The sequence below is a fragment of the Kineosporia rhizophila genome, assembly GCF_021277265.1.
Taxonomy (GTDB): domain Bacteria; phylum Actinomycetota; class Actinomycetes; order Actinomycetales; family Kineosporiaceae; genus Kineosporia; species Kineosporia rhizophila.
The window spans coordinates 114,712-230,054 of the sequence record NZ_JAJSOH010000004.1 but is presented as its reverse complement, the minus strand read 5'-3'; the positions used below and the strand labels follow the sequence as shown (position 1 = coordinate 230,054).

74 protein-coding genes (1 of these 74 running past the window's edge) are annotated in these 115,343 nt (G+C 70.6%); 31 read left to right on the top strand and 43 right to left on the bottom strand.

Translation table 11 applies throughout. The features are described 5' to 3' along the window. Nucleotides 1-17 precede the first annotated feature (17 nt). From LWF15_RS09430 to LWF15_RS09420, 3 genes are read right to left on the bottom strand one after another with little or no spacing between them, the layout of a single operon-like run. Nucleotides 18-1,448 carry an amidase gene (locus tag LWF15_RS09430; protein WP_232810041.1) on the bottom strand — a complete coding sequence of 477 codons (1,431 nt, stop codon included), beginning with the start codon at nucleotides 1,446-1,448 and terminating at the stop codon, nucleotides 18-20. Beyond that, complete coding sequence (locus LWF15_RS09425; protein ID WP_352396623.1) at nucleotides 1,426-2,877, bottom strand: glutamine synthetase family protein; 1,452 nt, start codon at nucleotides 2,875-2,877, stop codon at nucleotides 1,426-1,428. Before LWF15_RS09425 ends, LWF15_RS09430 begins: the two co-directional genes overlap by 23 nt. A 52-nt stretch (nucleotides 2,878-2,929) precedes the next feature. Further along, nucleotides 2,930-4,267 (bottom strand): aromatic ring-hydroxylating dioxygenase subunit alpha, encoded by a 1,338-nt coding sequence (locus tag LWF15_RS09420; RefSeq protein ID WP_232810039.1) that lies wholly within the window; start codon nucleotides 4,265-4,267, stop codon nucleotides 2,930-2,932. Between the two features lie 174 nt (nucleotides 4,268-4,441). Between LWF15_RS09420 and LWF15_RS09415 the strand changes: the two genes are divergently transcribed. Further along, entirely contained in the window at nucleotides 4,442-5,158 is a 717-nt protein-coding gene (locus tag LWF15_RS09415; protein ID WP_232810038.1) for a GntR family transcriptional regulator, read from the top strand. 62 nt (nucleotides 5,159-5,220) lie between these two features. Here the strand turns inward: LWF15_RS09415 and LWF15_RS09410 are convergent, their stop codons facing one another. From LWF15_RS09410 to LWF15_RS09395, 4 genes are all read right to left on the bottom strand, one after another. Next, nucleotides 5,221-7,140, bottom strand: a complete 1,920-nt coding sequence (locus LWF15_RS09410) for a primary-amine oxidase (protein ID WP_232810037.1) — start codon at nucleotides 7,138-7,140, stop codon at nucleotides 5,221-5,223. After that, complete coding sequence (locus LWF15_RS09405; RefSeq protein ID WP_232810036.1) at nucleotides 7,137-8,246, bottom strand: FAD-dependent oxidoreductase; 1,110 nt, start codon at nucleotides 8,244-8,246, stop codon at nucleotides 7,137-7,139. Before LWF15_RS09405 ends, LWF15_RS09410 begins: the two co-directional genes overlap by 4 nt. Nucleotide 8,247: 1 nt before the next feature. Next, entirely contained in the window at nucleotides 8,248-9,528 is a 1,281-nt protein-coding gene (locus tag LWF15_RS09400) for an aminotransferase class V-fold PLP-dependent enzyme (RefSeq protein WP_232810035.1), read from the bottom strand. Nucleotides 9,529-9,634: 106 nt separating this feature from the next. Further along, nucleotides 9,635-11,101: an aldehyde dehydrogenase family protein gene (locus LWF15_RS09395; RefSeq protein WP_232810034.1), complete on the bottom strand. Its 1,467-nt coding sequence runs from the start codon at nucleotides 11,099-11,101 to the stop codon at nucleotides 9,635-9,637. 263 nt (nucleotides 11,102-11,364) lie between these two features. Between LWF15_RS09395 and LWF15_RS09390 the strand changes: the two genes are divergently transcribed. Beyond that, on the top strand, nucleotides 11,365-11,790 hold the full coding sequence (locus LWF15_RS09390; RefSeq protein WP_232810033.1) for a hypothetical protein: 426 nt from the start codon (nucleotides 11,365-11,367) through the stop codon (nucleotides 11,788-11,790). Nucleotides 11,791-11,880: 90 nt separating this feature from the next. On the opposite strand, the gene LWF15_RS09385 is transcribed toward LWF15_RS09390, so the two are convergent. Continuing rightward, nucleotides 11,881-12,777, bottom strand: coding sequence for a calcium-binding protein (locus tag LWF15_RS09385; protein WP_232810032.1), 897 nt, complete (start codon nucleotides 12,775-12,777; stop codon nucleotides 11,881-11,883). Nucleotides 12,778-12,951: 174 nt separating this feature from the next. Continuing rightward, complete coding sequence (locus LWF15_RS09380) at nucleotides 12,952-13,836, bottom strand: sulfotransferase family protein (RefSeq protein WP_232810031.1); 885 nt, start codon at nucleotides 13,834-13,836, stop codon at nucleotides 12,952-12,954. Between the two features lie 217 nt (nucleotides 13,837-14,053). On the opposite strand from LWF15_RS09380, the gene LWF15_RS09375 reads away from it, so the two are divergent. The 9 genes from LWF15_RS09375 to LWF15_RS09335 are packed head-to-tail and all read left to right on the top strand — an operon-like array spanning nucleotide 14,054 to nucleotide 25,690. Then, complete coding sequence (locus tag LWF15_RS09375) at nucleotides 14,054-15,523, top strand: flavin-containing monooxygenase (protein WP_232810030.1); 1,470 nt, start codon at nucleotides 14,054-14,056, stop codon at nucleotides 15,521-15,523. 59 nt (nucleotides 15,524-15,582) lie between these two features. After that, a complete protein-coding gene (locus tag LWF15_RS09370) occupies nucleotides 15,583-16,059 on the top strand; it encodes a chemotaxis protein CheW (RefSeq protein WP_232810029.1) in 477 nt (158 codons plus the stop codon). Nucleotides 16,060-16,073: 14 nt separating this feature from the next. Beyond that, entirely contained in the window at nucleotides 16,074-17,486 is a 1,413-nt protein-coding gene (locus LWF15_RS09365; protein ID WP_232810028.1) for a CheR family methyltransferase, read from the top strand. Further along, nucleotides 17,483-17,962, top strand: coding sequence for a chemotaxis protein CheW (locus LWF15_RS09360; RefSeq protein WP_232810027.1), 480 nt, complete (start codon nucleotides 17,483-17,485; stop codon nucleotides 17,960-17,962). The genes LWF15_RS09365 and LWF15_RS09360 overlap by 4 nt, the downstream gene beginning before the upstream one ends. Nucleotides 17,963-17,964: 2 nt before the next feature. Further along, the gene (locus LWF15_RS09355; RefSeq protein WP_232810026.1) at nucleotides 17,965-19,506 is read left to right on the top strand and encodes a HAMP domain-containing methyl-accepting chemotaxis protein; all 1,542 of its coding nucleotides are present in this window, start codon (nucleotides 17,965-17,967) and stop codon (nucleotides 19,504-19,506) included. Next, complete coding sequence (locus LWF15_RS09350) at nucleotides 19,503-21,629, top strand: hybrid sensor histidine kinase/response regulator (protein ID WP_232810025.1); 2,127 nt, start codon at nucleotides 19,503-19,505, stop codon at nucleotides 21,627-21,629. Before LWF15_RS09355 ends, LWF15_RS09350 begins: the two co-directional genes overlap by 4 nt. Then, nucleotides 21,626-22,729 (top strand): chemotaxis-specific protein-glutamate methyltransferase CheB, encoded by a 1,104-nt coding sequence (gene cheB / locus LWF15_RS09345; protein WP_232810024.1) that lies wholly within the window; start codon nucleotides 21,626-21,628, stop codon nucleotides 22,727-22,729. Before LWF15_RS09350 ends, cheB begins: the two co-directional genes overlap by 4 nt. Continuing rightward, the gene (locus tag LWF15_RS09340) at nucleotides 22,726-24,681 is read left to right on the top strand and encodes a response regulator (RefSeq protein WP_232810023.1); all 1,956 of its coding nucleotides are present in this window, start codon (nucleotides 22,726-22,728) and stop codon (nucleotides 24,679-24,681) included. Before cheB ends, LWF15_RS09340 begins: the two co-directional genes overlap by 4 nt. A gap of 16 nt (nucleotides 24,682-24,697) precedes the next feature. Beyond that, nucleotides 24,698-25,690 (top strand): phosphotransferase, encoded by a 993-nt coding sequence (locus LWF15_RS09335; protein ID WP_232810022.1) that lies wholly within the window; start codon nucleotides 24,698-24,700, stop codon nucleotides 25,688-25,690. Here LWF15_RS09335 and LWF15_RS09330 read toward each other — a convergent pair. The 10 genes from LWF15_RS09330 to LWF15_RS09285 form a co-directional block, all read right to left on the bottom strand. After that, on the bottom strand, nucleotides 25,666-26,169 hold the full coding sequence (locus LWF15_RS09330; protein ID WP_232810021.1) for a mycothiol transferase: 504 nt from the start codon (nucleotides 26,167-26,169) through the stop codon (nucleotides 25,666-25,668). The two genes, LWF15_RS09335 and LWF15_RS09330, sit on opposite strands and share 25 nt — an antisense overlap. 19 nt (nucleotides 26,170-26,188) lie before the next feature. Next, nucleotides 26,189-27,448: an Nramp family divalent metal transporter gene (locus tag LWF15_RS09325; protein ID WP_232810020.1), complete on the bottom strand. Its 1,260-nt coding sequence runs from the start codon at nucleotides 27,446-27,448 to the stop codon at nucleotides 26,189-26,191. A gap of 133 nt (nucleotides 27,449-27,581) precedes the next feature. Beyond that, the gene (gene groL, locus LWF15_RS09320; protein ID WP_232810019.1) at nucleotides 27,582-29,231 is read right to left on the bottom strand and encodes a chaperonin GroEL; all 1,650 of its coding nucleotides are present in this window, start codon (nucleotides 29,229-29,231) and stop codon (nucleotides 27,582-27,584) included. Nucleotides 29,232-29,246: 15 nt separating this feature from the next. Next, entirely contained in the window at nucleotides 29,247-30,272 is a 1,026-nt protein-coding gene (locus LWF15_RS09315; protein ID WP_232810018.1) for an NAD(P)-dependent alcohol dehydrogenase, read from the bottom strand. Then, the gene (locus LWF15_RS09310; RefSeq protein ID WP_232810017.1) at nucleotides 30,269-31,000 is read right to left on the bottom strand and encodes an iron-sulfur cluster assembly protein; all 732 of its coding nucleotides are present in this window, start codon (nucleotides 30,998-31,000) and stop codon (nucleotides 30,269-30,271) included. Before LWF15_RS09310 ends, LWF15_RS09315 begins: the two co-directional genes overlap by 4 nt. Beyond that, on the bottom strand, nucleotides 30,997-32,052 hold the full coding sequence (locus LWF15_RS09305; protein WP_232810016.1) for an amidohydrolase family protein: 1,056 nt from the start codon (nucleotides 32,050-32,052) through the stop codon (nucleotides 30,997-30,999). Before LWF15_RS09305 ends, LWF15_RS09310 begins: the two co-directional genes overlap by 4 nt. Nucleotides 32,053-32,138: 86 nt before the next feature. Continuing rightward, the gene (gene mimD, locus LWF15_RS09300; RefSeq protein ID WP_232810178.1) at nucleotides 32,139-32,477 is read right to left on the bottom strand and encodes a propane 2-monooxygenase effector subunit MimD; all 339 of its coding nucleotides are present in this window, start codon (nucleotides 32,475-32,477) and stop codon (nucleotides 32,139-32,141) included. A gap of 5 nt (nucleotides 32,478-32,482) precedes the next feature. Beyond that, entirely contained in the window at nucleotides 32,483-33,595 is a 1,113-nt protein-coding gene (locus LWF15_RS09295; protein ID WP_232810015.1) for an aromatic/alkene monooxygenase hydroxylase subunit beta, read from the bottom strand. A 9-nt stretch (nucleotides 33,596-33,604) separates the two neighbouring features. After that, nucleotides 33,605-34,663 carry a 2Fe-2S iron-sulfur cluster-binding protein gene (locus tag LWF15_RS09290; protein ID WP_232810014.1) on the bottom strand — a complete coding sequence of 353 codons (1,059 nt, stop codon included), beginning with the start codon at nucleotides 34,661-34,663 and terminating at the stop codon, nucleotides 33,605-33,607. Nucleotides 34,664-34,732: 69 nt separating this feature from the next. Further along, a complete protein-coding gene (locus tag LWF15_RS09285; RefSeq protein WP_232810013.1) occupies nucleotides 34,733-36,379 on the bottom strand; it encodes a ferritin family protein in 1,647 nt (548 codons plus the stop codon). Nucleotides 36,380-36,664: 285 nt separating this feature from the next. Between LWF15_RS09285 and LWF15_RS09280 the strand changes: the two genes are divergently transcribed. Beyond that, entirely contained in the window at nucleotides 36,665-38,389 is a 1,725-nt protein-coding gene (locus LWF15_RS09280; protein WP_232810012.1) for a sigma-54-dependent Fis family transcriptional regulator, read from the top strand. An 8-nt stretch (nucleotides 38,390-38,397) separates the two neighbouring features. Here the strand turns inward: LWF15_RS09280 and LWF15_RS09275 are convergent, their stop codons facing one another. From LWF15_RS09275 to LWF15_RS09260, 4 genes are all read right to left on the bottom strand, one after another. Then, nucleotides 38,398-39,030, bottom strand: coding sequence for a hypothetical protein (locus tag LWF15_RS09275; protein WP_232810011.1), 633 nt, complete (start codon nucleotides 39,028-39,030; stop codon nucleotides 38,398-38,400). A gap of 121 nt (nucleotides 39,031-39,151) precedes the next feature. Continuing rightward, the gene (locus tag LWF15_RS09270) at nucleotides 39,152-39,328 is read right to left on the bottom strand and encodes a hypothetical protein (RefSeq protein ID WP_232810010.1); all 177 of its coding nucleotides are present in this window, start codon (nucleotides 39,326-39,328) and stop codon (nucleotides 39,152-39,154) included. A gap of 98 nt (nucleotides 39,329-39,426) precedes the next feature. Continuing rightward, nucleotides 39,427-40,356 carry a hypothetical protein gene (locus tag LWF15_RS09265; RefSeq protein ID WP_232810009.1) on the bottom strand — a complete coding sequence of 310 codons (930 nt, stop codon included), beginning with the start codon at nucleotides 40,354-40,356 and terminating at the stop codon, nucleotides 39,427-39,429. 105 nt (nucleotides 40,357-40,461) lie between these two features. Further along, a complete protein-coding gene (locus LWF15_RS09260; protein WP_232810008.1) occupies nucleotides 40,462-41,166 on the bottom strand; it encodes a CDP-alcohol phosphatidyltransferase family protein in 705 nt (234 codons plus the stop codon). 355 nt (nucleotides 41,167-41,521) lie between these two features. Here LWF15_RS09260 and LWF15_RS09255 point away from each other — a divergent pair, with 355 nt between their 5' ends. The 3 genes from LWF15_RS09255 to LWF15_RS09245 are packed head-to-tail and all read left to right on the top strand — an operon-like array spanning nucleotide 41,522 to nucleotide 45,583. Continuing rightward, nucleotides 41,522-43,678, top strand: a complete 2,157-nt coding sequence (locus tag LWF15_RS09255; protein ID WP_232810007.1) for an MMPL family transporter — start codon at nucleotides 41,522-41,524, stop codon at nucleotides 43,676-43,678. Nucleotides 43,679-43,727: 49 nt separating this feature from the next. Beyond that, nucleotides 43,728-44,903, top strand: a complete 1,176-nt coding sequence (locus tag LWF15_RS09250) for a sensor histidine kinase (protein ID WP_232810006.1) — start codon at nucleotides 43,728-43,730, stop codon at nucleotides 44,901-44,903. Continuing rightward, nucleotides 44,900-45,583 (top strand): response regulator, encoded by a 684-nt coding sequence (locus tag LWF15_RS09245; protein WP_232810005.1) that lies wholly within the window; start codon nucleotides 44,900-44,902, stop codon nucleotides 45,581-45,583. Before LWF15_RS09250 ends, LWF15_RS09245 begins: the two co-directional genes overlap by 4 nt. 12 nt (nucleotides 45,584-45,595) lie before the next feature. Here the strand turns inward: LWF15_RS09245 and LWF15_RS37415 are convergent, their stop codons facing one another. Further along, the gene (locus tag LWF15_RS37415) at nucleotides 45,596-46,771 is read right to left on the bottom strand and encodes an alcohol dehydrogenase catalytic domain-containing protein (RefSeq protein ID WP_232810004.1); all 1,176 of its coding nucleotides are present in this window, start codon (nucleotides 46,769-46,771) and stop codon (nucleotides 45,596-45,598) included. A gap of 77 nt (nucleotides 46,772-46,848) precedes the next feature. Then, on the bottom strand, nucleotides 46,849-47,805 hold the full coding sequence (locus tag LWF15_RS09235; RefSeq protein WP_232810003.1) for an RICIN domain-containing protein: 957 nt from the start codon (nucleotides 47,803-47,805) through the stop codon (nucleotides 46,849-46,851). Nucleotides 47,806-48,046: 241 nt separating this feature from the next. Here LWF15_RS09235 and LWF15_RS09230 point away from each other — a divergent pair, with 241 nt between their 5' ends. Further along, nucleotides 48,047-49,576 (top strand): alpha/beta hydrolase, encoded by a 1,530-nt coding sequence (locus LWF15_RS09230; RefSeq protein ID WP_232810002.1) that lies wholly within the window; start codon nucleotides 48,047-48,049, stop codon nucleotides 49,574-49,576. Nucleotides 49,577-49,586: 10 nt separating this feature from the next. On the opposite strand, the gene LWF15_RS09225 is transcribed toward LWF15_RS09230, so the two are convergent. Then, nucleotides 49,587-52,241, bottom strand: coding sequence for a right-handed parallel beta-helix repeat-containing protein (locus LWF15_RS09225; RefSeq protein ID WP_232810001.1), 2,655 nt, complete (start codon nucleotides 52,239-52,241; stop codon nucleotides 49,587-49,589). Nucleotides 52,242-52,454: 213 nt separating this feature from the next. Next, complete coding sequence (locus LWF15_RS09220) at nucleotides 52,455-77,027, bottom strand: toxin glutamine deamidase domain-containing protein (RefSeq protein WP_232810000.1); 24,573 nt, start codon at nucleotides 77,025-77,027, stop codon at nucleotides 52,455-52,457. Nucleotides 77,028-77,283: 256 nt separating this feature from the next. Between LWF15_RS09220 and LWF15_RS09215 the strand changes: the two genes are divergently transcribed. From LWF15_RS09215 to LWF15_RS09195, 5 genes are all read left to right on the top strand, one after another. Continuing rightward, nucleotides 77,284-78,408: a hypothetical protein gene (locus LWF15_RS09215; protein ID WP_232809999.1), complete on the top strand. Its 1,125-nt coding sequence runs from the start codon at nucleotides 77,284-77,286 to the stop codon at nucleotides 78,406-78,408. 90 nt (nucleotides 78,409-78,498) lie between these two features. Continuing rightward, entirely contained in the window at nucleotides 78,499-78,798 is a 300-nt protein-coding gene (locus tag LWF15_RS09210) for a hypothetical protein (protein ID WP_352396624.1), read from the top strand. Between the two features lie 47 nt (nucleotides 78,799-78,845). Beyond that, nucleotides 78,846-79,157, top strand: coding sequence for a hypothetical protein (locus LWF15_RS09205; RefSeq protein WP_232809997.1), 312 nt, complete (start codon nucleotides 78,846-78,848; stop codon nucleotides 79,155-79,157). A gap of 37 nt (nucleotides 79,158-79,194) precedes the next feature. Beyond that, nucleotides 79,195-80,505 carry a hypothetical protein gene (locus tag LWF15_RS09200; protein ID WP_232809996.1) on the top strand — a complete coding sequence of 437 codons (1,311 nt, stop codon included), beginning with the start codon at nucleotides 79,195-79,197 and terminating at the stop codon, nucleotides 80,503-80,505. Between the two features lie 83 nt (nucleotides 80,506-80,588). Beyond that, the gene (locus LWF15_RS09195; RefSeq protein WP_232809995.1) at nucleotides 80,589-85,361 is read left to right on the top strand and encodes an FtsK/SpoIIIE domain-containing protein; all 4,773 of its coding nucleotides are present in this window, start codon (nucleotides 80,589-80,591) and stop codon (nucleotides 85,359-85,361) included. Between the two features lie 41 nt (nucleotides 85,362-85,402). Here the strand turns inward: LWF15_RS09195 and LWF15_RS09190 are convergent, their stop codons facing one another. Further along, a complete protein-coding gene (locus LWF15_RS09190) occupies nucleotides 85,403-85,612 on the bottom strand; it encodes a hypothetical protein (RefSeq protein ID WP_232809994.1) in 210 nt (69 codons plus the stop codon). Nucleotides 85,613-85,768: 156 nt separating this feature from the next. On the opposite strand from LWF15_RS09190, the gene LWF15_RS09185 reads away from it, so the two are divergent. After that, a complete protein-coding gene (locus LWF15_RS09185; RefSeq protein ID WP_232809993.1) occupies nucleotides 85,769-86,467 on the top strand; it encodes a helix-turn-helix transcriptional regulator in 699 nt (232 codons plus the stop codon). A 67-nt stretch (nucleotides 86,468-86,534) separates the two neighbouring features. Here LWF15_RS09185 and LWF15_RS37410 read toward each other — a convergent pair whose 3' ends face one another. Further along, the gene (locus LWF15_RS37410; protein ID WP_232809992.1) at nucleotides 86,535-88,004 is read right to left on the bottom strand and encodes a glycoside hydrolase family 26 protein; all 1,470 of its coding nucleotides are present in this window, start codon (nucleotides 88,002-88,004) and stop codon (nucleotides 86,535-86,537) included. Between the two features lie 1,076 nt (nucleotides 88,005-89,080). On the opposite strand from LWF15_RS37410, the gene LWF15_RS09175 reads away from it, so the two are divergent. Then, a complete protein-coding gene (locus LWF15_RS09175; RefSeq protein ID WP_232809991.1) occupies nucleotides 89,081-89,476 on the top strand; it encodes a helix-turn-helix domain-containing protein in 396 nt (131 codons plus the stop codon). 373 nt (nucleotides 89,477-89,849) lie between these two features. Here LWF15_RS09175 and LWF15_RS09170 read toward each other — a convergent pair whose 3' ends face one another. The 4 genes from LWF15_RS09170 to LWF15_RS09155 form a co-directional block, all read right to left on the bottom strand. Further along, nucleotides 89,850-91,022, bottom strand: coding sequence for a D-alanyl-D-alanine carboxypeptidase family protein (locus LWF15_RS09170; RefSeq protein ID WP_232809990.1), 1,173 nt, complete (start codon nucleotides 91,020-91,022; stop codon nucleotides 89,850-89,852). Between the two features lie 99 nt (nucleotides 91,023-91,121). After that, a complete protein-coding gene (locus LWF15_RS09165) occupies nucleotides 91,122-91,847 on the bottom strand; it encodes a calcium-binding protein (protein ID WP_232809989.1) in 726 nt (241 codons plus the stop codon). Between the two features lie 168 nt (nucleotides 91,848-92,015). Then, the gene (locus tag LWF15_RS37405; RefSeq protein WP_232809988.1) at nucleotides 92,016-92,951 is read right to left on the bottom strand and encodes an RICIN domain-containing protein; all 936 of its coding nucleotides are present in this window, start codon (nucleotides 92,949-92,951) and stop codon (nucleotides 92,016-92,018) included. Nucleotides 92,952-93,039: 88 nt separating this feature from the next. Beyond that, nucleotides 93,040-93,867 (bottom strand): alpha/beta fold hydrolase, encoded by an 828-nt coding sequence (locus LWF15_RS09155; protein WP_232809987.1) that lies wholly within the window; start codon nucleotides 93,865-93,867, stop codon nucleotides 93,040-93,042. Nucleotides 93,868-94,238: 371 nt separating this feature from the next. Between LWF15_RS09155 and LWF15_RS09150 the strand changes: the two genes are divergently transcribed. Beyond that, nucleotides 94,239-94,679: a hypothetical protein gene (locus LWF15_RS09150; RefSeq protein ID WP_352396625.1), complete on the top strand. Its 441-nt coding sequence runs from the start codon at nucleotides 94,239-94,241 to the stop codon at nucleotides 94,677-94,679. Here LWF15_RS09150 and LWF15_RS09145 read toward each other — a convergent pair. The 3 genes from LWF15_RS09145 to LWF15_RS09135 all read right to left on the bottom strand — a co-directional run bounded on the left by LWF15_RS09145 (nucleotide 94,625) and on the right by LWF15_RS09135 (nucleotide 96,864). Continuing rightward, nucleotides 94,625-95,821, bottom strand: coding sequence for an MAB_1171c family putative transporter (locus LWF15_RS09145; protein ID WP_232809985.1), 1,197 nt, complete (start codon nucleotides 95,819-95,821; stop codon nucleotides 94,625-94,627). The genes LWF15_RS09150 and LWF15_RS09145 overlap by 55 nt on opposite strands. Beyond that, nucleotides 95,818-96,330, bottom strand: a complete 513-nt coding sequence (locus LWF15_RS09140) for an ImmA/IrrE family metallo-endopeptidase (protein ID WP_232809984.1) — start codon at nucleotides 96,328-96,330, stop codon at nucleotides 95,818-95,820. Before LWF15_RS09140 ends, LWF15_RS09145 begins: the two co-directional genes overlap by 4 nt. Nucleotides 96,331-96,411: 81 nt before the next feature. Then, the gene (locus tag LWF15_RS09135; protein ID WP_232809983.1) at nucleotides 96,412-96,864 is read right to left on the bottom strand and encodes an Lrp/AsnC family transcriptional regulator; all 453 of its coding nucleotides are present in this window, start codon (nucleotides 96,862-96,864) and stop codon (nucleotides 96,412-96,414) included. Between the two features lie 126 nt (nucleotides 96,865-96,990). Here LWF15_RS09135 and LWF15_RS09130 point away from each other — a divergent pair, with 126 nt between their 5' ends. Continuing rightward, on the top strand, nucleotides 96,991-97,608 hold the full coding sequence (locus LWF15_RS09130; RefSeq protein WP_408622880.1) for a LysE family translocator: 618 nt from the start codon (nucleotides 96,991-96,993) through the stop codon (nucleotides 97,606-97,608). Here LWF15_RS09130 and LWF15_RS09125 read toward each other — a convergent pair. Then, nucleotides 97,605-99,362: an ABC transporter ATP-binding protein gene (locus tag LWF15_RS09125; protein WP_232809981.1), complete on the bottom strand. Its 1,758-nt coding sequence runs from the start codon at nucleotides 99,360-99,362 to the stop codon at nucleotides 97,605-97,607. The two genes, LWF15_RS09130 and LWF15_RS09125, sit on opposite strands and share 4 nt — an antisense overlap. A gap of 14 nt (nucleotides 99,363-99,376) precedes the next feature. Next, nucleotides 99,377-101,110: an ABC transporter ATP-binding protein gene (locus LWF15_RS09120; RefSeq protein WP_232809980.1), complete on the bottom strand. Its 1,734-nt coding sequence runs from the start codon at nucleotides 101,108-101,110 to the stop codon at nucleotides 99,377-99,379. A gap of 103 nt (nucleotides 101,111-101,213) precedes the next feature. Between LWF15_RS09120 and LWF15_RS09115 the strand changes: the two genes are divergently transcribed. The 4 genes from LWF15_RS09115 (at nucleotide 101,214) to LWF15_RS09100 (ending at nucleotide 105,378) form a co-directional block, all read left to right on the top strand. Further along, the gene (locus LWF15_RS09115; protein ID WP_232809979.1) at nucleotides 101,214-102,266 is read left to right on the top strand and encodes a FecCD family ABC transporter permease; all 1,053 of its coding nucleotides are present in this window, start codon (nucleotides 101,214-101,216) and stop codon (nucleotides 102,264-102,266) included. Next, nucleotides 102,263-103,324 (top strand): FecCD family ABC transporter permease, encoded by a 1,062-nt coding sequence (locus tag LWF15_RS09110; protein ID WP_232809978.1) that lies wholly within the window; start codon nucleotides 102,263-102,265, stop codon nucleotides 103,322-103,324. Before LWF15_RS09115 ends, LWF15_RS09110 begins: the two co-directional genes overlap by 4 nt. 81 nt (nucleotides 103,325-103,405) lie before the next feature. Next, entirely contained in the window at nucleotides 103,406-104,224 is an 819-nt protein-coding gene (locus LWF15_RS09105) for an ABC transporter ATP-binding protein (protein WP_232809977.1), read from the top strand. A gap of 53 nt (nucleotides 104,225-104,277) precedes the next feature. After that, entirely contained in the window at nucleotides 104,278-105,378 is a 1,101-nt protein-coding gene (locus tag LWF15_RS09100) for an iron-siderophore ABC transporter substrate-binding protein (RefSeq protein WP_232809976.1), read from the top strand. A gap of 45 nt (nucleotides 105,379-105,423) precedes the next feature. Here the strand turns inward: LWF15_RS09100 and LWF15_RS09095 are convergent, their stop codons facing one another. The 5 genes from LWF15_RS09095 to LWF15_RS09075 form a co-directional block, all read right to left on the bottom strand. Continuing rightward, nucleotides 105,424-105,639: an MbtH family protein gene (locus LWF15_RS09095; protein WP_232809975.1), complete on the bottom strand. Its 216-nt coding sequence runs from the start codon at nucleotides 105,637-105,639 to the stop codon at nucleotides 105,424-105,426. Between the two features lie 214 nt (nucleotides 105,640-105,853). Further along, complete coding sequence (locus LWF15_RS09090; RefSeq protein WP_232809974.1) at nucleotides 105,854-111,319, bottom strand: condensation domain-containing protein; 5,466 nt, start codon at nucleotides 111,317-111,319, stop codon at nucleotides 105,854-105,856. Between the two features lie 6 nt (nucleotides 111,320-111,325). Continuing rightward, a complete protein-coding gene (locus tag LWF15_RS09085; RefSeq protein WP_232809973.1) occupies nucleotides 111,326-112,735 on the bottom strand; it encodes a lysine N(6)-hydroxylase/L-ornithine N(5)-oxygenase family protein in 1,410 nt (469 codons plus the stop codon). Between the two features lie 192 nt (nucleotides 112,736-112,927). Further along, nucleotides 112,928-113,695, bottom strand: coding sequence for a YqjF family protein (locus LWF15_RS09080; RefSeq protein ID WP_232809972.1), 768 nt, complete (start codon nucleotides 113,693-113,695; stop codon nucleotides 112,928-112,930). Nucleotides 113,696-113,744: 49 nt separating this feature from the next. Then, nucleotides 113,745-114,575: a PhzF family phenazine biosynthesis protein gene (locus LWF15_RS09075; RefSeq protein WP_232809971.1), complete on the bottom strand. Its 831-nt coding sequence runs from the start codon at nucleotides 114,573-114,575 to the stop codon at nucleotides 113,745-113,747. Nucleotides 114,576-114,704: 129 nt separating this feature from the next. Here LWF15_RS09075 and LWF15_RS09070 point away from each other — a divergent pair, with 129 nt between their 5' ends. Beyond that, complete coding sequence (locus LWF15_RS09070; protein ID WP_232809970.1) at nucleotides 114,705-115,049, top strand: ArsR/SmtB family transcription factor; 345 nt, start codon at nucleotides 114,705-114,707, stop codon at nucleotides 115,047-115,049. Then, nucleotides 115,049-115,343, top strand: partial view of an SRPBCC family protein gene (locus LWF15_RS09065; protein ID WP_232809969.1) — the 5' portion only. Its footprint extends 137 nt past the window's final position; only the first 295 of its 432 coding nucleotides appear in the window; it begins with the start codon at nucleotides 115,049-115,051; its stop codon lies beyond the right edge, outside the window. The genes LWF15_RS09070 and LWF15_RS09065 overlap by 1 nt, the downstream gene beginning before the upstream one ends.

Below are 115,343 nucleotides of genomic sequence, written 5' to 3'. Positions count from 1 at the left end.
GGTGCTCACCGACGTCTTCAATCGAGAACTACTGGGCGGCGGGCGAAGACGTCGGCGAACTCGCGCTCCCAGCCCAGGCCGAAGGCCAGCAGTTCCTGCTCGCCCCGATGACGGCCGACGATCTGCATGCCCACCGGCAGCCCCTGGGGAGTGAAACCGGCGGGGACGGCGAGCACGGGCATCGCGGTGGCGGTGATGCGACTGCAGGAGCGCATCCAGGTGTGGTAGCGCTCCATCGACACTCCGGCAACCGAACTGGGGTATTCGGTGCTCGCCGGGAACGGCGGGAGCTGGACGGTCGGCGCGATCAGCACGTCGAAGCGGGCCAGCAGGTCCTGCAGCCGGCGGAACAGTTCGGTGCGCAGGCTCAGGGCCCGGTTGATCTGCTGCGGGGTGAGCTCGCGACCCCAGGAAACATCCTGCTTGACGGTCGCTTTGACCAGATCCGCGTGGGCCTCGACGTCTGCGGTGCGACCGTCGAGGAAGCTCAGGGCCCGCAGCGTCTCGAAAACCTCGTCGGCGCCGGACAGATCCGGTTCCAGGTCGGTGACTTCGGCGCCCGCAGCGACCAGGCGCTCGCGCGTGGCTTCGGCAACGGCCAGCACCTCGGGCTCGAACGGCAGCCCACCGACGGTGTGGCTGAACGCGATGCGGGTGCCGGCCAGCGAGCGCGGCCCGATCGCGGTGAACACCGAGCCGGGCTCGTCGATGGACAAGGGGGTGTGGGGGTCGGGGCCGGCGATCGCCGAGAGCAGCAGGGCGGCGTCACCCACCGAGCGCCCCATCGGCCCGAGCACTCCGGCCGGGTCCCAGGCGTTTCCGGGGCCGGGCGACGGCACCCGGCCCGCGCTGGGCCGCAGACCGACCACGTTGTTGAACGAGGCCGGGTTACGCAGACTGCCCCCAAGGTCGGAACCGTCGGCAAGGGCGACCATGCCGCAGGCCAGCGCGGCCGCTGCTCCCCCGCTGCTGCCTCCGGCCGAGCGGTCGGTGGCGTAGGGGTTCAGCGTGGCGCCGAAGACCTCGTTGAAAGTGTGCGACCCCGCGCCGAACTCCGGGACGTTGCTCTTGCCCACCACGATCGCGCCGGCCGCCCGCATCCGCTGCACGATCAGTGCGTCCTGCTCGGGCACGTGGCCGGCGTAGATCCGCGAGCCGTAGGTGGTGCGGATCCCCGCCGTGTCGACCACGTCCTTGACCGCCACCGGCAACCCGTGGAGCAGGCCCAGCGGCTCACCCGACTGCCGCCGGGCGTCCGCCGCGGCCGCCTCGGCCAGTGCCTGCTCGGGGACCAGGGTGACCAGGGCGTTGACGGTGGGGTTGACCGCGGCGATGCGTTCCAGGTGGGCGGTGAGCACTTCGACCGCGCTCACCTGACCGGTGTGCAGCAGGGCGGCGAGCTCGGTGGCCGGCCGGTCGAGGAAGTCAGAACATCCCGAGGTACTCACGCTGCTCCCAGTCCGAGACGTGCATCAGGTAGCGGTCGAACTCCGCGCGCTTGATCGCGCAGTACCACCTGATCACATCCGGGCCGAAAGCGTCAGTGAAGGCCTTGTCCTCTTCCAGTGCATCGACGGCCTCGGCGAGCGAGCGGGGCAGCCGCTGGGCGTCGGTCTCGTAGGGGTTCTCGGTGGGGGCGCGCAGTTCCAGCCGGCGGTCGAGCCCGTCCAGGCCGCTGACCAACTGGGAAGCGATGTAGAGGTACGGATTGGCGGTGGGCTCGCCGGACCGGTTCTCGAGGCGGGTGGCGGGGTCTGCGGGGCCACCGACGGCGCGCACCATCGCGCCCTTGTTGTCCTGCCCCCAGGCCACTCGGTCCGGAGCCAGGGAGTAGGGCTGGTAGCGCTTGTACCCGTTGACCGTGGGCGTGCTGAACGCGGCGGCGGCGCGGGCGTGGGTGAGCAGGCCCTCCAGGTAGTGCTGCGCGGTCGTGGAGAGCGGGGCGTCCGGCGCAACGAACACTGGTTCGCCCGAGACGGCGGAGGTCAGGGACTGGTGCAGATGCCAGCCGGTGGAAGCGGTCTCGGCCCCCTGTGGGCGGGACATGAAGGTGGCCTCGTAGCCCAGCCGGCGGGCGATCTGCCGTACTGCGCTGCGGCACAGCACCACTGCGTCGGCCGTGACCGCCGCGTCGGCCGCGTCCATGGTGATCTCCAGCTGGCTCGGGCCGAACTCCAGCTCGATCGAGCGCAGCGGCAGGTCCAGGGCGGTCAGGCCGCGGTAGAGGGCCTGGACCAGGTCGTCGAAACCGTCCAGAGCCTCTTCGTGCAGCAGCTGCGAGCCGGGGCTGGTCGGGAGAACCTCCCGGGCCTGGCCCGGTGCTCCTGGACGCCCGACCTGCGAAGCGTCGAAACCACCGGCGCGGAAGACGTGGAACTCCAGTTCGGCGCCCACCGTCATCCGGTACCCGCGCATCTCCAGGGCATCGAGCTGTTTGCGCAGCAGGTCGCGGGTGCTGAAGGCGACCTCCGACCCGTCCGGGAACCTCAGGTCGCACAGGATCCAGCCGGAGCGCCCGGCCCAGGGCAGCACCCGGAACGTGGTCGGGTCGGGCACCAGCACGATGTCCCCGGCCCCGGCCAGCTGCGCGACGCCGAGCCCGGCGTCGGCGCTGAACACGGGGAACACCGACTTGCCGGAGGTGTCCTTGAGCAGCAGCGAGCTCGGCGCGGTGAGGCCCGAGCGCATGGCGGCCGCCACGCCGGAGCGGGTGACGGTCTTGCCGCGCAGCAGGCCGTGCTGGTCGACGAAGGCGAACCGGACCATGTCCAGGCCGATCTCGTCGATCACCCGGCGCATCTGGGCCGAGGCGGCGTACTGCGCGTCGGTCCACAGATCGTGCCGGTCGACGAAACCGCCGCGGTCCTTGGCCAGCATCGGGCGGGCGCCCTGACCCTCCCCGGCCTCGGCCACGTCCCGCTCGTCGTGGTTACGCATCGGTGTTCACCTCGGAGGGCACGGCGGTGCGGGCCCAGGGCGAGGCCTGGCGGCGTTCGTCCTCGCGTGCCACCCAGTGCTCCTGCCAGTTCTCGTTCGCGGCAATGGTGTCCACGGCGAGCGGCCCGGTGTAGGTGGCGGCCTCGGTCTCGTCGAGCGGGTGGGCCGGGATCCGCCCGCCCGCGGCGAACGCGTCGATCGCCTTCAGCAGCATCCGCCGGTTGGCGGTGACCGCCCGGTCGGAGACGCCGAGCCGCTCGACCGTGCGGTCCTGGATCGGACCCATGCTCTCCACCGCCCACTGGTCGTGGACGTTGATGTCCAGGCCCATCCCGGTGTAGGTCACGTTCTTCTGCTCGACCGGGTCGAAACCCCAGTTGTTGGAGCGGTTCCGCAGCGGCCGGTAGTCGGGCAGGCTGACCTCGGCCAGGCGCTGCTGCAGCAGCGTCTCCTTGTCGGTGGTCTCGGCGAAGTCGTACCAGATCATGTACCAGTAGTGGTTGTGGTCGTCGATCGGCACGTGCCACTGGGTGAAGACCTTGGTGGTGCCGAACGGGACCACGAACGCGTTCGGGAACAGCAGGTTGGTGACCCGGACGTGCTTGACCGCCTCGGTGAGCTGGCGCACGGCGAAGACCCGCAGGCCGTGATCGGCGCTCTCCACCTCGATGTCCGGGCGGAAGTTGTCGCCGACCAGCTTGGACAGCTTCTGGCCGGTGCCCTCGACCTCCTCGCTGAACTGCTGGCCGTAGGTCTCGCGCGGGTCCTCGTCGATGAACCGGTGCAGGAAGGAGACGTGGCTGGGGTCGATGCCGCCCTCCACCCCCTGCAGCCAGTTGCACTCCCACAGGCCCTTGAAGGCGAAGGTGTACTCGTCCGGCGCGGCGAAGCAGTCGTAGTCGGGGAAGGGCGGCGGGTCACCGGCGCCGAGGTAGGCGAAGATGATGCCGTTCTTCTCCACGCAGGGGTAGCTGGCGATCCGGATCTTCTCGGTGAACCGGCTGTGCTCGGGTTCGGCCGGCTGCTCCAGGCAGCGGCCGTCGGCCCCGTAGAGCCAGCCGTGGTAGAGGCAGCGCAGGCCTCCGTCCTCGAGCCGCCCGTAGGACAGGTCCACGCCGCGGTGGGCGCAGAACCGGCTGATCAGCCCCCAGCCCTTGGGCTTGCGGAAGAGCACCAGGTCCTCGCCGAACAACCGGACCGCCTTGACCGGCTTCTCCTCGGACATCTCCGAGACCAGCGCCGCCGGCTGCCAGTAGGCCCGCATCAGACCACCCAGCGGGGTGCCGGGGCCGGTCCGGGTCAGCTTCTCGTTGTCCTCGCGCCTGAGCACCGACACACCTCCGGTCGTTCGCCAAGAATGGATCCCAACGTAGCATCAGTGGATCCCAAAATGGTTGGTTGATAGCCACGCAGTTGCAGATCGGGTCCATCGCCGGATTTCTGCTAGCGTTTTCGGTCTTGACCTGCGCCTGCCCGGGCGCGCCTTGAGGGGAGAACGACAGGCATGGCGGCAGCCGATCCGGCCGGGGCGGAAAAGACGGGAAACGCGCTTGTCGACGACGTCGCGGCCCGCATCCGCGAGCGCATCATGTCGGGCCAGATCCCGATCGGCGCCCAGTTGCGCCAGGCCGAACTGGCCTCCGACTTCGGCGTCAGCCGCACCCCGGTGCGCGAGGCCCTGCGCCAGCTGCAGAGCGGCGGGCTGATCGAGGTGCTGCCCAATCGCGGTGCAGTGGTGCGGGTTCCGGCCCCCTGGGAGGTGCGCGAGGCCTACGAGGTGCGGGCCGAGCTGGAGGCCCTGGCGGCCACCCGTGCGGTCAGCCGGATCACCGAGGCCGAACTGGCCGAGCTGCGGCAGGCCAACCAGGAGATGTACGACCACTCCTCTGCGCTGAGCCGGGGCGAGGAGCCCGCCTCGTCGGGCCGCCCGGCCAACGACGTGTTCCACACCCTGATCCTGTCCATCGCCGCGAACGCCCGCCTGGCCAAGGCGGTCAACGACATCAACGAGACGTTCCCGCGCAACGTCTCGGCCCAGCTGATCGTGAACGACGCCCGGCACCGGGACGAGAACTTCCGCGAGCACGAGCGGATCGTGGCCGCGCTGGCCGAGGGCGACCTGGCCACGGCCGGCCGGGAGATGCGCGAGCACGTGATCAAGGCGGGCGAGCACCTGGCGCACTGGTACGAGCGCCGCTCCTCCACGGTCTTCCGGGGCTGAAGACCTGCACTGCCGGATCCGTCAGAAGGGTTCTCCCGGAACCCTTCTGACGGCCGGAGGCCTCAGTGGCCGGAGCAGCAGGAGCCGGAGGACTCGCTGTGGGCGCTCATCGGCGCCGGTAGGTCGAGCGAGGGGTTGCGGTCGAAGAAACCGTCCGGCTCCAGCCGCATCCCGATCCGGTGCACCGGCATGATCGGCCACTCCTCCGGGCGCGGGGTGTGGTGCACCCCGACCACGGGCCAGAGCACCAGTTCGGCGCCGTCCAGCGAACGGTCGGCCTGCTGCCAGACCTGCACGCCGTCGGCCCCCAGATCGGCCTGGTTCGGGTACTCCCCGACGATGAACCGCTCGCTGCCCTCGTAGGCGGTGGCCCACAGGTGCTGGGCCACGAACGGCGCCTTGCGCTCGACGATGCTGCCCGGCTTGGCGTACAGCCGCGCGGTGTTCTGGATCGAGACCCGGTAGGCGGTCTTGTCACCGAACCGGTTTCGTGTGTCGTCGCTTTCGATCAACCAGTGGACGGCAGTGGCCGGGTTGGCCCGGCGGGCGGCGGCTTTCTCGGTGAGCAGTGGGGTACGAACCGTCTTGCAGGCGTTGCCGTAGGGGTTGAGCTCCTCGTCCTCCTCGATCTCGGAGTGCACCTCGTACAGCCGGTTCACCGGGCCGTCCACCCCCATGTCCAGCCGCAGGCCGAAATAGTGCTGGTGGTTGGGGGCCTGGACGTTCGGGGCGACCATCCGGCCGTAGGGCGGGGTGGCCCCGTCGGCGATGCCGGAGACCGACATCACGCCGGTCAGCTTGATCTCCAGCTCGATCATGCCGTCCTGGTGGAACGACCAGTAGAAGCCGTAGTCGTAGTTGGCCACGGTGGCGAAGAACGAGACCACCAGACGCCGGGCCCGGCGCACGTCGGCCTCCCCGGTGCGGGTGTTCACGTGCTTCCAGAGGATCGAGTGGTCCTCCTCGTGCAGGCAGACCGCGTTCTTGATGGTCCGGGCCTCGCCGTGCCCGTTCAGCACCGCCGCGTCGAAGTACCGGATCTCGCCCAGGCAGTCGCAACCCAGCTCGAGCGAGGCGGTCAGCGGGCCGGCGCCGTACTCGCCCCAGTCGAAGAAGTTCTTGCGGTAGGCCGTCGGGTCGGGATCCAGGTAGGGCACGTACATCTCGTTGATCGCGGCGCGCTTCATCACCGGGCGGACGGTGCCGTGGTCGTTGTAGGTGATGTCGTGCAGGACCATGCCCTCCCGGTGGGTGAAGCCGATCCGGAACGACCAGTTCTGCCAAGTCACCTCCTGCCCGTCGATACCGAAACCGGGCCCCTGGGGCTGGATGATCTCCAGCGGCGCCACCTCGCGGTCGGAACCCCAGGTGCCGGAGCGGTAGTTGCCGGTCTCCGAAGCCATCGGCACCACGCCGTGGTCCTCGATCGCGATGACCTTCAGCGTCTCCAGGTCGATGATCGGCACCAGCCCGGAGACCGGCCGGGCGTAACCGTTGTCGTCGGCCGTCTCGCGGTGCCAGACGGTGCCCCAGGAGAGCCTGCGGTCCTCGTAGCCCGCGGGCTCGAAACCGGTGATCGACTCGGGGTCGACCCAGACCAGTGAGACGTCGGTGATGCCCCGCTTGGCCAGCGCGTCCTTCAGCCCCTGGTCCTCACGGCAGGCGGCGGCCACCAGCCGGGCCTCCTCGCTGGAGACCCCCGGGCGCTTGGCGTCGACCGGACGCCAGCTGACTAGCGCGGCCTCTCGATCGGAACCCGCGGTCCAGGCGGCGATCTCCCAGGCGGCGTGCGCGTCCGGGTTCATCACCACGGTGCGCACCGGCCGCCCCTGCCCCGGAGCCAGCGCCCGGGCCAGGGCCTCGTCCACCGCGATCCCCCAGAACCGGGGCCGCTCGCCGATCCGCTCGTCGGCGCGGACCAGGGCGATCACGCCGGCGATCTCTTCCTCGGTCAGCGGGTCGTTCCAGTGGGTGTCACTCACGTCTGATCCTCCTGCTGGGTGGTGAGGCGGCGCTGAACGCCGATGAAGTCCAGTTCGGGGCGGGGTCTTTCCTGGACCAGGTCGGCCACCGCCTCGCCGAGGGCCGGGCCGAACTTGAAGCCGTGCCCGGAACAGGCGGCCGCGACGGTGACGGCCGGGGCCCAGGGCAGCGGGCCGAGCACGAACCGCCGGTCGGCGGTCATCGTGTACAGGCAGGCGACGGCCTCCACCACCTCGGCCCGGATGCCCGGCACGTACTGCTGCATCAGGCCGGTCAGCCCGGCGATCTCGTCGGCCGTGGGCGGGGTGGCGGGCACCGTCGGGTCCCAGACCGGGCCCAGGTCCACACCGGCCTTGAACCCGTTGCCGTCGGCGTCGGGGATGCCGAAGACCAGACCCTCCGGGCGGTCGACCGAGAAACAGCCGAGCTGCGGCACCTGGCCGGGCTCCTGCCCGGGGGCCAGCGTGACGGTGACGATGCGCCAGACCTCGAACAGGTGGGCGAGCTCGGGCACCAGGTGCCCGGCCCAGGCTCCGGCGCTGAGCACCAGCTTGCGACAGGTGATCTCGCGCTGATCGGTGGTGACGATGCACCGCTCGCTCTCCTGGCGCCAGCTCAGCACCGTCTCACCGAACACCAGTTCGGCCCCGGCGGCCCGGGCCCCGGCGCGAGCGACCTCCAGCCCACGGGCGGCCTCGAGCACTCCGGCGGACGGGTCGTGGACGGCGCGATATCCGCTGGGTGGCTGGAACCCGGGCATCAGGCGGGCCATTTCGGCGTGGTCCTCGACCAGCCGGCAGCCCGGACCCTGCATGGTGGTGGACTCGCGGAACGTGTAAAGACCACCCGTCCGGTGGAGCAGCTCCTCACCGGACGCCGCCGACCAGCGGGCCCAGCCGTCGAATGCGCGCTCGACGAACGGGTTCCAGACCGGGTTGGGGTAGGCGCGGCGGATCATCCGGGTGCGACCGTGCGAGGAACCCCGGGAGTGGCCCTCGCCGAACTGCTCCAGGCCGAGCACGTCCACGCCGCGCAGGGCGAGCTCGTAGGCGGCGGCGGAGCCGTGCACGCCGAGGCCGGCGACCAGGACTTCGACGTCGGTCACCTCAGACCGCCCTCGCCTCGGCCGAATCCGCGATCCCGGCCACGGCCTCGACCAGCGCAGCGGTGTCCGTCTCGTCGTTGTACACGTGCAGTGAGGCCCGCACCACCGCGTCCACGCCGCGGGCCCCCAGGTCCCACTGGGCGTGCGAGGCGGGTACCGACACCGTGCGCAGGCCGTGCTGGGCCAGGAGCTCGTTGACCCGGCGGGCGGGCAGGCCCTCGACGGTGAAGGTGATGATGGCCGAGGGCGAGGACGGCGGGTCCTGCACGGTGACCCCGGGGACCACCACGAGCGCCTCCCGCACCGCGGCGGCGGTCTGCACCAGATGGGTCTCGATCTGCCCGGTCCCCAGGGCCAGGGCCTCGCCCAGCGCGACCCCGAGGCCGATCCGGCCGGCGATCGAGGCTTCCCAGGTCTCGAACCGGCGGGCGCTGTCCTTCAGCTCCCAGTCCCGGGCCGACGTCCAGACCGCCCCCCGCACGTCGGGCGCCGTGGGGGCGAGGGAACCGGCGATCTCCCGGCCGATGAAGGCGAATCCGGTGCCGCGCGGGGCGCGCAGGAACTTCCGGCCGGTGGTGACCATCGCGTCGCAGCCGATCGCCGCCACGTCGAGGTGCACCTGCCCGACCGACTGGGTGGCGTCCAGTACGTACCGGGCTCCGTGCCGCCGGGCCAGCGCGCCGATCTCGGTGACCGGCTCGACCAGGCCGGACGAGGTCGGGATGTGCGCCACGCAGACGATGGCCGGGCCGCCGCCGGCCAGCTCGGAGTCCAAGGCCTGCAGGTCGATCGCACCGGAGGCCGAGTTCGGCACCACCACCACCTCGACGTCGTGCTCCCGGCCCAGGCTCATCAGGTGCAGGGCGTGGCTGACGTAGGTGGAGCGGCTGACCAGGAGCCGCTGCCCGGCCCCGAGCCGCAGGGCCTCGACGATCGTCCGCAGGCCGGTGCTGGCGCTGTCGAACAGGGCGATCTCGGCCGGGTCGGCCCCCACCAGCCGCGCTGCGTCCTGGTAGACCGCCTCGATCCGGTCGGCGACCTGGTGGGCCGCCTCGTACCCGCCGTGCCGCTCCTCCAGCCGCAGGTGGTCGACCACCGCCTGCACCACGCTCTGGCTGGGCAGGGCCGAACCGGCGGCGTTGAAGTGGTGGGCGACGGTGGCCCCGGGCGTACGGGCCCGTTCATGAGCCACGTCGATGGCCGCACCTGCGTGCCGACCGCCGCCCGCACCGCTGGTCAGCAGTGGCACCGCGGCCGGGGCCGCATCGAGAGAGCTCTCCACACCATCCGCCTTTGATCGCAATTTCGGATCCGAAAGTAACATGATTGGATCCATCAACTCCAGAGATTCCGGTCCCGGTCTGCCCGCGCCAGCTGATCGGCCCGGTTCAGTAGGCGACCACGACGGCCTTGGTCTCGGTGTAGCCGAGCAGCGCCTCGTCACCCAGGTCGCGCCCGATGCCGGAGTCCTTCAGCCCGCCGAAGCCGAGGGCCGGGTCGAAGACGTTGTAGGTGTTCACCCAGATCGTCCCGGCCTCGACGGCCGCGGCGACCCGGTGCGCGCGCCCCAGGTCGCGGGTCCAGACCCCGCCCGCCAGGCCGTAGTTCGAGTCGTTGGCCACGGCCACCGCCTCGTCCTCGTCATCGAACCCGAGCACCCCCACCACCGGCCCGAAGATCTCTTCCCGGGCGATCACCATGTCGTTGCGCACCCCGGTGAACAGCGTGGGCTCGACGTAGTAGCCGGCCCCCTCCGGCGCACCACCCCCGTGCACCAGCTCCGCCCCGTCGGCCCGGCCCTTCTCGATGTAGCCGAGCACCTGGCTGCGCTGTTCGGCCGAGACCAGCGGGCCGACCGAGACCCCACCGGCCAGACCGTCGCCCATCGGCACCTTCGCCACCGCGGCAGCCAGCCGGGCCGTCATCTCTGGCAGGATCGAGTTCTGCACCAGCAGACGGCTTCCCGCGGTACACATCTGCCCGGAGTGGCCGAACGAGGCCCGCATCGCGGTGGTCACGGCGGCGTCCAGATCAGCGTCGGCGAACACGATGTTGGCGCTCTTGCCGCCCAGCTCCAGGGTGACCCGCTTGAACGTCCCGGCCGCGGAGCGCCCCACCAGCCGGCCCACCGCGGTGCTTCCGGTGAAGCTGACCTTGGCCACCAGCGGGTGCTCGACCATCGCGGCGCCGACCCGGCCGTCACCGGTGAGCACGCTGACCACACCGTCCGGCACCCCGGCCTCGCGCATGATCGCGGCCAGCCGGAGCATGGTCAGCGGAGTCTGCTCGGCCGGCTTGACCACGATCGAGCAGCCCGCGGCCAGCGCCGGGGCGATCTTGAAGGCGCCGGTCATGATCGGGAAGTTCCAGGGCAGGATCAGCGCGGCCACCCCGACCGGGTTCAGCGTGGTGTAGACGTGGTGCCCGTCGCCGATCGGCACGGTGGCCCCGGCCAGGCGCGAGGGCGCCCCCGCGTAGTGCCGGAAAGTTCTGGCCGCGCTGGCCGTGTCGGCCCGCGAGCGCTCGATCGGCTTGCCGTTGTCCCGGGTCTCGAGGATCGCCAGCGCCTCCAGGTCGGCCTCGATCAGATCGGCGATCCGGTGCAGGACCCGGCTGCGCTCGAGCGGGGCCAGACCGGTCCAGGCGCGGTCGGCCAGGGCCTGGCGCCCGGCCCGCACGGCGGCGTCCACGTCGGCGGTGGTGGCCTGCGGCACCTGGGTGAGGCGCTCCTCGGTGGCCGGGTCGAGAACGTCGAACAGCTCACGTCCCTCCCCCTCGGCCTGCCACTGCCCGGCCAGGAAGAACGGGCTTACCTCAGGCAGGGCGGGCAGACCTTCGCGCAGCTCGGAAGACAAGGCTTCTCCTCGATCGGGTTCGCACGGCCGACGGAACAGCTCCTCCATCGCCATCTCGACTGGATCCTAACAGTTTCACTTTGGATCCATAGGGGTGCGACGGAGATCACCGGCCGGCCGATCCGGGCCGGTCGACGCAATGCGGTCAGAGGGCACACAAACGCATAGTGATCTTGTCGGCGCGGATCGTAGAGTTGCTGAGGCGGTGCGGACATCCCGCAGTAAGGGACGCCCCGACATCACTGAGCAGATGGACCAGACCAATGATCATCGTGCTGATCCTGACCGCCCTGGCCCTGGCCGCGGCTCTGGCCGCGTTCCGGCGGCGGGAGCCCGGGCGGCGCGAAGTCCTGCGTGGGCTCGCCGCCCCGTTCGCCACCGTGCCCCCGCCCCCGGAGCCGGATCCGTTCGAGGCCCTGCGGCTGCAGTTGCGCCTGCACGCCCTGGCCGACGAGATCAACCGGCTGCACTGGGACGAGTCGATCTTCGCGCGGGCCGCCCGCCTGGAGGCCAGCGCGGCGGCCTACGACGCCCTGCTGGGCCGCGCCTGCCGGCTGGCCGGGGTGCCCGAGACCGGCGAAAGCACCTGCCCCACCGGCTTTGCCACCCCTCCGCCGCAGCGCCTGGCCGGGCGCGACCTGCGCGCCCGCCGCGAACTGCTGCTGGCCGAACGCGGCTGGTCCTGGTGAGCCGGCCCGCCGCAGAACCGGTGAAGCCCCCGGTGCGGCGGCCAGTTCCGGCCACGGCACCGAGGGCTCCCTCGGACTCAGCTGTTCAGCTCACTGCTTGACCACGTTCTTGCCCGGGCCGCCCCGCAGGACGTCGGCGCCCGGACCGCCGTACAGCTTGTCGTTGCCGCCCTGGCCGTAGATCCAGTCGGCGCCGCCCTGGCCGTACAGCTTGTCGTTGCCGGCCCCGCCCTCGATGGTGTCCCGGCCGGCCCCGCCCCAGATCGAGTCGTTGCCCGCACCGCCGTCGAGCCAGTCGGCGGCGGCCTGGCCGTAGATCTTGTCGTTGCCCGCGCCGCCGTCGGCGCCGAGGTACTCACGGCCCAGGCGGATCGTGTCGTTGCCGTTGCCACCCTGGACCGAGGACTGGTCGCCGGCCGCACGACCGGTGGTGATCGTGTCGTTGCCGTTGCCGCCCTCGATCCGGCTGCCGTCCTTGGTGCCCTTGGACGAGTACACGTCGTTGCCGGCGCCGAGGTGGAAGACGTCGGCCTCGTAGCCGCCGCTGTTGTCGTTGACGTACTTGACCGAGTCGTTCTTGTCGCCCAGCTTGATCGTGGAGACGTAGCCCGGGCTCTGGGTGTGCTCCACCACCAGCGAGCACCGGATCAGGGTGCGGTCGGACGCCTGGGGGTAGGTGCACAGGTCGGCCGCCCCCTCGATCTCGACGCTGTCGTCGAACACCCAGGTGTACTTGCTGGTGCCGAACGGGCTGGTGTCGTTCTCCACGCCCTCGCTGCTCCGGGTGACGACCAGCTTGTTCACCTGGCCGGGGGCGGCCTGGTACCTGAGCTCGTTACCGTCGACGGTGACCGTGGCGGGCTTGGCGGCGGCCGGCTCGGCGGCCGTGGCGGAGCCGGAGAAGGCGACCGCGGCCGCCCCCGCGGCGAGGACCGACGCGGCTGCCGCCGCTCCCACGAGCACTCGGCGGTTCCTGGTCAGGGTCATGGAAGGGGATCTCCTTTGGTCACTGTCCGCGCCTGGTTTCTCTCACGACCCTCAGGTCGCACCAGAAATCCGAGCGTGGCAGATCCCGGTCCCCGGTGTGGGCGGAAACCGTGAAGGGCGGCTGACTTTGCCCTGACGAACCACCGGGGATGAACAGCGGATGAACCCGTGGGGTCAGTAACCCCAGCGCTCGACCATCGGGCGCAGTTCGACCGGCACGTCGGAGATGTCGGGGAGCGGGCGGCCGGGCTGGATCGTCCCGGTCTTGATCTTCTCCTTCCAGTCCCCGATGCCCTTCTTGAAGTCGCCGTGGTCCTTCTTGCCGTACTCCAGCATCCCCGGCTCCCACTCCAGCCCGAGGAACTCGCAGATCAGCTGGGTCTGCTTGACCGGCTCGGTGGTCAGGTCCTCGTAGCGGATGGTCAGGCCGGCCCGCTTGTTCCGGGCCTTCTCCAGGTACTCCATGTAGTTCAGGGTGTGCCGGATCGCCACCGGCACCGGCCGGTTCTCCGGGTCGCCCTCGTGCCAGGACTGGGCGATCGACCAGGGGTGGCGGATCAGGTAGATGAACTTCGCCTTGGGCCAGGCGGTGGCCAGCCGGTCGGCCACGAACACGTTGCTCGGGGTCTTCTCGACCAGCACCGACTTGCCGCTCAGGGTGAGCTCGCGGTGCAGCATGCGGTCCCACAGCAGGTGCTCGAGGTCGCGCTCGTTCAGGTCGAAGTGCTCCAGCGCCTGCTGGACCGGGGTGGTGTAGGCGATCACCTGGGTGCGGCGGAAGTGCATCTCGTGCGGCGAGTGGATCTGAGAGTGGCTGTTCAGGATGACCCGGGAGAGGGTGGAACCGGAGCGGACCGAGGACAGCAGGAACACCGGACGCTGGACCAGCCGGTCTCTGGGGTCGGAGGGGCGCCGGACCGGGATCCGCGGCTTCTCCTCCTCGACGACCTCGACCGGGGGCGGTGCCTCCTCGTCGTCCTTCACTCTGACCACGCGGAACCCGAACCGTTCTTCGAGCTCCCGGTTGACCGCTGCTACCACCTTGCGTCGCTGTGCCACGCGAGCAGAGGTTACGCAGTTTCCCTGTGGCTTGTACATGAGCACCCTGTGTCGAGACGTACTTGGTACAAATTCATCACGTACCTCGATCGAACGCCCGATTTCACCGGATGTCCAGCCGCCCGGGCCGGTCCGGGTTACGTTGCGGTGAAGCGATCTTGGGCGGGACCGGCCGCTTCGGCAGGACCGGGCGCGCCCCCTCACCGATGATGGCCGGGTGCCGGAAACCTCACGCTCAGCCACCGACCCGGAACACCTGGACGTCCTGGTCGTCGGCGCCGGGCTCTCCGGGATCGGCACGGCCTGCCACCTGGAGCGCTCGCTGCCCGGTCTGTCGTACGCCGTGCTGGAGTCGCGCGAGGTCAGCGGGGGTACCTGGGACCTCTTCCGGTATCCGGGGGTGCGCTCCGACTCGGACATGTTCAGCCTGAGCTACTCGTTCCGGCCGTGGACCAGCCCCGAGGCCATCGCCGACGGCGCCTCGGTACTGCAGTACCTGCGCGACACCGCCCAGGAGTACGGCGTCGAGGCCAGGATCAGGTACGGGCACGAGGTGGTCTCGGCGTCGTGGGCCGGTGAGCGGGCCCGCTGGTCGGTGCGGATCCGGCTGGGCGCGGGCGCCGAGCGCGTGATCAGTTGCTCCTACCTGATCCTGTGCACCGGTTACTACGACTACCAGGACCCGTACCGGCCGCCTCTGCCGGGCCAGGAACGGTTCACCGGCCGGTTGGTGCACCCTCAGCTCTGGCCCGAAGACCTGGATTGGGCCGGTGAGGACGTCGTGGTGATCGGCAGCGGGGCCACGGCCGTCTCCCTGGTGCCGGCGCTCGCCCCGGCCGCCCGCAGCACGGTGATGCTGCAGCGCTCCCCCAGCTACCTGATCTCGCTTCCCCAGCGGCACTCGTTCTCGCTGCCCCGCCTGGCCCGGTTCTCCCCCCGGCTGGCCGGACGGCTGGAGCGTCTGCGCGCGGTGAGCGTTACGACGACGTTCTGGCACCTCTGCCGCCTGGCTCCCTCCCTGGCGGCTCGATGGCTTCTGGGCCGCGTCCGTCCACTGTTGCCCGACGACTACCCCATGGAGCATTTCCGCCCCCGCTACAACCCCTGGGACCAACGACTGTGCGTGGTGCCCGACGCCGATCTGTTCACGGCGCTGCGGGCCGGAGACGCCGAGGTGGTCACCGGGGAGATCGAGACGTTCACCGAGAACGGCATCAGACTGACCAATGGACGTTTGTTGCCGGCAACGCTCGTGGTCACCGCCACTGGTTTGCGGGTCCGGTTACTGGGAGGCGTGGCGCTGGACGTGGACGGCACCCCCGTCGACCCCGCCGAAAAGGTGACCTACAAAGGAACGTTGCTCACGGACGTCCCCAATCTGGCTTTCCTGATCGGGTACGACAACGCCTCCTGGACGCTCAAGACCGAACTGTCGGCGCGTTTCGTGGTGCGGATGCTCAAACACATGCGCCGCCACGGTTACCGCACTGCCGTGGCCCAGCCGCCCCCGTCCGCCGAGCGGGTGCCCCTGCTGACCCTCACCTCGGGGTATCTCACCCGGGCCGCACAACTGGTGCCCTCCCAAGGACGACGCTGGCCCTGGCGGTTGTACTCGTCGTACGGAGTGGATGCCCTGCTACAGCGCTTTTCCCGGGTGGACGCAGAGGGGATCGAGTTCACCCGCTGACCAGTTCCAGCCACTTCCAGACGGTCAAGAACCGTGCTCCCCCCGCCGAGACAAGGCAGGTGAAGACGGGGGTTGGCCGCAGCGGGACCGGCATTTCCTTGCTGTTGTGCAGCACGGGGGGAAAATCGTTCGCCGTCCCGCTCACAGCCGTACGGGAGACGATGCGCCCGCTCAGCGCCGCCCCCTTTTCCGGGATGCCAGATTTTGTCTCAGGGGTCGCGCGGATCCGGGGTACGGCCGTCCCGGTCGTGGACTCGGGTGTGCTGACCGGAGGGGCGCCGGTGCGGGCCGGACGGTGGATCACCCTGATCACGGCGAACGAGCGTCAGGTGGCGTTGGCCGTGCAGGACGTCACCGGGATCCGGACCCTGCCGTCCGAGGACCTGCAGGCGCTGCCCTCGCTGCTCGGAGGCCCGGAATCAGAGCTGTACAGCGCCGTCTCCACCCGCGACCAGCAGTTGCTGGTGGTGCTGGAGGCCTCGCGGCTGGTACCGGACGAGCTCTGGGAGCAGCTGACGGAGGTGTCGTCATCCTGACCGAGCGCCAAGCTGTGGGACGAGCCGGGCCGGCCGGGCCCACCGACGACGAGAGCGCCCGGTTCGCCGCGATCGTGGAGCACCGGCTCGGCCTCACCTTCGGCCCCACCGACCGGGCCCGGCTGACCCAGGTCCTGCTGCAGCGCACCACCGCGCGCCAGGCCCCCACGGTGTCGGGGTACCTGGACAGCCTGGAGCGCTCCGGCGAGGAGCTGAGCGCCCTGGCCGGCGCGCTGACCGTGGGCGAGACCTACTTCCTGCGCCAGGCCGAGCAGTTCTCGGTGCTGACCCGCACCGTGCTGACCGACCGACTGGCCCGGCCCGACCGGCCCGAGGGCGCCGGTCCGCGGCTGCTGTCCGCCGGATGCGCCAGCGGCGAGGAGCCCTACTCCCTGGCCATCACCATGCGCGACAACGGCTACCCGAACGCGCAGATCATCGGGCTGGACGTGAACCCGCAGGCCCTGGCCAAGGCCCGGGCCGGGCGCTACACGTCGTGGTCGATGCGGGCCGTGCCCCCGGCCGTGCAGCGCCGCTGGTTCGACCAGGAGGACGGGCACTTCCTGGTCAAACCGTCGTTGCGGGAGTCGGTGGAATTCCGGCCGCAGAACCTGGCGGCTGCCGACCCGGCCTTCTGGCAGCCCCGTTTCGACGCGATCTTCTGCCGCAACGTGCTGATGTACTTCGCTCCGGCGGCGATGGCGCAGGTCGTGCAGCGCCTGGCCGACGCCCTGCTGCCAGGCGGCTACCTGTTCCTCGGGTCGGCCGAGACCCTGCGCGGCGTCACCGACGACTTCGAGCTGTGCGAGACCGACGGCTGCTTCTACTACCGGCTCAGCGACTCCCCCCGGTCGGCCACCGTACGGGTGGTGCCCCGGGGCCTGCCCGCGCGCCGTCCCTCCGGCCCCGACCGTGAGTCGTTCGGTCAGGTCCTGGAGCTGCTGCGGGCCGAGCGCTTCGCCGCTGCCCTGGGGGTGATCGAGCTGATCGACGTGCCCGCAGTCCCTCCGCGCAGCCTCTGGGACACCGAGGTGATGCTGGTCCGCGCCATGCTGCTGGCCCACGCCGGCGACCTGAGCGGCGCCGGGCGCGACGCCCACCGGCTACTGGGCCGCGGCGGTGCGGTGGCCGCCGACGCCCACGGCGTCCTGGCCACGTGTCGCGAGGCCGACTCCGACGAGCGCGGAGCGCTGCTGCACTGGAACGCCGCGGTCGACGCGGATCCCGGGTTCGCTCTGGGGCACCTGCACCTGGGTCGGCTCACCCGGTTCGGCGGCGACCAGAACACCTCCGACCGCTGCTACGAGCGCGCCGCGCAGTTGCTGACCAGCGAGAGCGAGCGCCGGGTGCTGCTCTTCGGGGGCGGTTTCGACCGCGAGGCCCTGCTTTCGGTGTGCCGGACCATCTCCCGGGCGGGGCGGTCATGACCCCCCTGCGCGCACTGACCGGGCCGAGCGAGCTGGCCCAGCGGGCCGCCGCGATGCGGGCCGAGTTCGACGCCGCCTTCGCCGAGGCCCCCGGCAGCGACGAGACCCCGATGCAGGACGTGCTGCGGCTGCGGATCGGTGTCGAGGAGCGCGGGATCCGGCTGGGCGAGGTGGCCGGGATCTCCGCCCATCCGCCGATCACCCCGCTGCCCTCCCGGCACCCGGCGATGGTCGGGATCGTCAGCAACCGGGGTTCGGTGGCCGCTGCCTGGGACCTCGGGCTGCTGCTGGGCGGTGTGGCGCAGAGCCCGCGCTGGGTGGTGGTCCCGGCCGCCGAGCCGGCCGTGGCCCTGGTGTTCGGCGACTTCACCGGTTTCGGCCGGGTCCCGGCCGCGGAACTGGCCGGCGAGTACCTGCTCTCCCTGGCCGAGGTGGTGCACACCGTCCGCGGGCTGTGCACGGGAACGGAGATCTGACCATGCGACCCAACTGGACGTTCGGCCGGACCCTGGCGGTCGGCTTCGCCGTGGTGCTGCTGCTGAACGTGATCGGCGGCGCGGTGGCGCTCTACGGGCTGAGCGAGGTGGTGCGGGCCAAGGACCGGGTGATCGAGGTGGACTCCCAGCTGGAACTCATCGCCCAGAAGCTGCTCACCGCCCGGGCCGACCGGTCCGCCGAGGTGCGGGCCTACCTGCTGACCAACGACGAGACGTTCCACCGCTCGGCCGAGGCCCGCACCGTCGAGTTCGACAACCTGATCAAGACCGCCCAGGGCATGGTGCACACCGACCGGGGCCGCGAACTGGTCAGCCGGATCGACGAGGCCGAGCAGCAGTCCCGCCAGTCGATGAACAACCTGATCGAGGTCCGGGAGCAGGGCACCACCCAGGACTCGGCCGAGGCCTTCCTGGAGGCCGCCTCGACCCGGACCAACCTGCAGGACGCGCTGAACGAGTTCGCCGCGTACGAGCACGACCTGGCCCAGGACGGCATCCGGGCGGCCGACGCCGCCCAGCGCCGCGACGTGATCACCATCTGCACCGTCTACGGCCTGGCGGTGCTGGCCACCGCGCTGATCGGGCTGTACATCACCCGGCGGCTGCGCTCGCGGATCGGCGGGGCCGTGGGCCAGGTGCAGACCTCGTCGGCGGAGCTGCAGACCACCGCCAACCAGCAGGCCGTGGGGGCGATGGAACAGGCCACCGCGATGAGCGAGATCTCCACCACGATCAACGAACTGCTGGCCACCTCGCGGCAGATCACCGAAAGCGCCCAGCGGGTGGCCGCGGTGGCCGAGCAGACCGCCGAGGCCGGCGGTTCCGGCGGTGGCACGATGGCCACCGCCCAGCAGTCGATGAACGAGATCCGGCACCAGGTGCAGGTGATCGTCGACCACATGATCGAGCTCGGCGAGAAGTCGCAGCAGATCGGGGCCGTCCTCGACATCGTGTCCGAACTGGCCGAGCAGACCAACATCCTGGCGATCAACTCCACCATCGAGGCGGCCGGGGCGGGTGAGTCCGGCCGCCGGTTCGCTGTGGTCGCCGACGAGATCCGCAAGCTGGCCGACCGGGTCACCGAGTCGACCAAGGAGATCCGCACGCTGATCGACGTGGTGCGCAACGCGGTGCACACCACGGTGATGGCCACCGAGATCGGGGCCAAGTCGGTGGACTCCGGCAGCGCCCAGTTCGAGTCCGTGACGGCCCAGTTCGACCAGATCGTGGAGCTGATGCGCACCACGATGGAGGCGGCCCGGGAGATCGAGCTGAGCACCAAGCAGCAGACCACCGCGGTGGAGCAGGTGAACTTCGCGGTCGGCAACGTCACCCAGACCACCAAGGAGAGCGAGGCCGGGTCCGGTCAGATCCTGGCCACCGCCTCGCAACTGGCCGAGCTGTCGGCCCGGCTGCGGGGGCTGATCGAACCGGACTCGATCACCCCGGCGGCCCGCCCGCGGGCGGCCCGGGCGGGCGTCGGCGGCGGCGGCGGAACGGGGAGCGGGTCGACGCCGCGGTGAGCGACCTGCTGCAGTACTTCCGGATCGAGGCCCGGGAGCTCGTCGACGAGCTCACCGTGGCCCTGTCCGAGCTGGCCCGGGGCGGACCGGCGGCCGACGCCGCCCGCACGGCGCTGCGGCACGCCCACACGCTCAAGGGTGCGGCCCGGGTGGTGGGGCAGACCGACATGGCCGACCGGGTGCACGAGCTCGAGGAGATGCTCGGGCCCCACCGCAACAGCGAACAGCCGCTGCCCACCGCCGAACTGGACCAGATGCAGCAGTTGGTGGACGGGCTCAGCGCCGGTCTGGAGCAGCTCGGCGGCAGTGAGGAACCCGCGCCGGAGGCTGCCCCGATCCCGGCTCCCCGGGCCAACCCCGAGGCCCCCGCCTCGAGCACGCTGGACCCGGCCCCGGCCGAGCGGATCCCCGACCCGCTGCCGACCGCCCGCGCCTCGCTGCTGGAGATCGACAACCTGATCAACGGTGTGGTGCAGACCCGCACCCAGCTGAGCACGGTACGCGACGGCGCGCTGCGGGCCCGCCGGCTACGCGCCGTGGCCGAGGCCACCGGCCGGCTGACCGACTCGCAGATCGAGGAACTGACCACACTGGCGCGGATTCTCGAGACCAGCGCCGACCGGATCGATCGGGAACTGCGCGAGGTGTACACCACCGCCGAGCAGCTGCGCCTGATCCCGGTCGAGACGATCGTGCCCGACCTGGAACGTGGGGTGCGGGACGTGACCGCCGCCCAGGGCAAGCGGGCCCGGCTGGAGGTGCGAGGCGCCGAGATCGCTCTGGACGCAACCATTCTGGCCGGAGTCCAGACCGCTCTGCGGCAGATCGTGCGCAATGCGGTGGCCCACGGCGTCGAGACCCCGGCGCAACGAAGGGCCCTGGGCAAGGACGAGAGCGGGCGGGTTCAGGTGGAGATCAGTCACGGCGCGCAGGGCGTGCGGTTCCGTTGCACGGACGACGGGCGCGGCATCGACCTGGACGCGGTAAGGCGCAAGCTGGTGCAGACCGGGCGGGCTCCCGACGCCGGGATCGACGACGCCCAGGTGCTGCAGCTGCTGCTCGGCAGCGGGATCAGCACGGCCGGCACGGTCAGTGAGATCTCCGGGCACGGGATCGGCCTGGACGTGGTGCAGGACGTGGTGCGACGCACCGGGGGGCGGATCGAGATCACCACCACGCCCGGCCAGGGCACCACCATCGACCTGACCACCCCGGCCACGATGACGGCGCAGGAGGTGGTGCTGGTGCGACCCACCGAGAGCGCCGACCTGGCCGCCCTGCCGCTGCGCGCGGTCCGGCAGGCCCGCCGGATCGGCCCGGACGACTTCTCCGGGGCCCTGGCCGTGCGGCACAACGGCCGTCGCATCCCCTACGTCCCGCTGGCCGACGTCCTCACCCTCCCCGCCGACTCCGTCGGCCCGGAAGAGAACGGCCGCACCGTCCTGCTCCTCGAGGGCGGCAAGGGCCTGGTCGCAGTCGGCGTCACCCGCCTGGTCGGGACCGCCGAGGTGGCGGTCCGGGCCCTGCCCGAGCTCGCCCCCGTACCCCCGCTGGTGTGCGGCATCTGGATCGACATCGACGGCCGGGCCCGCCCCGTCCTCGACCCGGCCGAGGTGGCCGCCGTCGCCGCCACCCGCCGCCTGCCCCGGGTCAGCACCCCCGTCCCGCTCCCACCCGCCACAGCCTCCCCCACCACGGCCTCCCCCACCCCCGGCGCCCCCGTCCCGATCCTGATCGTCGACGACTCCCTGACCACCCGGATGCTGGAACGCAGCATCCTGCAGGCGGCCGGCTACCGGGTGGACGAGGCCGGGTCGGCGGAGGAGGGCCTGGCCATGGCCGCCCGCCAGCGCTACGCGGTGGCCGTGGTGGACGTGGAGATGCCGGGGATGAACGGCTTCGCCTTCATCGAGCAGACCCGCACCCGCCCCGAACTGCGGCACCTGCCCTGCATCCTGGTCACCACCAAGGCCGGCCCCGAGGACCGCGAGCGCGGCCGGGCCGCCGGCGCCCGGGCGCACATCGACAAGGGCGAGTTCCACCAGAGCACCCTGCTCGACGCGGTCGCCCGGCTCGTCACCGAACACACAGCCGAACGCCCGAGCGCCGAGGATGCCGGATGAGCCCCGACGGCCGGCCGATCCGGGTGCTCGTGGTCGAGGACTCGCGCACCGTACGGGCCCGGATCGTGGCCGCCCTGCGCTCGGACCCGGCCTTCGAGGTGGTCGGCGAGGCGGGCGACGGGGAGACCGCGATCCAGGAGTGCCAGCGGCTGCGCCCGGACCTGGTCACCATGGACATGATGCTGCCCGGGCTGTCCGGGCTGGCCGCCACCGAGCAGCTGATGCAGCACTGCCCCACCCCGATCCTGGTGATCTCCAGCGCCGACAACCGGGCCGGGTTCATCGACACCATCGCCGCGCTCGACGCCGGTGCGGTCGACGTGCTGGACAAGCCGCTGGGCCGGGACACCACCGGCGGGAACGACGCCTGGGACCGCGAGTTCCTGCGTACCTGCCGGCTGGTGTCCCGGATCCGGGTGATCCGCCGGATCGGTCACCATGCCTCGGTACCCGCCGCCCGCACTCCGGAACCACTTCCCCCACAGGCAGATCCGTCTCATCCTTACTCGCTGGTGGCGATCGGGGCCTCCACCGGCGGGCCGACCGCGGTGGCCACCGTGCTGCGCACCCTGCCGGCCACCTTCGCCCTGCCGATCCTGCTGGTGCTGCACGTCCACGAGTCGTTCGGCAACGCGTTCGCCTCCTGGCTGGCCGAGGCCACCGACCGCCGGGTGCGCCTGGCGGTCAGCGGCGAACCACTCACCAACGTGCGCCCGGGCGAGGTGGTGATGGCCCCTCCGGGCCGGCACCTACGGGTACGCAGCAACACGCTGCTGCTCACCGACGAACCCGAAAGGCACTCCTGCCGGCCCAGTGTCGACGTGCTGTTCGAGTCCCTGGCGCAGTCGCACGGCCCGCGGGTGGCGGCCTGCCTGCTCACCGGCATGGGCAAGGACGGCGCCGCCGGGATGCTCGAGATCGACCGCACCGGAGGACTCACCATCGCTCAGGACGAGGCCACCTCGGTGGTGTTCGGCATGCCCGGAGAGGCGGTGCGGCTGGGCGGGGCCCAGCACGTCCTGCCGATCGACCGGATCGGGCCCGCGCTCGGCCGGCTGACCGTACCTTCCGACCTGGCGGTACGAATGAGGCCACGATGACGAACAACGGAAGCATCGGCACCGTGCTGATTCTCGACGACAGCCTGACCGTGCGGATGGACCTGGTGAACGCGTTCGGCGAGGCCGGGTGGCGCACCGTGCCCTGCGCCACGGTCGCGGCTTTCTGGGAACAGCTGGCCGCCGAGTCGGCCGACTGCGTCGTGCTGGACGTGGTCCTGCCCGACGGCGACGGCGTGGACGTCCTGCGGCAGCTGCGCACCGACCCGGCCACTGCGGCCCTGCCGGTGCTCATGCTCAGCAGTGAGGCCGAGGTGAAGGACCGGATCCGCGGGCTGAGCACCGGCGCGGACGAGTACCTGGGCAAGCCCTACGACTCCGGCTACCTGGTCTCGCGGGCCCAGGAACTGATCACCGTGCCCAGCTCGGACGCCGAGCACCCGTTACGGGTGCTGGTGATCGACGACAGCACCGAGGTGCAGGGCCGGTTCACGCAGATGCTGCAGGACAACGGTTACGAGGTGGTCCAGGCCGACTCCGGGCTGGCCGGGCTGCGCCAGGCGGCGGCCCGCCGGCCGGACGCGGTTCTGGTGGACGCGGCCCTGCCGGACATCGACGGGGCCACCGTGATCCGCCGGATCCGGCTGGACTCGGCCCTACGGGCGATCCCCTGCCTACTGCTGGCCGCCTCGGACGACGCCGGCGCCGAGCTGACCGCCCTGGACGCCGGGGCCGACGCCTTCGTGCGGGCGGGCACCGACGCGGACGTGGTGCTGGCCAAGCTCTCGGCCGCGTTGCGGACCGGGGCGGCACCCGGTCCGGTGGTGGACACGGCCAGCCTGCAGCGGCTGAAGAAGGTGGTGGCGATCGGGGCCTCCGGCCTCACCGGTTACGCCGAGCACCTGCGCGGCGAGGGGTTCGACGTGGTCCAGGCCCGATCCGGCGAGGAGGCCCTGGAACTGCTGGCCTTCCAGCGTTGTGACTGCATCCTGATCGAGGGGGCGGACGGCCTGGAGGTCTGCTCGAAGATCAAGGCGGCGCCCGGCGTGCGTGACGTGCCGCTGATCGTGATCGGCGACGACGACCGTCGGCAGACCATGATCGACGCGCTCGGGGCGGGCGCCGACGACTACGTCCAGGCCGCCACCGACACCCGGGTGCTGCTCGCCCGGATCCGCGCCCAGATGCAGCGCAAGCAGGTGGCCGACGAGCACCGGCAGATCCGCGAGAGCCTGCTGCGCAAGGAGATCGAGGCCGCCCAGGCCCACGCCGACGCCGAGATCGCTCTGACCAAGGCCGCCATGGTGGAGGAGTTGGAGCGCAAGAACCTGGAGCTGGAGGCGTTCAGCTACTCGGTCTCGCACGACCTGCGCAGCCCGTTGCGGGCGATCGACGGGTTCACCGCGATGCTGCTGGAGGTGGTCGAGGAGCACCTGGACGAGACCGGGCAGCACTACGCCGCCCGGATCCGGGCCTCGGTGAAGCGGATGAACGAGATGATCGACGACTTGATCGAGCTGTCCCGGGTGGGCCGGGCCGAGCTGTCGCGCCGCCCGGTCGACCTCGGCGTGATCGCCGGCGAAATCCTCAGCGACCTGGCCGCCGGGTCGCCCGGGCGGGTGGTGGAAACGGTGATCGGGCCGGACCTGACCGTCTCGGCCGACCCCCGCCTGCTGCGCAACGTGCTGGAGAACCTGCTGAGCAACGCCTGGAAGTTCAGTGGGGCCACCGAGGGCCCGCGGATCGAGATGGGGCGCTCGGCCGAGGGCGACTTCTTCGTGCGGGACAACGGCGCCGGGTTCGACATGGCCCAGGCCCAGCGGCTGTTCTCACCGTTCCAGCGGCTGCACAAGCAGAGCGACTTCCCCGGAACCGGGATCGGGCTGGCCACGGTGCACCGGATCGTGGAGCGGCACGGCGGGCGGATCTGGGCCGAGTCGGCCCCCGGCCAGGGCGCCACGTTCCGCTTCACCCTGCCTGACCAGCCCGGGTGACTGGCACGATGGGCCGGTGAGAGACGAACGGGTCACTGCGGCCGTCGACTGGGCCCGGGACGTGCTCGGGCCGGTGGAACTGCACCGGCTCCGCTCCCGGCCCTGGGCGGTCACCTGGCGGCTCACCCGGCCGGGCCACGCCGATGCCTTCCTCAAGTGCGCGACCGCCCGCACCGGCCACGAGGCCGTGGTGCTGCCGGTGCTGACCCGGGCCTGCCCCGCCCTGGTGCCGGAGCTCCTGGCCACCGACCCGGCCGGGCACCGGCTGATCGTGGCCTCGGCCGGGACGGTGCTGCGCGAGCGGGAAGGCGACACCTTCCGGCTGGAGGTCTGGATCCCCCTCGTGCAGCGGTTCGCCGAACTGCAGCGCAGCCTCACCCCTCACGTGGAAACGCTTCTGGAACAGGGTGTCCCGGACGAGCGCCCGCACCGCTACCTCGACCTGCTGCGCCCGTTCACCACCGCTGAGCAGGTACCGGCCGACGAACGCAATCGGCTCGCAACCCTCGCCGCCGGCTGGGAGAGGCCCACGGTCCCCCACCGCCTCCGGCTTCGGGAGGTACCCCCAGTCCTCAAAGCGCCGTTGGTTCCCCCTTCGTTGCAGCACGGCGACCTGCACGACAACAACGTGGCGGTGGACGAAGCGGGCGCCTACCGCTTCTTCGACTTCGGCGACTCGTGCGTGGCCCACCCGTTCAGCACGATGGACCTGCCGCTGATGTTCGCCGCCGAAGGCGTGGACGCCGCCGGAGTGGCCCGGCTCGAGGACGCCTACCTGGAGGTCTTCACCGACCTGGCGCCGCTGGCGCAGTTGCGCACCGAACTGCGCGCGGTGCTCGACCTGGCCCCGCTGCACCGGGCCCTGAGCTGGCTGCGGGCCTTGAGCCCGGACGAGGCCGCAACCGGGTCCGAGGTGGTCTGGGACCCGGTTGCGGCCGCGGAGTGGGAGGAGCCGATCCTCTACTGGCTGGCCCAGTTACGAACTCAGGGCAGGATGCCGCGCACGTAGGCGGCCTGGCCGATGTGCTGGGTGTCGTCGTTCAGCACGCTGACCAGCCGCACGCCCAGCGTGACGGGCGGGTCCCAGCGCTCGTCGACCACTTGGTCCAGGTCGGCCTCCTTCAGCCCGCCCAGGTACTCCAGCGTGCGGGCGTGCACCGCGTCGTAGTAGCCGACCAGCAGATCGCCCGACTCCACCCGGACCTGCGAGACCTCCGCGCTGGACTGCGCGTACCCGGTCTCCCCGGGCTCGAAGGGCAGAGCGAACCGCTCCACCCAGCCCTGCGCGGTCCAGATCTGCTCGGTGCCCGCCACCTCGGCCACGTGGTCGTCCTGCACCCGGGTGAGGTGCCACAGCAGCCAGCCGATCGAGTTGCCGGTGCCACCCGGGCGGTGGGCGAGCTGCTCGGCGGTGAGCCCGTCGGCCACCTCGGCCACCGACTCCTTCACCCGCTCGAAACCGTCGGTCAAGAGTTCAGCTGTGTTCATACCGGGAAACTATGCCCGCTCAACCCAGAAACAGCGTGCCCAGCAGGAAAACGTTCAGTGCGACCACGGCGCCCAGCACGATCGTGGCCACCACGACCGTGCTCATCCGGTTCCGGCTCTCGCCCATCACCGCCCGGCGGCTGGTGAACCAGATCAGCGGGGCCAGCGCGAACGGGATCCCGAACGAGAGCACCACCTGGCTCAGCACCAGCGCCGCGGTGGGATCCACCCCGATCGCCAGGATCACCAGCGAAGGCAGCACCGAGATGGCGCGCCGCACCCGGAGCGAGACGCTTCGGTGCAGGAACCCGGCCATGATGGTCTGCCCGGAGTAGACCCCCACGCAGGTCGAGGCCAGGCTGGAGGCGAGCAGGGCCGAGGCGAACACCCAGCTGCTGAGTTCGCCGGTGAGGTCGGCGAATCCGGCGTGGGCGCCCTCGAGGGTGTCGGTCGGTGCGAGCACGGTGGCGGCCAGCATGATCGAGATGTTCACGGTGGCGGCCAGGAGCATCGCCCCGACGATCTCGCGCCGGGTGATCCGGATCAGCCTCGGCATGCTGCGCCGGGAGATCAGCGCCTCGCCCTTGGTCAGGTGGGAGTGCAGGTAGACCACGTGCGGCATCACCGTGGCCCCGACGATCCCGGCCGCCAGGTAGGCGCTGTCGGTGCCCTCCAGCCGGGGCTGGAACCCCGAGGCCAGTTCCGCTCCCCCGAGGTCGGCCAGGAACGCCTGGTAGAGGAAACCCGCGGCCACCACGGCGAAACAGACGTACACGACCGGGCGGAACGCGTCGCGGCCGCGGATGTGCAGGGCCAGGATGACGAAGGCGGCCACCACCATGATCAGGGCGCCGGGCAGCAGGGGGACGCCGAAGAGCAGGTTGAGCGCGATGGCGCCGCCCACGATCTCGGCCAGGTCGGTCATGACGACCACCAGCTCGGCCTGCAGCCACAGGCCGATCCGGGCCGGCCGGGACAGGTGCTGCTTGCACTGCTCGGGCAGCGAACGCCCGGTGACCAGGCCCAGTTTCGCCGACAGGTACTGCACCAGCATGCCCACCGCGCTGGCCCCGACCACCACCCAGACCAGCATGGTGCCGTACTGCGCGCCGGCCGAGACGTTGGTGGCGAAGTTGCCCGGGTCGATGTACGCCACCGCGGCCACCAGGGCCGAGCCCAGCGTGGTGCCGACCGCGCGGCGGCCGGTGCTGTTCTCGCGCACCCCGGTGGCCTGGACACCGGCGTGGACGGTCGTGGGGGTGGCCAACGGTGGATTCATCTGACTCGCTCTCTGCCTGCGGTGAGGTGGGGTGCATCGGTGCTGCACCCCACCTCACGTTTGGCCCACGCGGGATCGTCTCCCCGGGTGGGAGGGGGTTCGGGACGGCGCTATTACGGTGAACTCAGACCGGTCAGTAAATGTTGGACGGCCGCACCATCCCCTCGGCGAGGTCACCGAAGCCCGGCGCCACGATCGCCCCCGGGTTGCCCAGCACCTCCTCCACGATCAGAGTCTCGGTGGTGAGCAGCAGGGCGGCAATGGACGCGGCACTCTGCAACGCCGACCGGGTCACCTTGAGCGGGTCGATGATCCCGAAGTCGAACATGTCGCCGTACTGCCCGGTGAGCGCGTTGAACCCCTGCCCCACCGGCAACGACGCCACCTCGGCGACCACCGCGTCACCGTCGTGCCCGGCGTTGATCACGATCCAGCGCAACGGCTCCTCCAGCGCCCGCCGCACGATGTCGCGCCCGACCGCCGCGTCGCCCTCCAGCGCCAGCCCGTCCAGCACCGGCTGGGCCTGCACCAGGGCCGTACCGCCCCCGGACACCACGCCCTCCTCGATCGCCGCCTGGGTGGCCTGCAGCGAGTCCTCCAGCCGGTGCTGCTTCTCGCGCAGCTCCACGTCGGTCACCGCGCCCACGTTGATCACCGCGACCTGCCCCGACAGCCGGGCCATCCGCAGCCGCAGCGTGTCCTGGTCGTGCTCGTTCTCGGCCCGGGCCAGCTCCTTGCCGATCTGCTGGACCCGGGCGCGCACGGCCTCGGCGTCGCCGTCACCACCCACGATGGTGGTGCCGGCCTCGGTCACCGTGACCCGGTGGGCCCGGCCCAGGTTCTCCAGGCGCACCGAGGACAGCGACACCCCCGACTCGGAACTGACCACGGTGCCGCCCAGCACCACGGCCAGGTCCTCCAGCTCGGCCACGCGGCGGTGGCCGAAGCCCGGCGCCCGCACCGCCACCGAGTGGAAGGTGTCGTGCAGGTGGTTGGTGATCAGCATCGACAACGCCGGGCCGTCGACGTTCTCGGCCAGCAGCACCAGCGGCCGGCCGGTGCGCCGCACCTGCTCCAGCACCGGCATCAGGGTCTGCACCGAGGTGATCTTCTCGTTGGTGAGCAGGACGTAGGCGTCTTCGAGGACCGCCTCCATCCGGTCCTTGTCGGTGACGAAGTAGGGCGAGATGTAGCCGTGGTCGAACTCCACGCCGTCGGTGTAGCTCACCGCCATACCGAAGTGCGGCCACTCCTCCACCGTGACCACGCCGGTGTTGCCCACCTTCTCCATCGCCTGGGCGATCACCTCGCCGATCTCGGCGTCGTTGTTGGCCGACAGCATGGCCACGTGCTGCAGGTCGGAACGGCCGCCCACCGGCACGCTACGATCGGCCAGCACCTCGATCACCGCCGCCACGGCCTTCTCGATGCCTCGCTTCACCTGCATCGGGTTCGCGCCCGCATCAACTGCTTTCAGGCCCTCCCGAACCAGGGCCTGGGCCAGCACGGTGGCGGTGGTGGTGCCGTCACCGGCCACGCCGTTGGTCTTCATCGCCACCTCCTTCACCAGCTGCGCGCCCATGTTGGCGAACGGGTTACGCAGCTGGATCTCACGGGCGATGGTGACGCCGTCGTTGGTGATGGTCGGCGCCCCGGTGAGCTTCTCGATCACCGCGTTGCGCCCCTTGGGGCCCAGGGTGACCTTCACGGCGTCGGCCAGGGCGTTGACCCCGGCTTCCAGCAAGCTTCGTGCGTCCCGGTCGAAACGCAGGTCCTTAGCCATAGTCAAAAACCCTCCTTACGGAATCAGAATGGCCCGGCCACGGACGTTCCCGCGGTCCAGATCGGTCAGCGCCTGGGCGAAGTCGCTCAAGGAGTAGGTAGCGGTGTGCAGCGTGACCTTGCCCCGCGCGGCCAGCACCATCAGCTCGGCCAGGTCGCTGTACGAGCCGACCAGGTTGCCCACGAAGTTGACCTCGGTGGAGATGATGTCGATGGTCGGCACCGAAAGCGTTCCGCCGTAGCCAATCACGTAGTAGTTCCCGGCCCGGCGCAGCATCGCCACCCCGTCTTCCAGAGCGCCGCCCTCACCGACGAAGTCGATCACCGCCTCGGCCCCGTTGCCCTCGGTGAGGTCGAGCACCTGCTGCACCTGGGTGCCGTCGGCCACGATGGTGTGCTCGGCCCCGAGGTCCGCCGCCAGCTTCAGCGCATCCGCAGAGCGGTCCACCACGATCAGCCGGGCCGCCGACAGGGCCCGGAACACCTGAACTCCGATGTGCCCCAGCCCACCGGCCCCGATCACCACGGCAGTGTCACCCGGCCGAAGCACCCGGGCCGCCTTGGCCACCGCGTGATAGGCGGTCAACCCGGCATCGGCCAGAGCCGCCACGTCGGCCGGCTGCAGCGCCTGGTCCAGCTTGACCACGGAACGGGCGTTGCTGAGCAGGTATTCGGCATACCCACCGTCGGTGTCGATGCCCGGGAACTTCGAGTTGACGCAGTGCACGTCGTCGCCGTCTCGGCAGGCCCGGCACAGCCCACAGGTGACCAGCGGGTGCAGGATCACCGGGTCGCCCACTGCCACGTTGGTCACTGCGGAGCCGACTTCGGCCACCCAGCCCGCATTCTCATGACCGATCGTGTAGGGCAGCGCAACCCCCGACTTCTGCTCCCACTGCCCCTCGATGATGTGCAGGTCGGTGCGACACACTCCGGCGCCGCCCACCTTCACGATCACGTCCAGGGGCGAACTGAGGACGGGGTCGGGCACCTCGGTGAGGACGGGTTGCGTTTCGTACTGGCCCAGTTGGACAGCTTTCATGACGCCCTCCTCCAGAGGTCGGTGACCGGGATGACGCCGGACAGCGTGCCCGGGCCGGATTCGTCGCCGTAGCGGGTGGCCAGCAGGCCCCGGCAGAAGATGCCGTTGCCGTCGATGCTCACACGCACCGTCTTGGCGAACCGCAAGTGCTTGTGGACGTCGGTCACGGGCCGGCCGGTGGCGTCCACCACGAGTGGGTCGCCGGGTTCCGAGTCGAGTCCGATCTCCGACCGTCTGCGTAGGAGCGCATCTTTGGCGGCCCCGGCCGGCAGGTCCGAGAGCCGGGCCCGGGAGAGACCCTCGACCTCCCACCCGGCGTCGAGCAGCGAACGGCACGAGCGTTCCAGGCAGGCGGTGTGGGCCTTGCGCTGGAAAGTTGCCCGCAGCTCGTCCAGTTCGCCCTCGCTCTGCCCGGGGAACGAACCGCTGAATCCGGCGTCGTCGGCCACGCCCCCGTTGATCTCGTCGGAGGCGAAGTGGTCTTCCAGGCGCACGGTCACGTCCGTGGCCCAGGAGAGCCGGCTGACCACGTCGTGCGCGTCGGCCACCATCAGGTAGGCGAAGTTGGGGGCGCAGAAGTAGGTGGGCAGTCGCAGCCGGACGAGCACATGGTGTTCACTCACCTGGACCTCGGTCACGAAGTTCAGGTCGGTGATCGGCTCGTCCAGTTCCGGATCCCGCACCAGTCCGAGCACGATCCAGACCTCCTGCTCGCGCGGCGCTCTCACGCCGTCACCGGGTCGGACACGTCGATCGGGGCCGAGCCCTTGGCCGCCCCGGTCTCCAGACCGGGGGTCTTCACCTGAGCCTCCTCCGGCACCTCGAACCCGTACAGGCGCGCCGCGTTCAGCCCGAGGATCTTCTTCTTGATGTCGGTGGTGAGCACCCCGTACTCGCTCTGCATGTCTTCCGGGATCTGGAAGTCGACGAACTGCTCGATCAGCCACCGGGGCTGCCAGATCGCGTAGTCGCTGGCGAAGGTCAGCCGGTTCTCGTCCAGCCAGTAGAGCAGCTCGCCGATGATCTGGGCGAAGTAGCGCGGCCGGCTGTGGATGAACGGCATGGCCACGGCCAGGCCGCCGTAGACGTTCGGCTCCTGGGTGGCGATCCAGCAGAAGTCCTCCAGCCGGGGCAGGCCGACGTGCTCGATGATGAAGTTCAGGTTCGGGAAGGCGGTGGCCACGTCGTCCACGTCGGCCACGTCGAAGGCGTCCCGGTTCAGCGGGTAGATGGTCGGGCCCTTGTGCACGTGGATGTTCCGGATGCCCAGGGCCTCGCACTTCTCCAGGTACCGGTACGACCAGGGGTCGGTGAGCTTCCAGCCCTTCGAGTCGCCCTTCCACTCGGCCGTGTACAGCTTCACGCCCTTGAGGTTCCAGCGCTCGTGCAGGGCCTCCAGCGCGTCCAGGCCGGCCTCGCCGTCGCGCGGGTCCCAGGCGCCGTTGGTGATCAGCTTCTCCGGGTGCTTCTCGGCCAGGGCGCCGTTGCGCTCGGTGGTGTTGAAGCCGTTGATGTAGAAGTCGGTCAGGTAGGTGGGCTGGAAGATGCCCTTGTCCACGTAGCCGACCTCGAACAGGTCGTGCATCAGGTCTTCCTCGGTGTACGACCCGAACTTCTCCAGCGTCCAGACCTCCTCGGCCGGGCTCAGGTTCTTCGAGTAGTCGTAGAAGCACCCGGTGAAACCCGCTCCGTAGCGGTTCTTCTGGTTCGACTCGCCGCCGTCCCAGAAGTGGATGTGACTGTCGACGACGTAGTACTTCTCACCATCTTTTTCGTACATGATCTCTCCTCAGCCTGAACCCCGGCGGCCCGCCCGTGCGTCCGCGACAACGCACGGACAGGCCGACAGGGCCGTGAATCAGTGGATTACTCGACGACCTTCAGGTCGAAGTCGATGTACTCGGCCGCGTCCTCCGGATTGGCGAAGAGCATGGTCCGGTCGTCGAAGTGGACCATCCGCCCGTAGTGGGTGGACATGATCTCCTCGAAGTCCGACTGGTCGAAGTCGGAGCCCAGGGCCTGGGTGATCTCGTCGAAGTCGAAGGTCAGCAGACGCTCACCGTCGACCCGGATCATCGAGGGGAACTCGGCGATCTGCACCCCCTCCTTCTGCCGCATGACCTCGGCGACCACGTACCCGTTCTGGTTGTTCATCAGGGTCACGCCGCACTTGTTGGACGACCCGGTCCCGGCGCCGAACACCATGTCGCTCACCGGCTCAGCTCCTTCGGCTCGGGCAGATCGAGGTCGGACAGGACGGCCCGCAGGTCGTCCTTGGCCGCCGAGAACGACTCGGCGAAGGGCAGCACCCGCTCGGCCGGGTGCGACCAGATCGGCTGCAGCTCCTGCGCGGCGTGCAGACTCACCGGCAGCCAGGTGCTCAGCCACTCCTGCAACTGCGCCCGGTTCGCGGCGCCGTGCTCGGGGTCGCGCACCAGCAGGGTGAACAGCGCTCGGGTGTAGGCCAGGTCGCGGGCGTAGTCGTTCTCCCCGGTGCCGACCAGCGAGGGCGTGACGTAGTCGCCGTTGCGGGCGCTGATCTGCATCACCAGGTGCGAGCGGAACAGCCCACCGACCAGCGACTCGTACACCACGTTGGTGGCGAACAGGGCCTCGGCCCAGTCGCCGATCGCGGTCAGCCGCTCGGCGTTCTCCCGGACCCCCTGCCACACCGGGTCGGTGTGCCAGACCGAACGGTGCGCCGAACCGTCGAAGCCGATGCCGGCCTCGCTCAGGTCCAGGTTGTACAGGGCCAGGTCCTGGGCGAAACGCAGCTTGTGGGCACTGTTCACCGCGATCGCGTTGTTGATCATGTTGGTCGGGGCGGAGCGCTGGCAGGCGACGAAGACGTGCAGCCCGAGGCCGTTCTCGGCGTGCATCCAGGCCCCGAGGTTCCGCTCCACGAAGTGCACCCAGCCCGGGGCCCACCCCTGGTAGGCCTTGGCCAGCTTGGCGTTGGCCAGGTTCTGCTGGATCTGCCGCACCACGTTGGCGTTGTTGCGGAAGATCGTCTGTTCCCATTCCTGGTTCGGGTCGCGGAACTGGTGCCAGTCGCCGGACTTCAGCGCGGTCCAGTCCTGCGGGTAGCCGCCCTCGCCGTCGGCGAAGCCGTAGATCCAGCCCTGGGTCAGGTGCCGTTCCGGATCGGGCTGGACGTCGAACGTAACGTCCTCGTAGGTGGTGGCGCGCAGTTTCGCCGGCTTGAAGTAGTTGTACGAGCGGCTGTTCGAGCTCGGGAACTCCAGGGCGCCGGCCTCGGCGTCGGTGAACTCCGGCTTGGGGAAACTGCGTACCCCTTCGGGCTTCTTCACAGGTGCTGCCATATCGGGTCCTCAGCTTTCGGAGACACTGGTGGTGAACTTGTCGAAGTGGATCCGCTCGCCCGGCACGTCCCGGCTCTCCAGCAGCGCGATCGCGGCGTCGACCATGGGCGGCGGACCGCACAGGTAGCAGTCGGTCTCGGTGAGGTCCGGCTCCTGCCGGTCCACCACGTCGGTGATCAGCCCGAGGTCCCCGGTGACCCCGAGCGTCGCCCAGTCGGCCTCCGGCCCGTGCGAGAGCGCCGGGACGAAGCGGAAGTCCTTGATCTTCAGGCCGAGCGAGACGATCTCCGGCAGGTAGAACAGGTCCTCGGCTGTTCTGGCGCCGTAGTAGAAGACCACCGGTCGCTCGGTGCCGCTCTCGGCCAGCCGGCGCAGCAGCGACAGGATCGGGGCCATGCCCGCTCCCCCGGCGATGCAGACGATCCTGCGGTCCGAGGACGCCCGGAGCGTGCAGGAGCCGTACGGTCCGGTCAGCACGACCTCGTCGCCCGGTGCGAGCGTCGAGTCCAGCAGCCCGGAGAAGTGCCCGCCGGGGTACTTCTTGATGATGAACTCGATCTCGCCGCTCTCCTCGGTGGACGACGGGGTGGTCGCCATCGAGAACGAGCGTTTGACGTCGCTGTCGGGCAGCCGGATCTCGGAGTACTGCCCGGCCTTGTGCACGAACCGTTCCCCCTCAGCCAGTTTCAGCCGCAGCGAGACGATGTCGCCGGTCAGCGGGACCAGCGCGGCGATGGTGGTGCGCACGGTCTGGATCGGGACGGCGTCGTGCAGTTCCTCCTCGTCGAAGTTGATCAGCTCGACCGTCAGATCGCTGTAGGCATGCGTCTTGCACAGCAGCACGTAGCCCTCTTCGCTCTCGTAGTCGGCCAGCGCGAAGGTGGAGTAGCGGGCCATCTGCACGTCGCCGTCGAGCAGGAACGACTTGCAGGCCGAGCACTGCCCCTCCCGGCAGCCGTGCATCAGCGAGATGCCCTGCCGGAAGGCCGCGTCCAGCACGGTCTCGTCCTCGTCGACCTCCATCTCCAGGTCGACCGGCTCGAAGTGGACGCGATGCTTGTCACCCATGGGTACTCCTTAAAAGGTCCGGTGGCGGCCGAAGCTGAGGACCGCCGCCACCGGACCGTCCTGGGATGGTCAGGCGGCGGCGGGTCGTCCGCCCGGACCGCCGGCCTTGTAGGCGGCCACCGCGGCTTCCCGCTCGGCGTCGGACATCTCGTTCAGCAGCACGTTCGGGCTCTGGAAGGTGATGCCGCGCACGTCGTCGAGCGTCCACAGCTTCTTGGGGTCGTCCAGGTCCAGGTGCGGCTGCGGGATCAGCGTCTTCCCGTCGTCGCGCACGTAGCCCAGCTGGCTGATCACGTCGGCCAGGTCCTGGTTGTGGTGCAGCGTCTCCCACTCACGGTGACCGGTCAGGCGTCCCATGTTGGGGGTCGGGCGCCCCTCGTACTCCGGCCGGAACGCCTTGATGTCGGTCCAGGCGCAGGTCTCGGAGCAGTAGGTGCGCCACTGCCCGTCCACCTTCTCGGTCACCATGTCGGGCCGGATCAGGCAGGGCACCATGCAGGTCCAGCAACGGTGCGGGTACTGGTAGTCGACGTCCTCGAAGGCGATCGGCTTGTTCCGGCCCGGGTAGCGCAGCCGGTTGTAGTTCTCCCACCAGACGCCGTACTTGTTGTACCAGCCGGGGTACTTGGTCTCGAACCACTCGAAGTCCTGGTCGGTCATCGGGTCGATCCGCCAGTAGTTCACCGGCCAGCCGGTGGCGAAGAACTGCGCCACCTCGTGCACGTAGCCCTTGTTGACGATCCGGTTCCAGGCCTCCTCGACCAGGTCGTGCGGGATCTTCAGGCCGTACTTCTCCAGCGGGATCAGGTAGCTGCGGTAGTAGTCGTCGTAGATCCAGCGGCGCCACATCTCGGCGTAGGAGTCACGGTCCTTGCGCCGGTCCTTGGTGCCGTACTCGATGAAGGTGCCGATCGCCGCGTCCACCACGCAGTGGTTGTTCCACCAGGCGTAGCGCAGGTCGCGCTCGAGCAGCTGGCGGTTCGACTCGTCGGCCAGGGCCATCAGCAGGATCGAGTAGCCGTTGCTGATGTGCCGCGACTCGTCCGACTGCACCGAGTGGAACACGGTGGGCAGCAGGTAGTCGCCGTTGGCGGCGGCCTCGGAGGGCATGGCCACGAACAACGTGTTGGTGAAGGCGGTCTCGGCCACCACGGTGAGGTAGATGTTGGCCGCGGTGATCGCGTCACCGGTGATGAAGCCCTCGCCGAACTGCCGGCCGATGGTGCCCGCGTAGTTGTTCGCGAACGCCTTCTCGCTCATGTCGAAGCCGGCCGGGTCGATGTAGTGGTTCATGTAGAGCCGCTTGAGGTTCATCTGGATCGTCGAGTGCCGGACCTCGTCGATCATCTGCACGGCCAGGCCGTTGTGGATCTCCGGGTTGGGCACCGCGTCGATCGCCATCGGCATCGCCCGGGCCGCGGAGATCTCCGGGAACGGGATGATCGACAGGAACAGCTTCTGCCACTCCATCCAGCGCTGCTGGACCTGGCGGAACATGTTGCCGCGGATCGCGCCGTCCATCGCGCCGAAGACGCGGTTGTCCTTCTCCTCCTCCATCGGGAAGTAGGAGCGCAGGATCTGCTTGAGCGGATCCTTCTTCGGGGCCTTCTCGAACGTGTAGTCGGTGCCGAAGCGGGTCGCCGGCGTGGCGAACGTGGGTTCCCACGAGAGCTCGGTGATCTTCTTGTGCGCCTTGCTGAGGCTTTGCCTACTCAACGTGCCTCCCCGGTTGTGGTCTGGATCGATCACAACCCGGGGCGAGGCCGTTCGGCGTCTCAATCTGAGACGGGCGTCACTTCCGACGGGTCAAACCGTGGCGGCGCGGGTTAGTGTGCTTGACGGGAACTCCTCCCAGCTGGCGACCACAAGGGCGGTGGGCGGCGGATGTTCGCTGGGCCGGATCAACGGTCGGAGCAGACGGGTTCGTCGCCTTCGTGGCGGCGGCGGGTGGCCGATGCCCGCGAGCGATTCCTTACCGAGCAAGAGGTTTCACCCGACATCGTGCGCGAGCCGATCCTGGCGTCGTGGTCCCGCTCGCACCGCCGGGGGCTCGAGGCCGACCGGATCGAGCTGCCCTTCGTCACCGATCTGGACACCGACTCGCCGCTGGTCACCTGTGCGGCGCCGATCCTGCGGCAGCTCGGCGAGCAGCTGCAGTCCGAACCGGTCAGCATCATCCTGACCGACGCCCAGGGCGTGGTGCTGGACCGGGTGGACTCGGACGGCGCGATCGCCCGCTACCTCGACCGGGTCGATCTCTCCCCGGGTTTCAGCTACGCCGAGCGCTGGGTGGGCACCAACGGCATCGGCACCACGCTCAGCGAGGGCCGGCCCACCCTGGTGCACGGCCCGGAGCACTACGCCGAGAACCTGGAGCACCTGACCTGCGCCGGGGTGCCGATCAAGCATCCGGTGCAGGGCACCGTGCTGGGTGCGCTCGACCTGACCTCCTGGGCCGGCCGGTCGTCCACCGCCATGATGCAGGCCGTGGCCGGCGCCTGCGCCGAGCGCATCGAGCGCGGTCTGCTCAACACCGCCGGGCTCACTGAGCTGGCCCTGTTCCGCGAGTACCTGCGCACGTCACAACGCACCAACGGGGTGGTGCTGGCGGTCAACGGCGACGTGGTGATGATGAACGAGCAGGCCCGAAGGACGCTCGCCCCGGCCGACCAGCACTCGTTGATGGAGTGGGCGGCCGACGTGCGCGACGAGTCGGCTCCGGTCACCCTGATCTGCGACCTGCCCAGCGGGCTGGTCGCGCGACTGAAGTACCGGCCGGTGACGGGGCACCGGGGGCAGCTGGGTGGGGTCATCGAGGTGCGGTTCAGCAAGCAGCCCTCGGCCGAGCCCGCCCCCGTGCTCCCCCGTCAGAACTCCCTGCCGGGGCTGGTCGGCAGCAGCGGGGTGTGGCAGCGCTGCGTGGCCGAGGTGGAGGCCTGCTACCGCAGCCGGGAATGGCTGGTGCTGTCCGGCGAGGCTGGCACCGGCAAGCTCGCCCTGCTCCGCGCGGTGCTGGCGAAGCATTCTCCGGCCGGGCATTTCCGGGTCCTGAACGGCGAGGACACCCGGACCTCGGAGGCCGTGGACACCTGGCTGGACGAGGTGGCCGGCGAGCTCACCGAAGAGGGCGCGCTGGTGATCCGGCACGCCGAGAGGCTGTCGGTCGAGGCGCTGATCGGGCTGGGCGACCTGCTGCAGGCTCACGCCCTGGGCGGGGCGAGCGACGGGGTCTGGGTCGCGCTGACCATGACGGTGTCGGACGGGCCGGGGGCGGTGCCCGACACCGAGACCGCGGCCTACCTGCTCCCCCACTTCCCGCACACCGTGCAGGTGCCGGCCCTGCGGCACCACGGCGAGGACGTGGCCGAGCTGGTCCCGTCGTTGCTGTCCGGGCTGTCGCGCAGTCACCGGCTGCGTTTCGACTTCGAGGCGATGCAGCAGCTCACCCGTGCCACCTGGCCCGGCAACGTGGCCCAGTTGCGCTCGGTGCTGCTGGAACTGCTCAACCGCCGCCGCTCGGGCACGGTGCGCGCGGCCGATCTGCCGGCTCAGGCGCGCTCGGCGATCCGCCGCCAGCTCAGCCAGCTCGAGGCGCTGGAGCGGGACGCCATCGTGCGCAGCCTGACCACGCACGGGGGCAACAAGACCCGGGCCTGCGCCGAGCTGGGCATGTCGCGCGCCACGATCTACCGCAAGATCCGCGACTACGGGATCAGCGGGGTCTGAGCCGGGATCTAGCGGGCCACCTGCTTGTCGCGCTGCTTGCGGGCCTTGCGCAGTTCCAGCCAGGCGTAGGGCCCGGCCAGCAGCACCGGCACCACGTAGCTCACCCAGCCGGGGACGGGCAGGTCCGGCAGGTCGGGCAGGTCGGGCAGCGGGACGTCCCAGGTAGGCAGCTCCGGCATGGGCACCTCGAGCTTCCATACGAACAGCGCGGCCAGGGCGGCGAAGATCAGCGGCACCGCCAGCCCGGCGGCGGCCAGGCCCACCTTGCCGGCCAGGTACTGCAGCGGGTGCTCGTTCATCCACTCGAGCTGGGCCTCGGCCCGGCTGCCGGGCTCGGGACTGAACTGCTCACCGTCACCCCGCTCGGCGAAGGCGGCCCGGACCAGGGCCTGGTCCGGGCCGGAGACGGTGTGCAGAGCGACCTCCTGCACCGGGCCCGGGTAGGCCGGCAGCCGCAACCGCAACGCCCCCCGATCCTTGCCGTTCAGCACCGGCGTGGTGTCGAACGTCTTCTTGCTCTCCACCTCGACGCCGTCGCACTCCCAGCGGATCTGCCAGCGCAGACCGGCACGCCCCGCCTCGACGGTGTGGACGTGCCCGTCCTGGTCGCTCAGGTGCCAGCTCTCCGTCGTGTGTGCCATGTCCGTGCCTCGTCTCTTCCGGTGTCCGTCTCGACCGGTAAGAAACGTATTTCGAGGCACGGGGACGGGGCGTCCGGCAGAAGTCGGAAGCAACCTCCGCCCAAAGCATGATCCGGAGGGATCAGAAGGACGTGGAGGACCGGCTCGGGCCGGACGGGCCGACCGTGCCGTCACCACCGCGCAGCGCCCGGTTCTCCAGACGCCCGGCCATCAGACGCTCGCGGTGCGTGCAGAGTGTACGCCGGGCCCAGAGCGCGACGAACCCCAGAGCGAATCCCACCAGTACCCAGACGATCATGTCCGTCTCCCCCTGCTCCGGCTGCCTGTGTTGCAGCGATCGTCCATCATCACCCGAACCAGCGTTAAGCAGGCTGAAACATCGGATGAAGGCAGGGATCACTCGCCCTTGGCAGCACCGGCCGAGCTCGTGGAGCTGCCCGGACCGGCCGGGTGGGTCGGGTGGGTCGGGTGGGTTGGATCGGCGTCGTCGTCCGCCTCGCGCACCGGGTCACCGATGCCCTCGAAACGCACCAGCACCGCCGCCGCCACCGCGGTGAGCAGGAACCCGACGACGAAGAGCGGCCAGTACCCCTCGCGCACCTCGTCGCCCAGGAACGCCACCCCGGCGATCGTCGGGGCGATGGTCTGGGTGGTGATCAGCGAGGTGGTCGCCGCGGTGACCGAGCCCCGCTGGAGGGCCAGCGAGTAGATGAAGAACGCCAGCACTCCGGACGCCACCAGGGCGTACGTGGAGGCCGAGGTGATCAGGTCGGCGATCACGAAGTCGGGCAGCAGGCGGGAGGCGATCGCGACGATCGCGTAGCCCATCCCGCCGGCCAGCCCGAGCACGGCCGCCGCCAGCGCGCCCTCGAACCGGGTGGCGAAGAAGACCACCACCACGATCAGCGCCAGCACCACGAACAGGCTGGTGGTCAGCGCCGGGGTGGCCCGTTCGGTGCCGGTCTCGCCGGCCGACGCCGACAGCAGCACCAGCCCGGCCACCACGGCCACGATCGCCCCCCACTCCAGGCGGCTCAGCCGGTCGCCGAAGTAGCGCACGGCCAGCAGGGCGGTGACCACCAGGCTGACCGCGATCCCGGTCTGGGCCAGGAAGAGCGGCACGTGCCGCACCGAGACCAGGTGGAACACGTAGCCGAGCAGCAGCAGGAGGATCGAGGCGAGCAGCAGGGGCTGGCGCAGCAGGCCGATCACGGTGCCCGGGGTCAGACCCCCTTCGGGGATCTCCCGCGAGGCTCTGGCCTGCATGATCGAGCCCACGCCGTACATGACGGCGGCAACCAGGGCCGAGCCGAGTCCGAGCAGCACGCACCCATCATCCCAGGTGCTCCTGTCAAGGGCACAGGGGCCCACCCACAAGGACGAAGGCCCGCCCGGTGGCACACCGGGCGGGCCTTCGTTCGGGAGCGGGGATCAGGCGGCCTCGACCGGCTCCGCCTGCGGGCTCGGGGTCTTCCCGGTCAGCGTCAGGTACACGCTGCTCACCAGGTAGTAGGCGATGTACAGCAGGGACAGCCAGATCAGCAGCATGCTCGGGTCGGGCATCTGGGTCAGCAGCACCGCGTACGCCACCAGCCAGGCCGCCGTGGCCGCGAGGTTGGTGCGGCGGAAGGCCCGGGTGCGGGACGGGTAGATGTACTTGATCGGCACGAACACCAGCGCCGAGCAGACCGCCAGGATGATGCCGGTGGTGGCCGGGCTCAGGCTCGCGATGATCACGTAGAACGCGACCACGTTCCAGTAGCTGGGGAAGCCCAGGAAGAAGTGGTCGTCGGTCTTGGCGTCGACCCGGCAGAACTGGTACGCCGAGGCCATCAGCGGCAGCGCCGCGAGGACCCCGCCGAGCGTGCCGTCGGGCAGGTAGCCGCCGGTCCACAGCAGCACCACGGGCACGAACGCGTAGGTGATGTAGTCGACGATGTCGTCGAGCCGGGCCCCGTCGAACGAGGGGATGGTCTCCTTCACCCGCAGCCGGCGGGCGAGCATCCCGTCGGTGCCGTCGATCACCAGCGCGGCCAGGCTGATCCAGAGGGCCCGGATCGCGTCGCCCTCGAAGGCCGCGATCACCATCAGGAACGCGAGAACGGTGCCGCTCGCCGTGTAGACGTGGACGGCCATGCCAGCAAGTCGGAATCGAGCCGATGCTTCGAAAGGCTCGAATACGACGTCGTGTGTCGTCAGCGGAACCCCCGGGGCAGCAGGATCGATCTGGGTGGGTGGACTCTTACCCGAACTGGGCTCGAGCGGGGAAAGTCTCTCACAGGTCGGATGTGCCTCGGCCCGCCCGAAGGTTGCCCTGCGGTCATATCTGCGTTACCCGCAGTCATTTCCCCGGTTCCCCACCTTCCTCGGGAGGGCCGGTGAAGTACATCGCAGGATGTACTTCGCTGCGCGTAACCCTGGTCGTGGACCGTGCACAGGTGCCCTCCCGGGACGGACGCGACGCACCCCCGCCGGACGCGACGCTCTCCCCATGACCGAGAAAACGTCACTGCTGAGCCGCTTCACCCGGCTCCTCCACGCCGCACCACGCCGGTCCCTGCTGGCCGTCCTGCTCTTCGTCGCTCTCGCCGGTGTGGTCGGCGGCCCGGTCGCCGGGGCCCTGGACACCGGAGACGGGTTCACACCACCTGATGCCGAGTCGACCCGCGCGGTGGAGGTGGTCGAGAAGGCCACCGGCATCGACCCGTCCACCGGTGTCGTCCTGCTGGTCGAGACCCCGGGCGGTTCGCAGGACGCGGTCACCGCGGCCGCCGCGACCCTGGCCGGGATCGAGGGGATGACCCAGGTCGAGCCGGCCGGGGCCGCCGACGACGGCAGCAGCGCGCTGGTCGTCGGGTCGATCACCGCCGAGGCGGTCGACGAGGAGGTGGCGCACGACGTCGTCGAGGCCTTCGACGGCAACGAGGCGGTCACCCTCGGCGGCGAGGCGGTCATGGGCCTGCAGCTCGGCGAGCAGACCGAGGAGGACCTGGCCCGCGCCGAACTGCTGGCCCTGCCGATCCTGGTGCTGTTGTCGATCCTGATCTTCGGCGGCCGCGGGGCCGTGCTGCCCCTGCTCATCGGCATCACCACCGTGCTCGGCACCTTCCTGGTACTGATGGGCGTGAACCAGCTCTACGGCCTGAGCATCTTCGCCCTCAACCTGGTCATCGGCCTGGGCCTGGGCCTCGCCATCGACTACGCGCTCTTCCTGCTCAACCGCTACCGCGAGGAACTGGTGACGCAGGGACCGGGTGCCGGTGCGGTGCTCACCACCATGCAGACCGCCGGCCGGACCGTGGTCTACTCCGCCGCGACCGTCGCGGTGGCCCTGGCCACGCTGGCCGTCTTCCCGATGAGCTTCCTGCGGTCGATGGGCATCGCCGGTGCGGCCGTGGCCGCGGTGGCCGCGGTGGCCTCCCTGGTCGTCGCCCCGATCATGTTCGGTCTCTGGGGCGCCAAGCTGGCCCGCCGTAAGTCGGCCAAGTCGGCCGAGTCGGAAGCGGCCGCCGAGGGCCGCTGGTACCGCTTCTCGCACTCGGTGATGCGTCGGCCGGGCGCCGTCGCCGCCGCCACCGCCCTGGTGATGCTGGTGCTGGCCGCTCCCGCCCTGCGGGCGAACTGGACCCCGGTGGACGCCTCGATCCTGCCCGAGGACCTCAGCTCCCGGGTGGTCGCCGACACCCTGGACGAGAAGTACGGCTCGGACAGCAACACCGCCGTCGCCGTCGCCCTGCGCAGTGACGACGCCGCGAGCATGAGCAGCTTCGCCACCGAGGCCTCGGCCCTGCCCGGGGTGAGCGCCCCGGCCGAGGCGGTGGACCTGGGGCAGAACACCTGGCAGGTGAACCTGCTGGTCGAGGGCAGCTCGGCCGGTGACGAGGCCCGGCAGGTGGTCGAGGAGGTCCGCGACCTGGCCGACACCTCCGGGGTCGACGCCCTCGTGACCGGCCCGGCCGCCGCCTTCCTGGACCAGCAGCAGGCGATCGCCGACACCCTGCCGGTCGCGGTGACCGCCCTGGTGCTGCTCACCATGCTGGTGCTCTGGCTGATGACCGGCTCGGTGGTGCTGCCGGTGAAGGCCGTGATCATGAACTTCCTGACCGTCGGGGTCTCCCTCGGCGTGATCACCTTCATCTACCAGGACGGCCGGCTGACCGATCTGCTCGGCTACACCCCCAACGGCGGCGTCGAGCCGACCAACTTCCTGGTCGCCGCGGCCATGGTGTTCGCCCTCTCCACCGACTACGGGGTCTTCCTGCTCGGCCGGATCAAGGAGGCCCGGGAGTCCGGTCTGCCCGAGCGCGAGGCCGTGGCCATCGGCCTGGGCCGCACCGGCAGCATCGTGACCGCCGCGGCCATCCTGCTCGCCGTCGCGATCGGCGCCTTCAGCACCAGCGAGATCTCGTTCATGCAGCAGATCGGCATCGCCACCGCGGTCGGGGTGCTGGTGGACGCCTTCATCGTCCGGTCGCTGCTGGTGCCCTCGCTGATGGCGATGATGGGCAAGTGGAACTGGTGGTCGCCGATGTGGCTGCGCAAGGTGCACGACAAGGTCGGCCTCTCGGAGGGTCGCCCCGAACTGGCCACCCCGGTCGCCCCGGTTGCTCCGGTCGCCGCCGACGAGCCGGTCGATGCCGGGCGCTGACCATGTGAGCACCCTCGGAACCGGGTCACCCGCACCTAGAATTACGCGGGTGACCCGGTTCCGCGCGGTACGTCCGGCCCGCCCGGGCCTGACCGATCTGGTGCTCACCCTGCTGTGCATCGTGGCCATGGGCGCCGAACTGGTGCTGCGCGAGCAGCCGGGGCGGGCCTCGGTCGTCGTGATGATCGTGCTGAACAGCCTGCCGGTGCTGGTGCGCCGGCAGTCCCCGGCCGTGGCCCTGGGCCTCTGCTTCGTCCTGCTCTTCGGGTTGTCCGAGCTCGACGCCGACATCTACAGCACGATCCCGGGCCCGGGGGTGCTGTGTGCCTACGCCTTGGCCGATCGCTACGGACGCCGGGTCGCCCTGGCCTGCGCTCCGGTCGGGGCCGCGGTGACCATCGTCATCCTGCAGGTCTACAGCCCGCACGTGCTCTTCAGCTGGAGCACCGTGCAGAACCTGGCGCTGGTGTTCCTGCCGCTGGCCCTCGGGGTGGCCGCGCACGACCGCCGGGCCTGGACGGCGGCCCTCCTCGAGCGGGCCCAGGCGGCCGAGCGCAACCAGGAGGAGATCACCCGGCGCCGGGTCAGCGAGGAGCGGCTACGGATCGCCCGCGACGTGCACGACGTGGTCGCCCACGCGCTGGTCACGATCAACGTGCAGGCCGGGGTGGGGGCCTATCTGGTCAAGACCGATCCCGAAGAGGCGCACTCCGCCCTGCGCACGATCAAGCAGGTCAGCGGAGATGCGCTGACCGATCTGCGCTCCACGCTGGGGCTGCTGCGCGAGACCACCGAGACCCCGGCGCCCCCGGTGCAGGGCATCGCGGCCCTCGGTGAGCTGGCCGACGGCCTGCGCACCGCCGGGGTCGACCTGACCGTGGACGTCGACCCCGCCACCCACAGCCTGCCCACCCCGGTCGACAGCACTGCCTACCGGATCGTGCAGGAGTCGCTGACCAACACGCTCAAGCACGCCGGCCCGACCACGGCGCGGATCACCATCTCGCACGAGCAGGACCGGGTGCAGATCGAGATCACGGACGACGGCGGCACCCCGGCCGAGCAACAGCTGAGTACCAGCGGCTCGGGTAACGGGCTGCGCGGCATGCGCGAGCGGGCGGCCGCCATCGGGGGTTCGCTCCAGGCCGGTCCCCGCCCCGGCGGTGGCTGGCAGGTCGTCGCCTCACTCCCCCTCACCGCTTCTGTGGAGGTACCAGCCAAGTGATCAAGGTGCTGCTGGTCGACGACCAGCCCCTGCTGCGCGGCGGTTTCCGCGCGCTGATGAACGCGGTGCCCGACCTGGAGGTGGTGGGCGAGGCCGGCGACGGCGACGCGGCGGTGCAGATGGCCGTGGCCACCCGGCCCGACGTGGTGCTGATGGACGTGCAGATGCCCCGCGCCGACGGCCTGCGGGCCACCGCGCGGATCACTGCCGACCCCCGGCTGGCCGACACGAAGGTGATCGTCCTGACCACCTTCGAGCTGGACGAGTACGTGTTCGGCGCGCTCCGGGCCGGCGCCTCCGGGTTCCTGCTGAAGGACATCGAGCCGGAGGCGCTGATCGAGGCGGTCCGGCTGGTGCACGAGGGCCAGGCGCTGCTCGCCCCGCAGGTGACCGGGCGGCTGATCCAGGCGTACGTGGGCGGTTCCGGCCCGGCGCCCACGCCCGAGGCTCAGGCCCCGAACGCCCATCGGGAGAAGATCGCCGAGCTCACCCAGCGCGAGCGGGACATCCTGGGCCTGGTGGCCGCCGGGATGTCGAACAAGGAGATCGCCGAAGAGCTGGTGCTCTCCCCGCTGACCGTGAAAACCCATGTCTCCCGGGTGCTCAGCAAGCTGGGCGCGCGCGACCGCGCCCAGCTCGTGGTGATCGCCTACGAGGGCGACCTGGTCGGCCGCCCGTAGTTCTCAGGTGCGTCAGGTGCGCGGGTCGATCACGGCCACCCCGCTGGGCGGCCGCTCGGCCATCGCGGCCAGGGCCGGGCCGGCCTCGTCCAGGGTGAGCCGCGTGGTGATCATCGCCGCCGGGTCGAGCCGGCCGACCGCCACCAGGGCCAGCAGCTGCGGGTAGGCGTGCGCCGCGAGCCCGTGGCTGCCCAGGACCTCCAGCTCGCGGCCGATCACCGTGTGCATCGGCACCGCCGGAAGTCCGAGGGCCGGCGGCAACAGGCCGACCTGCACGTGACGTCCGCGCGGGCGCAGGCTCTGGATCGAGTTGGCGCAGGTCTCGGGGCTGCCCAGGGCGTCGAGCGAGAGGTGCGCGCCACCGCCGGTGAGCTCCTGGATCAAATCAGGGACGGCGGTGCTGGGCGTCGGGTCGGGGGTCCCCTCAATGGTGAGCAGGTTGGCAACGGGTGTGGACTGCCCACCGATGGCCACCCCCACGGCCAGGGCCAGGGCGTCCACCTCACCGGGCGCCGGAATCCGCGGCCTGCTGGCTACTTCGGTGCGCACCACGGCCTCGGCGCCGAGCTTCAGGGCCAGCTCGAGAGCCCGCGGCGAGACGTCGACCGCGAGCACCCGGGCTCCGGCCGCCACTGCGATCGCGACGGCCGAGAGGCCGACCCCGCCGCAGCCGTGCACCGCGACCCACTCCCCCGCACGAACGCGACCGACCTGCGTGACTGCGCGGAAGGACGTCCCGAATCGGCATCCCAGGATCGCGGCCACCGGCATCGGCACCTCGTCGGGCAGCGCCACCAGGTTGACCGCGGCCCGTTCGACCACCACGTACTCGGCGAACGAGCCCCAGCGGGTGAAGCCGGGCTGGCGCTGGTCGAGGCAGACCTGACCATTGCCCTGACGGCAGGGCCCGCAGACCCCGCAGGCGTACACGAACGGCGCCGTGACCCGCTGCCCCACTTCGAAACCGGTTACCCCGGAACCGATCGCCTGCACGCGGCCGGCGAACTCGTGCCCCGGGACATGCGGCAACTGCACGTCGGCGTCGTGCCCGGCCAGGGCGTGCCAGTCCGAACGGCACAGGCCGGTGGCCTCGACCGCGACCACCACCCCACCCGCCGGCGCCTCCGGCTCGGGCACCACCCTGACCTCGGGAACCTCGCCGAACGCCTCGAAGACCACCGCGCGCACCGGATCCTCCTGCTTCTGCTTCCGTCCGACCTAGGCAGGAACGTACCGGCCTGGCGCGGGACAGGTGCGAGCAGACCTCAGCCGAACGTCCAGACCTGGTTGTCGGCCTCGGAGCACGGGCTCAGCATCAGCCGGGTGTCCACCGGGCTGCCGGCCGCGTCGGTGCCCTCCGGGTCCAGGCACAGCCCGCTCTTCACGTTCACCAGGAAGAAGCCGGAGCCCGAGGCCTGCTTCTTGAACATCTGGTTGTCGTCCGGGCCGAACCGGCAGGTGAAGGTGATCGCCGAGGTGCCGGCCGGGACGCTGTCGTAGCCACCGACGTCCAGGCACCACTGCGACTTCACGTTGCGCAGCACGAACGTGCCGTCGGCCTGGGTGATCGTCTCGTAGACCTGGTTGTCGTCCTTGCCCGGGAAGCAGTTGGTCTGCAGCAGCTCGACGTTCTCGGAGACCGCCCCCAGACCGGGCAGGTCCACGCAGTACCCGGTGACCGCATTGCGGATCACGCCGATCTTCGTGGTCACGGTTCCCGGGCTCTTCTCCGCCTTCTCGGCCGCCTTCTTGGCCTTCTTCTTCTCGGCCTCGGTCTGCTTCTTGGCCTTGGGCGACTTCGTCGGCCCGGGCTCGCGGGTCACCGTGCGGGTGCGCACCGGTTCCGCGGTCTCGGTCTTGGTCTTCTTCGGCTTCTTGGTCGCCGTCGCCGTGGGCTCCGCGCTGGCGGTCGCGGTCGGCGTGACCGTCGGCGAGGGCTGCTGGGTCTGCAGATCGGAAGACGTCAGGGCGGCGTTGTTGGACGAGCCCCCGTCACCGCCGTTGGAGGACACCGCGTTCACCGCGGCCACCCCACCCAGCACCACACCGACCACGGCGGCCACCGAAGCGGCGATCACCGCCAGCCCACGCAGGCCGCGGGTGGGGACACCGATCGAGGGGCGCCCACCGAGCATCGACTTGTTCCAGGAAGAGAGGAACTCCTGCTGACGCTGGGACGGTCCCTCGCCCTCCGGACGGGGCTCGGAGTTCGGGCTGCTCACGGTGTGTTCTTCTCCCACCAGGCACGGGGACGGCTAACGCTTCACCATGACAGCCCGCCGCCCCGGCCCCGGTGTCCGATAGGCCGGAGTTCCCCTCCACACCGCGAACACTGCCCGGAAGTACCGCATCCTCCTTTCTGATGATCATCGCCGACCCTGAAGGCAGGCCCGGGCCGCCGGAAGATGCATTAATCGGCAACACCGTTGCTGCCCGTCGCCGGCCCGCATCAGACTCCGGCTTATGCGGACGAAACCCCTCGCTCTCGCGGCCTCGGCCATCCTCGGTACCAGCCTGCTCCTGACCGGTGGCTCCCCGGCGCTGGCGAGCCCCGGCACGCCCGCGACCCGGACGGCCTTCGAGGCCAAGCCGATCATCTGGAAGAAGTGCCCCAAGGGCCTGCTCCGGGATCTGAAGGCCCAGTGCGGCTTCCTGGTGGTGCCGTTGGATCACAGTAGGCCGAAGGGCAAGAAGATCCGGCTGGCCGTCTCCCGGATCAAGCACACCGCCAAGAAGGCCGACTACCAGGGCGCTCTGCTGATCAACCCGGGTGGGCCGGGCGGCGCCGGCCGGGACGAGGTGCTGCAGTCGATCCTGGTGTCGGAGAAGGTGGGCGCCGCCTACGACTGGATCGGCTTCGACCCGCGCGGCGTCGGCGCCAGCCGCCCCGCCCTCAGCTGCGACAGCAAGCACACCGGCTACGACCGCCCCCCGTACGTGCCGAACACGGCCGCGGGCGAGAAGATCTGGCTGGAGCGGTCGAAGGACTACGCCGCCAAGTGCGCCAAGGCCGGCGGCGCACTGCTGGACAACCTGAAGACCACCGACAACGTCAAGGACATGGAGATCCTGCGGCGGGCGCTGGGCAAGAAGAAGATCAGCTTCCTCGGCTACTCCTACGGCAGCTACCTCGGGCAGGTCTACGCCACGCAGCATCCGAACCGGGTCCACCGGATGGTGCTGGACGGCGTGGTCGATGCCCGGAAGACCTGGTACGAGAGCAATCTCGAGCAGAACCACGCGTTCGAGCGCAACATGGACGCGTTCTTCGCCTGGATCGCGACCAAGCACTCCACCTACCGGCTCGGCCGCACCGGCGCCGCGGTCGAGAAGCAGTTCTACAAGCAGCTCGCAGCCCTGGACAAGAAGGCCGCCGGCGGCCGGATCGGCGGCGACGAGTGGACCGACATCTTCCTGTCCTCCGGCTACGCCTCGAACGTCTGGGCCGACAACGCCGAACTCTTCGCCGGCTGGGTGCACGAGCGCCGGTGGAAGCCGCTCAAGGCGGTCTTCGACTCCGACAACCCGCAGGGCCCCGGCGAGGACAACGGCAACGCCGTCTACCTGGGCACCACCTGCACCGACGCCGAGTGGCCGGCCGACTGGTCGAAGGTCGAGAAGGACAACCGCGCCAGCCACCGTCGCTCCCCGTTCCTGACCTGGTCCAACGCCTGGTTCAACGGCCCCTGCCTGACCTGGGCGGGCAAGAGCGGCACGATGCCGAAGGTGGACGGCTCCAAGGCCCCGCCGATCCTGCTGGTCTCGGAGACCTACGACGCCGCCACCCCGTACGAGGGCGCGCTCGAGGCCCGCAGCCGGTTCCCGAAGTCGGCCCTGCTGGAGGGCGTCGGCGGCCGGAGCCACTCGGCCTCGTCACTGGGCTCGAAGTGCACCAAGACCACCATCGACACCTACCTGCTCACCGGCAAGCTGCCCAAGCGGGTGCCGGGCCGCACCTCCGACAAGCAGTGCGCGCCCTCGTTCCGGCCCTGAACCGCAGGGCTCAGATCGAGTGCGGCGGGAGGTCCGCCGGCTCGATCCGCTGAAGCTCCTCGGCCGAGGCCACGGCCAGGTCCAGATCGGCCAGCCGCGCCGCCTGCCGTTCCGTCATCAGCTGGAACAACTGACGCGACACCCGCCCGTTGCCGAACCCGGTATTGCGCGGATGAGCGTCGAAATAGGTGACGAGGGCGGCGCGGGTGGCCGGGGTGATCTCGTACTGGTGGTGCCGGGCCTGCAGTTCGACGATCTCCACGAGCTCCTCGGAGCTGTAGTCGACGAACTGCAGGGTGCGCGAGAAGCGGGACCCGAGGCCCGGGTTGGAGTTCAGGAAGCTGGTCATCTCGTTGGAGTACCCGGCCACGATCACCACGATCTCGTCGCGGTGGTCCTCCATCAGCTTCATCAGGGTGACGATGGCCTCCTGGCCGAAGTCGTTGCTCTGCCCGGGCGGCGACAGCGAGTACGCCTCGTCGAGGAACAGCACCCCGCCCAGCGCCTTCCGGAACACGGCCTCGGTCTTCGGAGCGGTGTGCCCGACGTAGGAACCGACCAGCGCACCCCGGTCGGCCTCGACCAGGTGCCCCTTCTCGAGCACCCCCAGTCGAGCCAGCAGTCCACCGTAAAGCCGCGCCACCGTGGTCTTTCCGGTGCCCGGGTTGCCGGCGAACACCAGATGCCGATTGAGCGGAGGGGCGGCCAGCCCGGCCTCCTGGCGGCGGCGGACCATCTGCATCAGCTTCACCATCGCGCTGACGTCGGCCTTGACCTGCTCCAGGCCGATCAGCCCGGTGAGCTTCTCCCGCAGTTCGTCCAGCGACTCCTCGGGCTCCTCGCCGGGCGTGATGTCCACTCCGAGTTCGGATTCCGAAGGACCGGCCGAGGCCCGGACCGCCTTCTCGGCCCGCGCCCCCACCCGCTTGCGCACCGCGGTGGCCGGGATCGTCGAGGCCTCGACGTTGCTGATGGTGATCTCGGCGAAGTCCGGGGCCGCGTCCTCGTCCTGGCTCAGATCGGCCTCGGTGTCATGGATCCGGCAGCCGCTCACCTTCGGCGTGGCCTTCTTGCCCACGTGCAGGGCCGGGAAGCCGGAGGCCGAGATGTCGCAGTTCTCGTAGGTGCCGGCCGCTCCGTCACCCACGAAGATGCCGTTCTTGGTGGTGTCCCGCACCGTCAGCCCGGTGACCACGGGACGGGCGCCGGTCCAGACCACCAGACCGGAACCACCGGCCCCCTCGATCTGGCAGTCGTCCACCGTGCCGCGGGCGTCCTTCTCCAGCACGATGCCTGCCGTACCCGCTCGCCGCACCCGCACCTCGCGCAGGGTGGCGGTCGCACCTGGGCCGATCTGCACTGCAGAACGCTCACTTTCGCCTACAACGGCCTTCTCGACCGTTGCCTTGGCTCGCGCGGCCAGGGCGATCCCCACTGCACAACGATCGACTTCTGTACCCGAAAGATCCAGCTCGGCGTCGCCCTCGGTCTGCACCCCGCACAACCCGGCGCCCCGAACCAGACCTGCGCGCACCCGTCCGTTCGCTTTGCCCTTGAGATGTAGGCCGTGTTCGGGAGTTTCGAGCACCGAGAGATCGACCACGTCGATCGTGGCCGAATCCCCCGCGCAGACCGCACTGAAGGTGGCCTTCTCGACCCGCACCTCGCTCAGCCGGGCCCCCGAGGCGCCGGACAGGAAGAACCCGTTGCCCCCGCTGCGCCGCACAGCGCCGTCGACGAACTGCAACTGAGCCTTGTCACGGGCTACCACCCCGGTACCGGCCAACCGGTCCAGCACACAATTCTCCAGCGTGAGCGCGCTGTCCCCAGCCGCCACCAGCCCCGAACGACCGGTGCCCTCGACCCGGCAGTCGCTCAGCCGGATCTCGCCCGAACCGGCCAGAATCCCGTCTCCTACGGCCTTCTCGATCACACAGTCATTGAGGACGACGCCGGTCGCCTCGGCATCGGGCACGGACGACTCGGTGATCGGGCTGCTCCCCAGAATGCGCAGCCCCTCGGTGCCCGCACGCTCGATCCGGCAGCCCCGCATGATCACTGAGCCGGCGTCCTCCACCAGCACCCCGCTGCGCCCGGTGCGGGAGATCTCGCACTCCTCGGCCTGGGCCCGGCCCCGCCCACGCACCCGCAGACCGGAGCCGCGGGTCGAGCGGATCTGGCTGTCGGCCATCGCCAGCTGGGCGGAATCGCTGATCACCACGCCGGTTCCGTCGATCGCGGTGATCACCGAACTCTCCAGCACGCCCCGGCTGGAACCGGTCAGGTGCAGGCCGACCATCGGCGCACTGCTGATCCGGCAGCCGGTGATCCGCGCCGCCGCCTCCCCCTCCAGGTCGATCCGCCCGGCCAGGAACTCGCACTCACTGACCTCAGCGGTACCGCCCAACACGCGCAACAACGCAGCACCATCAGTGGCCCCGGTAAGCACCAGTCCGTGCAGGCGGGCGGGCGCTACCACCGTGACCCCTGCGGGACCGGCGCATCGCACAGTGCCCGGCCCCTGCTCGGCGACGATCGCCACCGAACGCTCCACCACCAGGTTCTCCGGATAGACACCAGGAGCCACCGCGATGGTCTGCCCATCCTGCGCTACCCCCAGCGCCTCGGCGATGGTGCCAAAGGCCTGCCGATCGCCCGGGGCCACCCGCAGAACCCCCTGCTGGCTGGGCCGCGCGGTTTCCTGAGGTGCCGCCCGCCGTGACTCCCGCCCCAGCCTCACTGCGCCCCCGGCCGGCTCAGGCGCTGCTCGCCGGTCGCTGCGTTCATGATGCGTCGCTCTCCGTACCTACAGTCGGGCTGACTTCCTGGGGGTCGTTCACATCTTTCACCTTTTCCCCGATCGGGCCAACGGTGAGTGTCATCGCTCACCCTCCCCGGGCCCGTGCAGGCCGGACGCCAGCAGGGCGAACGCCTCAGCAACAGCCTGGTCGGAGTGGGAGGGCAGCGGACTGGGCGCCGCCGGGCGGTCCGGCTCCCGGCGCGGCTTCTGGTCACCGTTGTCGTCCGGCGTCTTGATCGCGGCGGCCACGCCGGTGGTGGAGTGGTCAGTCCGATGGGGGACGGAGGTGTCCGGCGTGGTCTCGGACGGCGCCGGCGTAGGTGGCTCGGGAGAAATTGAGGACGCGGGTGTGGGGTCGGGCGCGGACGGCGGGCTCCCAGGGGCGGCGAGTGTTTGAGAAATGCTTACGGACGTCCGTGGTGGGGTATCCGTCACCGGTGAGCCAGCCGGAGTGGCTGGGTTGGGCACCTCGACCGACCCGGCCAGCAGAGCACCGAGCACGTCGTCGCCGGTAGCCGTGATGTGCCCACTCGGCCGGATCACCACCGGCTCCACCGGCACCGGCGGCGCAGGCAGGGACGGCCGCACCGGCGCCCGCGACGGATCCGGACGCCCGAGGTCGAACACCACCGGGATCAGGTCGTCGGCGAGCTCAGCCACCGGACGCACCGTCTCCCGGGTGGGCAGCCCGGTGCCACCCTGCGCCGACCAGGACTGCAGCAGCGCGGCCAACAGCACCACGCTCAGTCCGCTACGGATCTGCTCCCTGGCCTCGTCGCCCAGCTCCGCCACCCCCTCGGTCACCGCCAGGCGGTTGTTCACCATCGAGTTGGCCACGAACGACAGCGGCGCCACGGCCACCGGCTCGAAGTTGTCCACCACCAGCTCGGCCTGCGCCTCGAGCCCGGCCCACCAAGCGCCGCGGGCGGCCACGAGGTCGGGCGCGGAGCCGGTGAGCTGGGTGAGCCGCTGCCGCAGGGAGACATGATGCAGATCGTCGGGCCCCAGAGCCGGAACGGACACCATGTGAGCGGGCTCCGGCGTACTGGGCTGGGGCAGCCTCGGCAGGCCCAGCGCCCCCACCAAAGTGCTCACCATCGCCTCGGCTGCCTTGGCGGCCGGCTCAATGAGGCCACCAGTGAACTGCAAGGCATCTCGGAGGAACACCGTGGCCATCGGAAGGACCTGCTGAAGAAGCGGTTCCGAGACCGAAGAGCCACTGACCCGGCCAACGATCTCCCCAGCAATCTGGCGTAGCTCGGAAAGAACGTCCGACGGCAGAACACTCAAGCTCTCCTCGGCCGAGTTCGCCTGCTGCAGCAGCCAGTTCTGACGAGCATCAACGAAAACCTGCGGACCACGCGCACGCTGCATAGCCACATCACCAAGGCCGGCCACCAACGGATGCCGCGAGAGATCGATCTGGTCGACCCGCCCCTCAGGCAGCTCCGCCTCCCCCGCCGCCCCCCGACCCGACACCGCTTCACCCGAGCCCACCTCAACCGGGCTCACCTCAACCTGGCTTACCTCGACCGGCACCGACTCACCGTGGCCCACGCCACCCGGCTCCAAAGTGTCCGCCGCCAACTGCCCCGGCTCCGGCTCGCCCAGCTCACCCGACACCGCGTCAAGCGCCGCCCCTCGGCCCAGCGCAGCCCCATCCTCGGCCGCGGAACCGAGCGTCCGCTCCCCGCGCACCTCTTGAGCTGGCCCCGACTCGTCCAATACCACTGCACCGCGGGCCAACTCGCTTGCAGACAGCCCACCCGACCCGAACTCGTCCGCCGCTACATCACCGGACGCCGACCCGACCGTTGCCTTCCCAACGCCCGCCAGCTCGCTTGTTCCCACCCCAACACTTGTCAGATCGTCCGACGCCACTCCACCGGACGCCACCCCGACCGTTGCCCCGCCAGCACTCACTGGCTCGTCGATAGCCAACCCCATGCCCGCCGACGCGTCCGCCGCAACCCCGCCGGACGCCGACCCAACCCTCGACTCACCAAGCCTCACCAGCTCGTTCGAGGTCAGCCCCACGCCAGCCCCATCGTCCGACGCCACCCCACCGGACGCCGACCCGACCGTTGCCTCTCCAGCACTCACCGGCTCGTCGGTAGCCAACCTCACGCCCGCCGACGCGTCCGCCGCAACCCCGCCGGACGCCGACCCAACCTTCGACTCACCAAGCCCCACCAGCTCGTTCGAGGTCAGCCCCACGCCAGCCCGATCGTCCAACGCCACTCCACCGGAAACCGACCCGGCCGGCGCCCTCGCAACGCTTGCCGACTCGTCCGTTGTCACCTCTACCAACGCCGGGGCGTCCAGCGCCGCTCGGCGGGTGCTCGACTCTCCCGCGGCCACAGCTTCCCGCTCGGCGAGCACCTCCTTCACCGTCTCCAGCATCGAGCGCCGGACGCTGCGCACGCCGCTCTCCCCCGTGGTGGCGATCTCCCAGGTGTTGCGCGTGTCGAGCGCCGCGTGGATGCGCGCGTCGGCGGCGATCCCGTCCGGACGGCTCACCCGCAGCTCACCGAAAGGCGTTGCCAGCGGACCGGTCACCGCAACCACCCGGATACCCGCCGGCAGACCGGCCGTGCCAGCCACCCCGTCCAAAATCGGGGTTCCGGCCGGCAGGGAATCCGACACGAGAACGACTACCCGGATGCGCTTGTCGTGCTCGAGGATCGGCCTCACGTAGCGGCTGGCGAAGTCGGCCGGTGAGACGTCCTCGCCGTAGACCCGGAAGGTGGTGGGCGGCACCGGCTGCTGCCGGGCGCCGAACTCGGCCGCGATCGGCGGCTGCGGCGTGCGGAACGCGGTGTGGATCACGGCGACGCTGGGGTCGTCGATGGCCGGGAATGCCTGTGTCGCATCCAGTTCCCGGGCATTAGGAGAATGGTGGACGTCGGCGGGCAGGTACCAGCCGGAGGGCACCTTGATCGGTACCGGCGTGGCGGCCCAGTCGCGCAGTCCGGCGTCGTGCAGCAGGCGCTGGGGCGACCAGGCCGCCTCGAACAGGTTGCGCACCCGGAAGGTCAGGGGCAGTTCGGTGCCGCCGTAGCCGATCTTGTCCCGTTCGTTGCGGGTGGTCAGGGTGATCGTGACCAGGGCGTCCAGGTGGACCGGGCCGAACCAGGTGGTCTCCAGCGACCAGGCGTCCCAGTTCGAGCCGGCCCGGTGCGAACCACCGGCCTGGATCTTGGTCCTGCCCGAGTACATCGGGGCCGCGATGCCCAGCGGGGTGACCGATTCCGGGGCCGGCCTGCCCCCGTTCTGGGCGAGCGGGGCCTGGGGCGGGTTGCCGCTGAAGTACTCGTTCGGGGCGCCGCCCCGGGCCGAGCCGGCCAGGTCCTGCCGGCCGATCGGGGTGGAGTTCATCGTCATCACGTCGGCTTTGCCGGTCACCTGGGCCGCCGGGAACACGGTGGTGACCTTGGGGGCGACGAGCCGGAAGCTGACCGAGAGGCTGCCCGTGGTGTCGGTGAGCACGCTGCCCGTAGAACGGAGGGGGACCGGCAGGCGGGTGTTCGTCCCGCTCGCCCCGGTTCCGGTCTTGAGCAGGTGGTTCTCCAGCACCGCAGGGTCGGACAGAGCCCGCAGTTCGTCCTGGCCGATCTGTCCCCAGGCGGCGAGCAGGGCGGGCGCGCCGGCGTGCTTCTCCAGGGCCTTGGTCCAGGCGTCGTAGAGGTGGCGCACCTTGTCCGGGTCGATCCGGAAGACGATGTCCTTGCCGCGTAGTTCGGCGCCGGTGAAGGAGACCTCGCGAACGCCGGCCGGCACGCTCCCCGGGGCCAGGCGGGAGATGATCGGCTCACCGGTGCCCGGGGGCAGCGGCCGGATCAGGTCGGCGGTGGGTGCCACCACCGACTCGCCCAGCGGCACCACCTTTCGGCCCACCGTGGCCGCGGTGCCCGACGGGGTGGAGGCGGTGACCTTCTGCGAGTGCCGCGAGAGGCTCATCGGCGCGCCGAGGCCAAGCGTGTTCAGCAGCGGCGAGGGGCGCCAGACGCTGATCAGCGTGACCTCGATCTGCACCTCGCCGACCAGCGTGCTCAGGTCGCCCTTGGTCTCGAACCCGTCGTAGCGCATCGGCGCGAACGCGTACGAACCGCCGGATCCGGAGTTCCACCCGCGGGCCAGTTCGGCCACGAACTGGGTCTGCTGGAACGAGGGCCGGGCCAGGCCGTCGACGATCCCGGTGAGACCGGCCGAGAGGTTGATCGCACGGGCCGTGCTCCAGCTCTGGCCGGTGCGCTCGTCGCCCCGGTTGGTGAAGCCGACGGTGCCGTCCAGGCTCTCGGCGCTCAGGTAGCCCCGGCTGCGCGGGTCCCGGTTCAGCCGGATCAGCAGCTGGGTGACCCGCTGGCCGAGGAACCGGCCGTCCACCCGGGTCAGCATCAGGCCGCCGGCGCGTAGCACCGGAGCCTGGGCGTTGAGGGCCTGCGGCGAGAGCATCACGTCGAGGCCACCGCGCATGGTGGTGCCGGAGGTCTGCAGCTGCCAGGCGCCGGTCAGGGCTCCCGGCTCGTACTGGGCCAGCAGGTCACCGGCCGCCCGCAGCACCGGGTTCACCCGGGAGAGCGGCTCTGCCCCGGGCGCCGACAGCAGGTACTCGGGCACCGAGTTGAGCGGCACCACCGGGTATTCCGGCACCAGCGTGGCGTCGGTGTCGCTGAGCGGCGCCAGGGGCACCACACGTTCGGTCTCGTTCTGGCCCATCGGGCCGAACCGCTGGACCCCGCTGGGCGGTTCGGCATCCGCGCGAATCCGCCGAGGCTCGTCCGTACGCAGTTCGGGCAGTTTCTTCGAGGCGTTCGGGGCGAGCAGAGCCTCGAGATCGGTCAGCGTGAACGTGGTGCGGTCGGGGGCGTAGAACTGGATGCCCTGGTCGATGTCCACGTCGGCCGCCGCGGCGCGCACGCCGAGATGCTGGTCCAGACGGCGGCTCTCGGTGAGGTTCCGGGCCGAGACCACGATGATCCGCCAGCGCACGGTGCCGGTGCGGCCGGTGTGCTTCAGATCCATCTTCACCGACTGCCCACCCGAACGGGCCAGCGCCTGTGCCGTGCCCCAGGTATCGGCCTGGGTGAACGAAGGGCCGAAGCGGAAGTGGGTGCCGCCCCCGGCCGGGTTGCCGAAGGCGTCGGTCTCCCGAACCACCGAGACGCCGAACCGGGCGTTGGCGTCGATCCCGAAGGTGGCCGTGCTGGCCGCCGAGAACGTGGCCGAGGTGCCGTACTCCAGGGAGACCCCGGTCTCGAAGGTGGCGCTCGTACCGTCGTCGGTGACTCCGTGAACGACCGGGATCAGTGCGTACTGAGCCTCGCGATCGCCGAAAGTGAGCTTTTGCGACACGTTCCCGGCCTGGCCGGTGGCCTCGCGGACGAACAGGCCGCGCAGGTGGTCCTGGTTGATGTTGGCCAGGGCCCACACCCGGGCGGTGCTGCGTTCGATGCCGACCGCGGCCAGCTGCTCGACCAGGGCCGCGCGCAGCCGGTCCACCCCGTCGACGTGGCGCACCCGGTCGATCGGCCGGATCGCGACGGTGCCGGACGGGTCGGACAGCGGTGAGAACACCCACCCGGCAGAGAACTTCCACCAGGACGCGGCGGCCCGGTCGGGTGTGGTGGTGTGAGTTCCCACCTCGGTGCCGGCGGCGAAACGGTGCAGCCGGCTGTCCACCCTCTCCAGGGCCAGGGGCGGGGACGGCTCGACCGCCTCGCCCGGCGTGGCCGTCAGGCCCCTTTCCAGAAGCGGGTCTTCGAGGGTGGTGAACGGCTCAGGCACCATCCAGGCGGCCAGTGTGCCGAACCGGGCCTGGGTGCGGGCCTCCAGCTCGGGCGCAGGGCGGTGCACCAGCTTTCGCGTCCCGGACTCCAGCGCCTTCACGATCTGCGCCGAGATGTCCCGGGAAAGAACCCGGGTCACCTCGACCGTGAGAGTGACCTCGCTCGGATAGCGGTACACCCAGGCCGGGCCGGAGTAGGTCAGCGGCTTGGTCACCGAGCCTGAGTGCAGCACGTCCACGGTGTCGGTGTGCCCACGGGCGGCCGAGGAGTTGAACGCGATCCGGCCGATGAACTTGCGGCCGGTGCCGGGGATCGGCACGCTCCAGTTCCAGCGCGAGCCCACGGTGACCCCGGTGGTCGTGGTGTCGGCGCCGGAGTGCGTGGTCTCGAACGAGGAGTTCGGCTTGAGCGCGATCGAGGCTTCCTTCACCGCGACCGAGTCGGTGGGCACCGGGCTGGTGCGCCGGGCCGAGATCCCGAACGTGATGTGCTGCACATCGCCGGAGTTCAGCTCCCGCACGTAGGTCTCGCTCCGGCCGCCGGAGGCGAACATCTCCTCCTGCCCCTGGCGCAGGTTCGGCTCGTCGAAGCGCTCGAGCAGCCAGTCCTGCAGGTCGAGCTGCTGGCTGCGGGTCCACTCGTCGACCCGCACCAGTCCCTGACCAGCCCGTCCGGTGCTCTCCACCTGGCCGAGCAGGGCGGTGAACTGCCGCACCAGGTTCTGGGCGCCGGTCAGGCCGAGGGTGCCGGCGAAACCGGCCGGGCCAGTGGGCTTGGTCAGGGCCAGCGGCGCGTAGTGCGTGACCCCGTCGGCCGGGGCCGGAAGGGGTCGGCCCGTGAGTTCGTGCAGCGCCCGCTCGAACAGCGGCGCCAGTTCCTCGGCCACGTAGACCGTGACCCCGAGGTCGGCCTTGAGGTCGGCCGGCACTTCGCCCGGCTTCGTCTGCCCCGCCGTGAGCGTCTCGGCCGAGAGCGTGTAGCGCACCTGCACCTGGTACGGCACGCTCGAGCCGGAACTGGCCACCTTCACGCCGGATCCGGCGGCCAGACCGTTCTTGAGCGTGACCCCCCGGCCGGTGCCGAGCGGGAAACCGATCGCGATGTAGGGCGCGACCGTGCCCAGCGGAGCCGGGCTGACCGCCAGGCCCGCGGTCAGACCGAACGTCCCGGCGTTGCCCTGGGCGCTGAACTGACTGCTGGCGCCACCCTTGTCCAACTGCACCGGCACCTCGACAGGCGGGCCCAGCCGGCGCACGGCCAGCACTTCCGCCCCCGCATGGGTGACCAGCGAGCGTCCCTTGTTCCAAGGCAGTGGCGCCTGCGGCACCTTCGTGCCGAGGATCCGGGGCAGCTCGGCCCGCAGCACGGTCTCGGTCAGCCGGTGCTCGATCACCCGGGCCAGCTCGGAGCCACCGACCGGCGAAAGCGTCCGCACGAGAGCCTGGTTGAGGAAACCGAGGCCACCGACCGGCCCGATACCGGGCATCACCCCGGCCAGCGCCCCGGTGAGCGGGGACTGCTCGGAACCCACGAACCACGGGCCCGGGGCCGGCACGTGCGCGACCACCTTCTCCGGGAACCCCACCCGCAGCGTCTCGTTGAGCGCGGCCCGGTGCCGGACGGCGCGCTTCCCGGTGACCCGGACCTCGCTGGCCAGACGCGCGGGAAGGTCGAAGTAGACCTGCTTGCCCGAGGCGGAAATGGTCTCGGTGGTGCTGGAGTCGAGGGTGAAACCGAGGCTGCGGGAGGTGGTGGAGCTGGCGTTCAGACCGCCGTACGGCAGGAGCACCAGGTTGCCCTGGGCGATGCTGACGAACAGCGAGGCGTCGAAGGTGCCGGTGCGGGAGAACTCCTGGGAGATGTTGGTGGAGCGGGCCACCAGCTTGTCCATCGGCCCGGCGGCGGTCTCACCGGAGCGCAGCAGCGGCTGCTGCGACGGGCGCACCCGCTGGCCGCGAGCCCGGTCCACGTCCTCCAGGCGCAAGGTCAGCGTGTGGCCGGCGGCGCTCACTTCGAGTCCGCCTTCCAGCATCGAGCGCACCGCAGTGGTGGCCCCGAACTCGTTCAGGTGACCGGTCAGCCCTTCCTGCAGGGCAGCCAGGGTGGCCGGAGCCGGCGCGGGGGTGAAGTTCGTGGCCCGCGCCACGAAGGCCTGCTCGGAGAAGCCCACACCGCCGAAGCTCTCGGCCCGGCCGCCCGGCCCGAACGCGAACTGCTGCCCACCGGCCACCACACCGGCCCCGGCCACCGGGAAGACCGGGGTCTCGGCGAAGCCGCTGGGCAAATGGGCCGCGGTGGCCGTCTGGTCGAGCTGTTCGGCCGCCAGTCGCTCGACCACGTCCTGGGTCGTGCGAGTGAGCACGGCCGCGTCCTGACCGGCGGCCAGGCGGGCGAGGTCACGCACCATCGAGACCAGCACCAGCGCGTCGGCCAGGTCCGGAACCAGGTCACCGCCGGCCTGGGCGACCAGCCGCACCCAGTCCGGGTTGGTCGGTGCGGGCACCATCTGCGGGTCGATCTGCGCCTCGATCCGCTCGGCGACCGTGGCCATGATCCGCTCGTGCTGCGGGTCCACGTCGGCGCTTCGCAGCCCGTCGTCGAACCGACCGGCCACGAACGGCGCCCAGGCCAGGTTCTCGGCCAGACCACGCAGCCGTTCCTGGTCGGCCACCTCGCCGGTGGCCTGACCCGCCGCAGCGTCGAAGCTCTGAGCTCCCCGGCCCGCCAGTTCGTCCATCGCTTCGGCCAGGGTGCCGTCGGCCGAGAGCCGGGCGATCCGGTCCAGCCCGGCCAGGAAGGCCCGGGCCTCGGCGTCGCCCAGCAGTGTGTCGAGCAAGAGCTTTTGGACGACTTCGGCCGCCAACGGCGCTCGGGCGGCGGAGAGTTCGTCGAGCCCCATGGGCAACCGGTCGGCGATCTGGCGCAGGCCGGCGATCAGCGCGGCCGACCGGGCCGAGTCCAGAACGGCCGGGGTGACGGTCGTGGGCTCCGGTGCCTTCACCGGCCGGACCGGATCCAGGTTCTGGAGCTCGAACGTCGGCGCGGCGCTGGTCGAGGCCAGGCCGGGCATGGCCGAACTCGCGGTCGGTTCCGAGCTCATGGGCGCCGACCCGAGCCCGGGCAACGGGGTGAGCTCGCTCAGCGCCACCGGCTGCGCGCCCGCGAGATCGCCCGACATCGGCCACAGCTCGAACCGGGTGACGCCGTCGGGCAGCAAGGCCGCTCCACCCGCCTGGGCATCGAGGAACCAGACCCGGCCACCCCTCGTCACCACATTGATCACGTGACCCGAACCCCGCGCGGGAACGTCGAAGACCAGGGCGGCCTGGGTGCCTTCGCCGGAGGCGAGCATGGCCGAGTGGATCTGCTCCAGCGATCCGGTGCGCAGAACCTGAGGTAGTGCGTCGTCGGCCAGACCCAGCTGCTGCCGCTGCCAGGCCGCCAGTTCGGCGTGCGACCACATCTCGCTGGGTGGTGCCTGGAACCGGCCACCCTCACGCAGGGCGATGGAGAGCGTGATGAACGAGATCACGCAGTTGGTGTCGAACTCACCACCCCGGGCCCGGTACGGGTTGATGCCGCCGACCTCCGGGAAGTGAACGCGAACCTCGGCGTCGTCGCCCAGCAGGCGGCCGGTGCTCTCACCCAGGCCGGCGATCCCGTAACGGGTGCCCCAGTTGTCGGCCAGCTGCTCGGAGATCAGGCCCAGGTCGCGCGTGGTGAAGCCGGGACGGGTCTGGTACCAGGCCTTGAAGTCGCGCCACGTCTGCCGGCCGCCCTGCAGATAGGCATTGCGCAGATCGGCCATCCAGGCGGACTGGTACGAGCCGAACCGGGCCACCAGCTGATCCACCCGGGTCAGGGTCTGCAGCGTGTCCCGCAGCCCGGCCGGGCTGCCAAAGACGGCCAGGCCGTCGTCCCAGGCCTGGGCGACCGGGTCCCAGCCGAGCTGCCCGGCCAGGCGCTCCAGCTGCTCGCCCAGTTCCTGCTTCTCGGCCGGGTTCAGCCGCAGCACGCTCTGCCACTGCTCGCTCTGGGTGAAGCGGCCGAATTCGGTGTAGAGCTCGGTGAAGCCGCTGACCCACTGCCATTCGCCGTCGGCGTTCTCGTAGCCGCTGTCGCGGAAGCCCCGCACGGCCTCGATCCGGCCGGCCACGTCACGGGAGGAGACGCGCTGGACGTAGGCGATGCTGGCGTGGGCAGCCTTGGCGGCGTCACTGAATCCGGCCACCGCCCACTCGTCCAGCTTGTACAGCTGCCCGGAACGGGTCGGGGCGTTGTCCACCACCAGCAGCGAGTAACGCATCTGGCGGCCCGGGTCGTGCGGCGGGTTGATGTCCTGGTTCACGCCCAGGTTCGCCCAGCGCTGCATCCGGTCGGTGCTGATCGAGCCGGGCTCCTCCAGGTAGGAGACCTTGTGCCCGGAAAGGACGAACGCTTCCAGGTTGCCGCTGCGGAAGCCCAGGTGCTGGGTGTGGGCGGCCAGGTTCAGGTACTCGTACACGCCGAGCTGGTTCACCCGGGCATCGCTGGAAAGGTGCGCGGGGCCGGGAGTGATCAGATGGGCCGCGGACGGGTCTTTCCAGAACTCGGTGAGATCGGCGACCTGGAAGTTGCCGCCGGTTTTGAAGTAGGCGTCGGCCATCTGCTGGTAGTGGTTCACCGGCTTGCTCCCGGCCGTACCCCAGTCGGGGTGCCGGTCGCCGGCGATCACTACCAGGCGGTGCCGGCCCGGGGGCACCGAGCCGCTCAGTTCCCCGAGCAGCTGCGCCACCCCGGTGAGGCTGGTGTCGTGCTCGATGTGGGCCTGGCCCTTCTTACCGCTGAACCGCGACCACAGCACCAGCACCTCGGTGTGCGGAGTGAGGTGAATCCCCTTGCTCTGCAGCCACTGCCCGATCGCCGGGCCGCGAGCGGCCATCGAGACCGGGTCGATGCGCAGGGCCTGCTTGAACCGGCCGCCGAAGTCCTCGGCGAACTGCTCCACGTAGCGGGTCCCGAAGGTCACCGAGACCTGGTCCAGGTCGGCGAAGGCGGACCGGGCCGAGCGGGTCAGCTCACCGATCGTCCGCACGTCCATCACCGTGACCTGGTCGCCCACCCCCGTGGCGCGGTAGAAGTCCCGAATCGACTTGGCCAGCGGGCGGATCGCCGCGTCCGGCCCGTTCGCGGCCGGGATGCCCAGGGCCACGTGCGCGTTGGGGTTGTGCAGCAGCGTGGCCAGGATGCCCCACTGGTCGCCGGTGGCCATACCGGGATGGGTGATCAGGAAGGGCTGGTCGTAGCTCTCCAGCAGCTCGGCCTGATCGGCCATGCCCAGCCGCGGCAGGTCGGTCAGCTCGTTCACCGAAACCGCCCGGGCACCGACGGGATCGGCGATCTCCGGCGACATCGGCCAGAACTCGACCTCGCTCACACCGTGCGGCAGAACCGCTGCCCCACCGGCCTGGGCGTCCAGGAACCAGACCTCGCCGTCGCGCGTGACCACGTTGACCACATGCCCGAAGGATTGCGTGGGCACGTCGAAGACCAGGGCCGCCTGAGCCCCCTCGCCGGCCCGCAGCATGGCCGCGCGGATCGCGTCGAGATCGGTGGTCCGGAGCACCCGCGGCTGGGCATGGTCGGCCAGTCGCAACTGCTGCCGCTGCCAGGCCATCAGCTCCTGCTGCGACCACATCTCGCTCGGCGGGGCCTGGAACGCCTCACCCTCGCGCAGCGCGATCGACAGGGTGATGTACGAGATCACGCAGTTGGTGGAGAACTCACCGCCGAGGGCCAATCGCGGGTTGACGTGACGGATCTCCGGGAACCGGGCCCGCACCACCAGGTCGTCGCCGAGCGGCTGCCCGATCCGGTGTTCCCCACCGGCGAGCCAGCGCCGGCCGGTCCAGTTCTCCCGCAGCTGGCCGCGGATCAGCTCCAGGTCGTTCGTGGTGAACCCGGGCTGGTAGCCGAACGCGGCCTTGTACTGCTTCCAGGCCTGCTTACCGGCGTCGCTGCCGTCCTGCCGGTACGCGGCCCGCAGATCGGCCATCCACGCGGACTGGTACGAGGCCAGGCGCTCGACCAGGCTGTCCAGCCGCTGCATCGTCTGGACCGTCTCGGCCAGCCCCGCCGTGGTGGTGAAGGCGGCCCGGGCGTCGTCGCCGGTCCCGGTTCGGTAGTCCCAGCCCAGCTGATCGGCCAGGCGCTGCAGGGTGGTGCCGAACTCCGCCTTCTCGGCCGGGTTCAGCCGCAGCACGTAAGTCCATTCCGGGCTGTTGGCGAGCCGCGAGAAACCGGCCCACAGCTCGTTGATACCGCTGACCCACTGCCATTCACCGCGCGCGTTCCAGTACCCGCTGTCGCGGAAACCGCGCACCGCATCGGTCTTCGGGCCAGACACCCGCTCGATGTAGGCAAGACTGGCGTGGGTGTCCTTGGCCAGCTGGCTGAAGCCCTGGGTGGCCCACTCGTCCAGCTTGTAGATCTGCCCGGCCCGGGTGGGCGCCTGCTCGGTCACCAGCAGCGAGTACCGCATCGAGCGGTCCGGGTCGTGCGCCGGGTTGATCTCGCGATTGACCCCGAGGTCGGCCCAGCGCTGCATCCGGGCGGTGCTGATCGAGGCCGGCTCTTCCAGGTAGGACACGTGGTGCCCGGAAAGGACGAACGCCTCCAGATTGCCGCTGCGGAAGCCCAGGTGCTGCACCCGGGAGTTCAGGTGCAGGTACTCGTACACGCCGAGCTGGTTCACCCGGCTGTCGCCGGACAGGTGCGCGGGACCGGGCGTGATCAGATGGGCCGCCGACGGGTCCTTCCAGAACTCGGTGAGATCGGCCACCCGGAATCCCGGCCCGCTGAACGCCGCGGCCATCTGCTGGTAGTAGTCCACCGGCTTGCCGGTGTCGGTGCCCCAGGTCTTGGGCCGGTCACCGGCGATCACGACCAGACGGTCCCGTCCGGGGGTCGGGTTCGCCTGTAGGTCGGAGAGCAACTGACGGACGCCGGTCAGGCTGGTGTCGTGTTCGATGTGGGCCTTGCCGTTCTTGCCGCTGAACCGCGACCACAGCACCAGCACCTCTGTGTTGGGGGTCACCGTGACCCCCTTGCTGTTCAGCCATTCCGCGATGACGGGCCCACGGACGTCCATTGTTCTGGTGTCGATCCGCAACGCCGACTTGAACTGCTCGCCGAAGTCCTCGGCGAACTGTTCCACGTAGCGGGTGCCGAAGGTGAGGGAAACCTGCTGCAGGTGCGGGAACTGGTTCTTGGCGGCCCGGGTGAGCTCACCCATCGAGTGCACGTCCATCACGGTGACCTGGTTCATCACACCGGTCGCGCGGTAGAAGTCGTGGATCGACTCGGCCAGCGGTCGCATCGCCGCATCCGGCCCGGTCGCGGACGGCACCCCCAGCGCCACGTGGGCGTTCGGGTTGTGCAGCAGCGTGGCCAGGATGCCCCACTGGTCGCCGGTCGCCATGCCCTGATGGGTCAGCAGGAACGGGACGTCGGGAGCGGCCAGCAACTGGTCCTGGTCCAGGGTGCCGAGCCAGGGCAGATCGGTGAGGTCTTCGGCCGGAACCGGCCGGGCGCCTTCCAGATCGCCGATTCCCGAGGACATGGGCCAGAACTCGAACTCGTCCACGCCGTGTGGCACCACGGCTGCGCCACCGGCCTGGGCGTCGAGGAACCAGACCTCACCGTTCCGGGTCACCACATTGACCACGTGCCCGAAACCCTGCTCCGGAAGGTCGAACACGAGGGCCGCCTGGGCCCCCTCACCGGCCTTCAGCATGGTCGCGCGGATCCCGTCCAGCCCAGCGGTCCGAAGCACCCGCGGCTGAGCATCGTCGGCCAGCCCCAACTGCTGCCGCTGCCAGGCCATCAGCTCCTGGTGCGACCACAACTCGCTCGGCGGGGCCTGGAACGCCTCCCCCTCACGCAGCGCGATCGACATGGTGATGTACGAGATCACGCAGTTGGTCGAGAACTCGCCACCCCGATACAGATCGGGGTTGACACTCCGGATCTCCGGGAAGTGCGCGCGCACCTGAAGTTCGTCGCTGAGCAGGCGCCCGACCCGCTGCTCCTGGCCCCCCAGCCAGTGCTGCCCGGTCCAGTTCTCCCGCAGCTGGCCGCGGATCAGATCCAGGTCGTTCGGGGTGAACCCGCGTTCGTAGCCGAAGGCCGCCTTGAAGTCGTGCCAGGCCTGCTTGCCGCCCTGCAGATAGGCCGGCCGCAGTTTGTCCGCCATCCACGACGACTGCAGATCACCGAACGGCTTGACCAGATCGTCGACCCGCCGCATGGTCTGCAGAACGTCCCGCAGCGCAGGCCAGTCGTGGGCGAAACCGGCCCGGCTCTCGTCCCAGCGCGCAGCGTTCCAGTCCCAGCCCAGCTGATCGGCCAGCTGCCGCAACTGAACCGGCAGGTCGGCCTTCTCCGGCGGGGTGAGCCGCATGACGTAGGGGGCGTACTGGTTCTGCGCGAAGTCGCCGAACTTGCCCCAGAGCTCGTTGAAACCGCTGACCCACTGCCACTCACCGTCGCCGTTCAGGTAACCGCTGTCGCGGAAACCCTTCACCCCGGCCACCAGCTGGTCGAAGTCGGCCGGGATCCGGAAGATGTAGCCCAGGCTGGTGTGCGCTTCCTTGGCGGCCTGGGCGAACTGCTGTACGGCCCACTCGTCGAGCTTGTAGATCTGCCCGCTCAGGGTGGGCGAACGATCCACCTGCAGCCGCGCGTAGCGCATTTCACGGTGCAGGTCGTGCGGCGGGTTGATGTCCTGATTCACGCCCAGACCGGCCCAGCGCTGCATCCGGTCGGCGCTGATCGAACCGGGCTCCTCCAGGTACGAGACCTTGTGCCCGGAAAGGACGAACGCCTCCAGGTTGCCGCTACGGAAGCCCAGGTGCTGAGTGTTGGCGTGCAGGTTCAGGTACTCGTACACACCGAGCTGGTTCACCCGAGCATCGCTGGTCAGATGGGCGGGGCCGGGGGTGATCAGGTGGGCGGCGGACGGGTCCTTCCAGAACTCGGTGAGGTCGACCACCTTGAAATCGGCCGTGCGGTAATGGTCTCCACGTTCCTGGAACAGGCTGCCCGGCTTACCGTCGGCGGTGGTACCCCAGTCCGGGTGCCGGTCACCGGCGATCACCACGATCCGCTCACGGCCCGGCGTAACGGTGCGCTGCAGATCACTCAGCAGCTGGTCCACGCCGGTCAGGCTGGTGTCGTGCTCGACGTGGGCCTTCCCCTTCTTGCCGCTGAACCGCGACCACAGCACCAGCACCTCGGTGTCCGGAGCCGGGCTGATCCCCTTGCTGTGCAGCCACTGCCCGATCTGGCCGCCCCGCACCTGCATCGAGGCCGAGTCGATCCGCAGCGCCGACTTGAACTGCTCGCCGAAGTCCTCGGCGAACCGCTCGACGTACCGGGTGCCGAACGTGACCGAGACCTGGTTCGCCGACGGGAAGACCGTTCTCGCCGTCTTGGTCAGGTCGCCCATCGCCCAGACGTCCATCACCGTGACCCGGTCCATCACGTTCGTGGCCTGGTAGAAGTCACGCACCGACTCGGCCAGCGGGCGCATCGCCGCATCCGGCCCGTTCGCCATCGGCATGCCCAGCACGACCCGGGCCTCGGGGTTGTGCAGCAACGTGGCCAGGATCCCCCACTGGTCGCCGGTCGCCATGCCTTGGTGGGTGATCAGGAAGGGCACGTCGGGCCGCGACAACAGCTGCGCCTCGGTCAGCCGGACCGGTGCGGAGGACGAACTCGAGGACGAGCCGTGCACATCCGGGTCGTAGTGCTGCTGGGACGAGGGCGCCCCACCCGGAAGCCACTCGCGGTAGTTCGGCATCCCGTTCTCGTTGGCCCAGCGGCGGAAGATCTCCCGGGCCAGGTCGATGCTGGAGTCCGGCTTCACACCCGGCACCGGGTCGGCCAGCAGGTCGTCCAGAGCGGCCTGTACGTAGGCGGGATCCGGCCGGCTCGGAACGACCACCCGGTCGCCACCGGCCGCGCGCACCAGGGCATCGTGCTTGCCCCGCACCTTGTCGTACACATTGTCCGACAACGAGATCGACCCGGAACTCTCGGCCGGGCGAGACCGCTTGGCCGGCGGCTGGGTCAGATCTACGGACGTTTGTGGCGACGACGATTCTTCCGACGCCGGACGCTTGAGTCGCGTCGGCAGAACGGCCTCGCCCGTCTCGCCCATCCGCACGTCGGGCGCACCCTCGGCCCACGTGCCGGAGAGGCGGTCGCCGATCCTGGCCAGGTCGCCGTCGGTGAAGCCCCTGGTGTCGGCGAAGGGCGCCTTCAGCTCGTCCCAGCGGGCTGCCTGACCGGTGTCCAGCAGGTCGGCCCGCAGCTTGACCAGCCAGGCCGAGCGGTCCTTGGAGAGCGGGTCGAGCAGCCGGGACAGTTCGCGGATGTTCTCCACGGTGTCCCGCTGACCGGCCTTGTCGTCGAACAGCGCGCGCTTCTTGTCAAGCTGCCAGTGGCCCTCGTCCTGGTGCCAGCCGAGCTGCCGGGCGAAGTCCTCCATGCGCTGGACGAGCTGGGGCTTGTCCTCCGGACGGACCCGGATGATGACGTCCTGGTCCCACTCCGGGCTCTTGCGGAGGGCCTCGAACCCGCCCCAGAGGTTGTCGAAGCGGCTGGTCCGCTGCCACTGCCCGCTCTGGTTGGCGAATCCGTTGTCGCGGAACTCGCGCAGCGCCTTGGCGATCTGGTTGTGCCCCAGCCGGGCATCGAAGTTCTTGACCACGAAGTCGAGGGCGTAGAGCGCGTCCGCCACCGACTCCATCAGGCCTTCGAGCTGGGGGTTGGTCACACCCCGCACGGCCAGCTCGTCCACCTTGTAGAGCTGCCCGCTCGCGGTCGGCGCGCGCTCCAGCTCCAGCAGCCGGTAGCCCAGGTCGTTCCAGGGCTTCATCCGTCCGGAGCTGAACGAGAGGTTCTCCTCCAGGTAGCTGACCTTGTGCCCGGAGAGGACGAACGCCTCCAGGTTGCCGCTGCGGAAGCCCAGGTGCTGCAGGTTGCCGTTCTGGTGCAGGAACTCGTAGATCCCGAACTGGTTGAGCCGGGCGTCGGAGCTGAGGAACGGGTTCGCACCGGGTTTGATCAGCGGGTGGCTGGTGACGTCGTCCCAGAACTCGGTCAGATCGGCGACCTTGAAGGTGGGCGAGTCGCCGTAGCTGTCGGCCAGCTGCTGGAAGTAGTCCCGCGGTTTGTGGCCCGGGGTGCCCCATTCCGGGCGGCGGTCACCGGCCAGCACCACCACCCGGGGCCGGCCGGCCGACGTCCTCAGGTCGTCCAGCAGTTGGCTGATGCCGGTCAGGCTGGTGTCGTGCTCGAGGTGGGCGTTGCCCTTCTTCCCGCTGAACCGGGTCCACAGCACCAGGACCTCGGTGTCCGGGGTGAGCCGGATCCCCTTGCCGTCCAGCCACTCCCCGATGGCCTGGCTGCGCCCGGCCATCGACGTCTCGTCGATCCGCAGGGCCTGCTTGAAGGTGTCGCGGAAGGCCCCGCCGAACTCGGCCTGGTACTTGGTCACGTACTTGGTGCCGTAGTTCAGCGGCACGATGTGGCCCAGATCCACGTCCGGGTGCTTCTTCAGCGCCTTGCCGAAGTCGTCCAGGGCGTTCATCGGCACCGGGATCACCCGGTCCCCCACCCCGGCCGCGTGGTAGATGCTGTTCATCGCGTCCGCGCCCCGCGCCGACACCGCGTCCAGGGCCGGGCGGCCCAGGGCCACCTGGGCGTGCGGGTTGTGCAGCAGCGTGGCCAGCACGCTCCACTGGTCGCCGGTGGCGTAACCCGGGTGCTTGACGATGAACGGGCTCGCGCGCTCGATCGCGGGCAACTGGGCCCGGCCCTGCCCCTGGGGGGCGGCCTGCTGCCTGCCCTTGCCCTTCCAGTTCGGCGCGCCCCCCAGCAGCCGGTCGGGCTGGCGCAGGTCGAGCTTCTGGATGATCTCGGTGGCGATGTTGCGTACCGGCTGCACCAGATCGGCCGTGAGCTCCTGCCCAGCGCGCAGATTCGCGCCGAGCAGGGCCGCCGTCACCGGAACCACCTCGGAGTCCAGCCGTAGCTGGCGTGCGTTCGGGTTGGACGGGCGCAGCCAGTCACCGGACTGCCGGAACACCAGGTGCCGGGCCAGGTCGGTGAGTTCGGCCCGCACCCCGGCCGCCAGGCCGGTGACCAGGGCTCCGGCCAGGAACTCCTGCTCCTTCCACCAGCCCGCGAGATCTCCAGTTCCCGACAGACCCGTGACAAACGTCCGCAATTCGAAGTTCGCCCTGAGGTTCTCGTCGGTGATCTCCTCGATCCGCGAGACCGGCGGTGTTCCGACGGCAGTGTCGACGGCAGTGTCGGCCCCCAGGACGACCCGCAGTTCGTTGGCGGTGAAGGGGACGGCCGGGTGCACCACGAAGTCGTGCGGGCGCAGGATCGGCGGCAGCGCCTCGATCAGGTCGGCAACCTGGGAGAGCCCCGGAACCTGGCCGTTGGCAGTGGGTTCGATGTGCAGAACGCCGTCGAGGTCGCGGGCGGGAACGGCGATGCCGAGGTCGTCGGTGCCGATCGGCCGCACCACCGTGCGCCCGTCGAGCGTGAGGATCTCGAGCGACTTCAGGGCGGGCGAGCCGGGCAGGCTGTCGATCATGGCCTGGCCCCAGCTGGTGCGCCCGGTGACCAGATCGTGCAGGATCTGGCCGGGGTGCATCGGGGTGGCGTGCGCCTCGGTGAGGCCCTGGCGCAGCTGGGTGAGCAGTTCGGCGTTCAGTTGGTTCAAACGGACGTTCGCCTCGGCGAACGCTGAGGGGTTCTCGAGCAGGACCTTGACGTCGTCGACGGCCCGGCCCAGGTTCGCGGTGAAGTCGTTCTGCGCCTGGGTGACCAGATCCTCGTTGCCCAGCTTGTCGAACCGGGCGTCGGCGTGTGCGAGCAGGTTGTCGGCCCACTGGTCGACCTTGACCGGGGCAGTGTCCGGAGTGGTCAGGTGTGGGGCGCGGGGCGGTTCTGCCAGCACCTGGTCGAGCACACCGTCTATGCGGGCGCCCAGGCCGCTGAGACCGGCCCCCGCCGAGTCGACGCGCGTGAAAACGCTGCCCGGGGTGGAGTAGAGCTTGGTGAACACGTCGTTCACCCCGTCCGCGACCGAACCCAGGGCGTCGATCCGGACCTGGGCCTGCTCGGCCGGGCTCAGGTGGGTCAGGTCGGCCTGGTCGATCCGGGCCAGCACCTTGCTCTCCAACGAGTTCGCCGCCACCTCGACCTGCTGGTGGAACCCGGCCCAGGCCTGCGGCGTCTTCAGCAGTTGCTGGTAGGCGAAGTGGAGGTTGACCGGGGCGCTGAGCGAACCGGCGTACTGCACCCCGGCCTTCATCGCCGAGTCCAGGCTGTGGCCGCTGGCCTGATGGATGTTCACCAGGCCCTCGGCCTGGGCCCGGAAGTTGCCCAGCACGGTGTCCGAGACCGACTGCGGCACACCGGCTTCGGCGAACCGGGTTTCGAAGATCGCCACGTCGTGATCGAGGGCCGCGGCCGGGTTGTCGTAGAGCTGGCGTCCGCTGGAGAACGGGTTCTCGGTCTGGGGTTTCGGAAGCTGCGGGGCCTGGTCGACGGCGGGCCTGGGCAGCTGGATCCCCTCGTTCACGCTGACCGGCCTGACCTGGACCTGCACCTGAACGTTGCCGCTGTCGCCGGCCCGTACGTCCAGGCGTTCCGGGGTCTGCACCGGCTCGACCTTGAAACCGCCCGCGTCATAAGCGAGCTGCGAACTCGTGCCCGGGCTCTCCAGAGCACTGTGGCCCGGGCTGCCCTCAGCCGACGAAGCGTCGCTGGGCCGGAGCGCACTCCCCTGGGCCTGATCTGCCCGCCAGTCGGCCTGATTCGCCCGCCAGTCAGCCTGGTTCGAACGCCAGTCGGCCTGGGCCGATCGTCCGCCGTGGAAGGCGTCGCCGTGGCTCATCTCGTGGTCGAGCCAGCCCCGACGGCTGCCCCCGGCGCCGTAGGCGTCGTGGAAGGCGACCGCCAGCTTCTCCCGGTAGTCGGTGGCGATGGCGTCGAGGAGCTTCGGTTCGACGTCGGCGCCGTCGGCCATGTCGTGGAACTGGCGTCCGGCGTCGTCCAGGGCGCCGCCGGCCTCGTTCTCGAAACGCAGCCGGTCGGGCACCCCCTGGGTGATCTCGTCGACCTTGGCCGACCAGTTCCGGAACGCGTCGTCACCGAAAGCCTTGTTCAGGGCGGCGGTGTCGGCGAAGTGCTCGAGCCCGGCCGGGTAGTCGCCCAGCCCACGGTACGGCGCGGGCGAGCCGGAGCCGGCGGCCGCGTCGCCGAACAGCTCGTCGCGCATCGACTGCAGCTTCGGGTCGATCTCGGGCGTGACCTCGTCGCCACCCCGGCCGGTGAACCGGATGTCCAGGTCGCGCACCGTCTGGTTGAACGAGTTCCGCAGTTCACCGACGTAGTTGATCTTCGCCCGGCCGACCGCGTCGGCCCCGACCTCGTCGCCCCAGGAGGCGTTCCCCTTCGTGCTCGCCACCATGTCGTCGAACTTGGGCAGCGAGGCGAGCAACTCGTCCTCGAACCGGGCCTGCCGGGCGAACGCCTCGGGCAACCCGTCGGCGATCTCGCGCAGCACGTCGTCGAACATCGCCTCCAGCTCGAAGTTCGAGCCCGGCGAGTGCTGCAGGTCCAGGAGGTTGGCCCGGGCCTTGTCGACCACGTCGTTCCAGACCTTGGCCAGGCCGTCCATCGACAGCCCGCCGGGCGGGTCCAGCTCGCGGCCGGGCACGCTGGGCAGGTCCTTGGGCGCGCCGTTGAGCGAGACCGCCCCGTCCCGGTCGCGGAAGATCCGGACCACGTCCGAGGCCTCGAGACCGGGCGGAACACTGCCTGCCCGCAGCGGGTCGGTCTGCCACTGGGCGAACCGCAGTCGGTCGGCGGCCAGGTCCACGTCGCCGCCGGCCTTGGCCGCGAAGTCCTGCCAGACACCCTTGAACACGTCACGGAATCGCTCGAAGGAGGCGTCGCCGTGCAGGGCCTCGATCAGCCGGCGGTCGCCGGGCAGTTGTCTGAGGGCGTTGCGGATCTGGTCGTCGCTCGCGCCGAACGCGCCCAGGCCACCGGACTCCTTGTAGGCCTGGACCGCCGACGGGCCGACATCGCGGGCCTGGACGAACTTCTGGTAGTCGGCCGGGTCGACGCCGAGCGAGTCCAGCGTGGCCCGCAGGGTGTCGGCGTCGACCTTGGCGTTGCTGAAGTTGAGGTCGGCCTGGGCCTTGTCCAGGCTGCGCCACTGCGCCTCGTCCAGGCCCAGCGCCTTCTTCGGGTCGAACGCCTCCGGGGTGGCGAACAGCTCGTTGTCCCTGAGCGTGACCGGGCCGCCGGAGCCGGCACTGCCGCGGACGGCGTCGATCTGCTTCTGGGTCCGGATGTCGATCTCGACCTTGGCCTCGGCGAACTTCAGGTCGCCGGCCTCCAGCCCGGCCAGCCGGGCGTCGACCTCGACTCCGGTGAGCCCGTGCTTGGCCAGGTTCTCCTCGGCCTTGGCGAGCAGCCGTTCGGCGACCACGATGTCGTTCACCTGCTGCACGGCGACGTGGGCGCCGTCCCCGGCCTGCAGTCCGCCGGCCTTGGCCAGCTGGGCCTGGTGCAGCAGCCCCTGGGCGGCCTGGTAGGTGACCACGGCGTCGGCCTGGTTCGGGAACAGCCGGTCGGCCAGGTGTTTCACCTCGGCCAGCGGATCGCCGGCCCCGTGCGGCGTCGGCACCGAGTCGATCGTGCTCGGGGTCTCCGGCCGTACTCCGCCCGGATCGACCACACGCCCCTCCGGGGTGACGGCCAGAGGCTGGCCGTCCCTTGCCGTGAGATCCACGCGCGCAGTGGTGACCTCGCCGCCGGCCAGGTCGGGGCGAGGGCCGGACGACGACCCGGCGCTGTCCACGTCCGGGGTGTGCGCGCTCACCGAGTCCGGCGCGTCGACCCGGCGTGGCACCTCCACGTCGGCCAGTTGGGCCAGGGCGTCCTCGACCCGGTTCACGCCCGGCGTCTCGATCCGGGCCACCTGCGGCTCGGCGAACCCGCTGCTGCTCTGGATCACCGGCTGCCGGGCCGGGCCGGCGTTGAAGGTGCTGCCGTCGGCCCGCGCGGTGGGCATCTCGATCGGGGCCGGGCCGGCCTGCCCGAGTTTCGCGGCCCCGCCCGCGCCCAGGTTGCTGCCGATGTGGGTGATCGCGTCGTCGGACAGGCTGATCTGGACCGACTCGTCGGTCTTCTTGAGGATCTGGAACTCGTTGTCCATGATCTTCGGCAGCTCACGGAAGGCGAAGTCGCTGAGGTCCGCGTGCAGCTTGGCGTTGTGGATCGAGCCGAAGGCGTTGCCGCCGGCGGAACCACCGGCGAACGAGACCGGGCTCACGCTGCCGGCCCCGGGGAACATGGACTGCATGTTGTGCAGGGCCGTGGTCTGGTCCAGGCCCAGCAGGCTCTGCAGGCCGCCCGGGGTGGACAGGTGGTCGGTCAGACCGCTGATCCCGTTGACCGACACCGGCGCCCCGGCCCCGTCCACCATGCGCAGGTTCGCGCCCAGGTCGACCGAGTTCACGCCGTCGCTCAGCTTCAGGCTGTGCAGGTCGAAGGTGGTGCCGCTGCCGTTGGTGAACTTCAGGTCGGTCAGGCCCAGACCGGTGTTGCCGTGGGTGATCTGGAGCTTGCTCACGTCCACCGAGGCCGCGCCGTCGGTGAATCGCATACCGCCGGTGCCCGCCCCGGCGTCCACCCGCAGCCCGGTCGGGGCCACCGTGGCCACCCCGTCGGTGAGCTTCAGGCCGTTCAGGTCGAAGCTGACGCCCGAGCCGTTGGTGATCTTCAGGTCGTTCAGGCTGATCGAGGCGCCGCTGCCGTCGACGAGCTTCAGGTCGCCGCCCCGCAGGGTGACGTTCCCGTCGGTGATCTGGGTGGTGCCGCCCACCTTGCTCAGATCGCCGAGCTGGTTGAGGTTGCCCACCTTGGTCAGCACGTCGAGGTCACCGATCGCCTTCAGCGACCCGACCGCCCCGGCGCCGCCCAGGCTCTCGGCGATCCCGGGAATCTTCACCGCGCCCAGCCCACCGCCGAGATTACCTACGTTGCCGAGGTTTCCGGGCAGCACCAGCTTGCCCAGCCCGGCCCCGGCCTCCCCCAGCCCGGGGGTGCTGACGTGCGCCCCGGCGTTGGCGATGGCGTCGATGCTGCCGAACTGCCGCAGATCGGCGCCGCCCACGTCACCGAGCGAGGAGAAGGCCGAGTTGGGCACCTGGATGCCGCTCGGGGTGCTGCTGAACGAGGTGTTCGCGTCGTTCACGTGCCAGGTGCCGCTGTTCAGGTCGGCGATCGTGGTGTTGTTGCCGATCTTCACGCTGCCGAAGTCACCGTTCGGCCCGCGCAGCAGACTGGTGTCCACGTCCGGCATCCGGCTCAGCACGTCGGCCTGCCGCAGCGGAGGCATCTCGATGATCGGGCGGGGCAGGGCGGGCGGCGCCTGACCGAGACCGCCGGCCGAGCCGCCGGGGGTGATCAGCTCCGGCTTCATCACCTTCGACCAGGCGTCGTACACGCCCCCGCTGGTCATCGTGATGCCCTTGACGATCTGCACGGTGTCACCGAGCTTGTCGACCAGGGTCATGTTCTTGAAGCTGCTGATGTTCAGGCCACGGCCGAGCACACCGACCTTGAAGGCGTTCAGCACCCCCAGGCCGCGGATCTCGTGACCGGCCATCGGCAGGAAGATGCGCAGCGCCTGCCAGCCGCCCAGCGACTCCTTGGTGAGCTGGACGAACCGGGTGTTCAGGAAGGCGTCGACGGCACTGTTGATCTTGGCCACGCCGGCCCCGGCCAGCTTGCCCAGGCCGTTGACGAAACCCGAGGAGACGGCCGAGATCGTGGTCTTGGGCAGCGCCACCAGCCCGTGGGCGAAGGCGCCGGCCCCGACCACCGCCTTCGGGATCCAGGCCGCCCCGGCCTTGACCGAGGTGATCACCACGTTGCCCAGGTCGGTGACGTTCTTGGCGATGCCCGACCAGCTCAGGTTCCGGAAGATGTTGGCCAGGTCGTTGCCCAGGCCCTTGACCCCGGCCCAGGCGCCCTTGGCGATCGCCGCGGTGGCCGACTTGATCGAGCTGACCAGGTCGCCCAGCTTGAGCGCGCGGGTGCTCGGGAACAGCACCCCGACCAGCGACAGCAGCAGCTCGCCGATGCTGCTGTTGCCCTGGGCGAAGTCGACGATCTCCTTGACCGCCAGGACCACGTTCAGGGCGAACGCGATCAGGCCGAGCGGGCCACCGACGAAGATCGCGACCACGGTGATCAGCAGGACGATCCAGAAGAAGGCGTCCCAGAACTGTTCACAGGCGCTCTTGGCCCACGGGTTGGTGGCGTGCGCCACCGAGTCCACCGCCGAGGACGCGGTGCCGGCCGCCGCCTCCAGGTCCGACTTGGCCTGTTCGGCCTGCTGTTTCAGGGTCTCCCGGCGGGAGTCGTCCTCGGCCAGGCCCTGGGCCTGGGAGAGCGCGTTGTCGGCGGAGGCCTGGGCGTCGCGCAGCTTCTGGGCGTAGGTCGACATGGCCGGCGAGGCGGTCTCGAACGCGCTGGCCACCGCCGAGAGGAAGGTCTTGGTCTTGGACTCGATCTCCTCGCGGAGCCAGTCGGCGGTCTTGCCGACGAACGCCCCGTCCCCCGTCCCCGACATGATGTTCTTGATCCCCTGGTCCGCCTCGGTGGCGGCCTCCTGGATCAGTTTCATGTAGTTGACGATTCCGTCGACCACTTCGGGGTCGCCGGGCGTCGGGTCTCCACCCAGACCCAGGGGGGACCAGTCGCCGGGACGCGCCAAGACTTCACTCCTCGATCAGCTTCTCGGTTCAGGGGCCGAGGGGGTCTGCGGGCCGGCCGCGCACGCAGGACACCCAGCTGACAACTCTCACCGGCCTCCGGGGTCACGGGCCAGAGCCCGGGCGCCGGGCCGCCCGAAAGCTCCCTGGCAATCTGCCCTCGCGTACCGCCGCGTTGACAAAGCCCTTCCTCAGCCCGAAACGTGTGTTCTCGAGCAGCCTTGAGCACACCTGAGCAGATACGGAGGCACCCGCGCCGTGGCCGACGGACAGCCGGACCTTCAGATCAACTACGACCAGCTGCACAAGCTGGCCAACGACGCCCGGACGCTCAAGGACAACCTCGACAACGAGGTGCCGGGCCTGAGCACCGGCATCAGCGGTGTGCGCAAGCGGTCCGAGGCGATCGGCAGCCAGAAGCTGTCCAGCTCGCTGATCAAGTTCCACACCGCCTGGGAACAGCCGTTCAAGGACGCGATGGACCGCCTCGGCGACCTGGCCGGGCTGCTCGACGGCGTGGCCACCAAGTTCTTCGACATGGACAGCGACTTCGCCACCAAGTCGAGCAGTTCGCTGGCCAGCCTGATCCTGGCCCAGTGGCAGGGCAAGAAGGACGAGTGGGACCGCTACCAGGCCACCAAGGACCTGAAGTTCACCCCCTCACCGCTGTGGGACGAGCACGGCAACAAGGTGCAGGGCGAGGCCGTCCCGCTGATCCCCTGGGGCACGATCCCCGAGGACCCGGGCGCCCGGCCCACCCACACCGACGCCCAGTCGATCTACAACGAGCAGCACAAGGACAACAAGAACGTCTCGGCCCCGGTCTTCGACGGCAATCCGGCCAAGACCGACAGCCAGTACGACGAGTCCGGCCGGCTCACCTCGCAGACCTCGAAGAACACCTCGCAGGAGGGTCTGGCCTACGAGACCACGACCACCTACAAGTACGAGGGCGACAGCGAGCGGCCCAGCTCGACCAGCACCACGCTGAAGCACGGGGACGGCTCCACCGAGACGATCGAGACCAAGTACACCTACGACTCCGACGGTCAGATCACCTCGTTCGTCAGCGACAACAAGTTCGACGACCCGGACGACGACGACAACGACAGCACGTCGACGACCACGACCACCCCGACCCGCGACGCCCAGGGCAACGACACCGGGTACACCGCGGTCAGTGTCGAGGACGGCAAGGAGACCAAGGTCGAGGTCACCAACAACAAGACCCCCGACGGCACCGCCATCGACGCCAAGATCGACAACGACGTCAAGGTGATGACCGACGAGGACGGCACGGTGCGCAAGTGGAAGGGCAACGCCGACACCGACGACTGGACCCAGACCGAGGGCCCCGGCCTCTACGAGGACGAGGACGACTGACCCGCGGCGGTTCTCGGCCCTGCCCTTCCCTCTCCCTGAGCGCCCGGTGACCGCCGGGCCCGACCGAAAGGAACCAGCCCCTTGAGCGACATGAAGGTCGTCTACGAAGACGTCCAGGTGGTGGCCACGAAGCTGCGCCAGGTGGCCACCGACACGGTGCCCAAGCTGACGCTGATCCAGAACGCGGTGAACGGCCTGCTGGCCGACGGCGGCGGTCTGTGGCTGATGCAGTCCAGCCCGGTGCTGAACGAGAAGTACCAGGCGTTCAACACCTCGGTGACCCAGGCCGTCAACAGCATTCCGTCCTGGGCCAACCAGTTCGAGAACATCGTGGCCCAGCTGCGCGACATGGACGCCCAGATCGTCGAGGCGGCCAAGGCCACCGGCTGATCGCGGTCCCGCCCTGACCTGACCGAAACCAGCGAGAGAAGCCCGCCATGCCCGACGTGAACGTCGACCCGGTTGCCGCGCGCAACGTCATCAAGGTCATGAACGACAACAAGGACACCATCATCACCGAGCTCGACGACCTGCTCGCCAAGGTCACCGCGCTGCTGACGAACGACGGCGGCCTGTGGCTGAAGCAGTCCAGCCCGGTGATGAGCACGGAGTTCGCGACGTTCCAGAAGAACCTGCGCGACGCGATCGCCAACATCAAGAACTTCGGCGACAGCTTCGAGAGCACGATCAAGAACCTCGAGGACCTCGACCTGGGCTACTCCAAGCCCTCCGAGTCCGCCGACGCCTGATCCCCCACCTCCGCACGGACGCCAGGATGCCTAGTTCATGAGCGGTATCAGCCTGAGCAGGACGACCGTTCTCACGGTCGTCCTGCTCGTCGAGGTCGCCGTGGTCCTCTTCTTCGTCGCCCGCTGGTACAGCCGGCGATGGGGCTGGAAGTCGACCTTCGGGCGGATCCGCCGTTATCTACGGGCCACCTTCGCCGACCTGGTCAGGCCGGCGGTGCAGGTGTACCGGTTCGGCCGGAACGTGCGCCTGATCGCCGCCCAGCTCAACGATCCCGAGCTGGGCGGCGTTCTGCGGACCGGTCTCGGCGACGCGAACGCCCGGCTGGCCGGGGAGCCGGACACCCGGCCGTTCGCCGCCCTGGTCTCGCGCACCACGCTCACCCTGGCGCTGTCCGGCCTGCGCCGGGTGGAACCGGGCCAGGGACCCTGGCGGATGCGTGAGAACCGTTGGGAGGCAAACCGTCAGGCGGTCACGCCCGGCCCCGCCGACCTGGTCGACGACGTACCGGCCGTGCCGGTCGTTATCGGGGCCGAGAACGGCACCGTCACCCTGCTCGACCTGCTGCGCGCCCCCGGGGTCATCGAGGTGACCGGTCCCGACCGTCAGGTCGGCAGCCTGATCTGTGCGGTGGCTGCCCAACTCTCGGCCCGGCTGGTCCCGGCCGGGAGCCTGGAGCCGGACGTCGTCGTGGCCTCCGGTCTGCATCCGCGCTTCTCCGGCCCGCAGCCCCTGGCCGTGCTGCGTGACCTGGACGCCCGGGCCCGCACCGGGAACTACCAGCACCCGCTCACCGTGCTGTTCTGCGGGCCGCTCAACGACACCGAGGCCGACCTGCTCACTGCGGTGGCCCCCGGTCTGCCGATGCTTCGCGTGATGATCGCCGGCCCCTACGCCGGGCGCCGCTGGAAGCTGCCGCTGGACGAGACCGGACGGGTGGTGGCACCGGAACTGGGGCTGTTCACCGACTCCGCACCGGTCGAGCGCGGCGTGGCCCGGGCGCTGAAGAAGCGCGCCTCCGGCGGGATTCCCGACCGCCCGGTGGCCCGGCCCGCAGCCCCGGCCCCTTCTGGACCTCGGCCTGCTGCTCCCCCGGCCCCGGCCCCGGCTCCGGTCGTCCCGGCCTACCTGGAAGAGCCGGAATACGAGGAGACGCCGCAGTACTCGTACTCCCCGGCCCAGCCGGAGTTCGAGCCCCAGTACCAGACCACCGGGGGCTGGGAACGCCCAGAAGCCCCTTCGGCGTGGGACCTGGACGAGCCGGAACCCGCCTCGCCCCAGACCGGCGGTCTGAGTGTGAGCGCGGTCAGCGCCCGCGACCAGGAAGACGACCGAACTTCCCGCCCCTGAACGACTTCCGGCCCCGAGGCCGGCGAACTGGACAGCTGGGTTCCTGCCCCCGCAACGGCAGCCCGGCGTGAAAGGACCTACCCGTGCAGCTGGTGATCAGCGTCGCCACCCCGGCCGAGGACGACCCCGACCAGCTGGCCGCCGGCGGCGCCTCCCCGGTCCCGGGTGAGGCGCCGCTCGCGTCGCGGAGCTGGGACGTCGTCCTCGACGTGCACAAGGAGACCCCGATCGGCGTCCTGGTGGGCGCCGCGGCCGGGACCGGCGGCGCGGTGGTGGACAACCTGGCCCCGGCCGCCACCGGCGCCTCCGCCCAGGCCTGGAGCAGCTACGCCGAGGCGGGCCCGGCCGGGCAGCCCTACGTGGACGGCCGGCCGGTCGACCCGGAGGCCACGGTCGCGCAGATCGGCCTGGTCTCCGGGCAGCGGATCGGCCTGACCGCCCCCACCCCGCCGGACGACGCGGACTGGCGCCCGGCCGAACCCGGGGTGGACTGGCTGGAGATCCACGCCGTCGGCGGCCCCGACGCCGGCCGGATCTGGCCGATCGGCTTCGGCACCTACGACATCGGTCGCGCCCCGGGCAGCTGGATCCGCCTGGACAGCGACCAGACCCCGCTGCAGGGGCCGGAACTCACCGTCGACCAGGACGGCGTGGTCTGGCTCTCCGGTCTGGGGCAGACCCGGCTCACCCAGACCGGCATGACTCTGGCCGACGAGACCGCCACCGTGCGCGGCGGCCGGCTCAGCCTGCCCGAACCGCCCCGCGAGGAGGTCGGCAGCCCGGACCCGAAGTACCGCCGGGCCCTGGAGGACGCCGCGATCGAGTACGCGGCGCTGATGGAAGGACACCAGGGCGCCCGCCGCTGGCCGGTCGGGATGGACCTGGCGATCGGCGACACCCTGCTGCGCCTGGCCCGCCGCTTCGACCCGGACGCCGCCCTGGCCCCCGCCGAGGACCGGATCGGCCGCGACTTCAACCGCCCGCCGCGCCTGGTCCCGCCGCTCATGCAGCCCCCGGTGAAGATGCCGACGCCGCCGAGACCACCGCAGCGGCGCCGCATCCCGCTGCTGATGATGCTCATGCCGATGGTGATGGGCCTGGCCTTCGTCTTCTTCTTCAAGTCGTACTTCTTCCTGCTGATCACCCTGATGACCCCGCTGATGCTGCTGGGCAACTGGGTGGCCGACCGGCGCAGCGGGGCCCGGCAGTACCGGGAGGACAGTGCCGAGTACCGCCGGCGCCGGATGCAGGCCGAGAAACAGGTCTTCGCCAGCATCAACGAGGAACGCCTGGCCCGCTGCGCCGCCTCGCCCGACCCGGCCCTGGTCGGGCTGATCGCCAACGGCCCGAGCAGCCGGCTCTGGGAGCGCCGCCGCACCGACCCGGACTTCCTGGTGATGCGGCTGGGCACGGTCGACCAGCCGTCGCTGATGGAACTCGACGACCCGGCCCGGGAGGAACCGAACCGGCGCTACCGCTGGACGGTTCCGGACGCCCCGGTCGGCGTCTCGCTGATCGAGCGCGGCGTGGTCGGGGTGGCCGGGGAACCGCAGGACACCGGATCGATCGTGCGCTGGATGGTGGCTCAGGCGGCCACCCTGCACAGCCCGCGCGACCTGCGGCTGTACCTGTTGCTGGCGCCAACCGGCATGGGCGGCCCGGCCGGTCAGCCGGTCGAGCGCTGGAACTGGGCGCGCTGGCTGCCGCAGGCCCGCCCGTTCGCGGCCGGCAGCGGTGGCCCGCTGGTCACCGTCGGGAACGACCCGGAGACCATCGCGCACCGGGTGGGTGAGCTGAACCAGCTGATCAAGGCCCGGCTCGAGGCCCGGGGCTCGCAGCTGGGCACGGTGCTGTTCGCCGAGCCGGACGTGCTGGTCGTGATGGACGGCGCGCGCTGGCTGCGGGACGTGCCGGGGGTGATGAACATCCTGGTGCAGGGCCCGGCCGTGCGGGTCTTCACGATCGGCGTGGACGCCCTGGAACGGCTGCTGCCCGAGGAGTGCACCGCCGTGGTCCGTGCCGACCACGACGGGCTCACCCTGCGCCAGCGCGACCTGCCCAACGTCACCGGCATCCGGCCCGACGACGTCAGCCCGCAGTGGTGCGAGGACGTGGCCCGCTCGCTGTCCAGCCTGCGCGACGTGACCCCGGACGAGATCGCCGGCCTGCCGCAGCAGGTGAACCTGCTCGAACTGCTGCGGGCCGAGCCGCCCACGGCCGACCTGATCGCCGGGCTGTGGGCCCGCCGCCCGGCCTCCACCACCTTCCCGCTGGGCAAGGGGTTCGACGGCACGGTGGCCTTCGACCTGGTGCGGGACGGACCGCACGGGCTGATCGCGGGCACCACCGGCTCGGGCAAGTCGGAGCTGCTGCAGTCGATGGTGGCCTCGCTGGCCGCCGTGAACCGGCCCGACGAGCTGGTCTTCGTGCTGGTCGACTACAAGGGCGGCAGCGCCTTCCACGCCTGTGTGAACCTGCCGCACACCCTGGGCATGGTCACCGACCTGGACGAGGCGCTGGCCCTGCGGGCGCTGGAGTCGCTGGCCGCCGAACTGCGCCGGCGCGAGCAGATGCTGGCCGACGCCGGGGTGAAGGACCTGCTGGAGTACCGGGCGCTGCGGGCGCGTAGTCCCCGGATGGCCCCGATGCCGCGGCTCCTGCTGGTGATCGACGAGTTCGCCACGATGGCCCGCGAGACCCCCTCGTTCGTGCCCGGTCTGGTCAGCATCGCGCAGCGCGGCCGGTCGCTGGGCATCCACCTGATCCTGGCCACCCAGCGCCCGGCCGGGGTGGTCACCTCCGACATCAAGGCCAACACCAACCTGCGGATCGCCCTGCGGGTCACCGACATCGGCGAGAGCCAGGACGTGATCGACACCCACGACGCCGCGCACATCTCGGCCCGGACCCCGGGCCGGGCGCTGGCCCGGCTGGGGCACCGCTCGACCATGCCGTTCCAGACCGCCTACGTCGGTTCCCCGATCGCCGGCGAGGAGGACGAGTCGGCCGCGGCCGACAAGGTCCTGCCGCCGCCGCAGGCCGAGCGGCTCACCTGGGGCCGGCTCGGCCGCCCGGTGCAGCTGGCCGACCGCCACGACGACCCGGCGGCCGACCTCTCCCTGCCCGGCGACGAGGCCGAGCGCACCGACCTGGACGCTCTGGTCGAGGCCATCCAGGAGGCCGCCCGCCAGGCCGAGGTGCCGGTGCAGCCGAGTCCGTGGCTGCCCGCCCTGCCGCCTCTGCGGCTGCTCGACGACCTGGACCGGCTCAACCGGGAGCAGGGGGTACCGGTCTTCACCCGGGACGGGCTCACCATCGCCTCGTTCGCCCAGGCCGACCTGCCGGCCCACCAGAGGCAGCAGACGCTGGCCTTCGACCCCAGTACCGAGGGGCACCTGTTCGTGATCGGAGCACCCCGGGCCGGGCGCTCGCAGGTGCTGCGCACCCTCGCCGGCAGCCTGGCGCGTTCCAACTCCAGCGCCGACGTCCACATGTACGCCATCGATGCGGCCGGCAGCGCGCTGAGTGTTCTCACCGACCTGCCGCACTGCGGCGGGGTGGTCCCGCGTGCCGACACCGAGCGCCTGACCCGGCTGATCACCTGGCTGGCGGGCGAACTGGAGCGCCGGCACCAGCTCCTGGCCCAGCACACCGTGGCCGACCTGCCCGAGCTGCGGGTCAAGCTGGGACGCGAGGCGTCTCAGGCCGCCCCGGCCCACATCTTCCTGTTCGTCGACGGCTGGGACGCCCTTGCCACGATGCTGTCCGAGTTCGACGGCGGTGCGCTGTACGCGGTGCTGCAGGAGATCCTGCGCGAGGGCGCCGGGGCCGGGATCCACGCGATCATGACCTCCGAGCGGGCCCTCAGCGCCGGCCGGGTGGCCTCGCTCAGCGACAACAAGCTGATGCTGCGGATGACCGACCGCAGCGACCTGGGCATCATCGGGGTGCCGGCCAACCGGCTGCCCACCGTGATCCCGCCCGGCCGGGCCTGGCGCACCCAGGACCAGGTCGAGGTGCAGGTGGCGTTGCTCGCCGCCGATCCCTCCGGCCAGGGACAGGCGCTGGCCCTGCGGGCGATCGGCCTGGACGCCGCGCAACGCGACCAGCACCTGGCCGACTCTCGGCGTCCACGTCCGGTGGCCGCTCTGCCGTCCCAGGCCGCGTTCTCGGACCTGTTCGGCCGCTGGCCGCAGGCCGAGCGCCAGCCGCTGCACGCTCTGCTGGGGGTCGGCGGCGGCGACCCGACTCCGCTGACCGTCGACTTCAGCGGGCGGGCGCACGCCTTCCTGGTCGGGGGGCCGTCCGGCTCGGGCCGTAGCAATGTGCTGGCCACCCTGGGCATCTCGCTGCTGGCGACCGGCACCAAGCTGATCGTGATCACGCCCCGGGAGTCGCCGTTGCGGCGGCTGGCCAACCACCAGTCGGTCCACCTCCTGTCCGGGCTGCGCCCGAACGTCGAGGAACTGCGGGCCCTGGTCGCCCCGGGCGGGCCCGGCGGCAGCCAGACCGTGCTGCTGATCGACGACGTCGACCTGCTCGGCCCGGGCCATCCGCTCGACCCGGTACTGCGTGAGGTCGCCTCGGTCGGCCGGGACCGCGGGCTGGGCATCGCCTTCGCCGGGTCCGGCGAGGTGCTCACCGGTCCGGCCGGAGGCTGGCTGGGCGAGGCCAAGCGCAGTCGCCAGGGCGTGCTGCTGGCCCCGCAGACCAGTCTGGAGGGTGACCTGCTGGGGATCCGGCTCACGCACAGCCAGATGCGGGTGCCGGTGCGGCCGGGCCGCGGCTACACCACCCTGGGGGCGGGACAGGGAAAGGCGCAGATCATCGCCATTCCGCACACCACACTGAAATGAGCCTGGCGAAAGTTCCGGTCACGCTCGGCAACTGATCGATTTCAGGTCCGCCCTCCGGGGCGGGCCTGAATTGTTTTGCGCACTGTCGCGGGTCTTTCACGGTCAGCAGCATCCGGCTCTGTATCGGTCGGCGGGCGGAAAAAGTTCTCGGCGCGCTGATCAGCAGTTTCTTTATCAGAGAACGGGATCTGACGTTGGCTTAAGGTTCCGATCATGTCCTTAAGGGCCAAAATCGCGGTATAGATAGACACCCGTCGTTCAATCCGGACGCCAGGAGGTTCAGAACCAGCGGAAATGCGTCTGGCGGAAACGCTGGTTCTCCCGATCCTCTCGGCCGGTACCGGCCGGAAGCAGCCCGGCCGAGCGGCACAACAGGACCCGTGACACGTGGAAGCGATGGTTCGAGCATGAGCGTTGGCCCGCAGACCAGCCCCCGCACCTGGCCCGGAACCAACCGGCCGGCCGTGGTGAGCGAGCGGTACCCGAGAAGGATCGGGATCGCCGTCGAGGCGGCCGACGTGTTCAGCCGGGCCGGCGTGGCCGGCCTGGTCGGCCCCGGCCAGGGCATCCAGCTGCTGCCCACGGCCCAGCTCCCCCAGGCCGACGTGGTGGTCGCCGTGGCCCCCCGGCTGAGCGGGCGGCTGCTGCACCGGCTGCGGGTGCTGCGTGAGGTCTGCAAGCCGCCGTTCGTGCTCATCCTCGATGACATCGATGACGGCGACTGGCTGGCGGCGGCGGAGATCGGGGTGGCCGGCGCGATGTCCCGGGCGCAGATCACTCCCGACCACTTCAACGACCTGATCCGCACGGTGGCCGAGGGCGACAGCCAACTCCCGCCCCGGGTCCAGGGCCAGTTGCTGCGCGAGGTGGCGCACCTGCAGCAGAACGTGCTCGCCCCGCGTGGGCTCACCGCCTCGGGTCTGGAGACCCGCGAGGTCGACGTGCTGCGGCTGCTCGCCGACGGTCTCGACACCGCCGAGATCGCCGAGCGGATGAAGTATTCCGAGCGCACGGTGAAGAACATCCTCTACACCATGATGACCCGGCTGAACCTGCGTAATCGGTCCCATGCGGTGGCCTACGCGATGCGTTCGGGCATCATCTGACAACGTGGTCAGAAGAAAACCCCTGGTCATTCGACCGGGGGTTTTCTTCTGAGCGGTGCCGGCCGGGCTACTTCCCCAGCAGCTCCTTGAACGTGTTGCCCGAGGCGGCGTGCGTGGACAGCGCATGGTTGCCGTTGTCGCCCACGTCGTACTCGAAGTACGCCTGGTAGGCCACATTGTTGTCCGGGTCGTTGATGAACTTGTACATCTGCTCGATGTAGTAAGGGTTGTCGCCGCCGCCGTGGCCGTCCGGCCGTTCCCACAGACCCCATTCCGGCAGGGTGATCGGCTTGCCCTTCGACCGGGCGAAGTCGGCCCAGGTCTTGAGCCCGAAGGTGCCGTTCAGCTTGTCGTTCCAGGCGGCCTTGCGGCGCTGCAGCTTGCAGGCCTCGTCGCAGTCGGCCGGGAACGGGTAGGCGCCGGGGGCCCAGGAGATGTCGTAGATGTCGACGCCGACGTAGTCGACGTACTTGTTGCCGGGGTAGTAAAGACGCGAGTCGTAGGTCTCCCCGCCGATGTTCGGGTTCCAGTCGAACTGGAGGTTCTCGGTGCCCGGGACCGAGCGCATCGCGTCGACGATGTGCCGCCAGTACCCGATGAAGTTCTCCTTCGTGTCCGGGTGCCAGCGTGAGGCGCTGAGGTTGAACTCCCAGCCCAGCCGGATGATCGAGTCGCCCTGACCGGCTGCCACCAGGTTCTGGGCCAGCGTGCGGAAGTGCTCGTCGTACTCGCCCCGGGCCCCGGCCGCCATGGTGGCCGACATGTCCTGGGTGGGCAGCATGGCGGTGGCGTAGACCATCCGGTAGCCCGAGCCCTTCCAGGCCTCGAGCATGTAGTGCGGGTTGGCGATCTCGTCCCAGCTGGTGCGGGTGGAGAAGTCCATCGCGTAGTCGACGTCGCGGCCCAGCCACTCGCCGAACTTCTGCACCTCGGCGGCCGAGGTGCCGCGGAACACACCGACCTTCACCGCTCCGGCGGCCCCCACCGTGCGCGGTCGGCCAGCGCTGTCGGCACTGTCGGCGGCCTTCTTCTGAGCCGCCTTCTCGGCCTCCTTGGCCGCGGCGGCCTTCTGGGCGGCCCGGGCGAGCTTCTCCTTGTCGACCATCTGGTCGAGCGCAGGTGCCCGGCCCAGGTTGGTCGGGTTCCGGGCGGACTGCGTCTCAGCGTCCAGCGCGGAGGCCGCAGCCGAGGGGGTGGCATGCATCGACACGGAGGGCAGTTCACTGACCGCCGTGGTCGACGTCATCGCCGCAGTGTTCTCCTGGCCGTCGCCGGGGATCTTGTCCACCGCCACCACCACCCCTCCGAGCACCGCGAGCACGCCCAGGGCAGCGGCCGCGATCTGGGGCAGCTGCAGGTGGCGGCCACGGGCGGTGCGCTCGGTGTTCTCCTGCTCCCGACGCGCCCGGCGGCTTCCCGGCCGGGCCTCGGCGCGGCGAGCACCAGGCTGCGGCTGCTCGCGGCGGGCATCGGCCCGCGATCGACGCGAAACCCCGCCCTCCGCCTCGCTTCCGGAGCCCAAGCTCTCGGCGATCACGTCGTCCGAAGCACTCCCAGAGCCCAGACGCTCAGCGGCACCGCCGTCCAACACATTCCGGGAGCCCCGACGCTCAGGGCCCCTGCCGCCCGGCACACTCCCGGAACCCAGGACCTCGGTGATCCCGCCGTCCGCCCCACTCCCGGAACCCAGACGCTCGGCGACCCCGCCGTCCAACGCACTCCCGGAACCCAGACGCTCGGCGACCCCGCCATCCGCCCCACTCCCGGAACCCAGACGCTCGACGACCCCGCCATCCGCCACACTCCCGGAACTCGGGGACTCGGGGACCCCGCCGTCCAACGCATGCTCAGGGCCCCGACGCTCAGCGCCCCTGCTGCCCGCCCTCCTCCTGGAGCGCGAGCTCAGACGCTCGGCGACCCCGCCGTCCATGACATGCCCGGGCCTCAGCCCCGCGTCGGTCCGGCCATCCTCAACGCCACGTCCGGCCCCACCGTCCACGACATGCCCAGGCCTCAGCCCTGCGTCGGTCCGGCCATCTACGACACCACGTCCAGCCCCAACACCACGTTCATCTGCACGGCCACGTTCACCCGCGCTGACACGCCCCCTGACCACGGCGTCCGCCACACCCCCGCCGACGAAACCCTCGCGCCGTTCGGACCGGCCGACGGCGAAGCCCGTCGAACGCAACGGGGCGGAGGGCGCCACCGCGACCGGGACGGGGCGGTCGATCGGCTCCTCGTACGGGTCCAGCCCGTAGGGGTGCGCGGGGCGATCAGGCATGGACGGGCACCGGCCTTCTGCTCCGGCCGCACGAACGACTGGCCGAGGGCTACGACCGCGTGCACACGCCGGAACGACGATTGGTTACGTTCAGAGAGCGTAGCTGCTGACTTGGCCGGTTTCGCTCGCTTGACGAAGATTTGACCGTCACTATAAGTCGCCGTAATGCAGCAGGTCAGAGTGCCTCTGCGCGGTGTCGAACAAGGCAGATCTCACTAACGCACCATGACATTCGTACGCCCCCAACGGTGACGTGACCGCACTGGTCGAGGCCCCCGGCAGCCCGAAGAGTGGAGGTACGCATCCGAGCCGGAGGGGAGAACCGCATCATGTCCTGGAGCACCCGCGAGATCGCCGAACTGACCGGCGTCACGCTACGGACGGTCCGGCACTACCACGAGGTCGGCCTGCTGCCCGAGCCGCAGCGCGGAGCCAACGGCTACAAGCAGTACGACAGCGGCCACCGGGCCCGCATCCTGCGCATCAAACGCCTCACCGAGCTGGGCTTCTCACTCAGCCGGATCGCCGGGATGGGCGAGTGCGAGCAGGTTCCGCGCGAGGCCGTGACCGCCCTGCACGCCGAGCTCACCGAGAACATCCAGCGTCTCGAACGGGCCCGGGAGGACCTGCAGCAGATCCTTCGGGACGCCCCCGCCGGCGACGGGCCTGCTCAGGAGCAGGAACCCTGCCTGGCTGCGGACCAGACGGCGTTCTGCGCGAAATAGCCGGCCCCCCGCCCAAGAGCCGAGACCGGCCGCCGGACCGCCGTGATCGCACCCATCGCTCCGGCAACCGTCTCCAGCCCAACACCCCAGCGGCCACCTCCGTGCACTGCCGCCACATCCGCGCTCCGGCCGCCGGCTCTGTGCACTACCGCCGCATCCGTGCCCCAGCCGTCCCCCGCGCACTACCGCAGCCTCATGCCCGACCGCCGTCCGTGTGCACTACCGCCGCACCCGTGCCCCAGCCATCCCCCGCGCACTGCCGCCGCCCCAATGCCCGACCGCCGTCTCCGTGCACTGCCGCCACATCCGTGATCCAGCTACCGTCCCTGTGCGCTGCCGCCACATCCGCGCCCGGCCGCCGCCGTGAACCGTCTCAGCCGAGCCGCACCAGGTCCACCTTGATCTTGCGGCCACCGCTGTGCACCACGAGCTTCTTCGGGGTCTGCCCCTCGGCCAGCCCGCCCGGCAGCGAGATCCGGAACGACAGCCCGGCCCAGCCCGGCGACTTCACCGCGCTGCGCACGCCGTAGCGGTAGGTGCGGCCGTCGTCCTTCTGCACCGACACCAGCGCCTTGCCCGGCTTCAGCAGCGTGACCTCGCGCAGCGCCTTACGGGTCGAGACCACCATGTTCTTGCTGAACTTCTGCGCGTTGGCCGAGTAGGCGTCACCCCGGGCCCCGAGCATCACCCCGTAGATCGTGCGGGTCTTCCCGCCGACCACGTCGGTGGCGGCGAACAGCAGACACCCGCCGGCCGCGAAGGTGGTGCCGGTCTTGATGCCGATCACGCCGTTGGCACCCAGCAGCTTGTTGGTCGACTTCAGCTTGTTCTGCGGGATCTTCGCGCCGCTCTGGCGCACCACCTCACGGAACGCGGGCATCTTCATCGCCGCCTGGGCCAGGTCGAGCAGGTCCTCGGCGCTGCTGCGGGACTGCTCGTTCACCCCGGTGACATCGGCGAAGGAGGTGGAGTCGAGGCCCAGCTCGCGGGCGTTCTGGTTCATCTTGTCGATGAAGGCACCGGTGGAGCCGGCGTCCCAGCGGGCCAGCGTCTCGGCCAGGTTGCCGCCCGAGGCGATCAGCAGGCCCTGCAGCGCCTGGCGCTGGGTGAGCCGGTTGCCCGCCTTCACCTTCACCACCGAGGCGCCTTCCTTCTTCAGCCGGGTGTAGGCGCTGACGTCGGCCTTGGTGATCTTGATCTTCGGGCCCTTGGCCCCGGCCCGGAGCGGGTGCTCCTCGAGGATCGTGTACGCCGTCATCACCTTGGTGATGCTGGCGATCGGCACCGACTCGGTGCCGTCGCCGACCGCGCCGACCGTGCCCAGGCCGGCCACCTCGATCCGGGCCCGGCCGGAAGCCGGCCAGGTGATCGCCGGGCTGCCCGCCACCTTCTGGTCGGCCGCCACGACCAGCTGCGGCCGGGTGGCCGAGCCGGCTCCGGGCTGCGCCGAGGCCAGCTCCGGTACCACCGGCACCGCCAGGACGGCAGTGGTGAAGGCGGCCAGCGCTGCGTAGCGCTTCCTGATGGTGCGGCGGGGGATGTTCACGAGCCGAAGACTAGGGGAAAACGGACAAAGAGAGCGTCAAAACGAGGCAGCGGGTGCGCGGGTCACACCGGACCACAGCACACCCGCCGCTCGCGAGGATCAGGCCGGGACGTTGCCCTGGTAGATCTTGTCCTTCCCGGCCCCACCGAAGATCTTGTCCTTGCCGCCCTCACCGGCGATCAGGTCGTTGCCCGCGTTGCCGTAGAGCCGGTCGGCGCCGGCGCCCCCGAGGATCTCGTCGTTCCCCTTGCCGCCCTGGATCTCGTCGCGGCCCGTGTCGCCCATCAGCGTGTCCGCGCCCCCCTCGCCGGCCATCTGGTCGTTCCCCTGGCCACCGCTCAGCAGGTCCTCGCCGGCCCCGCCGAGAATGCTGTCGTCGCCGGCGCCGCCGAAGGCGAGGTCGTCGCCGCCCTCGGTGTCGATCAGGTCGTCACCGCGGCCACCGTCGATGAAGTCCATGCCGGCGGCCCCCAGCAGCGCGTCGGAGCCGGCCTCGCCGTAGATGACGTCGCCCCCGGCGCCACCGTCGACCGTGTCGAGCCCCGCGCCGGCGCAGATCAGGTCGTCGCCGCCCTTGCCGTCGATGATGTCGTCGCCACCGAGCGCCACGATCACGTCGTCCCCGGCCGTGCCGACCAGTTCGTCGTCGCCCTCGGTGCCCCGCACGGTCGCCTCCACCCCTTCGCACTCGAAGGTGGCGGCGGCGCGGGCGCCGGAGGCCACCGGGCCGGTGGCGGCGGCGGCCGAGGTGACGGAGGCCAGGAGCAGCCCGCTCACGCCGATCGCGGCGGCCATCGAGGAGAGCGCAATTCGCTTGCTGTTCATCGTGATTCGTTCCTTCCAACCGGTGATCGCTACGTGGACAAGCCTGCCCGGCAGGCCTGTCCCGCCGCGTCCGTCTCCGGGCTGGTCGGGGTGGTCACGCTTTGGTCGTACCGGGTGCGGCCCGCTCCACCGAAAGGAGTGGGCCGCTGCCCGGAAAGGCAGCTGGACTCAGCCGATCGTCCAGATGTGGTCGTCGTCCGGCGAGCAGGTGTAGAGGGTCAGCACCTGGCCCGGCTGGTTGCGTTCCTGGTCGTCGGCGCCCGACACGTCCAGGCACAGGCCGGTCTTCACGTGCTTCAGGTAGTAGCCCGCGCCCTGGGCCTCGGCCCGGAACATCTGGTTGTCGGTGGGCCCGGACTGGCACGGGCCGACCACCACCATGGAGCCCTGCGGGACGCTGCCGGTGCCGGGCAGGTCGAGGCAGTAGTTGGTCTTCAGGTTGCGGATCATCAGCTCACCGAACTGCTCGACCAGTTCGAAGTCCTGGTTGTCGGTGGCTCCCGGGATGCAGTTGTACTGGTTGACCACGGTGCCCACGGCGGGCACGTCGGAGTCGGGCAGGTCGGCGCACTGACCGGTGACCAGGTTGTGGAGGATGCCCATCGGGGCCAGCGGCGCGGCCTTGGGCGTCTTCGGGGCGGCCTTCTCCTCCGACTTCACCTGGTCGACCTGCTTGCCGCCGGTGCCCGAGCCGCTGCCCGAACCGTTACCGCTGTTCTTTCCGTTCCCCGAGGCGTCCGGCGAGCTCTTGCCCGCGTTCTCGCTCTTACGAGGCTTGGGGTCGGAGTCCTTGGTGGACTTGTCGTCCTCGGTCGGCACGGGCGGAACCGCGGTCAGGTTGCCGTCTTCCAGCAGGGCGCTGCCGTCAGGGCGGTCGCCGTCGAAACGGGCCACGCTGTCGACTGCGAGGGCGCCCCCGATCACAGCCGCCGAGACGATGGTGACGAACCCGAGAACCGCCGCGGTGCCCTGGAGTCCGCGGACCGACAGACCGAACGGCAGACGCGGTTGCGCCGAGGTGGATTCTCGCCCGGGGGAGGCGGACTCACCCAGATCGAGCTCACTCTCCGTGTGCTGTTCGGAACTCAGTTCGCGGGTCTCCACGATGCCCACCTTTGCACTAGAAGCGGTGTCAGGGAAACGGCCGGGAGCAGGGTCAGGCCCACTTTCCGCGATCCGGCCGGTCGAACGGTCAGCCGACCCCGGCGATCACCCCGGCCAGGGCCTCGGGCCGGGACAGGAACGGTGAGTGAGAAGTGTCCAGGGGGACGACCGTGGTCGGCCGGGCCGACACCGCGTCGATCTCCCGCACGAAGCGCTCCTGCAGCGGCAGCCGGATCATGTTGTCCTGGGCGCAGGTGACGTAGGTGTGCGGAACCGAGCCGAACCGTTGCGGCGTCACCGCGAACGCCTCGGCCGCGATGCCGACCGGTGCGTCGGTGTTCAGCAGACCGATCGCCGCCCCGGCGGTGATCGGGTCGACATCGGCGTAGAACGCCTCCCGGATCGCGGCCTGGCCGGCCGGGTCACCCGGGTCGATCCGCGACGCGCCGATCGCGGCCGGATCGCCCTGCAGCAGGCCGGTGCCCAGTTCACCAGCGTTCTCCTCGCTCCCCACGTAGGCCCCGGCCGGCACCCCGCTGACCGGAGCCAGGGCAGCCACGTAGACCAGGTGCGCGAACAGCGCCGGCTCCAGCTCGGCGGCCAGCGTGGCGACCACTCCAGCCATGCTGTGCGCCACCACCACGCAGGGCTCACCGTCGCCGATCAGCCGCAACCGCCGGATCAGCGACCCGGCGGCCGAGGTGACGGTGACCGCGGCAGCCGGCGAGGGTTCCTGGGCGAAGGCGCCGGCGTCGAACGGACGCCCCCAGCGACCGGCCGGAGACACCCCCTCCAGGCCCTGTCCTTCCAGGTCGAGGGCCACCGAGGCGAGGTTGCGGGCGGCGAGCTGCTCGGCGACCAGACTCCAGGACCAGGCGCCGTGCCAGAAGCCGGGTATCAGGACGGTGTTCCGCATGGGCGACGACCCTACCCACCGGTTACCGATCCGGCCCGCGCAAAAGGCCGATATCGGGCAGGCCGCGGCCGCCGGTCCGGCTTCCCGATCCCCCTCCGGATCAGGCCCGCCCGGACCGGCGGCCGACGGCTCCCCCCATGGGCAAACTTCACCGGCCGGGTCCCTCCGGCCGCCGCGGTGACCCCCACCGAAACCGCGAAGACCGTCCTGGCCGGCGGGTCTGCCCCACCAGGAGAACGTTCTCTCCGGCGGTAAATATACTGTACGGACTCGCGTCGGTGAACCAGGCGACGTACATTCTCCTTTACGGTTCCATTGTGGAAGTACCGTTGGGCTCCACGGACCGCACCGACCAGACTGGGGGCGAGGGGTTGTCCGATCCCCGACCGGCGTTCGCCGACCGGCTGAACGAGCTTTTCGCCACGATCGGCCACCGCGACGAGAACGGCACCTGGCGGGAGTTCTCCACCCCCTACGTGGCCCGCACGATCAGCGAGGACCCGGCGCACGACACCTCGATGTCCCGGGTCTACCTGGCCACCCTGCGCTCGGGCAGCAACACCAACCCGACCATCGCGGTGGTCCGGGCGATCGCCGCCTTCTTCGACCAGCACCGGGCCCCGCACGACGCCCCGGTCACCGCGGCCTACCTGCTCGGCGAGGATCCGCAGGAGATCGAGTGGCGCCGCCGCCTGGCCGACCACCAGGTCCGCACGATCGCGATGCGGGCCGGGGAGATGAGCCCGCAGCTACGCCGTCAGGTGTTGCGGATGCTCGACGTGCTGGACGAGACCGCCTCCACCGAGGACTGATCCGTCATCGCCCGGGCCAGCCGGGCCAGCCAGCGGGCGTCCGAGTCCAGGTCGTCGCCGCCCAGCGCGGGCAGCACGTAGGGCTCCTCGACCGGGAGCCCGGCCTGCTTGCGGCGCAGGGCATCCTCGGTCAGCCGGGCCCGCACCCAGATCTGCGGGTCGGCCGTCTGCTCACCCTCGGCCCGGACCGCCACCTCGGGATCGTAGTAGGGCGCCAGTTGCACGATCATGTCGCGGATCTCGATCACCCGCCGGAAGTACGCCCGGTACGTCCAGGGCAGCCAGCCGCCGGCGAAGCCGGGCACGTCGCTGTCCAGCACCAGGTGCGGGAACGCCTCCCGCATCCGCAGCCAGAGCGGGCCCAGGGTGCGGTAGAGCCGGCGCCGGCGGCGGGCCTGGCGCACCCGGCCGGGCAGCGAGGCCACCGCCGGATAGCAGAAACCGATCACGATCAACGTGGTCCCGACCAGGACCAGCACCGGGTAGACCCGGCTGAGCAGGATCAGCCCCTCGTCCTCGGGCCGCAGCCCCTCCACCACGCCCAGCGCCAGCGCCACCCCCGACTTGGCCAGGCAGGCGACGAGCAGGGCGGCCAGCGCCACCGAGACGATGCGCAGACTGGTCCGAAGCCGCGTGCGGTGGGCGGCCCGGGCGTAACGCACCGACCACCAGAAGGCCTGCCCCAGACCGAAGGCCATGTAACCGAGGGCGGCCACGGTGAACAGCGCGCCGTGCCAGTCGTCCAGGTTCTCCAGGGCGCCGGGTGAGAGCCGGATGTTCAGCGGGGCCAGGCTCCAGGCGGCGATCATCACCGCCTGCGCAGCGAACAGGCCGAACAGCCGCCGGCGGAGCCGGGCCTCGGTGCCGGGCCCGCCCACCGAGTAGCCGTAGAAGGCCATCAGGCAGTAGGTCGCCGTCACCGTGAACAGGTTCAGCCAGAGCTTGGCCAGACCCGGCACGGCGTCCTCGACCAGGTCGTTCAGTCCCGGCAGGACCGGCAGCGGGCCGATGGCCAGGCAGAACAGCAGCCCGGTGACGGCGGCCAGCGGCCGGTCACCGGGTGAGCGACGCAGGTGCCGCAGCTTGGCGATGGCCGCCCACCACAGGCCCACGGCCAGGGCGAGACTGAACGCGGTGCTCACGACCACCCCTGCCCGCCGGTCAGCGCGTTGGCGATCCGCTCCAGGGCGGCGGCCTGGTGCGGATCGGTGACCGTCTCCGGGTCGCGCTCCCCCAGCCCGTCACCCAGCCCGTCCGACCTTCCGGACCACTCGAACAGGATCGTCGCGATCAACTCGGCCTCACGTTCCTGACGGTTGTCGTAGGCGGTTCGCCGGTGCACCCGCACGGACTCCTCCGGATCCACCGACTCACCGTCGTGACCGGCGATGATGTGCCCCACCTCGTGCAGGATGATGTGCTCCTGATGGGCCGCGGTGGTCTGGGACTGGTAGACGATGACGTCGGCGACGTCGGTGGCCAGCCAGATCCCCGAGGGCCCGGGCTGCTCGATCGGGAACGGCATCAGCCGGATCGGGCGACCCCGGTGCCGGGCCAGCCGCCGGCACAGCTCGCGATGACCGAACGGCCTGGGCACGTCCAGTTCTCGCAGCAGGGCCCGGCAGCGCCGGCGCAGGTGTCGCTCACGCATCCGGGCTCACGCTACCGGTCCACCCCGTCACAAAAGTAACCTGTCTGGCAGATCACACCTTATTGCCCTTGAACGGCTGCTTCACAACGGCAGGCCCCGCCCCTCGACCACGCTCTTCATCACCAGCGTCGAGGTCAGCTTCTGCACCCCCGGCAGGGTGGCGAGCTCGGTGTCGTACAGCTGCTGGAAACCGGTCAGGTCGGCGGCCACCACCCGCAGCAGGAAGTCTGGGGTGCCGAACAGCCGCTGGGCCTGGAGCACGTGCGGGATCTCGACCACGGCCTGCTCGAAGGCCGCCACCGTGCGGGCGCTGCTCTCGGTGATGGTGACGAAGACCAGCGCCTCGAAACCCAGTCCCACCCGGGCCGGGTCGAGCTGGGCCCGGTAGCCGGTGATCACCCCCTCGCGCTCCAGCGCCCGCAACCGGCGATGGGCCGGCGACACGGTCAGGCCCACCCGATCGGCCAGTTCGGTGAGAGTCAGCCGGCCGTCCGCCTGCAGCTGCGCAAGAATTTCGCGATCAAGGTCGTCCACCGCGGGATTCTTTCCCATCCGGGCCCTGGTGACGACCGGATCCGGTCAGCACTTCCCGGCGTTTCCTCCGTACTTTTCTGTCTGGGCGGCAACCGGCCGCCGGAACCGGAAAGGCAGGTCGGCAGGATGACAATCGGGATGGTTGGCGCGTTCTGGGCGGTTTCGGCCCTCCTCGTGCTCACCCCGGGCGCCGACTGGGCCTACGCGATCACCGCCGGGCTGCGCTATCGGTCGGTGCTGCCGGCAATCTCCGGGCTGCTGGCCGGCTACCTGGTGATCACCGTGGTGGTCGCCGCAGGGGCCGCCGCGCTGATCACCAGCACCCCCGGCGCGCTCACCGTGCTCACCCTGGCCGGCGCGGGTTACCTTGCCTACCTGGGCATCACGACCATCCTCGACCCGCCTACCCCGCAGGCCGACGGCGCCGGCGAGGGTTCCTGGCTGACCCAGGCGGGCCGGGGCGCGATGGTCAGCGGGTTCAATCCCAAGGCGCTGCTGCTGTTCCTGGCCCTGCTGCCGCAGTTCACCGACCCGGCCGCGGCCTGGCCGCTGACCGTGCAGCTGGTCGCCCTGGGCGGCCTGCACATGCTGATGTGCGCGGTGGTCTACACCGGCGTGGGCACCGGATCCCGCACTCTGCTGCGGGCCCGGCCGGCTGCGGCCCGTCTGGTGGCCCGCTGCTCGGGAGTGGCGATGACCGCGATCAGCGCCGGTCTGCTGATCGAGCAGATCCGCCATTTCTAGGCGTCTTTCGACCAGGCCTTCCACAACTGGGCGTAGATTCCCCCGGCGTCCAGCAACTCCTGGTGCGAGCCCTGCTCGGCCACCCGCCCGGCCTCCATCACCACGATCCGGTCGGCGGTGACCGCCTGGGTGAGCCGGTGCGCCACCACCACCGCGGTCCGCCCTTCGAGGGCCTGCAGGGCCGAGCGTTCCAGCAGCCGTGCCCCGGCGCTACCGGCCTCCGCGGTGGCCTCGTCCAGGATCGCCACCGGCGGATCGGCGAGAACCAGCCGGGCCAGGGCCAGCTGCTGGGCCTGGGCCGCGGTGAGCCCGTGCCCGCCGTCGCCGACCACCGTCTCCAGCCCCTGGGGCAGTCGCTGGACCCATTCCAGCGCCTGCACTTTCGCCAGCGCCGCCTCCAGTTCGCCGGTGGAGGCCGAGGGCCGGGCCAGGCGCAGGTCGTCGGCCAGCGGCCCGGCGAAGACGTGCACCTCCTGGGTCACCAGGGCGACCGTACGGCGGATCCCGTCCGGGCCGAGGTCGCGCAGGTCCTGACCGCCGAGCCGGATCGTGCCCGACCGGGGCGGGTGGAAACCGGCAATCAGCTTGACCAGTGTGGTCTTTCCGGCCCCGCTGGCCCCGACCACGGCGATCCGCCGGCCGGCCGGGAAGTCCAGATCCACGTCGGTGAGCACGTCGTGCCCGTCCAGGTAGGCGTGGCCCACCTTCTCAACACCTATGGACGCCGGCCCCGGCGCGATCTCGACCGTCCGGTTCCCGGGTGGGTCGGGCAGGTCGACGACCCCGACCAGCCGGGCCAGGCTGGCCGCCGCCGACTGTGCCTCGTCGAGCAGGAAGAGCGCGACGTTGACCGGGGCGAACAGGCTGTGGAAGTAGAACGCCGCGGCCGAGGCCGTGCCGATCGACACCGAGCCGTTGCCGACCAGCACGTAGCCGACCACCAGAACCCCTGACAGACCGAGGAACTCGGCCAGGTTCAGCCGCCCGAAGAAACCGGTCTGCAGGGTTATCCCGTCGAGCGTGCGCCCGACCGTGCGGGACGAGGCCTCGGCCACCCGGGGCAGTTGCCGCCCGCCCAGTCGGAAGGCCCGCACCGTACGGGCCCCGCCGATCGTCTCCAGAAGCTGTTGCTGCTGCTCCCCCGCCGCCAGCCGCTGGGCGGCATAGATCTTTCCGGAGCGGGCGAGGAACCAGCGCACGGTGAGCACCTGCACCGGCAGAGCGACCAGGGCGGCCAGCAAGAAGCGCCAGTCGAGCACCGCCAGGGCGACGAGCGTGAGGACGATCGCCAGCCCGGAGCGGGCGAACTCGGGCAGCGCCTCGCGGACCCCTTCACTGATCTTGGTGACGTCGTTGGTCACCCGGGAGGTCAGGTCGCCGGAGCCGGCCCGCTCCACCTCGGCGATCGGTAACCGCAGCGCCCGCTCGACGAACTGCTCCCGCAACCCGGCCAGCGCCGACTCCCCCGCGGTGGCCAGCCGGGCCAGGCCGAACGGGGTGAGCAGGGCCTGGACCAGCGCCACCACGGCGATCCCGGCGGCCGGCCCGATCAGCGCGGAGGACGGCTGACGCTCGGCCACGATGTCGACGATCCGGCCGAGCAACGGCTGGCTGGCCAGGCCCACCGCGGTGGCGGCGACCAGCAGCGCCACGCCGGACAGGGCCGCCCGGCGCTGCGGGCGGATCAGGCTCCCGACCACCTGGCGGCAGCGCGCGCCGGTCGCGACCGGTAGCCGCACCCGCGAATCGTCCATTGTTGGAAAGGAACTCATGACAGCACCGTCGTCCGGTAGATCTCGTCGTCACGGACCAGGTCGGCGTGCCGGCCCTGGGCCGCACAGCGGCCCTCGACCAGCAGCACCACCCGGTCGGTGACGGCCAGCAGGGCCGGGCTGGTGGTCACCAGCACGGTGGTGCGAAGTCTCCCACCTTCCCCGGCCGGATGGCGCAACCGGCGGATCCCGGCTGCGATCCGGGCCTCGGTGACACTGTCAACCGCCGTGGTCGGGTCGTGCAGCACCAGGATCGGCGCGTCCAGGTTCAGGGCCCGGGCCAGCGCCACCCGCTGCCGCTGGCCGCCCGAGAGGTTGCCCCCGCGCTCGGTGAGCACGGTGGCCGCCCCCTCCGGCAGGCTGCCGATCACTTCGTCGGCCGCGCTGGCGGCGAGCACCTCGGCCGTGAGCTCACCGCTCCCGCCGAGGTTTTCCAGCAAGGGACCGCCGAACAGCTCGGCGTCGTGGGCGGCGACCAGGATCTGGCCGCGCACCTGGTCGGGGTGCAGGTCGCTGAGCCGGTCGGCGCCGAGCCGGGCGTGGCCCACGTGTGGGTCGGTCTCCCGCCCGATGATCCGCAACAGCTCCAGGGCGTCGGCCGGGTCACGCGGCACCACGCCGACGAGTTCACCCGGCTCCACCCGCAGGTCGATGTGCCGGAGGCAGCCGGAGGCCACACCCTCCAGCGAGAGCGCGGCCGACGCGGTATCGACACGGCCGTCTCCGCCCACCAGCTCGGGGCTGGAGAGCACTTCGGCCACCCGCCCCGCACTCGCCCGGCCCGCCGCCAGTTCGGTGCCGACCCAGGCGAACACCTGCAACGGCCCGAGCAGGAACTGCGCCAGGCCGATCGCCGCGGTCAGCTCGCCGATGCTGATCACCCCGTCCAGCGCCAGCTTTCCGCCCACCGCGGCCACCAGGGCCAGGAAGACGCCGGTCATCAACAGGATCGCGCCCTCGTAGGCACCCCGGGCCCGGGCCGCCCGCACCGTCGCGGCCAGCGCCCGGCGGCTGGGCGTGCGGTAGCGCTCGACCGCGACCTGCTCGGCCCCGATGCCCTTGAGCACCCGCAGCCCGGCCACCAGGTCGGCGGCCACCCCGGAGGCGGCCGCGGCCTCTTCCTGCTCGGCCTCGCTGCGGCTCTCCAGCGGGCGGCCCAGCAGGTGGGTGAGCCAGAGCATCAGCGGCGCCCCGACCAGCACCACCAGCCCGAGCGGCAGGCTGACCCACAGCAGCGCGACCGCGGCCACCACCATGGCCGTGATCTGTGCCGAGGCCACCCCGACGGCCATCGCCACCGCCCCCGCCCGCTGGGCGTCGCTGGTGGCGATGCTGGTGAGGGCCCCCGGCAGCCGGCCTTCTTCGGCCCCGCCGCGCGCGTGCAGCACCCGCTCGGTCAACTGCAGACGCAGGTCGTGCGCGCTCCACTCGGCCACCGCCTCGATCTTGCGGGCACCGAACTGGTAGCTGAACGAGAGCACGGCGAAAACCACCGCCAGACCGGCGATCCAGCTCACCAGGCCGCCCAGCGCACCGGTCCCGGCCCCGGCCACCGCCTCGTCGATCACCCGCCCGATCACCACCGGCACCAGGACCTCGCCGAACTGGTGGGAGCACAGCAGCAGGGTGGCCACGACCATCTGACCGCGCCGGGCCGAGAGCATCCGGCGCAGGACATCCGGGCCGGTCACCGGCCCGACCGCGGCCGGGGAGGCACTGGACACGCTCATGTGAAGTGAGGCTAACCTAACGTTCGGGGCACTCAGCGGGCCCGCCGAATGCTGTCTGCCGACCCTCTCAAAAAGGCCGGTCCGGTGTCATGGAGGAGGTCGGATGGCGGTCACCGTCGATCTGCCGGAAGAGGCCCCGGTCGAGTCCCGTCAGCTCGGCGGCCGAACCTCGCTGCGCCTGGCCGGTCTGCTGGTCTCGCTCGCCCTGCTGGCGGTGGTGATGGTGGCCAGCCTGGCCTTCGGGGCCAAGTTCATCCCGTTCGGCGAGAGCTGGCGGCTGTGGTGGGACAACGACGGCTCCTCGAACGCCGCGATCATCCACGACCTGCGCCTGCCCCGCACGATGGTCGGCCTGCTGGTCGGCGCCGCCCTGGGGCTGTCCGGTGCACTGATGCAGGCGCTCACCCTCAACCCGCTGGCCGAGCCGGGTCTGCTCGGGGTGAACCTGGGCGCGTCCGCCGGGGTGGTGCTGGCGATCGCCTTCCTCGGCATCACCACGATCAGCGGCTACGTCTGGTTCGCCTTCGCCGGTGCCGCCCTCACCTCGGTCGTGGTGTTCCTGCTGGGCAACACCGGCCGCTCGGCCACCCCCGACCGGCAGATCCTGGCCGGGGTCGCGATCACCACGGTGATGGGCAGCGGCATCTACGCGATCCTGGTGCTGCGGCCGGAAGTCTTCAACAAGTACCGGTTCTGGGAGGTCGGCTCGCTCGGCGACGTCAGCGTCCCGGCCGCCTGGCGGGTGGCCCCGTTCGTGGTGGCCGGCCTGCTGCTGGCGCTCTCGCTCGGCCCGGCCCTGAACGCCCTGGCGATGGGCGAGGAGACCGGCCGGGCCCTGGGCGCCCACGTGATGCGCACCCGGCTGCTGGGGATGCTGGCGGTGACCCTGCTGTGCGGCGGCGCCACCGCGGTGGTCGGCCCGATCTGGTTCGTCGGTCTGGCCGTGCCGCACATGACCCGCATGTTCACCGGGCCCGACCAGCGCTGGATCCTGCTCTACTCGATGGTGCTGGCCCCGGTGCTGCTGCTGGCCGCCGACATCGTCGGCCGGGTGGTCACCGCCCCCTCGGAGCTGGAGGTGGGCATCGTCACCGCGTTCGTCGGTGCCCCGGTGTTCATCGTCCTGGCCCGTCGGCGCCGGCTGGCCCAGCTGTGAGCGCGCCCACCCACGAACGGGTCCTGAGCGGCCGGGTGGTGCGCAATGCCACCGGCTCGGTCTCGGCCCGCATCGACCTGCGGGCCACCACGGCCGTGCTGGTCATGCTGCTGCTCGCCCTCGCGATCGCCCTGCACAGCCTGGCCAGCGGCGACTTCGACGTGCCGCTGCCCGACGTGGTGCGCACCCTGCTGGGCCAGGAGACCGGCGGCGCCCAGTTCATCGTGCTGGACCTACGTCTGCCCCGGACGCTGACCGCGGTGCTGACCGGCGCCGCGCTCGGGGTCAGCGGGGCGATCTTCCAGAGCCTCACCCGTAACCCCCTGGGCAGCCCCGACTTCATCGGCCTGACCGTCGGGGCGTCGTCCGGCGCCCTGGTGGTGATCCTGGTGCTCGACGGCAGCACCAACCAGATCGCGGTGGGCGCGCTGATCGGCTGCACGGCCACCGCGCTGGCCATCTACCTGCTGGCCTACCGCCGGGGCGCGCAGAGTTTCCGGCTGATCCTGGTCGGCATCGGGATCGGCGCCATGCTCGACGCGTTCAACTCGTTCCTGATCACCCGGGCCCGCCTGGACGACGCGGTGGGCGCCCAGGTCTGGCTGATCGGCACGCTGAACGGCCGCTCCTGGGACCAGGTCCGGCCGCTGCTGCTGGCCGTGGTGGTCCTGCTCCCGCTGGCCTTCTGGCAGTCCCGGCACCTGAACATGCTCGCCCTCGGCGACGAGACCGCCACCGCCCTGGGGGTTCCGGTCGAGCGCACCCGCGGGCTGCTCTTCGCCTGTGCGGTGGCCCTGGCCGCGGTCGCCACGTCGGCGGCCGGGCCGATCGCGTTCGTCGCCCTGGCCGCCCCGCAACTGGCGGTGCGGGTGACCCGCAGCGCCGGCGCCGGTCTGGCCGGGGCCGCCGCGATGGGGGCGCTGCTGATGGTCACCAGCGACTGGGTGGCGCAGCGGGCGCTGCCCTCCGGCCCGGTGCCGGTCGGTATCGCCACCGGGCTGCTCGGCGGGGCGTACCTGTGCTGGTTGCTGATTCACGAATGGCGGAAGAGTCGTTGATCTCATGAGCGAGCGCAGCGAGGTCATCAGAAAACACAGCGCGGGACTCAGGTTGACGACGAGCGTCAGCGAGGAGGAAGCATGAGCAGGCTCCGGGCCGAGAACCTCACCCTCGCCTACGACCAGCGGGTGGTCGCCGAGAACCTGGGCGTGTCGATCCCGGACGGCGAGTTCACCGTCATCGTCGGGCCGAACGCCTGCGGCAAGTCCACGCTGCTCAAGGCCCTGGCCCGGCTGCTCGGGCCGAAGGCCGGGCAGGTCTACCTGGACGAGAAGGAGATCAGCAGCTACTCCACCAAGCAGGTCGCGCACCGGCTCGGCATGCTGCCGCAGACCCCGATCGCCCCGAGCGGCATCACCGTGGGCGACCTGGTGGCCCGGGGGCGCTACGCGCACCAGTCGCTGCTGCGCCAGTGGTCCAAGCAGGACGAGGCCATCGTGGTTCAGGCGATGGAGCAGACCAGCGTGCACGACCTGTCCAAGCGCTACGTCGGCGAACTGTCCGGCGGGCAGCGCCAGCGGGTCTGGCTGGCTATGGTTTTGGCCCAGCAGACCCCGGTGCTGCTGCTCGACGAGCCCACCACGTTCCTCGACATCACCCACCAGGTGGAGGTTCTCGACCTCTGCGCCGACCTGCACGAGCAGGGCCGCACCCTGGTCGCCGTGCTGCACGACCTGAACCTGGCCACCCGCTACGCCACCCACCTGATCGCCATGCGCGAGGGCCGGATCGTGGCCGAGGGCGACCCGGCCGAGATCGTCACGGCCGCCATGGTCGAGGAGACCTTCGGCCTGAGGTGCCGGGTGGTCCCCGACCCGGAGACCGGCACCCCGCTGATCGTCCCGGCCGGCCGGGCCGCCCGCAGGTCCCGGCCCGGTCACGATCTGGCCAGTCGTTGAAAACGCGATCATCCGATCATTAGGGTAGGCATACCTAATTCACGGAGGTCTGAATGTCTGCCCGTCCCCTGCGACCCGGTCTGTCCCGGCGGGCGTTCGGCGCCACCGTCGCCACCGCCACCTTCGCCCTGATCGCCGCCTGCGGCAGCGACTCCGACGACTCCGGCAGCACCGGCGCCGGCTCGGGCGAGGGCACCGCGGCGGGCAGCGACGCGTTCCCGGTCTCGATCGAGCACAAGTTCGGCACCGCCGAGATCCCGGCCAAGCCCACCAAGGTGGTCGTGGTCGGCCTGGTCGAGCAGGACGCGCTGCTGGCCCTGGGCACCGTGCCGATCGCCACCACCAAGTGGTTCGGTGAGAACGAGGGCGCGATCTGGCCCTGGGCCAAGGACAAGCTCGGCTCCGGCGCCGTGCCGGAACTGCTCGACAGCACCGACGGCATCCAGTTCGAGAAGATCGCCGCCCTGCAGCCCGACCTGATCGTGGGCATGTACTCCGGTGTCACCCAGGAGGACTACGACAAGCTCGCGCAGATCGCGCCCACCGTGCTCGCCCCGAAGGACACCAACGACTACGCGGTCGCCTGGGACGTCATCACCCCCACCATCGGCCGGGCCCTGGGTCTCGAGGCCGAGGCGCAGAAGCTGGTCGACGAGGTGAACGCGCGGTTCGAGACGGCCCGGGCCGACAACCCCGGCTTCGCCGGGCAGACCGCGCTGATGGCCACGCTCTACGAGGGCTACTACGTCTACGCCGAGGAGGACCCGCGCGGGCAGTTCCTGAAGTCGCTCGGCTTCTCCCTGCCCGACGGCCTGGCCGAGGCGGTGGGCGAGGAGTTCGGTGCCAGCATCAGCAAGGAACGCATCGACCTGCTCGACACCGACGCCCTGGTCTGGCTGGTGCCCGACCCGGTCAAGGACAAGGCCGGTCTGGAGGCGGACGGGCTGTACAACAAGCTGGCGGTGAACACCGAGGGCCGCGCGGTCTACCTCTCCGACGGGACCGAGGGCGGCGCACCGCTTTCCGACCTGGGCGCGGCCACCTCGTTCGTCACCGTGCTGAGCCTGCCCTTCCTGATCGAGAACCTGGTGCCCCTGATCGCCCAGGCGGCCGACGGCGACCCGGCCACCGCGGTCGAGGACGAGAGCGCCTGATCCACCGGATTCCACCGGCGCCTCAGCAGGGCCGGTGGAATCCGTTCAGGAGTTGTCGTCCATGAAGTCGGCCAGACTCTGCGGGCGCAGGTCGGTCCAGTTCGCCTCGATGTACTCGACGCAGGCCGGGCGGCCCTGCGGGCCGAAGACACTGCGCCAGCCGGCCGGGACCTCGATGAAGCCGGGCCACAGGCTGTACTGGTTCTCCTCGTTCACCAGCACCAGGTAGCTGCCGTCGGGGTTCTCGAAGGGGTCGCTCACGGCTCTTCTCCATGGTCGTTCTCACGGGACTTTCCGCACTGCGGCACCGGGCGGGGCCACGGGGAGACGCAGAGGGGCCAGCACTCCCCTCGACGCGGGCATTCCCCCCGTGACCCGGCGCGATGCCGCGATCAGGTTCGACCACCTTCTCGACGTACTGCTCATCCTAGCGTAAACACTTGTACCGCAGGCAATATCCAAATGTGGCGAGAATCTACCCGGAGCCCGGCAGCACCTCCAGCACTCCGTCCGGCGACCATCGGGCCAGCTCTCCGGTGCGGTACATCCGCTGCCCGGTCTGGTAGGGGTCGGCCACGAAAGCGCCTGCGGTGAGGGCGAACCGGTTCACGTAGCCGTAGGCCAGTCCCGCCCCGGCCACGTACAGCCGTCCCGTCACCCCGGCCGGTACCGGCCGCAGCGCCTCGTCGAGCACGTAGGTGCGCACCCCGTCGAGCCGGTAGGCAGCCCGACCACCGCCGGCCTCACCGTGCCAGCCGTACCCTTCCAGCGCGGCCTCCGGCAGCCCGTACAGGTGATGCACGGCCAATCCGGGAGCCTCGCACATCTGTTGCCAGACAGCCGGATCCACCGAACGTCCATGGATCAGCACCGTGGACAGCCCGGCCTCCAGCAACCCGGCCGGGAGCAGGCGGGCGAGATCGGCGGGAGTGGTGCAGAGCACGTCGACCGACGCCTCCCGCAGCCACCGCACCGTCGGCTCGATGGGCACGTGCAGCTCGTGCCCGGCCAGCATCCACAGCACCGGCTCCCACCACGAGTCCTGCTCGAACGAGGCTCCCAGAGCCACCCGGCGGCGCGCCCCCTCCGTTCCGGGCCGATCCCGGTGCGAGGCGGCCAGGTTCACGATCGCCGCATGCGGCACCACCACACCTCCGGATCCCGGCGGGCAGACCAGGTACGCCGGCATGTCCGGCCCCAGCCTCCCGCCCCGGTCCGGATCGCTCAGCGGGGCGTCCGACTCGTCGCCTTCCAGCAACGACGCGGAATCGATGGTGAGAACCGGCCGGACCTCCTCGAGCAGGCCCGGCCGGTGTCCGGGATCGATGGTCAGGCAGGCCGCCCCGGTCTTCAGCACGGCCAGCACCGCCGGCAGCATCCAGGCCCGGTCGAGGTTCAGCGCGATCACCCGGCCCCGTAACGGACCGGCCCACAACAGCACCCGGGCCGCCCGGTTGGTCCAGGCCTCCAGCTCCTCGAACGTCCAGGTGCGCTCGGCGGTGACCAGGGCGACCGCCTGCGGCGAGCGACGAGCCTGCTGCGCCAGCAGGTCCACGACGGTCAGGCCCATGGTCTCGAGCGGCACCGGACCTCCGGCCGCCCATTCCCCGGTCAGCTTCGCGCGTTCGCCGTGCAGCAGGGCCTCGTACTGGCTGAGCCGCCGGGTCGGGGCCTGCGCGATCTGCTCCAGGACCCGCACCAGCCGGGCTCCCAGCAGCGCGGCGTCGGCCGCGTCGAACCGGTCGCTGCGATAGCCGATCGAGCCGTCCAGACCGTCCGGGCCGAGATCGCCCACCTCGAAGGCCAGGTCGGCCCGGCAGGTCGTGCGGTCGACGCGAACCGGCAGGCACGAGAGTCCGGGCAGCCGCAGCGCACCGTCTTCCGGCCCGCACCAGGTCACCGTGACCGCGGACTGCGGCGGGTCGAACAGGGCGTCCTGCCGGTCGAGCGCGGCCAGCGCGGTGTCGCGCACCTGAGCCAGAAGAGCGGTGAAGGCCGGATCTCCGGAAGCGTTCACCCGCAGCGGCAACACCCTCGCGAAGGCCCCGGCCATCTGCTCCGAAGCGGTCTCCGGACGCCCGTCGACCGGGAAGCCCAGCGGGATGTCCTCGCCCGCTCCGAGCTTGGCCAGCAGTACGGCCACGGCCGTCTGGATCAGCATGAGCATCGAACTGTCCTGCTCGGCCGCGACCTCCCGCAGCCGAACGGCCAGATCCGGCTCGATCAGGAACGGTTCGGCGCCACCCGCGAAACCGCTACGATCCGTTCCCGGCCGACCGGCCGGCAGGGCCAGTTGTTGCGGCATTCCGTCCAGATGCCGTTTCCAGTAGGTCTTTTGTTTTGAGGACGTTGCCTGGTTGCGTTCCAGCGCACGTTGCCAGAGCGCGAAGTCGGCATACTGCACCGGCAGCGGGGCCCACTGCGGAAGTCGGCCTCGGGAGCGAGCTGAGTAGGCGGCCGAGAGGTCGCCGAGCAGGATCGGCACGGAACGGTCGTCAGCGGCCAGGTGGTGCACCACGACCACCAGGACGTGCTCGTCCTCAGCAACACGGAAAAGCGTCGCCCGAAGCGGCGTCTCGACATCCGGTCGGAAGCAGTAGCGGCACTCCTGATCGATCAGGGCCTTCAACTCGGGCCGCCTTGCCTCGACCACCCGCAGCGCCGGCAGCTCAGCCTGCAACACCTGGTACGACACACCCCCGTGCTCGGTGACCACCGTGCGCAGAATCTCGTGTCGCTGGGCCAGATCAGCCACTGCCTGGCGCAGCGCCGGCTCGTCGACCGGCCCGATCAGGCGCCAGGCGGTCGGCCGGGTGAGGGTCTGCCCGTGCTCGATGCGGAACTGCTGCTGGGCCGACGACAGCGGAACCCGTTCCGGCCGCGGGCAGGCCGCCTGCAGACGGGGGCGGTCGGCGCGCCCTCGCACCGGCAGCCGCCGGGAAAGCCGCTCGACGTCGGGCGCGGCGAAGATGTCCCGCACGTCCACCTTCACCCCGAGTTCCGCCCGCAACCGCCCGGCCAACCGCATGGCCAGCAGCGAGTGCCCACCGAGCGCGAAGAAGTTCTCCCGGATGCCGACCTGTTCCATCCCCAGAACCTCGGCGAAGAGCTCGGCCACGGCCGTCTCGCGCTCGGTCCGGGGCGGCACCGGAACGGCTTCGGCGACGGCGGGCAGCGCAGCCAGATCAAGCTTTCCGCGACTGGTGAGGGGCAGCCGGTCGAGCATCACGATCGTCGAGGGGATCATGGCCGCGGGCAGGCGCCCGGCCAGGGCCGCCCGGATCTCCTCGGCCTGGGCCGGGCGGGTGGTGCTCAGGTAGGCGGCCAGCCGACCGTCCTCGCCGCTCACCACCGCGGCCTGGCTCACCAGGCGCAGGGCCCGGAGCGAGGCCTCGATCTCGCCGAGTTCCACCCGCATCCCGCGGATCTGGACCTGGCGGTCGGCGCGCCCGGCCAGTTCGAGCACCCCGCCCGCCGTCCACCGCGCCCGGTCGCCGGTGCGGTACATCCGCTCACCTTGCTGAAAGGGATCGGCCACGAAGCGTTCAGCGGTCTGCCCCGGCCGCTTCAGATACCCCAGCGCCAGACCCGGCCCAGCCACGTACACCTCGCCGGTGACCCCGGCCGGAACCGGGCGGAGAAACTCGTCCAGGACATAAGTCCGCACGCCGTCGACCCGGTAGGCCTTGCGCCGCCCGGCCCGGTCACTGACCCAGCCGTACGCGTCCACTGTTGTTTCGGTGGGTCCGTAGAGGTCGTGCACGCGCAGGCCCGGTTCCGCACAGACACGTTGCCACAGCGCCGGATCCATGGGCTCGCCGCCCACGGTGAGAAGCTTGAGCCGGCTCTCCAGCAGACCCGCCCCCACGAGTTCGGCCAGCTGCGAGGGAGTCAGGTCGAGGGCGTCCACACCGTGCTGGTCCACGTAGGTGATCAGAGCCTGCGGATCCTGGGAAATGCTTTCGGCGATCACGTGCAACTGGTGCCCGGCCACCGTCCAGAGCACCTGGTCCCAGGCAGCGTCGAAGCCGAACGAGTTCAGGTGGCCCAGCCGGAGCCGGCCGGGAAAGGCACTCATCAGATGACGCCGGTGGCTGGCCAGCAGGTTGCCCAGAGCCGCGTGGGTGGTCACCACCGCGCGGGGAACCCCGGTCGAGCCCGAGGTGTGCACCACGTAGGCGGGCATGGCCCCGGTGATCCGGGGAAGTTCCGAAGTGGCGGCGAACCAAGCGTTCTCGAGCTGTTCCACCGAACGGACGACCATGGCGGGCGAGACGTCGGACAGCATCAGGTAGGTGCGGGCGCTGGGGCCGGACTCGTCGAGGGCCAGCGCGGCGGCCCCGGTCTTCATCACCGCCAGCAGGGCCGGCAGCATCCAGGCCCGCGGCAGGCAGACGGCGACCGTCTCACCCAGCAGGTCGTGGTGATGGTGGCGACGCAGCCCGGCGGCGACCCGGCTGCTCCACTCCTCCAGCTCGGCGTACGTCCAACGCTGCACCTCGGTGACCAGCGCAACCGCGTCCGGGGTGGCACGGGCCTGGCGACTCAGGGCCTGAAGGACGGTTGCGGGCCGCGTACCGGGGTTTTCACCCAGGGCCCAGGAGCCGAGCAGCTTGGCCCGCTCCCCCTCCAGGAGCAGGTCGAGCCGCCCGGCTGAGGGAATACTAGCCTGCCCCAGTTGCCGAAGTACACCGACCAGACGCTGCAACACCTCGTGGGCTGCATCGGCAGTGAAGCGGTCGGCCGCGAATTCCAGCTCCAGAAACAGCTTCTCACCCGTCCGCGCGGCCAGCGAGAGCGGATAGTGCGACGCGTCGCGGACCGCGACTCCGGCCACCTCCACGTCACCCACGCAGCGCGGCAGGTCACCGGCCGGGGACCGGTTCTCGAAAACCGTGATCGTGTCGAACAGCTCGCCCACTCCGGCGAGACGCTGGATCGTGGTCAGACCGAGATGGTGATGCTCACCCAGCACCCGGTGCCCGGCCTCCAGATTGCGCAGAAGCTCACCCACCGACTGCGCCGGATCGATCCGCACCCGCACCGGAACGGTGTTGCTGAACGACCCGACCATCTTCTCGACTCCGGACAGCTCGGGCGGCCGCCCACTGACGGTGGCCCCGAACACCACGTCCAGCGAACCGGTCAGCGCCGAGAGCACCAGCGCCCAGGCCCCGCGCACCACCGTGTCCAGGCCGACCCGCTCGTTCTCGGCGAAGGCCAGCAGCGGCCCGGCCTCCACCTCGGCCACCACGTGCCCGGGCAACTGGGTGGGCGCCATGCGGTCGCCCGAGCCCCGGGCGCCCACCAGGGTGCCGTGTTCGAGACCGGCGAGCGCCTGGGCCCAGACCGTGCCGGCGGCTTCCTGGTCGCGCCGGGCCAGCCAGTCCAGATACCGGCGATGGTCCGGCCCGGCGCCCGGCAGAACCCCGTCGGGGTCGGCGAGGGCCAGCAGCTCGTCCAGCAGCACCGGCATCGACCAGCCGTCGAGCAGCAGCTGGTGATACGTCAGAACCAGCCGGTGGCGCGCCGGGCCGAGCCGGTAGAGCGTGACCCGGGCCAGCGGGGCCAGCGAAGGGTCGAAACCGCGCAGCAGGTCGTGTTCCAGCAACCCGGCCAGTTCCTGCTCCACTGCGGCCGCACCGTGCCCGGCGGCCGCCAACGCGCCGAGATCGATCTCCTGCCAGGGCAGCGCCACGTCCGGTTCCACCCGGGCGACGTTCTCGCCGCTCGGGAGCTGCTGGAAGGCGACCCGCAGATTCGGGTGCCGGTCGAGCAGGCCCTGCGCGGCCGAGCGCCAGCGGGCCGGGTCGGGTTCACCCTGCAGGTCCAGCACCAGCTGACCGGTGTACACGTCCGGGGTGTCGTCGGCGCGGTGCTGGACCTCGAAGAGCAGCCCCTCCTGCAGCGGGGTCAGCGGCAGGACCTCGGCGGCCGTCACCGTGGACTACCGCAGGAACTGGCGCAGCGCCGCCACCGGGGCCTTCGCCCCACCGGCCGACGGCTCGTCCACCTCGGCGGAGACGTTGCCGACCACCGAGCTCAGGATCTCGCCCGCGCGCACCGCGATGGTGGACAGCAGCGACGAGGACAGACCGTGCGTGTGCTCCGTCCCGCCCTGCAGATAGATGCCGGCCCGGATGCCCGGGGCGGTCTCCACCCGGTAGTCACGGCGGATCCGCAGCCGGCCGTTCTCGTCGGTCGGGCAGAGCCCGGCCAGGTCGCCGAGCAGCGGCCTCGGGTCGACCGGGTCGTAGCCGGTGGCGAAAACGGCCAGGTCTGCCTCGATCTCGACGCGGCGGTCGCTGGTCAGTGAGCGCACCGTGACCGCCACCTGACCGGCCTGCTCCCGCACCTGTTCCACCCGGGAGACGTTCAGCATGGTCAGGCGCTCACGGCCGTTGACCTTCTCCTGGTACGAACGCCGGTACAGCTCCTCGATCAGTTCCCCGTCCACCACCGAGTAGTTGGTGTTGGCGTGATAGTTCAGCAGCATCTGCCGGACCTCGGGCGAGGCGTCGAAGAAGTCGTCCACCGCGGCCGGGTCGAAGATGCGGTTGGCGAAGGGGCTGTCGTCGGCCGGGCTGTAGCCGTACCGCGAGAACACCGACACGATCTCGGCGTCGGCGAACCGCTCGTGCAGGAAGGCCGTCACCTCGGCGGCGCTCTGCCCGGCCCCCACCACCACGAACCGCTTGGCCGAGGCCGCGTCGATCTCCTCGACCCGGTGCAGCAGCTGGTGGTTGTGCCAGACGTGCTCGGAACCGGAGATGCCCTCGGGGAAGCGCGGTCGCAGACCGGTGCCGATCACCACGTTGCGCGCGCGGTAGGTGACCTCGCGGCCGTCGCCGTCGGGAGTGAGCTCGCGGGCGGTGACGTCGACCGCGACCACCTCGCCGTGACTGAGCACCGGCTCGAGCGCGACCACCTCGTGGCCCCAGTCGACCAGGTCGGCCACCCGCGCGGCGGCCCACTCCAGGTAGGCGTGGAACTCCACCCGCAGCGGGAAGAGCGTCTTGTGATTGATGAAGTCGACCAGCCGGCCGCATTCGTGCAGGTAGGCCAGGAAGCTGAACTGGCTGGCCGGATTGCGCAGGGTGACAAGGTCTTTGAGGAACGAGACCTGCATCGTGGCGTCGTCCAGCAGCATGCCACGGTGCCAGCCGAAGGTGGGCTGACGCTCGAAGAACCGCACCGCCACCCGCTCGGCGTCGCCGGCCCCGTCGTTGTGCTCCACCGCCGCGATGGCCAGCGCGAGGTTCGACGGGCCGAACCCGATCCCGATCAGGTCGTAGATCGGACGGTCCGGGTCGTCCACGGTTCCCGTGGCCGATCCGTCGGCAGACAGCGAGGTCATCTAGGTTCCTCCGGGACGCGCCGCGAGCCGGGCGCGTCGTCGCAGTGGGTGCACCGAGCATGGCCGGGCGTAGCGCCCGCATTACTTAGGTGAGGCTACCCTAATCGCTACCCGGAAGACATAGCCGAAGTGAGACAAGCCCGTTCCCCGAAGACCCTTGCCCGCCGACCGGCGCTCGGGTATTCGTGCGGGCTACTTCAGCCGCGGACCGAAGACCGAGTGCACGCCGGGTGAGAACAGCACACTGTCGGGGTTTCTCACTGCCAGGTCGGCGAAACCCGCGGCGCTCAGAATCTGGTCGTCGAACTGCTCCAGCACTGCCCGGTGCAACGGCCAGGTCTTGTGCGCGTTCGGCCAGTAGTAGCCGGACTGGTGCAGCCCCCAGCGCGCGGTCATCCAGTTCTCCGCCTCGGAGGGTGCTTCGACCCGGCCGCCGACCCGCACGGAGATCTTCGAGGTGGCCGTGTGCTGGGCGCCGCCCACTCCCGCGCGGCGCACGGTTGCGCTCGTGGCCAGTTTTCCTGCGTACGGACGTCGGGCGCAGGTATACGTGACCAGGTCACCTTTGCGCTCGTACCCCATGGAGGACCATAAGTACGGCAGTCGTGCGGCGCGGGCGACGAGAACCGGCACCAGACGTTCGGCGTCCAGACTCACGAACACGACCCCGCGCCGTCCTTTGTCGTCCACGGAGTACAGACGGACGTTTGTCTCGAGGAAGTCTCCGAAGTACGGAACGCCCGGCGAACCGAGCAGACCCACGCCGCGCATGCGGAAGGGCACCAGTCCCACGTAGGTCTGCCCCTCGATCACGTCGGGACGGACACCGGGCGGAAGGTAGGGCGCGACCCGCTCCGGATCGACGGCCCAGTGCAGGAACGTCAGGTCGGCCCAGGTCTGGGTGAACACGGTGCGCCCAACCCGGCGCGGTGCCAGCGGCGTGACGGCCTCGATGTCCATACCGACGATGCTACGAGCCGGCCCGAAAGACCTCCCGGTGCCCCGGCTCCTAGACCGCGATCGTGCCCCGGATCACGGCCACGGCCTCGCCACCGATCCAGTTCTGCTCCCCCAGAGCCACCGAGATCCGCCCGTCCCGGCCCCGGTGCCGGCCCTGGAACGCCTGATACCCGGACCCCAGCGCGATGTCCAGACCACTGAGCTGCACGTGCCGGGCCACGCAGGCGTTGCCGCTGCCGCAGACCGGGTCCTCGGTCAGGCCGTTGCCGTCGTCGAAGAACGAGCGCACGTGCAGGTCACCGGTCTCGTCCACGGCGTAGAGGGTGAAGTCGGGGGTGTGGGCCGCGAGCTCGGCGTAGGCCTGGCGGTCCGGCTCCAGCGAGTTCAGGTCGTCGATCGTGACCCGGGCGGTCAGCCAGCGCGGGCCGATCCCGATGATCGTCGGCTGGTCCGCCTTCACCCCGCCCAGGGTGCGGCGGAACAGCTCCTCGTCCGCGAACGGTTCCTCCGACACCGGTGCCGGGGCCGCGAAAGCCAGGGCACCCCCGTCCAAAAGCCGGAGTTCGACCAGACCGGCGGCACATTCCTGGACCCACGACGAACCCGGCTCGAGCAACCCCGCATCCAGGAGCGCGGCGCAGGTGCCGATGGTCGGGTGCCCGGCGAAGGGCAGTTCCCGGCTGGTGGTGAAGATCCGGGCCCGGTAGCCGGCCTCGGCCGTGGTGGGCGGCAGCACGAACGTGGTCTCGGACAGGTTGGTCCAGTTGGCCAGCCGCTGCATCTGTTCGGTCGACAGCCCTTCGCCGTCGAGGACGACTGCGACCGGATTCCCCCGGCCCGGCTGGGAAGTGAACACGTCGACCTGGGCGAATCTGCGCATGCTCACCACAGTGCCGTCGGCGGTGCTGGGGCGACACGGCCAATCCGGCGTCTCTGGCCTTGTGTCCGTCTTCACCGGCTGCTACTTTACCAATCAGTTGATTAACCAATCGGTGAAGTAAGGAGGGTCGTGGCCACCGACCAGCTCAGCCTGACCTTCGCCGCCCTGGCCGATCCGACCCGGCGGGCGATCCTGGCCCAGCTGATGGAGGGCGAGGCGACCGTGGGCGAACTCGCCGCTCCGCACGACATGACGCTCCCGGCCGTCTCCAAGCACCTGAAGGTGCTGGAGCGGGCCAACCTCATCTCCCGCGGCCGCACGGCGCAGTGGCGTCCGTGCCACCTGGAGGCCCAGCCGCTGCAGGAGGCGACCGGCTGGCTGGAGCGCTACCGGCAGTTCTGGGACGAGAGCTGGACCCGGCTCGACGCCCACCTCAAGGCCCTGCAGAACCCCGACCCGAAGGAGAACACCTGATGCCCACCCGTGAGCTCACCCTGACCCGCACCTTCGACGCGCCGCAGCAGCTGGTCTGGAACGCGTACACGGTTCCCGAGCAGCTCGCCCGCTGGTGGGGCCCGCAGGGCCTGCACACCCCGGTCGAGAAGATCACCGTCGACCTGCGCGAGGGCGGTGCCTTCAACCTGACCATGGTCGACGGCGAGGGCAACGAGTACCCCTCGGAGATGACCATCCGCTCGCTGCGGCCGATCGACGAACTGGTCTACGGCTGGGGCGGCCAGCGCGGGCTGGGCGGTGGCGAGATCACCG

Excerpts from the sequence above, each read along its gene's own strand:
- mimD (WP_232810178.1), bottom strand. The coding sequence starts at position 32,477 with ATGGTGTTCGGCGCCGGGACCGGGTCGTCCAACAAGTGCGGCGTGACC.
- LWF15_RS09260 (WP_232810008.1), bottom strand. The coding sequence starts at position 41,166 with ATGGCCGTCCACGTCTACACGGCGAGCGGCACCGTTCTCGCGTTCCTG.
- LWF15_RS09385 (WP_232810032.1), bottom strand. The coding sequence starts at position 12,777 with ATGACCCTGACCAGGAACCGCCGAGTGCTCGTGGGAGCGGCGGCAGCC.
- LWF15_RS09155 (WP_232809987.1), bottom strand. The coding sequence starts at position 93,867 with ATGCGGAACACCGTCCTGATACCCGGCTTCTGGCACGGCGCCTGGTCC.
- LWF15_RS09100 (WP_232809976.1), top strand. The coding sequence starts at position 104,278 with ATGTCTGCCCGTCCCCTGCGACCCGGTCTGTCCCGGCGGGCGTTCGGC.
- LWF15_RS09125 (WP_232809981.1), bottom strand. The coding sequence starts at position 99,362 with ATGGACGATTCGCGGGTGCGGCTACCGGTCGCGACCGGCGCGCGCTGC.
- LWF15_RS09255 (WP_232810007.1), top strand. The coding sequence starts at position 41,522 with ATGACCGAGAAAACGTCACTGCTGAGCCGCTTCACCCGGCTCCTCCAC.
- LWF15_RS09275 (WP_232810011.1), bottom strand. The coding sequence starts at position 39,030 with ATGGCACACACGACGGAGAGCTGGCACCTGAGCGACCAGGACGGGCAC.
- LWF15_RS09185 (WP_232809993.1), top strand. The coding sequence starts at position 85,769 with ATGAGCGTTGGCCCGCAGACCAGCCCCCGCACCTGGCCCGGAACCAAC.
- groL (WP_232810019.1), bottom strand. The coding sequence starts at position 29,231 with ATGGCTAAGGACCTGCGTTTCGACCGGGACGCACGAAGCTTGCTGGAA.
- LWF15_RS09140 (WP_232809984.1), bottom strand. The coding sequence starts at position 96,330 with ATGCGTGAGCGACACCTGCGCCGGCGCTGCCGGGCCCTGCTGCGAGAA.
- LWF15_RS09340 (WP_232810023.1), top strand. The coding sequence starts at position 22,726 with ATGACGAACAACGGAAGCATCGGCACCGTGCTGATTCTCGACGACAGC.
- LWF15_RS09165 (WP_232809989.1), bottom strand. The coding sequence starts at position 91,847 with ATGAACAGCAAGCGAATTGCGCTCTCCTCGATGGCCGCCGCGATCGGC.
- LWF15_RS09105 (WP_232809977.1), top strand. The coding sequence starts at position 103,406 with ATGAGCAGGCTCCGGGCCGAGAACCTCACCCTCGCCTACGACCAGCGG.
- LWF15_RS09115 (WP_232809979.1), top strand. The coding sequence starts at position 101,214 with ATGGCGGTCACCGTCGATCTGCCGGAAGAGGCCCCGGTCGAGTCCCGT.
- LWF15_RS09230 (WP_232810002.1), top strand. The coding sequence starts at position 48,047 with ATGCGGACGAAACCCCTCGCTCTCGCGGCCTCGGCCATCCTCGGTACC.
- LWF15_RS09390 (WP_232810033.1), top strand. The coding sequence starts at position 11,365 with ATGATCATCGTGCTGATCCTGACCGCCCTGGCCCTGGCCGCGGCTCTG.
- LWF15_RS09360 (WP_232810027.1), top strand. The coding sequence starts at position 17,483 with ATGACCCCCCTGCGCGCACTGACCGGGCCGAGCGAGCTGGCCCAGCGG.
- LWF15_RS09210 (WP_352396624.1), top strand. The coding sequence starts at position 78,499 with ATGAAGGTCGTCTACGAAGACGTCCAGGTGGTGGCCACGAAGCTGCGC.
- LWF15_RS09075 (WP_232809971.1), bottom strand. The coding sequence starts at position 114,575 with ATGCGCAGATTCGCCCAGGTCGACGTGTTCACTTCCCAGCCGGGCCGG.
- LWF15_RS09205 (WP_232809997.1), top strand. The coding sequence starts at position 78,846 with ATGCCCGACGTGAACGTCGACCCGGTTGCCGCGCGCAACGTCATCAAG.
- LWF15_RS09330 (WP_232810021.1), bottom strand. The coding sequence starts at position 26,169 with ATGAACACAGCTGAACTCTTGACCGACGGTTTCGAGCGGGTGAAGGAG.
- LWF15_RS09270 (WP_232810010.1), bottom strand. The coding sequence starts at position 39,328 with ATGATCGTCTGGGTACTGGTGGGATTCGCTCTGGGGTTCGTCGCGCTC.
- LWF15_RS09355 (WP_232810026.1), top strand. The coding sequence starts at position 17,965 with ATGCGACCCAACTGGACGTTCGGCCGGACCCTGGCGGTCGGCTTCGCC.
- LWF15_RS09200 (WP_232809996.1), top strand. The coding sequence starts at position 79,195 with ATGAGCGGTATCAGCCTGAGCAGGACGACCGTTCTCACGGTCGTCCTG.
- LWF15_RS09290 (WP_232810014.1), bottom strand. The coding sequence starts at position 34,663 with ATGGGTGACAAGCATCGCGTCCACTTCGAGCCGGTCGACCTGGAGATG.
- LWF15_RS09175 (WP_232809991.1), top strand. The coding sequence starts at position 89,081 with ATGTCCTGGAGCACCCGCGAGATCGCCGAACTGACCGGCGTCACGCTA.
- LWF15_RS09085 (WP_232809973.1), bottom strand. The coding sequence starts at position 112,735 with ATGACCTCGCTGTCTGCCGACGGATCGGCCACGGGAACCGTGGACGAC.
- LWF15_RS09325 (WP_232810020.1), bottom strand. The coding sequence starts at position 27,448 with ATGAATCCACCGTTGGCCACCCCCACGACCGTCCACGCCGGTGTCCAG.
- LWF15_RS09080 (WP_232809972.1), bottom strand. The coding sequence starts at position 113,695 with ATGGACATCGAGGCCGTCACGCCGCTGGCACCGCGCCGGGTTGGGCGC.
- LWF15_RS09120 (WP_232809980.1), bottom strand. The coding sequence starts at position 101,110 with ATGAGCGTGTCCAGTGCCTCCCCGGCCGCGGTCGGGCCGGTGACCGGC.
- LWF15_RS09305 (WP_232810016.1), bottom strand. The coding sequence starts at position 32,052 with ATGTACGAAAAAGATGGTGAGAAGTACTACGTCGTCGACAGTCACATC.
- LWF15_RS09425 (WP_352396623.1), bottom strand. The coding sequence starts at position 2,877 with ATGCTGGCCAAGGACCGCGGCGGTTTCGTCGACCGGCACGATCTGTGG.
- LWF15_RS09415 (WP_232810038.1), top strand. The coding sequence starts at position 4,442 with ATGGCGGCAGCCGATCCGGCCGGGGCGGAAAAGACGGGAAACGCGCTT.
- LWF15_RS09295 (WP_232810015.1), bottom strand. The coding sequence starts at position 33,595 with ATGGCAGCACCTGTGAAGAAGCCCGAAGGGGTACGCAGTTTCCCCAAG.
- LWF15_RS09315 (WP_232810018.1), bottom strand. The coding sequence starts at position 30,272 with ATGAAAGCTGTCCAACTGGGCCAGTACGAAACGCAACCCGTCCTCACC.
- cheB (WP_232810024.1), top strand. The coding sequence starts at position 21,626 with ATGAGCCCCGACGGCCGGCCGATCCGGGTGCTCGTGGTCGAGGACTCG.
- LWF15_RS09130 (WP_408622880.1), top strand. The coding sequence starts at position 96,991 with ATGACAATCGGGATGGTTGGCGCGTTCTGGGCGGTTTCGGCCCTCCTC.